The following is a 114,355-nucleotide window of genomic DNA, read 5'->3' as shown; positions in this document are numbered from 1 at the left end:
GGGCTACGGTGGAAGATGCATTGCGCCGCCTGGCGCTGTTGCCCGACACCGTGCTGAGCGCACAATCGCAGTTGTACCGCACTGCGCCGGTTGACGCCGGCGGCGACGATTACGTCAATGCCGTTGCCCAACTCGACACCACGCTCACGCCGCACGCATTGCTCGCGGCCTTGCAAGCCATCGAACTGGCGCATGGACGCGAACGTCCTTACCGCAATGCGCCGCGCACCCTCGATCTCGACATCCTGTCCTACGGCGACCTGCAGCTTGCAGACGACGTACTGACGCTGCCGCATCCGCGCATGGCGCTGCGTGCCTTCGTGTTGATACCCTTGTTGGAGATTGCACCGGACGCCGTCATTCCCGGTATCGGCGCAGCGCGCGACCTGCAAGCGCAAGTGCGGGATCAGGCGATCGAACTGCTGAACTGACCCGAACGTTCAGGTCTCGACAGCGCCTGCCGGAGGACGCAGTTCACCCAAACGCCGATGGTGTCCCTTGAGCCATACCGGCAAATCGTTGGCCGGCATCGGCCTCGCGATCAGGTAACCCTGCCCTATCATGCATCCCGATTCTTGCAGCAAACGCCAGTCTTCGATTGTCTCGATACCTTCGGCCACGGTCACCAGTTCCAGACGCCTGGCCATGTCCAGCGCGGATTGCAAAATCACGCGCAAGTTCTGGCGCGAATGCGCGCCGTGCACGAATGAGCGATCAATCTTGAGTTCCGTAAAAGGGATGCGCGCCAGCTGCTGCATCGACGAGAAGCCGGTGCCGTAGTCGTCGATCGACAAACCAAAACCCTTGAGGCGCAGCCGCGCCAGCGTACCGAGCGCCGTGCCCAGATTGGCCACCACCGAACCTTCGGTAATTTCCAGCACCATCTGATCCGCCTGCAATGCATGCTGCGCCAGCAGGTCGACGATCTTCTGCACGAAGCCGGGAATGTCGAGCGACAACGGCGACAGGTTCACCGCCACCTTCAGCGGCAATCCGCGCTCGTTCCATAGCGCCGCCTGCGCCATCGCCTGCGTCAGCATCGACAAGGTCAGCTCATGGATCAGGCCACTCTTCTCCGCCAGCGGAATGAAACGATCGGGCGGCACCATGCCGTTGGCCGGATGCATCCAGCGCGCCAATGCTTCGACGCCTTTGAGCATGCCGGTGCGGATATCCACCTTGGGTTGATAGAAGGCGATGATTTCGCCGTTGCGGATCGCCGCCGCCAGTTCCGTTTCGCACACGGCGGGAAGCGCATCGTCTTTCGTCGGGAGGGCAAGATTGCTGTCGAATGATTTCAGCGCGCCGAGGATCTTTTCCTGATTGAGCGGCTTTTGCAGCGCGCCCAACACGTGCATGCCGAGCGCCTCGATCATGGTCTCCACTGACGCCAGCAGGGATGTCTCGCGGCTGGAGGCGACGATGATGGGGAAATTCAGTTTTCTTTCCTGCAGGTGCTGGATGAACTCGACGCCGTCCATGCCGGGCATCTCGAGATCGACGATCACGAGACTCGGCGGCAACTTCAACAGCCCCAGCAAATCGAGTGCTTCCTGGCCGTCGCCGGCTTCGTAGATCATTTCCACACCGAGATCGCGCATCAGGCCCACGGTGTGCAAACGTTGCAGAGGACTGTCGTCGACAATCAGCAAAGTCTCAATAGTAAAGGGCGTCATGTTAGTAGCCATGTTGGTTGATCACGGAAGACATGTTCTCAAGAGAAATCACATCGCTTACGCCGCCTTGCGCCAATGCCTCTTTAGGCATGCCGAAGACCACGCAACTGTTTTCATCCTGTGCATAGGTTGACGCGCCTGCGTCGTGCAACTCCTTCATGCCGCGCGCGCCGTCGTCGCCCATTCCGGTCATGATGATACCCACTGCATTCTTGCCGGCAGCTTTGGCGACGGAACGGAACAAGACGTCCACCGATGGCTTGTGACGGCTGACGAGAGGGCCGTTGACCACCTCTACATAGTACTGCACGCCATCGCGCTTGACCATCATATGGGCCCCGCCCGGCGCAACAAGTGCGCGTCCTGGCAACACCAGGTCGTAGTGCTCGGCTTCCTTGACCTCGATGGCTGAAATGGCGTTGAGGCGTTTGGCGAAACTGAGTGTGAACTTCTCCGGCATGTGCTGCACGATGATGATGCCCGGACATTCTTCGGACAAATCACGCAGCACTTTTTCCAGCGCTTGCGGCCCACCGGTCGAGGCGCCGATGGCGACGATTTTCGGCGTAACGGGAATCAGGCCGTCGAGGTAGCCGGGCGCATCCAGCATCGCGTCGGCCGTCAGCCTGCTGCCGTCGGCAATGCCTGCCGCGACGGAATCATGGCGCGCATTGCGCTCGACTTCGTTGCCGAAACTCAGGCCCCCGGTCGCATTCGACGCGGTCGGCGCACGTCGCAAGCGGGCCTGAGCGGCAGCGCGTATCGCTGCGATCAGGTCATCCGAACTATCCTGCAGGAAGTCGCGTATGCCCAGCTGCGGTTTGGTGATGATGCCGACTGCGCCCGCCGCCAATGCCTCCATCGTCACCGAAGCGCTGCGCTCGGCCAGCGATGAACAGATCACCACCGGCGTCGGCCGTATCGCCATGATCTGGCGCAGGAAGGTGATGCCGTCCATGCGCGGCATTTCAATGTCGAGCACGATGACGTCGGGCCAGTTGGCCCGCATTTTCGCCATGGCGAAAATCGGATCCGGCGCCGTGGCAATGACGCTGATGTCATGACAGGGCTCCAGCAGATCCTGAATGACCTGGCGTACGACCGACGAATCGTCGACTATCATGACCTTGATCGTCATGTCTGCTCCTTGCCAAACGCTGCAGTGCGTAGCGGTCTGCCTGCGGCTGCAGCAGGGACTTTTTCCATGTCGTGCGAGACACCATGGCCCCGCCTGACCCAGACGTCGCCATTGTTGAGATCGAAACGCAGGTAACGATAACCCTCGCCCGCCACATCCTGCGCCGTCACGGGGATGTGATGCTGCTGCAGGATGTCGAGTGCAAAATCGGCATTGGCCTGGCCTATCCTGAGCTTGGTCGGCGGCAGGCCCAGCACGTTGCCGCCGCCAAAGACCTTGACCGTGTAATCGGCAATGCGCGTGCCATGCACCCGAACCTGCTCCAGCAAGCGCGATAAAGCCTCATCGCCGTACCGGCCGTCTGGCGCTTCGTGCACTTGCTCACCGTTGGCGTCCAGCCGGGGGGAATGCCTGCGCTCCGGCAAGACGAAATGACAGAGGCCGCCGAAATGTCGCACCGGATGCCACAGCGTGATCGCCACACAAGAGCCGAGCAGCGTCTCGACCTGCAGGTCGCCCTGGCCGAAATACACTTCTCCCAGATTGACGAAGATGCGCTGAGTCATGGCAGCCTCATGGCAGCCGCCGATAGATCGAGGGTGCGTGCATCTGCAACTCAAGCGGCATGCCGTGCAGCGATTCGGAATGACCGACGATGAGCCAGCCGCCAGGACGCAGTTTGTTCACCACGGAACGCAGGACATCGACCTTGGTCGGAAAATCGAAATAGATGATCACGTTGCGCAGGAACACGACGTCGAACTGCCCATCCATCTCAACCGGCAGGCTCATCAAATTGCGCTGCTCAAAGTTCACGCGCTTGCGGATCTTCTGGTCGATCAGGAAATGGCCGTCGTACTCACCGGTGCCGCGCAGGCAATAGCGCGACAGATACGACGACGGGATCAACTCTCCGCGCACCATCGGATACAGGGCGCGCCGGCCGAACGACAGCACGCGCTGGCTGATGTCGGACGCGAGGATGCTCCACGGAAGCTGGCTGCGATGATCGTCCAGCACCATCGCGATGGAATAGGCTTCTTCGCCGGTCGAGCTGGCGGCGCTCCATACCTTGAGCGGATGGCGCCGGTCGATTGCCGGGAGGATATCGTCGCGCAAGGCGTCGAAGTGCTTCTGTTCGCGGAAAAAATAGGTCTCGTTGGTAGTGATCAGGTCGATCGCGCGCTGACGCTCCGCCTCTTCCTGCGGCCGCGAAATCAGCGAGTGGTATTCCTTGAGGCTGGACAGGCTCAGCTCGCCCAGGCGACGGGAAAGGCGGCTGCACAGCAGCGCCTTCTTCGAGAAAGGCAGGTACAGCCCGATGTGCTCTCTGAAGAGCTGCTGGAACAACAGCATTTCCTGATCGCTGACATCCAGTGCCATTGACTCGATGCTGGAACTCATCTGCGTGATCCCCGGTTAACGATTGCCTGCTTCGTATTTCGTGGCGCCGCCGACGGCAGGCGGCGCCTTTTTTAATTTCTACTGTCCGGAGGGCGTCGACATTTCCTCGACGGCAGCCATGCCGATCAGCGTCGACAACTCATCCACCGACAACACCGCCTTGACGTCCAGCACCACCACGAACCTGTCCTTGATGTTGATCATGCCTTCGATGAAGTCGGCGCGCAGGCGCGCACCGAACGACAGCGGCGGCTCGATCTTTTCATCTTCGACGGTCAGCACTGCACGCACCGCATCCACCATCACGCCCAGAAGCAGGCCCTGCTGCTCCTGCATCAGCTCCATGATGACGATGCAGGTGCGCTTGGCGACCGGCGTCTGCGCCCTGCCGAAGCGCACCGACAAGTCGATCACCGGCACCACGGCGCCGCGCAGGTTGATCACGCCGCGTAAAAAATTCGGCATCAGCGGCACTTCGGTGAGGCTGCTGAATTCGATGATTTCGCGAATATCTTCAATCGGCATGGCGAACAACTCTTCGCCCAGCACAAAGGTCAGGAACTGGCGGCTCTGCACCGGTTCCTGATGCTGCGTCCTGGCGAACGACGATTCGCCGTTAAGCGACAAACTTGGCATGCATGTACTCCTCAAACATCCGACAACACCGTTTCCATTTTTCCATCGGCAGCTGCAGCGCCACCGCCGAGATATTTTCCTTCGCGTACCGGCGGCTCCGGCGGCACTGAGGCACGCTCTTCATCAGGCGCCCCCAGTGAAAAATAGCCCATCAGTTCGCGCAATTGATGGGCTTGCTCATTCATTTCTTCCGACGTCGCTGACAATTCTTCGGAGGCCACCGCATTGAGCTGGATGGCTTGCGTGATCTGGCCGATGGCGCTGTGTATCTGCACCAGGCTGGCGTTCTGGTCGCGCGCCGACAGCGAGATCGCCTCGACCAGGTCGGCGGTCTGCTGGATCGATGGCAGCATGCCTTCGAGCAGCATGCCCGCCTTCTCGGCCAGGCCTACACTGTGGTCCGACACCGAGACGATTTCCTGGGCGGCGATCTGCGATCGCTCGGCCAGCTTGCGCACTTCGTTGGCCACCACCGCAAAGCCCTTGCCGTTCTCACCGGCGCGCGCCGCTTCGATCGCAGCATTGAGCGCCAGCAAATTGGTCTGATAGGCGATATCGTCGATGACACCGATCTTGGCAACAATCTGATGCATGGCTTCCAGCGTCTCGCGTACGGCCTCACGCCCTTCGGTCGCAGCGCGTGCCGATTCGCTGGCGATGGCATTGGTGTGATTGGCGTTGGCGGTGTTATGGCTGACCGTCACCGAAATCTGACCAATGGCGCTGCTGGTTTCTTCGGAATCCGCCGCCTGCTGGGATGAATTCTTGCTGAGTTGTTCGGCGGCCGAAGTCAGCTGTCCCGACGCCGAGGCCAGCGTCACCGCCGCCGTATTGACGTCCCTGAGCACCAGCGCAAGCTGATCGAGCATGCGCTGCGCGCTGTGCAGTACGCTGCCCTGCCCTTTCTTGCCGACGGCAAACTGCACCGTCAGGTCACCATCGGCGATCTTGCGCAATATGCGCATGACTTCACGCGGATCGCCGCCGATCTGGCGCGCAAACGTATGGCGCGTGTACAGCGCCAATGCCAGCGCGATGAACAGCGCGAGCGCGGTGACTGCGACAACTTCTTCCAGCGTCCGGCGCTCAAGCGTCGCCGCCTTGGTCTTGTTCACTGTCGCCTGCCGCACGTTCTCGTCCACCAGCGCGGCCAGCTGTGAACGCAGGCTATCGGATTCAATGCGCAGCGAATCAGGATTCCCTTTGGCGTCTTGGTCGCGCAACAACTGATCGCGCCGTTGCTCAACACGTTTGACATAGCCGTCGATCAGCACATCAGCTTGTCGCTGCAGGGTGCGTTCCAGATCGCTCAGGACCGTGGTCGTCTTGTAGTTCGCATAGGCTTGCCCGAGATCGTCCAGCCGGTACTTCAATACATCGGCGATGCGTTTCCGCTCCACAGGTTCTTCAGATTTCTCCATGTTTTGCAGGGACATGGCAATCTCGACCGCGACCTTGTTGGTCTGGTTGAGGTTCACGATCGTCAGCAGATTGACGGTATAAATTTCCTGCAACATGGCATTGACGCGAAACAGGTTGACCACGCCATCGGCCCCGACCGCGGCGGTGAGCAGCGCACCGAAAGCAAAACAGACTGCGAGCTTGCTGGAGAGCTTCATCACAATTCCTCCTCGCCTCAACCTATCGTGGCGTGCCGGTCAAAAGCGCTTGAACGAAGATTCGTCAATCGGATCGTCGCCGCCGTCCAGCATCGAAATGCGGGCGGGCTTGACGAACTTTGTGCTGATCGTGGGCGGCTCGTTGACCACCTTGCCGGGCTTGGATGTTTTCTTCGACTGCGGGCGCTTTTCTTCACCGACCTGAAAGAACAGGATCAACTCCTGCAATTGCATGGCCTGCGCGCTCATTTCTTCGGAGGTGGACGATAATTCTTCGGATGCCGACGCCGTCAGTTGCGTGGTCTGCGCCATCTGGTGCACGGCGTTGTTGATCTGTTCGAGACCGGCCGATTGCTCGCGCGACGCGGCGGAAATCTCCTGCACCAGATCGGCGGTCTTGCGGATCGACGGCACCATCTGATCCAGCAGATGACCGGCTTTTTCGGCCAGGCTGACGCTGTTCTCGGCAACCGCGATGATCTCCTGCGCGGCAGTCTGCGAACGTTCCGCCAGCTTGCGCACTTCTGCCGCGACCACGGCGAAACCCTTGCCGTGCTCGCCGGCGCGCGCCGCTTCGATGGCCGCGTTCAGCGCCAGCAGATTGGTCTGGTAGGCAATGTCGTCAATGATGCCGATCTTGCCGGCGATCTGCTTCATGGCCATCACCGTTTCGCGCACCACTTCACCGCCTTCCACGGCGGAACTGGCGGACTTGCTGGCGATGCTGTCGGTGACGCGGGCGTTCTCCGCATTCTGCGCGATCGTGGCGGTGATCTCTTCCACCGAGGCGCTGGTTTCTTCCACATTGGACGCTTGCTGCGAAGCATTCTTGCTGAGCGCCTGCGATGACGCCGAGATCTGCTCCGACGCCGACGCCAGCGAACTGGCGGTGCCGTTGACGTCGCCGATCACGGCGGTCCACTTGGCGATCATCTGCTGGGTGCTGTGCAAGACGCTGCCGGTATCCTTGTCCGACACCGGCACCTTGACCGTGAGGTCGCCTTCGGCCACCTTGCGCAGCACGATCATGGCGTCGCGCGGCTCGCCGCCGAGTTGCGAACGAATCACGCGGTAGGTGAAGAACAGGCACACCAGCAACAGCAGCATCGAGGCGCCCAGCAGCGAGAAGATCACCATCTCCAGTTCGGAATAGCGCGCCTGTGCGACGTTCACGCGTCGCTGCGTGCGCTCATCTACCATGCGCAGGAAGTCATTGATCGGCACCATGATGCGGCCTACCATGGCGCGGTAGTTCTGGTCGAACATCAGTTCTTGGGCCATTGCCTGGTTGGGCGCACCGGTCACGGTAAAGTTGCCGGCGCCGTCATCGAACTGCCCCTTGACGGCGTTGAACGCCGTAATCTCGGTCTTGGTCAACGCATCGGAGGTGACCTTCGCTTCCTGCATTTTCGCCAATTCCGGTGCGGTGAAGCCGGCCTGCTTCATCAGGTCGAGCAGCGGCACCGCCGGATCGGCCGGCATGGCGTTGAGCTGCTTGGCCATCACCAGGTCAAGATTCACACGCTCATAGTTCTTCGGACGCGGACGCTTGCCGTTACGGATATCGAGCACGATGTAGTAACGCTCTTCGTCGTTGGGGTCCCCCGTCGTGACATAGGCGCGACCGAACTTGGTCAGGTCTTCCGAGCTGCGCCGCATTTCGTTGGCCAGAACAAACGAGTAGTACCGCGATTCGTGCGCCAGGTCGAGATTGGTATTGGCCTCCTTGAGCGCGCGCGTGACACTGACGATCGATCCCATCAGCACCGCCAGCACGATCACCAGCCAGACGAATAGCTGGCGGATGCTCATTCGTTGCGTCAACTTGTTTTTCATGACTACTCCCCTGTTCTGCATTCTGTCTTTCTGGTCGGCGTCGCGGTGGATGGAATCCTTCACGCGCACCTGCTTGTTCATGTCAGTCATTCGCCGCGCTCATGCGACTCTCGGTACGTCTTACCTCGGCCTGTTCCATCCTTCCGGTATGCGCGATCAGATGCGGCACATCCAGAATCAGGGCGACGCGCCCATCGCCGAGGATGGTCGATCCGCTCAACCCCTTCACCTTGCTGAACAGCTTGCCGAGCGGCTTGATCACCGCCTGGCATTCACCCAACAGGTTGTCGACCAGCAGGCCCGCACGCAACGGCCCGTACTGGACGATCACCAGGCTCTTGCGCGCCGATTCACGCTGCGGCAGGTCAAACAGTTCACGCAAGGGAATGAACGGCAGCGGCTCGTCGCGCAGCGTCACCACGTTGTTGTGCACCTGATGACTGGACAGGTTGATGCATTCCACCACCAGGTCGAGCGGGATGACGAACACCGCACCGCCCACCACCACCTGGAAGCCGGCGATGATCGCCAGCGTCAGCGGCAGGCGAATGCGCACCATCGTGCCCTGACCGGGGTTGCTGTAGATCTCGACCTCGCCTTGCAGCGCATCGATGTTGCGCTTGACCACGTCCATGCCGACGCCGCGACCGGACAGCGACGTCACTTGCTCGGCGGTAGAAAATCCGGGCTCGAAGATCAGGCGGAATATGTCGCGTTCGGACAAACCCGCATCTGCCGTCACCAGTCCCTGTTGGACCGCCTTGCGCAGAATGCGCTCCTTGTCGAGGCCGCGTCCGTCGTCGAATACTTCGATCACCACGCTGCCTGATTCATGCGTCGCGTTAAGGCGCAACACGCCGATCTCCGGCTTGCCGGCGGCGCGCCGCGATTCCGCCGATTCAATGCCGTGATCCATGGCGTTGCGCACGATATGCATGAGCGGGTCGGCGATCTTTTCCACCATCGACTTGTCGAGTTCGGTGTCGGCCCCCGTGACGATCAATTCGATGTTCTTGCCGATCTCACGCGACATGTCGCGTACGACACGCGGGAAGCGTTGGAATACCTCGTTGATCTGCACCATGCGCAGCGTCAACGCGGCGTCGCGTATCTGCTCCACCAATCCGGAAATCACCTGTGTCGCTTCTTCAAAACGCTGATCCTTCTTGCGCTTGGCCACAAGGCTGGCGCCGGCGCCGGCGATCACCAGTTCGCCCACGAGATCGATCAGCTGATCCAGTTTGGAGACTTCGATCTTGATGAATTTCTGTTCCAGGTTTTTCTTTTCGTCTCCGACTTTCTGACGCAGGGCAGGCATGCGTGCAGAAATCGGCGACGCTGTCACGGCATGCGGATCGGACTCGGCGACGGCATCGACAACATCGACTGTGTCGATTTGCAGCTGACGCCATTCAATAGCGTTCAGGGCGCCGGACTGCAACAGATGCAACGCGACTTCCTCGCGTTCGGGCAGACTCTGCAGCCAGCTCCGGTACTCGGTGAGCTGACTGTGCGGCGCCAGGATGATGATGTCGCTGTCTTCGCGCACGAATTCAAAGACGCTATCGATTTCCTCGCGCCGGGCCGTGCTGGAAAAACCGATTTCAAAGCCGAGATAACAGAGTTCCGCGTCCATGTCATCGGCGGCCGGAATGGCGAGATCGATCACATGTGCATAGACCATGCTGCCCATCGTCAGCAGATAGCGCAGGAAGGACAAGGGATCAAGACCGTCGCGCAAGACGTCGGGACTGAAGCGCAACGACAGGTGCCAATGCGGATTGGAGACCGCGCCGGGGTCGGTTGCTGCGCCCGGTGCATCGGGCGTGGCCACGTCAGCGACAAGGTTTGCAGCGACATCGACGCTTTCCGCCTGCGGTTGCGCGACATGCGCCAGGTACGTATTGAGTGTTGCTTCCAGTTCGGCACGCCGGACCGGATCGGGATCCTGCTCTTCCTTGAGTTCGGCGATGGCGTCGACCAGCTCGCTCATGTAGTCGCCGCAATTGAGCAGCAGCGACATCATGGCGTCATCAAGCTTCACGATGCCGTTGCGCACCTTATCGAGGACGTTTTCCAGCAGATGGGTGAAGCTGACGATGCTGTCGAAAGCGAACAGTCCCGCCGACCCCTTGATCGTATGCGCCGCACGGAAGATGGCGTTGATCGCGTCGCGGCTGGCGCCATCGCTTTCGATCTGCAGCAACGCCGCTTCCATGGCGACGAGCAGTTCGCGCGCTTCCTGCACCAGAGCGTCGCGGGCGGCATCTTTTTTCATGCCAGCCCCTGCAACGAAGTTGACGACGAAGTCGAATCGGCCCGCATCAGATCCTGCAGTTGCAACATGTTCAACACGCTTTGCACGGCCGGGCCGACACCGCTCAGCAACAGCTGCTTGTACTGCGCGGCGGCCTCGCGCCTGAGCAGCAGCAATAGCTGCAGACCGGCGGTGTCGAGCTCGTCGCAGGCACTCAGATCCAGCTCCAGCACATCGTCGGCGCCATCGAGCACACCCAGCAGTTGCGGCTTGTACTCGGCTGCCTGGAATATGGTGAAGCCTCCGCTCACCAGCAGCAGCAAATGTCCGTCGCGCGTGCTTTGCGTCAATGGCATGTCATGTCCTAAGGAGTCACCAACTTGGCCACGGCGTCGAGCAGCACCGGCGGCAGGAACGGCTTGTGCACCCAGGCGCGCACGCCGATGGCCTTGCCTTCCTGTTTGCGCTTATCGCCGCTTTCAGTGGTCAGCATGAGCACCGGCGTGAACTTGTAGCTCGGGTTCTGCTTGGCTTCGCGCACGAAGCTCAGACCGTCCAGATTGGGCATGTTGACGTCGGAGATGATCAGATTGTATTTGCGGCCGTCGAGCTTGTTGAGCGCGTCGCGGCCGTCGATTGCTTCGACCACGTCGTAACCGGCAGCCTTGAGCGCGATGCTGATGGTCTGACGCAGGCTGAACGAATCGTCAACGATGAGAATGGTCTTGGGACTCATGTCAGCGATCCCCGCAAGAAGTCGTTGCAGAAATGCCCGTGCTGCCCGCGGCGTGAAAAAAACTCGGTTCGTGCATGCATGCCATCCTCTTCAAAAGAAATCAACTTGTGATTGCATTGACTTGTCGGCCTGCTGGCCGGCGTGTACCTGGCGTTGCTCCTGCGTGGTATAGGTTTTTTCGAGATCGGACAGCCATGCCGCGCTGGGCGGCAAGGGTGCGGCGCTCTCCACCAGTCCCGTCAGCTTGACCATGTCGAGCTGGACGTGATCAAGGATCTGGCTGATGCGATCCTGGAATTGCAGGTTGACCAGGATGTCGCAGACCTCCTGGTCAACCTCGCGATTTTCTTCTTCAAGCTGGCCGACGGTGCCGCTGAGCTTGTCCGCGGATTGGCGGAAATCGGCGATGACCGAATCGATCACCATGCGCGAGTCGTCGACCATGCGGCCGGCGTCTGCATCCAGCTGGTTGGCGGACAAATGCGTGGACTGGATCTGTTGCTGGACCGCCTTGGTCTTGCTGACGATCTGACGACCCGTCTCGGCGGACCTGGCCGCCAGCTCGGTCCAGCTGGCCTGGTCGGAGAACAGGTCGGTCACGCCGGTGCGACCGGCGATTTGCTCGACCTGCAGACCAAGCTGGCGAATGTCGTCGTTGTGCAGGCTGAGCGCTTCAATCTTGCGCAGCAAGGCGTCGCGCGTGGTCAGCACTTGCTCCAGCGCGTCGGCGATGCCGCCGAGCTGTTGAGCGGCGTTCTGAATGACTTGCAGGACGTCGCCGTTCTTGCCGCCTTCGGCCAGGCTCACCGCACCGCCAAGGCGTTGATGGATGCCGACGAAACGCTGGGTGAGCTTGTCGATGGCTTCCTGCGTCTGGGTGCGCGCGAGTTGCACGTTGTTGCGCCAGGCCGGCACCACCGCCTGCACCAGCACCGGCAGATCCGACGCCCGGGTTGCCGGCTCCTTTGTATGGGAAGAGGGAACGTCCACCGCCGATTGCCCGCCGGCTTGCGCCGGACTGGCCCCAAGCACCCAGGCCACGCCTGCGATCAGCGCACCGGCGATGACACCTTGCCACCATCGCGGCGCCAGCAGCGCGAGCAAAAGAGCATTGGTCCCCCACAACATAAGCAAGGCGCGGTAATTCGACTTCACGATGTTCCAATCTGAATGTTTGATTTTTGATGGTTCCGGCGGGACGACCCCCACATCGCCTCCACATATCGCGTCACTTGCCGCCTCTCATGCATTAACGGCAACATGCAGCCGGTTTTTTATACATTCGTCGAGAATATTTAAAATTTCCGCAGACCAACGTTCTGTATCGACGGTCATGTTCTGCGTTCCTTATTCTGGACCGCCGGGGACTTGGTCTGTGGGCCGAATAGAGGCAGAATTCAGCTTGATTTGTCAGAGTATGCGTTGCCATCCAGAAACAAGCTTCACCACCCTTATTGATCTCATGCAAATTCCTGTCGCGTTACAGACCGTCGGCTTGCTGGCGCTGTCGAATATTTTCATGACCATCGCCTGGTACGGTCATCTCAAGAGCCTGGCCTCCAAACCCTGGTGGATCGCGGCGCTGATCAGCTGGTCGATCGCGCTGTTCGAATACCTGTTGCAAGTGCCGGCCAATCGCATCGGCTACACCCAGTTCAGTCTGGCCCAACTGAAGATCATGCAAGAGGCGATCACGCTGACCGTGTTCGTGCCGTTTGCAATGATTTACATGCAGCAGCCGTTCAAGCTTGACTATGTGTGGGCGGCGCTGTGCCTGGTGGGGGCGGTGTATTTCATTTTCCGCAGTTGACGTCCCGCTCGTTCTGCGGAACCGGTTCTGACAGTGCGCTGACAGCACGGCACGACTCTCGTACAATGCGGACTCCCATCCACTGTGTGCGGTGCAATATCCGCCAAGAGCGAGAATGGATCTAGACAGCTACCACTACATCGTCATCGAAGGCCCGATCGGCGTCGGCAAGACCACGCTGGCGCGCAAGCTGGCCGAGCGTCTCGGCGCGCAGTCCGTGCTGGAACAGCCGCAGGAAAATCCCTTCCTCGAAAAGTTCTACCGCGACGCCGGCCGTTACGCGCTGCAGACGCAGATGTTCTTCCTGTTCCAGCGCATCCAGCAATTGCAGGAGCTGGCGCAGTCGGACCTGTTCAACACCCGCTTCGTCGGCGACTTCCTGCTGGAAAAAGATCCGCTGTTCGCACGCCTGACGCTGGCCGACGAAGAACTGAAACTCTACGAACAGCTTTACCAGCACCTGCGCACACATGCCGTGCAGCCGGACCTGGTGATCTACCTGCAGGCGCCGGTGGAGACGCTGGTCGAGCGCATCCGCAAGCGCGGCATCCCGATGGAAGCGTCGATCTCGCACGATTACCTGCAGCGCCTGGGCGACAGCTACAGCCGCTTTTTCTATAACTACGATGCTGCGCCGCTGCTGATCGTCAACAACGAGCACATGAACATGGCCGACAGCGACGAAGATTTTGAGCTGCTGCTGTCGCACATCGTTGAGATGCGCGGCAAGCGCGCATTCCTGAACCGAGGAGAATAACCATGGCCGCCTATTTGCAGGATGCTCCCGCCACGCGCAAGAAAGCCGTCACCATCCACACGCTGCAAGCCATGCGCGACAAAGGCGACAAGATCACCATGCTGACCTGTTACGACGCTAGCTTTTCAGCATTGATGGACCGCAGCGGCGTCGACACCGTGCTGATCGGCGATTCGCTGGGCATGGTCTGCCAGGGTCATCAGTCGACCTTGCCGGTGACTATCGCCGACATCGCCTATCACACCGCCAGCGTGGCGCGCGGCAACCTGTCCATGCTGATCATCGCCGACATGCCGTTCGGCACCTACGGCTCGCCGCTGGCGGCATTCGACAACGCCGTGAAGCTGATGCAGGCCGGCGCGCACATGGTGAAAATTGAAGGCGGCGCCTGGCTGGCCGACACTATCCGCCTGCTGACTGAACGCGGCATTCCGGTCTGCGCGCACTTGGGCCTGACGCCGCAATCGGTGCATCAGATGGGCGGTTTCAAAGTACAGGGCAAGACACTGGAAGGCGCTGAATTGCTGCATGCCGACGCCAGGGCGGTGCAGGCGGCCGGCGCTTCGCTGCTGGTGCTGGAAGCGATTCCGGCGGCGCTCGGGGCCGATGTGACGGCGCAGTTGCGCATCCCCACCATCGGCATCGGCGCGGGCCCTGACTGCTCCGGCCAGGTGCTGGTGATGCACGACATGCTGGGCGTGTTCCCGGGCCATAAGGCGCGCTTCGTGAAAAATTTCATGGACGGTGCGGCCAGCGTGGAGGATGCCGTGCGCGGCTATGTGACGGCGGTCAAGGACGGCAGTTTCCCGGCAGCGGAGCATTGCTTCTGAGCGCGCTCCCTGGGTATCGGCAGACGCAAAAAAGCCCGCTCGCGCGGGCTTTTTATTTTCAAGGGACGATTTCGCGTCAGCGAATGTCCTTGATGTCCTTGTAGCGATCCAGGCTGACGGCCAGGTTCTTGCTGCACTCGTCGGCATTGCTGATGGTCGGCGACAAGGCTTCCAGCAGGCCGTCGTGCACGCCATAGACCAGCGCATGAATGCTCAATTCCTGACCGCGTTCCCAGGCATCGGTGACGATGGTGGTGCGGCAGATGTTGGCGACCTGTTCGAGCACGTTGAGCTCGCACAGGCGGTCATGCTGATCGCCCTGCGACATGTGGTCGTGGAAACAACCGATGTGCTTTTCGTGGACGTCCTGCACGTGCTGCAGCCAGTTGTCGGCGAGGCCGACGCGGCGCTTGGTGAGCGCTGCCTGCACCCCTGCACAACCATAGTGGCCGCAGATGATGATGTGTTTGACCTTCAGCACGTCGACCGCGAACTGCAGCACCGACAGGCAATTCAAATCGGTGTGCACGACCACGTTGGCGATGTTGCGGTGGACGAACAATTCACCCGGCAACAGGCCGAGCAGGTCGTTGGCCGGAACGCGATTGTCCGAACAGCCGATCCAGAAATATTCGGGGGAACGCTGCGAGCCGAGCTTCAAAAAGAAGTCCGGATCCCGCGCGGTGATTTCACTTGCCCAGCGGCGGTTGCCTTGCAGCAGTTGCAGCTGAACCTGGTCTTGTTGGCTTGGTATTGTCATAGTCGGCAAGATCGAGTTTCACGCTTGTCGTCGCATCGCACCCGAAAGGGCCGATCGCGGCGGGCATGAGGATGAATGAAAGAAGACCGGACGTTCGCCATGTTTGCCACGGCGGGCGCTGGATGCGGCCTGGCGGCCGATGGCGCATGCTAACGATGTCTTCCGGAAATGTGCGGCGCATGTTCTGAGCACTGTGTTACCAGCACCATGGGCCGCGACTGCATTGTATAGAAAAAACGCCGCAAAAACCGGCGCGGCCTCAAACGGCGGCGCCGGTCTTGTGGGGATTACTCGAAGAATTCCTTGACCTTGTCTTTCCAGGTCTTGGTCTGCGGGCTGTGCTTGGCGCCGCCTTCGGCAGTCAGTTTTTCAAATTCGCGCAACAGGTCCTTCTGACGTTCGGTCAGCTTGACCGGCGTTTCCACCACGACGTGGCAGAACAGATCGCCGGCGTAGCCAGAACGCACACCCTTGATGCCCTTGCCGCGCAAGCGGAACGTCTTGCCCGACTGCGTTCCTTCGGGAATCGTGAAGGAGGCCTTGCCGCTCAGGGTCGGTGCTTCGATGTCGCCGCCCAATGCCGCCTTGGCGAACGAGATCGGCATTTCGCAATGCAAGTCGTCGCCGTCGCGTTGGAATACTTCGTGTTGCTTGATGTGAATTTCGACATACAGGTCGCCCGGAGGACCGCCGTTCATACCAGGTTCGCCGTTGCCGGACGAACGGATGCGCATGCCGTCATCGATGCCTTCAGGAATCTTCACTTCCAGCGTCTTGTTTCGCTTGAGGCGACCGGCGCCGGCGCAAGTCGGGCATGGCTCGGGAATCACCTTGCCGCTGCCGTGGCACTTCGGGCAAGTCTGCTGAATGCTGAAGAAGCCCTGCTGCATGCGTACCTGGCCGTGGCCGCCGCAGGTGCCGCAAGTGGTCGGCGAGGTACCGGGCTTGGCGCCGGAACCGTGGCAGGTATCGCACTCGTCCCAGGACGGTACCCGGATGGTGGTGTCGAAACCGTGCGCCGCTTGTTCCAGCGTGATCTCGAGGTTGTAGCGCAGGTCGGCGCCGCGGTACACCTGCGGACCCGCGCCGCGACCACGTCCACCGCCGCCGCCACCACCGAAAATGTCGCCGAAGATGTCGCCGAAGGCGTCGGCAAAGCCGCCGGCGCCGGCACCGCCGCCACCGCCCATGTTGGGGTCGACGCCGGCGTGGCCGTAACGATCGTAAGCGTCGCGCTTCTGCGCGTCGGACAGCATCTCGTAGGCTTCCTTGACCTCCTTGAACTTCTCTTCCGCGCCCTTGCTGTCGGGGTTGCGGTCAGGATGGTACTTCATCGCCAGCTTGCGATAAGCCTTCTTGATCTCGTCGTCGGTCGCGTTTTTCGCTAAACCCAGGATTTCGTAAAAGTCACGTTTTGCCATGTTTTATAACACCTTGTTATTGGGCTTCCCCCGCACCTGCGCGAGAACCAACAATGTGAAAAAGCCGAGAGACGATCTTGCGACCATCTTGCTCGGCGTGTCGGACGGCAAAGCCGGCCGACGTGTTTCTAAATCTGAATCCGAATGCTGCGTCGGGCTGCGGACGAAAGAAAAATTTCCCTTCGTCCGCAATCCGGATTACTTCACTTCCTTGAAGTCGGCATCGACAACGTCGTCGTCCTTCGGACGCGATTCGCCCGCACCTGCTGCGCCTGCGCCGGCTGCACCGCCGGCCGCAGCCTGCTGTGCCTGCTGGTCGGCGTACATTTTTTCGCCCAGCTTTTGCGCAGCCACGGACAGCGCTGCAGTCTTGGCGTCGATGGCGGCCTTGTCGTTGGCCTTCAGGACTTCTTCGAGCTCCTTGATGGCGGCTTCGATGGCGTCCTTCTCACCGGCTTCCAGCTTGTCGCCGTATTCGGTCAGCGCCTTGCGTGTCGAGTGCACCAGCGCGTCGCCCTGATTGCGGGTTTCTGCCAGTTCCTTCAGGCGCTTGTCTTCGTCGGCGTTGGCCTCGGCGTCGCGCACCATCTTCTCGATCTCTTCTTCATTCAAGCCGGAATTGGCCTTGATGGTGACCTTGTTTTCCTTGCCGGTGGCCTTGTCCTTGGCGCCGACGTGCAAGATGCCGTTGGCGTCGATGTCGAAGGTCACTTCGATTTGCGGCGTGCCGCGCGGCGAAGGTGGAATGCCTTCCAGATTGAACTCGCCCAAGGCCTTGTTACCGGCCGCCATTTCGCGCTCGCCTTGGTAAACCTTGATGGTCACCGCAGGCTGGTTGTCGTCGGCAGTCGAGAACACCTGGCTGAACTTGGTCGGGATGGTCGTGTTCTTCTTGATCATCTTGGTCATCACGCCGCCCATGGTTTCGATACCCAGCGACAGTGGCGTGACGTCCAGCAGCAGCAAGTCCTTGCGCTCTCCCGACAACACCGAGCCTTGAATTGCGGCGCCGACGGCGACCGCTTCATCCGGGTTGACGTCCTTGCGCGGTTCCTTGCCGAAGAATTCCTTGACCTTCTCCTGCACCTTCGGCATGCGGGTCATGCCGCCGACCAGAATGATGTCGTCGATGTCGGTGACCTTGACGCCGGCATCCTTGATGGCGGTGCGGCATGGCTCGATGGTCTTGGCGATCAGTTCTTCCACCAGCGATTCCAGCTTCGCGCGGGTGATCTTCAGGTTCAGGTGGACCGGTGCGCCGTTGGCCATGGCGATGTACGGCTCGTTGATTTCGGTTTGCTGCGACGACGACAGTTCGATCTTGGCGCGTTCGGCCGAAGCCTTGATGCGTTGCAGGGCGATCGCGTCCTTCGACAGGTCGAGGCCGTTGATCTTCTTGAACTCGTCGATGATGTAATCGATGATGCGTTGGTCGAAATCTTCGCCGCCGAGGAACGTATCGCCGTTGGTGGACAACACTTCGAATTGCTTCTCGCCATCGACGTCGGCGATTTCAATGATCGAGACGTCGAAAGTACCGCCGCCCAAGTCATACACGGCGATCTTGCGGTCGCCCTTTTCGGTCTTGTCCAAACCGAACGCCAGTGCAGCTGCAGTCGGTTCGTTGATGATGCGCTTGACTTCCAGACCGGCGATGCGACCGGCATCCTTGGTTGCCTGACGTTGCGCGTCATTGAAGTAAGCCGGTACGGTGATGACCGCTTCGGTGACTTCTTCGCCGAGGTAGTCTTCGGCGGTCTTCTTCATCTTGCGCAGCACTTCTGCGGAGATTTGCGGCGGCGCAAGCTTGTTGTCGCGCACGCCGATCCAGGCGTCGCCGTTGTCGGCCTTGACGATCGCGTAAGGCATCAGGGAGATGTCCTTCTGCACTTCCTTTTCGTCGAACTTGCGACCGATCAGACGCTTGGCGGCGTAGATGGTGTTTTTAGGATTGGTGACGGCCTGGCGTTTGGCAGGTGCGCCAACCAGTACTTCGCCGTCTTCCTGATACGCAATGATCGAAGGCGTGGTACGCGCGCCTTCGGAGTTTTCGATGACTTTCGGCTGGCCGCCTTCCATGACGGAGACGCACGAGTTGGTTGTACCCAAGTCAATACCAATGATTTTGCCCATGATTTTTCCTTCGATCCTTAAGTCCCCGTTAGGGAACAACAATAGTTTTGATAGTTTTAATATGTGGAGAAAAATCTGACTTTCAAGCGGCGAGTGTCACTTAAAAGCAAATTTTGTGCCGTTTATCGTTTTTATCTGTACAGCGACAGCTTACTTGCCTTGCGCAACGGTCACCAGAGCCGGACGCAGCAGGCGTTCGGAGATGGTGTAACCCTTTTGCAGGACGGTCACGACGGTGTTGGCTTCCTGCTCCGCCGGCACGGCCGAAATCGCCTGGTGCTTCATTGGGTCCAGCTTTTCACCGGCTTGCGGACTGATTTCCAGCAGCTTGTTCTTTTCGAAGGCAGCCGACAGTTGCTTCAATGTCATGTCGACGCCTTCCTTGAGCGATTCGACCGACGGTGTTTCGATCTTCAGCGCCATTTCCAGGCTGTCCTTGACCGACAGCAGCGACTCGGCGAAGCCTTCGATCGCAAACTTGTGGGCGCGGCTGATATCGTCCTGGGCGCGGCGACGGATGTTCTCGGCTTCTGCCTTGGCGCGCAGGAAAGCATCCTGCATCTCGGCGATCTTGGCTTCGGCGGCGATCAGCTGTTCTTCCAGGCCCGGCTCGACGGCTTCAGACGCCTGCGTCTGCGCTTGCGCGTCCTGCACTGCTTCGTTTTCCGCTGGTTTTTCCGTATCTTGCATAGTTAATACTCTCCGACATGGTACGCATGGTAGGTTTTACGCGCCTTATGGCGCTTGGGGCTGCACATGAGGCTTAACCCTAGTTTTTCAATGGTTATTACGCGCCGAGGCCATATCCAGAAGTCATATGGCATCCAACTAAACGTTCTAACGTCTTGTTACAGAATTTACTACACTTGAAACAGGCGTTTGCGATGCAACATTTATGATGGTGCGATCAGACTCGATTTATGTTTTCCCCGCCAATTTTCAAGGAGACGTCATGAAATTGCCGCTTATCTCCGCCACCATCCTTGCCTATACCCTGCTGGCAGCAGCGTGGATCAGCTATTCACAACTGGTTGCGCTGTATTGAAGCCGGGACCGGGATTCGTCCCGGTAGCGCCGCACGGTGCCCCGACCTGCACAAGATTTCCTCAATGCAAGATCAGCGCAGCCCGCTATTTTAACAGGCTGCAGCCCGATCACGTCCAGTTTGCGGCGTTGATACTATTGCGTGGCGCCGTGGCGGCGGGCCTGTTCGGCGGAGATGGCAGCCTGCTTTTGTTCTTCTTCGCGCGCAGTAGCGCCGGCCAAGGTTGGCCAGCCGATCAGGTGCTGTTCGGCAATTTCCATCATGCCCTGGCCCCAGGCGGGCGCATCGTTCAGGCACGGGATGAAATGAAACTCGCGGCCTCCGGCGTGCAGGAATTCGGCCTTGGCTTCCATCGCGATTTCTTCCAGCGTCTCAAGGCAGTCGCTGGTGAAGCCGGGGCACATGACGTCGACGCGCTGCACGCCCTGGCGCGCCAGTTCCTGCAAGGTCGGCGCAGTATAGGGTTGCAGCCACTCGGCCTTGCCGAAACGCGACTGGAACGTCACCATGTATTCCGCCTCGCTCAGGCCCAGCGCTTCGGCCAGCAGCCGTGCGGTCTTGTAGCATTCGCAATGGTAAGGGTCGCCCAGCAGCAGCGTGCGTTTGGGCACGCCATGGAAACTCATGACCAACTTGTCCGGCTGGCCGTTGGCGTCCCAATGCGCCTGCACCGACTGCCTGAGCGCCTGGATGTAACCGTCGTGGTCGTGGTAATGCTTAATCAGGCGCAGTTCGGGTACATTGCGCACCTTGGCGAAGTGCTGGAATACGGCGTCGAAAATCGAGGCCGTCGTGGTGCCCGAATACTGCGGATAAGCCGGCAGGATCAGGATGCGGTCGCAACCTTGCGCCTTGAGTTCATCGAGCACCTGCGACACCGCCGGACTGCCGTAGCGCATCGCATACGTCACGTGTACGCGGTGGCCGCGCTCAAGCAGGCGTGCGCGCAGCAAGGCGGCCTGGCGTTCGGTGTTGAGCCTGAGCGGCGAGCCTTCCGCGTCCCAGATGGAGGCGTATTTTTCAGCCGACTTTCCCGAGCGGAACGGCAGAATGATGCCGTTGAGGATGAACCACCAGATAGCGCGCGGGATTTCCACCACGCGCGGATCCGACAAAAATTGCTTCAGATATCGGCGCACCGCGCGCGCGGTCGGCGCGTCGGGCGTGCCGAGGTTGACCAGCACGACCGCTGTCTGCGCAGTCGCGCCGTGGGTGTAAGGAGGTTCTTTGCGAAATGACATGGAAATCCGTGAAGGTCTGGCGTTAGCTGGAAGGAGGCGATGCTGCCGGGGCGTTACAGCGCCAGCAGCTCGCGTGCGTGCTTGCGGGTGGTCGCGGTGATTTCCAGGCCGCCCAGCATGCGCGCGATTTCTTCCACGCGCGACTTGGCGTCGAGCGCTTCGATCTGCGATACGGTCTTGCCGGCGTCGTTGCGCTTGCTGACCTGGAAGTGCTGGTTGCCTTGGCTGGCGACTTGCGGCAAGTGCGTCACGCACAAGACCTGGCGATCCTGGCCGAGGCGCTTCAACAGGCGGCCGACCACTTCGGCCACACCGCCGCCGATGCCGCTGTCGACTTCGTCGAAGATCAATGTCGGCGTCGCCGTCGAGCTCGACGCGATCACCGAAATCGCCAAGGCGATGCGCGCCAGTTCGCCGCCGGAGGCGACTTTCGCCAACGGCCGCGGCGCCACGCCGGCGTGGCCCGCCACCAGGAATTCCACCTGTTCGACGCCGTAAGCCGCCGGTTCACAGGCTTCCAGCGCGATGGCGAAGCGTCCGCCCGACATGCTGAGATCCTGCATCGCGGCGGTGACCGCTTCACCCAGCGCCTTGGCGGCTTTGGCGCGGCCCTTCGACAATTTCTGCGCGGCGCCGGTGTAGGCGGCCTGTAGTTTTGCTTCTTGCGCGCGCAAGGCGTCAAGGTCGCTGGCATCGGCCAGTTGCTTCAATTCTTCCGCCAGCTTGGCGTGCTCCTGCGGCAAGTCGTCCGGCGCCACGCGGAATTTGCGCGCAGTGGAGTGGATTGCTTCCATCCGCCCATCCACCTGCCGCAAACGCGCCGGATCGAGCTCAACCCGGCCCAGGTAATCGTTGAGCGCATAGACCGCTTCCTGCAACTGGATTTGCGCCGGCTCCAGCGCATCCATGACCGGCTTGAGCGCGGCGTCGACGTCGGTCAGCTTGCCCAGCTTCTGCGTCAGCGACGACAGTTGCGACAGGATCGGCGACTCCGATTCGGAGATCGCATTCAACGCTTCCTGCGCGCCATCGATCAAGCTGGCGGCATGCGACAGGCGACTGTGTTCGTTGCTGATATCGCTCCACTCGCCCGGCTTGACGGCCAGCTTTTCAAGCTCGCTGACCTGCCATTCGAGGCGTTCGCGCTCGAGCAGGACATTCTTGGCGTTGACTTCGAATTCTTCACGCTGTTTCGCCAGGGCGCGCCACGTCTTGTAAGCGGCGGCGACGGCTTTGGCCTCGTCCAGCAAGCCTGCCTGGCTGTCCAGCAACTGGCGCTGCGCGTCGGCCTTGAGCAGCGACTGATGCGCATGCTGGCCGTGGATGTCGACCAGTAGTTCGCCGAGTTCGCGCAATTGCGTCGCGGTGGCGGCGATACCGTTGATGAAGGCTTTGGAGCGACCGGCGTTGTCGATCACTCGGCGCAGCAGCACGCCGCCATCCTCTTCCGAAAACTCATGCGCTTCAAGCCAGGCGGCAACATCGGGGCCGGCGCTGAAATCGGCCGTGATGTCGGCCTTGGCCGCGCCTTCGCGCACCACGCTGGCATCGCCACGACCGCCCAATGCCAGCGCCAGAGCGTCGATCAGGATGGATTTGCCGGCGCCGGTTTCGCCGGTGAAGACGGAAAATCCGGGAGCGAACTCAAGTTCGATGGCATCGACGATAACGAAATCACGAATCGAGAGGGTACGCAGCATGGGATGGTGAAATTGGTGTTTTATCAATATCGGCGGCGTCTTTCCTGATGAGAAGACGCCCGAGGCGCTTATTGTCGCCTATTCTACTGAGCGTGGGCTTATTGCAGGCGGCCTTCAACCGATGGGTATTCGTTCCAGTGCAGCTTTTGCCGCAAGGTGTCGTAGTAGCTCCAGCCTTCCGGATGCAGGAAGGTGATCTTGTGCGCCGAGCGCCGGATCACGATGCGATCGCCGTGCGACAGGCTGGTCAGCGACTGCATGTCGAAGTTGGCGCTGATGTCGCGGCCGTTGACGACCTGGATCGAAATCTCGCAGGAATCCGGAATCACGATCGGACGGTTCGACAGGGCATGCGGCGCAATCGGCACCAGCACGATGCCGTGCAGGCTCGGATGCAGGATCGGTCCGCCGGCCGACAAGGCGTACGCGGTCGAGCCGGTCGGCGTGGCCACGATCAGGCCGTCGGAGCGCTGGTTGTACATGAAGCGACCGTCCACTTCCACGGTCAGTTCGACCATGCCGGACGAGGCGCCGCGCGCGACCACCACGTCATTGAACGCAAGCGCATTGAAAATCTGCTCGCCGTCGCGGAATACCGTGGCTTCGAGCAGCGAACGGGTCTCGACGTCGACCTTGCCGTCCAGCATGTCGGCCAATACCGGTATCATGCGGTCTAGCGAAATATCCGTCATGAACCCCAACCGCCCCTGATTGATCCCGATCAGCGGCACATTGAACGGCGCCAGCTGGCGTGCGATGCCGAGCATGGTGCCGTCGCCGCCGACCACGATGGCGGCGTCGGCGAACTGGCCGATCTGTTCCGGCGACATGGCGTCATAGCCTTCCAGCGCGATGTTCTGCGCGGTCTCGGCTTCGAACACGATGGTGTGACCATGCGCCTCCAGGAAGGCGGCGATGTCGGAAAGGGACTGCGCGATGCCGGCGGCATGATATTTGCCGACGATTGCGATGGTTTTAGGCGTTGCCGCCTGCACGGGTAATTTGATGGGCCACATGCTGCGGATTAAAGCATAATTCGGGGCCTGTTAACAATGAATTTACGAGTGCGAACACACGGCAGGCGTTGACTGCCCAGGCGCAGCGACGCGACATAGCGGTGCTATGGCAAGGAGCGGCAACAACGGCAGGCGACGCCTGCAGCCGTTCCCGGAGGGTTTCAGCCAGGCAGTGCACCGGCCGCGTTGCATGGCTTGCCAGCACACTGCTGGCTGAAACGCACCTCGCAAATTCATTGTTAACAGGCCCCAGACTACTCTGAACCGATTTCATGAACAAAACCAACATCCAGGCAGTCCTGTTCGACCTCGACGATACGCTGTGGGCGATCGAGCCGGTGCTGCATCTTGCCGAAACCCGGCTGTACGAATGGCTGACCCAGCATGCGCCGGGCGTGGTGCAACGCGAGAGCATTCTCAGCCTGCGCGCGCGTCGGCAGCTGTTGGCGCAGACCGATCCGGCCTACAAGATCAACCTGTGGGCGTTGCGCCATGCGGCGCTGACGGCGGTGCTGGCCGAGCATGGCGAAGACCCGGCGCTGGCCGACCCCGCCATGGAAATTTTCACCACCGGCCGTAATGCCGTTACGCCCTTTGACGACGTCGTCCCCGCTCTGCAGCAGCTGAAGCCGCGCCTGAAACTGGGCACCGTGTCCAACGGATTCGCCGATCTGGCGCGCATCGGCCTGGCCGAGCATTTTGAAATCTCCATCGCTGCCCACCAATTCGGCACCGCCAAACCCGATCCGGCCATCTTCCACGCCGCCTGTACGGCGCTCGGCGTGGCGCCGGAACACACCGTCTACGTCGGCGACGACCTCACGCTGGACGTGCTTGGCGCCCAGCAAGCCGGCTTGCGCGCCGTCTGGATGAACCGTTTCCAACGCGCGTTGCCGGATCACGTCCGGCCCGATGCGGTATGCACCGATCTGAACGAACTGGCGCACTGGCTGGCGTCATAGTGTGCAGGGACAGATATATATGGCGGGATGTTGGCACGCTTGGCCCCGCCTCGTTAGAATGAAGACATGCAACTAGATAATCGCGCTCAAACCCTGCTCAAGGCCCTGGTCGAACGGTACATCGCCGACGGCCAGCCGGTCGGCTCGCGCGCGCTCTCCAAGATTTCGGGACTGGAACTGTCGCCGGCGACCATCCGCAACGTCATGGCCGACCTCGAGGAAATGGGCTTCGTCGCCAGTCCGCACACCTCCGCCGGACGCATTCCGACGCCACGCGGTTACCGCGTGTTCGTCGACACGCTGCTGACGATCGAATCGACCGATGCCCTTGGCGCTTTCGATGAAGCGGCGCTGGGAACCAAACTGCAATCGCGCTCACAGATCAACTCGCCGCAAAAGATCATTTCCAATGCGGCGCAGGTGCTGTCGTCGCTGTCGCAATTTGCCGGCGTGGTGATGACGCCGAAGCGCGAATCGATCTTCAAGCAGATCGAATTCCTGCGCCTGTCCGAAAAGCGCATCCTGCTGGTCATCGTCGGTCCCGGCGGCGACGTGCAGAATCGCCTGCTGCTGACGGAGGTCGACTACACGCCTTCGCAACTGGTGCAGGCGGCCAATTACATCAACCAACACTACGGCGGTCTCGGCTTCGACGAAGTCCGCCTGCGCCTGCAAAACGAACTGCGCCAGCTGCGCGACGACATGACCAGCCTGATGCAGGCCGCCGTCGAAGCTGGCAGCGATGCCATGGCGGACGAATCCGACAACGTGGTGATTTCAGGTGAGCGCAATCTGCTGAGCGTCTCCGACCTGTCGTCGAACATGACCTCGCTGCGCAAACTGTTCGACATGTTCGAACAGAAGACCAGCCTGATGCAGTTGCTGGACGTATCGAGCAAAGCCACCGGCGTGCAGATCTTCATCGGCGGCGAATCGCAACTGGTGCCGATGGACGACATGAGCATCGTCACCGCGCCGTATGAAGTCAACGGCAAGATCGTCGGCACGCTGGGCGTGATCGGTCCGACGCGCATGGCGTACGAACGCGTGATCCCGATCGTCGATATCACCGCCAAGCTGCTGTCGAGCGCGCTCAGCGGCAACAACAGCTGAGCCGGGCCAAACAGGACTGGCAGCTGCGGCCAACTGTTGCACATCGCTTACCCTTCTTTACAGCGCCGGCCCTCATCATCGCAGCGGCAATAAAAAAGCCATCCGGCGACAGCGGGATGGCTTTTTTGCAAACAGGGTCCGGATTGAATCCGGCCGGGATGGATGCTTATTTCTTTGTTTTGCGGCAATCCTTGCAATGGCCGTACAAGGCCAGCGCATGGTCGGCGATCTCGAAACCGTGCTCTTGGGCAATCTTGAGCTGACGCTTCTCGATTTCGGCGTCGAAGAATTCTTCGACCTTGCCGCAATCCAGGCAAACCAGATGGTCATGGTGCGAGCCTTCGTTGAGCTCGAACACGGCCTTGCCGGTTTCAAAGTGATTGCGCTGCAGCAGGCCGGCTTGCTCGAACTGCGTGAGCACGCGGTAGACCGTGGCCAGGCCGACATCCAGATTGTCCGCCAGCAGCATTTTGTAGACGTCTTCCGCACTGAGGTGACGCACCTCGGTGTTTTGGAAGATTTCCAGGATTTTCAGACGCGGCAAAGTAGCCTTGAGGCCGCTGGCTTTCAGTTCGGATGGATTATTAGGCATGTTTCAGTAAAAATCGGGTTATCTGCTTTATCATATAGCGTTTTAGCACAATTGCTCAACCAATTGAAATCTTTATGCGAATGTTGCCTTCCTACCGTACTACCGCTCTGGCGCTGATCGCCCTGAGCACCCTGCTGTCCGGCTGTGCATCCAAAAAACCGGTGGAAGGCGCAGCAGCGCCCGACGCGACCGGCGTGCAGGTTTCGAAGAGCAGCAGCCTGTTCGGCTTCCTCAAGCCTTATCGCATCGATATCCAGCAAGGCAACTTCGTCTCCAAGGAGATGGTCGCGCAACTGAAGCCGGGCATGACCCGCGAGCAAGTGCGCTTCGTGCTCGGCACGCCGCTGCTGGCCGACATGTTCCACTCGGACCGCTGGGATTATGAATTCCGCCTGGCCAAGGGCAACGGCGAACTGATGAGCAGCCGCGTATCGGTGTTCTTCAAGGACAACCTGATGGAACGCTACGAAGGCGGCAACGACCTGCCCACCGAGCAGGAATATCTGTCCCTGATCGCCGGTTCCAAGAAGGGCGCCATGCCGGAACTGTCGGACGCGCCGACCAACACGACGCCGCCGTCCTCCGCCAAGTAACCACGCCACCACGCAAGTTCTGGCAATACTCGCAACTACAAGCAAAAGCATTATGAGCGTATTGAAAATCGCCGTCGCCGGCGCATCCGGCCGTATGGGCCGCATGCTGATCGAAGCCATCCAAAACGCCGACGACATGGTGTTGGCCGGCGCCCTGGACGTGCCGGGTTCGCCCAGCATCGGCAGCGACGCCGCATCGTTCCTCGGCAAACCCGCCAACGTCGCGATTGAATCCGACCTGGCCAAAGGCCTTGCCAACGCCGATGTCCTGATCGACTTCACACGTCCCGAAGGCACTCTGAAGCACGCCGAATACTGCGCCGCGCATGGCGTCAAGATGGTCATCGGCACCACCGGCCTGGAACAGGACGCCAAGAGCGCCATCGCCGTCGCCGCGGAAAAGACCGCCATCATGCTCGCTCCCAACATGAGCATCGGCGTCAACGTCACGCTCAAGCTGCTGGAAATGGCCGCCAAGAGCTTCTCGCACGGCTACGACATCGAAATCATCGAAGCGCATCATCGCCACAAGGTCGACGCGCCGTCCGGCACCGCCCTGAAAATGGGTGAAGTCATCGCCGACGCCATCGGCGTCAAGCTCGACGACGTCGCCGTCTACGCCCGCGAAGGCATCACCGGCGAGCGCGACCCGTCGTCGATCGGCTTCTCCGCCATCCGTGGCGGCGACATCGTCGGCGACCACACCGTGCTGTTTGCCGGCATCGGCGAGCGCATCGAAATCACGCATAAATCCTCGAGCCGCGTCACCTACGCCCACGGCAGCCTGCGCGCCGCACGTTTCCTGGCCGACAAGAAGACCGGCCTGTACGACATGCAGGACGTGCTCGGACTGAAGTAAGCATCCATCGCTGCATCTGGCAACGGATGCAGCGAATCTTTTTGCGGATGCGCGCTCCAACGGATTGCCATTTATTCTTTCTGCTTCCAACCAAGAGAACACGATATGGAACAAACCGTTGGATTCGCTCATTACTGGGCGCAAGGCGATGCCGTTTCGCACGCTGTCGCGTATGTCCTGCTGCTGATGTCCGTCGCCAGCTGGTACTACATTCTTTCCAAGACCTGGAGTTCGTGGCGCATCCGGCGCGGCAGCAATGCCCTCGACGGTTTCTGGAAAGCGCCCACGCTGACCGACGCCATTGCCGTCATGCGCACTGTCGACAGCGAAGAAATTTTTACTCCGCTGGTGCAACGATCCTCCGAAGCCGCGGGCATCTCGTCCAAACAAAGCACTCCCTCCCTCAATGCCGCCACCGATCCAGGCGAACTGATCACGCGCACGCTGCGGCGTGAAATCAACCGTGTCTCGGCGCGGCTGGAGCGTGGCCTGACGCTGCTGGCTTCGGTCGGTTCGACTGCGCCGTTCGTCGGCCTGTTCGGCACCGTCTGGGGCATCTACCACGCGCTGGCGGCGGTCTCGGCCAGCGGCACGGTGCAGATCGACAAGGTCGCCGGTCCGGTCGGCGAAGCGCTGATCATGACTGCGCTGGGGCTGGTGGTGGCGATTCCCGCCGTGCTGGCCTACAACGCCTTCACACGCATCAACCGGCTGACGCTGGCTGAACTCGACGGCTTCGCACACGACCTGCACGCCTACCTCACCACCGGCGAACGCGTCGGCAAGGGGGAAGCATGAGTTTCGGCGGCTTCAACGACAACCACCAGGCCGGCCCGATGGCCGAGATCAACGTCACGCCGATGGTCGACGTGATGCTGGTGCTGCTGGTGATCTTCATCCTCTCGGCGCCGCTGTTTACGCATTCGCTGCAGCTCGATCTGCCGACCGCGAAATCGGCGCCGGCGCCGGAAAAACCACAAACCGTCAGCGTCGCCATCGACGCCGCCGGCAAGCTGTATTGGCAGGACCAGCCGGTCACGCTGGAAGAATTGACGCGGCGCATGGCCGAGGCCGCAGGCAAGCAGCCGCAGCCGGAAGTGCAGCTGCGCGCCGACAAGGCGACCCGTTATGAAGTGATTGCAGACGTGATGTCGGCGGCGCAGAACAACGGTGTGAACAAGCTCGGTTTTGTAACCGATCCAAAACCAGATACAACCAGTACAGAGAAGAAGTAATCATGGCAACAGCACGCCTGAACGGCGAACTCATCACCGACTGGGACAGTTTCCACCGCCAATGCGCAAGTGTGTTCGGCTTCCCGGATTTTTACGGCAGCAACATGAACGCCTGGGTCGATTGCCTGAGCTATTTGCGCGACGACGACGGCATGAGCAAGTTCGTGCTCAAGGAAAACGAAGTGCTGACCATTGAAATCCAGCACAGCGACAAGCTGCGCGCCGCCGCGCCGGACATCGTGGAAGAACTGCAATTCTGCGTCGCCATGATCAACGAACGCTGTGAAGACTACGACGAAACCGCCACGCTCAAGCTGGCGCTGCTCTGAACTCCCCTGATCAGTCGATCAACTGATCACCGTCATAGAACGGATACGGCCCGTCGAATTCACCAACGTAAGCCGTATGGCTGATCAGCCCAGTACGCTCTCCCCACCAATGCAGCTGGAACCCCGGCGGCTCCATCACGAATTGCGACGGCGCCTGCGGATCCAGGTCCAGCACCACCTGATGCGATACACCCGGACAGGTTGACGCCATCGTCCCGCCGAAGCGCGCCTGTATCGACCGATGCAGATGACCGCAGATGACCCGCTCGACCTGAGGATGGCGACGTACCACCGGCTCCAGCAGTTGCGGATTGATGAGGCCGATGTCGTCCATGTGTCCGATACCGGTGGTGAACGGCGGATGATGCATGGCGATCACGGTCGGCCGCTGCGGTTGTTCGCTCAGCACCTTGTCCAGCCAGTCCATGCTGGGAGCGGCCAGTTCACCTTTGCTGGAACGCGGGATCACCGTGTCCAGCGTAACGATCCGCAGCGGATGATCCTCGATCACGTATTCGATGCGCGCGTCGTCGGCCGCGCCTTGCAGGTAAGCATGGTCCGGGAACGCCCGGCGCAGCGCGGCGCGCTCGTCGTGGTTGCCGGGCAGCAGGTAATACGGCATCGCCAGCGGCGCCAGCAATTCGCGCAGGGCCGCATACTCGTCGGCCAGGCCGAAGTCGACCAGGTCGCCGGTGAACACCACCGCATCGGGCCGCTGCTTGAGCCGGTTGACCTGCGCGACGCACCGCCGCAGGCTCTCGGCGGTGTCGACCACACGATAGGATTTTTTACCCTGCGCCTTGATGTGCAGGTCGGAAATCTGGCACAGGATCATGAGCGCGTCTCCCCGAAAAAATGTTGCACCGGCAATTGCATCACCGCATGTTCCGGCACACGCAGGCCGATGCGTTCGCCGGCGTGCCAGACGCCGCGCCGGCGCGTCTCGACGATCACCGGCATGTCGGCGCCGACGTCCACCAGCAGGCGCGTGCGGTCGCCCATGAAAAAGGTCGACATGACGTCGCCGAACATTTCCGCGCCGGCGGTATCGAGCGGCACGATCTCGACGTCTTCGGGACGGAACATCACCGTCGCCTGCTGGTCCGTTTTCCCATTACCATTCGCATTCGCCAGCGGCACAATGCCGGCCGGAATCTGCAGGTGACCGACACGCGTCACGCCGCTCACGCGGTTCATGGTGCCGATGAAGTCGGCCACGAATTCCGACGCCGGCCGATAGTAGATATCTTGCGGCGTGCCGATCTGTGCGATCTTGCCGCGCTCCATCACGACGATGCGGTCGCCCAGCGCCATCGCTTCGCCCTGGTCGTGGGTGACGTAGATCGCCGTGATGCCGAGCTTGCGCAGCAGCTGGTTAAGGTCGGCGCGCAGCGTTTCGCGCAGCTTGGCGTCGAGTGCGGTGAGCGGCTCGTCCAGCAGCAGCACGCGCGGCTCCACCGCCAGTGCACGCGCCAGCGCCACGCGCTGCTTTTGCCCGCCCGAGAGCTGGTCGATGCGGCGATGGCCGAGGCCTTGCAGGTGCACCATCTCCAGCAGCGTATCGATCCGCGCAGCGCGTTCGGCTGCCGGCATCTTGCGGATCTTGAGGCCGTAGGCAATGTTCTCGCCGACCGTCATGTTGGGGAACAGCGCATAGTTCTGGAACACCATGCCGACACCACGCTTTTCAATCGGCAGGTCGGTGACGTCGTCGTCGCCGAACAGCACGCGGCCGCCGGCGTCGGGGAATTCCAGTCCGGCGATCAGCCGCAGCGTGGTGGTCTTGCCGCAGCCGGACGGCCCCAGCAGCACCAGTGTTTCGCCGGGATGGATTTCCAGGTCGATCGGCTCCAGCGCGGGCGCGCCGCTACCGCTGCGGAAGGTCTTGGCGCATTGGCGCAGTTTGATGGAAAGAGAAGAGTTCATAGGCGTACGCGTGTGCGTGATGTCTGGGTCGCCCATTGCATGGCGACCAGCAGCGGCACGATCATCAAAAGAAAAATCAGGGTATAGGCGGAACCGACTTCCAGCCGCATCGAAGCGTAGGCGTCGGCCAGTCCGACCGGCAAAGTCATGGTCAGCGGCGTATGCAGCATCCAGGTGATGTTGAACTCGCCGATCGACAAGGTCACCACCATCAGCGCACCGGCCAGGATGCCCGACGCGGCGTTCGGGATCACCACGCCGAAGAAGCGCTGACGTGCGCCGGCGCCGAGGCTGGCGGCGGCTTCTTCCAGCACCGCCAGTTGCGACGACTGCATCACTGCCAGCACCGGCCGCACCATGAACGGCAAGGTGAACAGCACGTGTCCGACCAGGATGAACAGCAGACTGCCGCGGAAGGCGCGGTACTGGCCGTAGGCCATGATCAGCGCAAGCGACGTGGCCAGGCCGGGCACCGCCACCGGCATCATCAGCAGCTCTTCGAAGACGCGCGCCAGGCGGCTGTTGCCGCCCTGGTGGCGCGCCAGCATATAGGCCAGCGGTACGCCGACCAGCAGCGTCACCACCAGGCAAGCCAGCGCAATCGCAATGGAACGCCAGATGGTCATCTGATAGGTATCCCACACCTGCGCGACCCAGCGCAGTGTGAAGCCGCTCGACAAGCCGACGAAGAAGTTCTCCGTCACGCCGGCCAGCACCGACAGCACCACCGGCACGATCAGGAAGGCGCACACCAGCAGCGTGAACGTCAATTGCAGATAAAACCGCAGGGAGTGTTTCATTGTTTTCCCTTCTTCATGCCGTGGCCGGAACGCTGCTGCCTGACAGCGAACGCGCCAGCGCCAGGGCGATCCAGGTAATCACGCCGAGCACGATGGACAAGGCCGCAGCCATGGCGAAATTGGCGTAGCTGGTGAATTCGTTATAGATCGCCATCGGTAATACATCAATGTTGGTCGCTAGCGTGAACGCGGTGCCGAAGGCGCCGACGCTGGTGGCGAAGCAAATGGCCCCCGACGAAATCAGGGCCGGCATCAGGGCCGGCACGACCACGTCGAAAAACACGCGCAACGGATGGGCGCCGAGCGAACGCGCCGCTTCTTCCAGCGCAGGATCGAGCTTTTCAGCGGCCGCCATCACGGTCAGGATGACGCGCGGAATCGAGAAATACAGATAGCCGACGAATAGTCCCGCCAGCGAATACGCGAACACCAGCGACTCACCGAACAGCTTGTCGGTCAGCGTGCCGATCAGTCCCTGGCGTCCGGCCAGCATGATCACCATGAAGCCGACCACCACGCCCGGGAACGCCAGCGGAAACGTCAGCATCGCCAGCAGCAGCGACTTGCCGGGGACGCGATTGCGTTGCAGGAACAGGCCGACCAGCGACGAAATCGCCAGCGTCGCCACAGTGACCACGCCCGACAACAGCAGCGTCGACACCAGGCTCCACAGATAGTGGCGATTGGTCACCACCGCCAGATAGGCCATCGCGCCGCTCGGACCGCTGGCGCCGACGCCGATCAAGCGCAGCATCGGCAACAACCAGAAAGCGGCGAACAAGGTCATGCCCGGCACTGCAAACAGCCAGACCTTGCCGGCCGGACGTTTGCGGTGCGGCTGACTTGAACGAGTCAGTTGCACGGACATGTTTACTTCACTTCAGAGAGATAGCGTTCGCTGAACTGACGCTGGACGTCGGCCATCTTGCCGTAGTCGACCGACTTGGCGCGGGCATAGTCGGCAGCCGGCAGGAAGCGCGCTTCGGCTTCTTTCGAAATCGCCGAGGCGCGCACCGGACGCAGGTAGGCGTTGGCCCAGATGGCCTGGCCTTCGTTGGACAACAGGAAGTCCAGCACCTTCTTGGCGTTGGCCTGGTTCGGGCCATTCTTCACGAGGCTGACAACGTAGGGAACCGTGACGCTGCCTTCGGCCGGGATCACGAACGCGACGTTGGCCTTGTCCTTGTACTTGGCGCGGTAAGCATCGAAGTCGTAGCCGAACAGGATCGGGATCTCACCCGAGATCAGGCGTGCGTAGGAAGTCTGCTTCGGCACGATGGGTTGATTTTTTTGCAGCGCCTTGAAGTAGTTGATGCCCGGTGTGAAGTTGTCCAGCGTGCCGCCCAATGCCTGGTTCACGGCAACCGCACCGACATAGCCGACGAAGGCGCTGGCTGGGTCGAGGTAGCCGATCAGGCCCTTGTATTCCGGCTTGAGCAGGTCATTCCACGAACGCGGTACCGGCTTGCCCTTCAACGCGTCAACGTTGACCATCAGGCCCATGGTGCCGGAGTGAATCGTGGTCCAGTAGCCTTCCGGATCCTTCAGGCCCGCAGGCACGTCGTTCCAGCCGGCCGGCTTGTAAGGAGTGATGATGTCGTTCTTCTTCGCCTCAATGCCGAAGGTCACGCCGACGTAGGTGAAGTCGGCAACCGGGCTGGCCTTCTCGGCCATGATCTGCGCCAGCGCCTGGCCGCTGTTCTTGTTGTCGGGCGGCACGGTGATGCCGGTCTTTTCCTTGATGGTCTTGATCTGGGTGGCCCAGTCAGCCCATTCCGGCGGACAGTTGTAGCAGATGACGTTTTGCGCCGCGGCGCTGAACGAAGCAGTAAGACCCGCGAAAGCGGCAGTGGCCGCCATTGCCCGGAGAATGCGTGACAAACGTGGAAGTGATCGCATGTCGTTTCCTTTCTATTGCTGTTGATGTGAACGAATAAAGAATCTGAAGAAAAAAGCCTCAGGAGAAAAGCCGCACCGAGCCGCCGTGGCGAATCGTGTGCGCAAGTATTTGCGAGACCGGACCGGCGCTCCCTTCGGTCTGGCCGATGGCCGCCACCAGCGTACGCAGGGCGACTTCGCCGATCTGTTCGGACGGCTGCACCGCGCTGGCCAGCACCGGCGACATCATCTCGCCCAGCGGGATGCCGTCGAAGCCCATGACGGAGACGTCTTCCGGCACACGCAAACCCAGCCCGCGCAGATCGCGCATCGCGGCCAGCGCCAGCAAGTCGTTGGAGCAGAACAAGGCGCTCGGACGTTGCTGCGGGTTGGCGAATGCCTGGAGATGGGCACTGGTAAGTCCGGTATGGCGCGGCACTTCGATCGGCGTCATCGGCGTGAGCGCATGCGCTCGCATGGCGTCGAGGTAACCGTGGTAGCGCTGGATAGCGCGGTCGGAGGCGTTAAATTGACCGGTGAGCATCTGAATACGCGTATGGCCGAGCGCAATCAGGTGCGCCACCGCATCACGTGCGGCGGCGCGGTTGTCGACCGAGACCGACAGGCGTGAAGCCTGCTGCGGCTGGTTGTAGGTCAGCACGTAAGGGATGCCTTCACGGTCGAGCACATCCAGCGTGCCGCTGGCGCTGGCATCGGCCACCGTCAGGATGACGCCGTCGACGCGATGGCTGAGCAAGAGGTTGACCGCCGCCGCTTCGTCTTCCTGGCGGTATTCGGTGGCGGTGAACATGACCGAGTAGTCGAGTGCTCGCGCCGCCAGTTCGATGCCTTGCAGGCATTGCGCGAATACCGTGTTGGACAGCGTCGGCACCACCACGCCGACCGTGCGCGAACGTCCCGCACGCAAGTTGCGGCCGTTGAAATTGGGACGAAAGCCGAGCGCGGCAATGGCCTCGTTAATCTTGCCGGCCGTGTCGGCGCTGACCGATGCCGGGCTGTTTAGCAGGCGCGACACTGTCGCGGTGGACACGCCGGCTTGCAGGGCGACTTGTTTGATGGAAGGCGACACGATGATGGCTGGCTATCTGACTGGAGGTAGATGGATTCGCATGAAAACGATTACATCGTGCCAGCGCATTGTTACCGGCCTATGACCATCAAACAGATTTGTAGGACACTGCGATTTCTATTCGATATTAGAATAGAAACATTTCAATTTGCCAACAAGCCATTTTTGAGAGTTTTCTTATATAAATCCGAGGAACTCTGCCTCAGAATGGTCTTGCCGTCTGCGCACCATCCCGCCTGCAGTCTGCTTATCCAGAGAGGCTTCATGAGACCCCCTTTGCTCCGTTTCTTGTTTTCCGCCTTGGCGTCGCCGCTGTTCAGCGCAGCCGCAGGCGCCCATGCAGCCGATACCACAGAACTGGTGGTCAAGGGCACGATCCGCCCTTCCGCCTGCCTGGCCAGCTTTCCCGGCAATAGCGTGATCGATTTCGGCACCATCAAATCGGACCCGCAACTGAAGGAACGCTTCAAGGACCTGCCCGCGCAGCGTGTGGACATGCGCATTTCCTGCGACGGCCCCACCAAGATCGCCGTGAAGGCCGTTGATAACCGCGAAGCGACGCGTGAGAAGGACATTCCCGGCATCGACGCCGGCGACAACTTCGGCCTGGGCCTGTACCGCGGCAAGAGCATCGGCGGCTACGCCGTGCGCTTCGCCACCGCCGTCGCCGATGGGCAGTCGGTCGGCATCCTGGGCCGCCCCAACGGCAGCGCCGCCTGGAGCAGCAGCGCCCTGCGCGGCCTGCGCCAGGACGGCAGCCAGGTCTCGTTCGGCGCGGGGAGCACGCCGGTGGCCTTCAGCGAGCTGGTGGCTGGCCTCGACATCAGCGCCAAACTGAGCCGCGTGGCCTACCAGCTGCTGGCCGACGACATCCAGCTGGACGGCTCGATCAGCATCGAGATGCTGTATCTCTGAAACAGTCGCGCCGGATCCCCGAAGCCGCTCTTGCATGGAGCGGTTTGTTATTTCCACTATGCAATTCATGGCCGGATTGACATCGATACAGAACTAGGTCTCCCCTCTGGCGAGCCGGTATAATGCCGGGTTTCGATCTTTCCTTTGCCTCAACCCGACATGCAAGATAAATACAGCCCAGCAGAAGTAGAACAATCCGCGCAACAGCACTGGATCGCGACCGACGCGTACAAGACCGTCGAACACGCCAAGGACAAGCACGGCCGCGACAAGAAGAAGTTCTATGCCTGCTCCATGCTGCCTTACCCATCGGGCAAGCTGCACATGGGTCACGTCCGCAATTACACGATCAACGACGTGATGTACCGCTACCTGCGCATGAGCGGCTACAACGTGTTGATGCCGATGGGCTGGGATGCGTTCGGCATGCCAGCCGAAAACGCCGCGATGGAAAACGGCGTACCGCCGGCGCAATGGACTTACTCGAACATCGAGTACATGAAGAAGCAGATGGCGTCGATGGGCCTGGCGATCGACTGGTCGCGCGAAATGACGGCCTGCTCGCCCGAGTATTACAAGTGGAACCAGTGGATGTTCCTGAAGATGCTCGAAAAGGGCATCATCTACAAGAAGACCGGCACCGTGAACTGGGATCCGATCGACCAGACCGTGCTGGCCAACGAACAAGTCATCGACGGCAAGGGCTGGCGCTCGGGCGCGGTCATCGAGAAGCGTGAAATCCCGATGTACTACGCCAAGATCACCGACTACGCCGAAGAACTGCTGGAACACGTCGAAACCAAACTGCCGGGCTGGCCCGAGCGCGTGCGCCTGATGCAGGCCAACTGGATCGGCAAGTCGACCGGCGTACGTTTCGCCTTCCCGCATGACATCAAAGATGACGGCAAACTGATCAACGACGGCAAGCTGTGGGTCTTCACCACGCGCGCCGACACGGTCATGGGCGTGACCTTCTGCGCCGTGGCGCCGGAACACGCGCTGGCGACCTTCGCCGCGAAGAACAACCCGGCGCTGCAAGACTTCATCGCCGAGTGCAAGAAAGGCAGCGTCATCGAAGCCGACATGGCGACGATGGAAAAGAAGGGCATGCCGACCGGCCTGTTCGTCACCCATCCGCTGACCGGCGCGCAAGTCGAAGTGTGGGTCGGCAACTATGTGCTGATCACCTACGGCGACGGCGCCGTGATGGGCGTGCCGGCGCATGACGAACGCGACTTCGCTTTCGCAAAAAAATACAACTTGGCGATCAAACAAGTCGTCGCTGTCGACGGCAAGACCTACTCCACCGACGTGTGGGAAGAATGGTACGGCGACAAGGAAGGCGGCAAGACCGTCGACTCCGGCAACTACGACGGCCTCGGCTATCAGGCCGCCGTCGATGCGGTCGCCGCCGATCTGGCCGCCAAGGGCCTGGGCGAAAAGAAAGTCACCTTCCGCCTGCGCGACTGGGGCATTTCGCGCCAGCGCTACTGGGGCACGCCGATCCCGATCATCCACTGCGCCGATTGCGGCGACGTGCCGGTGCCGGAAAAAGACCTGCCGGTAGTGCTGCCGGAAGACTGCGTGCCGGACGGCAGCGGCAACCCGCTCAACAAGCATGAAAAATTCCTGCACGTCGACTGCCCGCAATGCGGCAAGCCGGCGCGCCGTGAAACCGACACGATGGACACCTTCGTCGATTCATCATGGTATTTCATGCGCTATACCTCGCCCGCAGCTTCCAACGGCGGCAACGACGCCATGGTCGATTCGCGCAACGATTACTGGATGCCGATGGACCAGTACATCGGCGGCATCGAGCACGCCGTGCTGCACTTGCTGTACGCGCGCTTCTGGACCAAGGTCATGCGCGACTTCGGCCTGGTCAAGTTCGACGAACCGTTTACCAATCTGCTCACGCAAGGCATGGTGCTCAACGAAACTTACTATCGGGAAGACACCACCGGAAAAACAATCTGGATCAATCCGACCGACGTAGAGTTGACACTTGATGACAAGGGACGTCCGACCTCCGCGATTCTCAAGGAAGACGGTCAGCCGGTAATCATCGGCGGCACCGAGAAAATGTCGAAATCCAAGAAAAACGGCATCGACCCGCAAGCCCAGATCGACCAGTACGGCGCCGACACCGCGCGCCTGTTCACCATGTTCGCGTCGCCACCGGAGCAGACATTGGAATGGTCCGGCACCGGCGTCGAAGGCGCCAACCGCTTCCTGCGCCGCGTGTGGGCGTTCGCTTACAACAACGCTGCGCGCATTGCAGGCGCCGGCGCGGTTGATGCTGCTCAACTGAACGATGCTTTGAAGACGCTGCGCCGCGAAGTGCACAAGGTGCTGCAACAGGCCGATCACGACCTGAAACGCATCCAGTACAACACGGTCGTATCGGCCTGCATGAAGATGCTCAACACGCTCGAAGCCGCCAAGCTGGAAGACAGCCCGGTGGCCAACGCCGTGCTGGCCGAATGCACCTCGATCTTCCTGCGCATCCTCAACCCGATCACGCCGCACATCACCCATGCGCTGTGGCAGGAACTGGGCTTCGCCAAGCAGCACGGCGACATCCTCGACGCCGACTGGCCGCAAGTCGACGCCGCCGCGCTGGAGCAGAGCGAGATCGAAATGATGATCCAGGTCAACGGCAAGCTGCGCGGCAGCATCACCGTCGCCAAGGACGCCGATAAGGCCAGCATCGAAGCAGCCGCGCTGGCCAATGAGAGCGTGCAGAAATTCCTGACCGGCGCACCGAAGAAAGTCATCGTCGTCCCCGGCAAGCTGATCAACATCGTTGCCTAGTAAATTTTCGCTCACGAACCTGACCACGGACACACACATGCCATTTCAACTCCACCAACGCAAAGTACTGCAATGGTTCCTGATGCTGCTGGCAGCGGTCATGCTCAGCGCCTGCGGCTTTCATATGCGCGGGCCGGCGAACCTGCCGTTCAAGACGATTTACCTCGGCTTTGCGGACAACTCGCAGCTGGGCACGGAACTGAAGCGCTATATTCGCGCCAGCAACGTTGAAGTGGTGTCCAACAAGGACGAGGCGGACGCGGTGCTGCAAGTGATTTCCGACACGCGTGACAAAAAAATTCTGACGCTCAATACCAACGGCCGTGTGCGCGAATTTTCGCTGTACCAGATCTTCAGTTTCGTGGTCAGGGACAATAAGGGAGTGATCCTGATTCCCCCGACCAACATCACGCTCAAGCGCGATATCACCTACGACGAAAACCAGGAACTCGCGAAGCAGGCGGAAGAAACGCTGCTTTATCGCGACATGCAGAGCGACCTGGTGCAGCAGATCCTGCGCCGTCTCTCCGCCAGCAAAAACGCCACAGCCGGCACCGCAGACGCCGTCGAGGAATAAGCGATGCAACTGCGGCTGGATGCGCTCGACACCCATCTGACGAAATCGCTGTCGGCGCTGTACGTCATCGCCAGCGACGAACATCTGCTGGCACTGGAAGCCGCCGACAAGATCCGCAAGACTGCCCGCGCCAACGGCTACACCGAGCGCGACGTGCTGGTGGTCGAACGCAGCTTTAAATGGGGCGAACTGCTCGCCGCCAACCAGTCGCAATCACTGTTCGGCGACAAGAAACTGATCGAGCTGCGCATTCCCACCGGCAAACCCGGCAAGGACGGCGGCCAGGCGCTGCAGGAATATGCCGCCAACCTGAACCCCGACAACCTGACCATCATCAGCCTGCCCAAGCTCGACTGGGCCACCGCGAAAGCGGCCTGGGTCGGCACCTTGCAACAGGCCGGCGTGTACATCGACATTCCGCTGGTCGAGCGCGCACATCTGGCGGGCTGGATCGGCAACCGGCTCGCCGCTCAGCAGCAGAGCGCCGACCGCCAGTGCATGGATTTCATTGCCGACCGTGTTGAAGGCAACCTGCTCGCCGCGCATCAGGAAATTCAGAAGCTCGGACTGCTCTACCCGGCCGGCAAGCTGAGCTTCGAACAGGTGCACGATGCGGTGCTGAACGTAGCGCGCTACGACGTCTTCAAGCTCAACGAAGCGATGCTGTCGGGCGACGCCGCGCGCCTCATGCGCATGATGGACGGGTTGAAGGGTGAAGGCGAAGCGCTGCCGCTGGTGCTGTGGGCCGTGGCCGAAGAAGTACGCACGCTGCTCAAGCTCAAATCCGGCGTCGCACAAGGCAAGCAGCTCGGCATGCTGCTCAAGGAATACCGCATCTGGGGTCCGCGCGAAAAGCTGATGGATCCGGCGCTGCGCCGCATCAGCCTGGCCACGCTGCAAACCGCGCTGCAGGAAGCCGCGCAAATCGACAAGATGGTCAAGGGCTTGCGCGCCAAGGCCTTCTCGGGCGATGCCTGGGATGCGTTGTCGCAGCTGGGCCTCAAAGTCGCGCGAGGTTACTAATTTAGTCAGGACTTGCACAAAATTGTCCCAGCTAGGCGTGCCGACGAAGACAGTACGGTTGTACGGCTAGGAGGTACAACGACGCTGGGGCGGTTTTGTGCAAGTCCATTAAGAGAACATTCATCATGACGCTCAACATCGAACACTACATGAACGACATCGGCCAGCGCGCCCGCAAGGCATCGCGCGCCATGGCCCGTGCCGACACGGCGGCAAAGAACCGCGCGCTGACCCTGATCGCCGCCGCCATCCGTCGCGACGCCGATACGCTGCGCGCCGCCAACCAGCAAGACCTGGCCGCGGCACGCGCCAACGGCTTGTCGGATGCCATGCTCGACCGCCTGACACTGTCCGACAAGGCCATCGCCACCATGGCCGAAGGCCTGGAACAGATCGTTGCACTGCCTGACCCGATCGGTGAAATCTCCAACATGAAGTATCGCCCGACCGGCATCCAGGTCGGCCAGATGCGCGTGCCGCTGGGCGTGATCGGCATCATCTACGAAGCGCGTCCCAACGTGACCGTGGACGCCGCCGGCCTGTGCATCAAGAGCGGCAACGCCACGATCCTGCGCGGCGGCTCTGAAGCGATCCATTGCAACCAGGCGCTGGCGAAACTGGTCAAGGAAGGCCTGGCCGGCGCAGGTCTGCCCGAAGACGCGGTGCAAGTGGTCGAGACCACCGACCGTGCCGCCGTCGGCGCGCTGATCACCATGACCGACTACGTCGACGTCATCGTGCCGCGCGGCGGCAAAGGACTGATCGAGCGCCTGATCAAGGAATCCAAGGTGCCGATGATCAAGCACCTGGACGGCATCTGCCACGTCTACATCGACGACAAGGCCGATCTGCAAAAAGCGCTGGACGTCGCCTTCAACGCCAAGTGCCATCGCTACGGCACTTGCAACACCATGGAAACGCTGCTGGTGGCGCGCGACGCTGCCGCCGAGGTGTTGCCGAAACTGGCGGAGCTGTACCGCGCCAAGGACGTCGAGCTGCGCGGCGACGCGGAAAGCCGTCAGATCCTGGCCGGCTATCCGCTGCTCAAGGAAGCCGTCGAGGAAGACTGGAGCACCGAATACCTGGCGCCGATTTTGGCCGTGAAAATCGTCGCCGGCATGGATGAAGCGATCGACCACATCAACACCTACTCGTCGCAGCATACCGACGCCATCGTCACCGAAGACTACACGCGCGCCATGCGTTTCCTGCGCGAAGTGGATTCGGCCTCGGTCATGGTCAATGCCTCGACGCGTTTTGCGGATGGTTTCGAATATGGCCTCGGCGCCGAGATCGGCATCTCCAACGACAAGCTGCACGCGCGCGGCCCGGTCGGACTGGATGGCCTGACCTCGCTCAAGTATGTCGTGCTGGGACAAGGACAAGTACGCCAGTAAGCCTTATCGTTTTACCTCTCAGAACCTGTTTACGATCTGTAGCGAAAGGTCATCGCCGGTGGCGGCCGGAGCGGAGCTCAGTTATGCAACCCTGGAGTGTACTTCGGTACATGAGGATTCCGAGCACCGCCCAAGGATTGCCAATTCGCGGATCATGGCCTCGCAGTAAGATCGCAAGCAGGTTCTCAGCCAATCGCCAAAAGGAAGCCGCATGCTCTGGATCAAAGCCCTGCATATCGTGTTCATCGCCTCGTGGTTCGCCGGCCTGTTCTATCTGCCGCGCATCTTCGTCAACCTGGCGCAGGAAACCGAGACCGTCACCAGGGAGCGCCTGCTCGGCATGGCGCGCCGCCTGTACCGTTTCACCACCGTGCTGGCGATTCCTGCCATCGCGCTGGGCTTGTACCTGTATCTGGTCATCGGCATCGGCAAAGGCCCGGGCAACGGCTGGATGCATGCCAAGCTGGCGCTGGTGATTCTGGTGATCGGCTACCATCACGCCTGCGGCTCGCTGCTCAAAAAGTTCGAAAACGGCAAAAACAAGCGCAGCCACACCTGGTTCCGCTGGTTCAACGAAGTCCCGGTATTATTGTTGCTGGCCATCGTGATTCTGGTGGTCGTCAAACCTTTCTGATATTTCTGATTCATCCTTTTACGGAGTCCTTCATGGGCAAGGTATGTGAATATTTCTTCGCGCCGCACTCTCCCTTTGCCTATCTGGGACATGCGCGTTTCGTCGCTCTGGCCAAGCAGTACGACGTCCAGGTCGTGCTCAAGCCGTTCGACCTGAGCAAGATCTTCGGCCAGTCCGGCGGCTTGCCGCTGGCCAAGCGCGCACCGCAGCGCCAGGCCTATCGCCTCAAGGAACTGGAACGCTGGAGCAAATTCCTCGGCTTGCCGATGAACCTGCAGCCGACCTACTTCCCGGTGCAAAGCGACGTCGCCGCGCGCCTGATCATCGCCACGCAACTGGCGCACGGCACCAATGCCGCGCTTGAACTGACCGGCGCAGTGATGCGCGCGATCTGGGAAGAAGAAAAGAACATCGCCGACACCGACACCCTGCTGGCGATCGCCAACGGCCTCGGCCACGACGGCGCGAGCTTGCTGAAGTCCTCGGAAACCGCCAGCGTCCAGGCAGAGTTCGACCGCTTCAGCGAAGAAGCCACCACCGCCAACGTGTTCGGTGCGCCGTGGTTCATCGTCGACGGCGAAGGCTACTGGGGTCAGGATCGCCTCGACTTCGTCGAACGCGCGTTTGCCGAAAAGTAATTTGAAGTAGAAGCAATAGCAGAACCAGCAATAAAAATTCGTCATTCCCGCGCAAGCGGGAATCCGGCGGCGCAGATCGGAAGATGCCGTCAACGCCGCCGGAAGAAGCATCCGCCACACGACATCAGGTTGTGCGGCGACCCAGGCATCAACCCCAACGGACAAAAGGTACCCCTCATGACCACCAACTATTCCTATTTCTGCCCCTGCCCGCGCGGCCTCGAAATCGCCCTCGCGGAAGAACTCAACGAAATCGCCCAGCTGGCCGGCCCCGACGCCAACCTGAAAGTGCATACCCAGGTTCCCGGCGGCGTGCATTGCTCCGGCAGCATGCTCGGCGCCTACCAGCTCAACCTGCGCTCACGCATCGCCAGCCGCGTGCTGCTGCGCCTGGCGCACGGCTCATACAAGAACGAGAACGACATCTACGACATGGCGCTCGAGCAGGAATGGGAAAACTGGTTCGAGGTGTCGCACACCATCCGCGTCGACGTCACCGCGGTCAAGTCGCCGTTGCGCAGCCTCGAATTCGCCACGCTGAAAATCAAGGACGCCATCTGCGACCGTTTCCGCGAGCGTTTCGACGAGCGTCCATCGGTCAACACCAAGACGCCGGACATGCGCATCTCGGGCTTCCTCGACGCGCACACGTTCACCCTCTATATCGATACCTCCGGCGAAGCGCTGTTCAAGCGCGGCTGGCGCGACGACACCGGCGAAGCGCCCCTGCGTGAAAACCTCGCCGCCGGCCTGTTGCGCACCAGCGGCTGGAAGCCGGGCATGGTTCTGTTCGACCCGATGTGCGGCTCCGGCACCATCCTGGCCGAAGCGGCGCAGATGCTGGCCGGCATTCCGCCGGGCGCACGCCGCCGTTTTGCGTTTGAAAAATTCGGCAACTTCGACGCCGAAGCCTGGCTGGCGATCAAAGGCGATTTCAAGCCGAATCCACTGCCGACCGTGCCGACGATCTTCGGCAGCGACATTTCCGGCGACATGGTCAATATCGCGCGCAGCAACCTGCGCAAGGCCGGCATCCAGTTCGAGGTGCCGTTGAAGCAGATCGAAGCGCAGGAAGTCAAGCCACCGGTCGACGCCAACGGCAATCCGAGCACCGGCATCATGCTGACCAATCCGCCGTACGGCGAGCGCCTGAGCGTGCGCGGCGATGCGGCCGTGCCGACCGACGAACTGTTCGTCGCCTTCTTCAGCGCCTTCGGCACCACGCTCAAGCAGCGCTTCGCCGGCTGGAGCGTGTTCCTGTTCTCGGCCGACCTCGGCTTGCCGAAATTGTTGCGCCTGAAGGAAGCTCGCAAGACTCCATTCTTCAACGGTGCGCTGGAATGCCGTTTGTTCCGCTTCGACATGGTGGAAGGCTTCAACCGCCGCGAGGCGGCCAAGCCCAAGCCTGAGCAGGCTTAAGCGCCCTCGGCGGGATGATTGTCAACGTCACCGAAACAATTTATCCCGCCACGCTGTATTTATCCCAAGCTCGCTTTTCCTTACAGTTGCTCCCATCGAGGCCAATCGTGGCCTTATTCATCAATGGGAGCCAACATGACCACCACTACCCTCAACACCAAAGCCGACTACGCCGCCTTCCTGCTGCGCGTCACGGCGGGCCTGTTCTTCCTGGCGCATGCCGCGATGAAGATTTTCGTCTTCACGCTGCCCGGCACTGCCGCTTTCTTTGAGTCGCTGGGCCTGCCCGGCTTCCTCGCTTACCTGATCATCCTGCTGGAAGTGGTCGGCGGCATCGCGCTGGTGATCGGCTTCTACGGCGACCTGCTGGCCATCCCCCTTGCGATCGACCTGGTCGGCGCCATCTTTACGGTGCACGGCAAGAACGGTTTCTTCTTCAGCAACCCCAAGGGCGGCTGGGAATACCTGGCCATGTGGATCGTTGCCCTGATCGCGGTCTACCTGCTCGGCAACGGCGCCTTCGCCGTCAAGCGCAAGAGCCTGAACAACGTTGCATAATCATTATCTTGAAACCTGCGCGGAGCTGAAGTCCCCGCGGGGTTTCCCTCTTTTCGGAGTACTGCCATGTCTACCGCATTGCCATCGCTTTTCGTTTCTCACGGTTCGCCCATGCTGGCGGTGGAACCGGGCAGGACCGGGCCGCTGTTGCGCAGCATCGGCGAGCGCCTGCCCACGCCGAAAGCCATCTTGATCGTCTCGCCGCACTGGGAAACCCAGGCGCCGCGCGCAGGCAACCTGGCCAAGCAACGCGTGATCCATGACTTCGGCGGTTTCCCGCAGGAATTGTATGAACTGGATTATCCGGCCGCCGGTTCTCCGGAGCTGGCAGAACGCGTCGCCGGCTTGTTGCACGACGCCGGTTTGCCTGCCCGGACCGACGGGGGCTGGGGCCTCGATCACGGCGCCTGGGTGCCGCTGCGCTACTTGTATCCCCAAGCCGATATTCCGGTAGTCCAGTTGTCGCTGCAACCGCATCAGCCGCCGGCTTATCACTACCGCATCGGCCAGTTGCTGGCGCCGCTGGCCAAGGAAGGCATCCTGCTGGTCGGCTCGGGCAGCTTCACGCACAACCTGCGCGAACTGCGCCGCAACGACGCGGATGCCGGAGACGCTCCGCATACGCTGGAGTTCCTGCAATGGTTCCTGACGCAGATGCAGAGCGGCAATCTGGAAGCGCTGCTGAGTTATCGCGAATCGGCTCCGCATTCAGTGCGCACGCATCCGACCGACGAACACCTGCTGACGCTGTTTTTCGCCATGGGGGCAGCCGACGACTGGACGCAATTGGTGCATCTGGACAGCGGTTCGACGTATCATAGTCTGCGCATGGACGCCTTTGCCTTCGGTTCGCAATCGTCCATCCTCGCCGATTTGCCTGCTGCGGCATAACCTGTCCGGAAAGACCTCGCTTGAACAAACTGCGCGAAATCGAATGCTTCATCGCCGTGGCCGAACTGGGCAGCTTCGTCAAGGCGGCCGACGCGCTGAATGTGTCCAAGGCCGCGGTGTCGCGCACGATTCTGGAATTGGAAGCGCGTCTCGGCACGCGCCTGATGCAACGCACGACACGCCGGCTTTCACTCACCGAAGCCGGCGTGCTGTATCTGGATCGCTGCAAGCAGATCGTCTCCGCGCTGGAAGACGCCGACCAGATGCTCACCGCCGGCAACACCGATCCGACCGGCCTGCTGCGCATCAACGTGCCGCAGACCTTCGGCGTGCTGCACCTGGTCAAGGTCTGGCCCTGCCTGCTGCAACGCTATCCCGGCATCAAGCTCGACATCACGCTGTCGGACCGCATCGTCGACATCATCGAAGAAGGCTACGACATGGCGATCCGCATCGCGCGCCTGCCGAGCTCGTCGCTGATCTATCGCAAGCTGGCCTCGACGCGCATCGTCGTGTGCGCCGCGCCCGACTATCTGGAACGCCACGGCACGCCGCTGCATCCGGAAGATCTCAAGGACCACATGGTGCTCGGCTACAGCTATTCGGCCGACAAGGATGAATGGCATTTCGAAGGTCCGGACGGTCCCGTCAGCGTCAAGACCAACGTGCGCATGCACGCCAACAACGGCGACACCTGCGTGGCCGCCGCGCTGGCCGGGATCGGTATCACGCGCCAGCCGACCTTCATGCTCAACGACTACATCCGCAGCGGCAAACTGGTGCGCGTGATGCCCGACTACACCTCCGTCGAGCTGGGCATCTACGCGGTCTATCCGAGCCGAACGCATCTGCCGGCCAAGGTGCGCGCCACCATCGACTTCCTCGTGCATGCTTTTGAGGAAGCGACATGGGAAGATCACTGATCATCGCCACTTCATCAATTGCAAATGGACGCTTGCTGACCGCAAGCTGACGACATGAAAAAATCCGCTCGCTTGCGGATTTTTTTTCATCTCCCTTTTCTTCGCATCGCTTAAGGCGCACAATCCGCGCTCGTCGCGCTGAATGGTCTGACCAATTCAAACCGGCGTGGGATACCTGCAAAACCGCCTGTCGGACTCGCATTCAGAGCGTTTCCGTTGTGAACCGGTGACTTGACATACTTTTCAGATTGCCTCAAAGTGACCACATTACAGACTACATGTCCATATATTGGACGACCAGGAATAATAAAAAGGCCGTAGTCGCCACCCATACAGTTACTGAAACCTGAGGAGAATAGGCATGCAACCCACCACGCCCGAGGCATCGAAAATGATGCCCTACCAATACCCGAACCCGAAAGAAGCGCCGCTGGAAATCGTGGTCAACTCGGCCATTCCCGACGACGAAAAAGTCTGGGTGCCACAAGCCGAGAACGTCTGGTTCCGTCCGCTGTGCCTGAACGTGTCGCAAGGCTACTGGACCAACCTGCTGCGCGTACGCAAGTCCGGCGTGCTGAGCCGCCATCGCCACCCGGCTCCCGTGCACGGCATGGTGCTCAAGGGCCGCTGGCGCTACCTGGAACACAACTGGATCGCCGAGCAAGGCAGCTACGTGTTCGAACCGCCCGGCGAAACCCACACCCTGTACGTACCGGAAGACGTGGAAGAAATGATCACCTACTTCCACATCACCGGCGTGATGTACTACTGCGATCCGTTCGGCAAGTTCGAAGGCTACGAAGACGTCTTCACCAAGCTCGACATGTGCAAGGCGCATTACGAGAAGGTCGGCCTGGGCGCCGACTTCGTGCAGCAGTTCGTGCGCTGAAGACGTGAGCAATCCGATGAGCTACGTACAAGCCGATTACAACTTCCAGGGCGCCGTCGCCGTCGTCACGGGCGGCTCCGGCGGCATCGGCGCGGCCATCAGCGCGCGCCTGGCCCAGGCCGGCGCCGAAGTGGTGTGCTGGGATCTCAAGCCGGTCGCCGACTATCCCTACGGCCAGGACACCGTCGACGTCACCAGCGCCGCGTCGGTGGACGCCGCCACGCAACGCCTGCTGGCCTCGCGCGGCCACATCGACTTTCTGATCAACAACGCCGGCTTTGCCGGGTCGACCGTGCCGCTGGATGAGTACGACGTCGACGAATGGCATCGCATCGTCAACGTCAATCTGATGGGCGTGTTCCACACCTGCCGTTCGGTGGTGCCCGCCATGCGTGCTGCGGGCCAAGGCCGCATTGTCAACATCGCCTCGCTGGCCGGCAAGGAAGGCACACCCAACGCATCCGCCTACAGCGCCTCGAAAGCCGGCGTGCTGGCGCTGACCAAGTCACTCGGCAAGGAGCTGGCCAACGCCGGCATCCTCGTCAACGCACTGGCGCCGGCCGCGGTGAAGACCACGCTGCTGGAACAGATGAGCCCGGCGCACGTCGCCACGATGATCGCCAAGAGCCCGATGGGCCGTCTCGGCTATGTCGAGGAAGTGGCCGAGATGGTGGCGTGGCTGTGCTCCGGTTCATGCACGTTCAACACCGGCGCGGTGTTCGATCTGTCGGGCGGACGCGCAACGTATTAGTACTACCCGTCCGACCGCCACAAGTGGTCGGATGTTTCATCAAACTGCAACAAGCACCGCAGAGACGGCGCAGGCAGGTGAATTTTTTGCAGCACACCTGCAGCGCTTTTATTTACATTGGAGACAACATGGAAGTCCAAAAGAGCAGCAAGCTCAAACGCATTCAGTGGGTCGCACTGACGTTCCTGATGCTTGCCGGCATCGTCAATTACCTCGACCGCAGCACGCTGTCCATCGCCAATCATTCCGTCAGCCAGGAGCTGGGATTGAGCGCATCGGAGATGGGCCTGCTGCTGTCCGCATTCTCGCTCGCCTACGCCTTCTCGCAATTGCCTATCGGCGCGATGCTCGACAAGTTCGGCGCGCGCGTGATGCTCGGCGCCGGCATGATGGTGTGGTCGGTGGCGCAACTGGCCGGCGGCTTCGTCGGTTCGCTGCATCAGTTCCTGGTGGCGCGCGTGTTCCTCGGCCTCGGTGAAGCGCCGCAATTCCCGGCCGGCGCCAAAGTGGTGTCCGAATGGTTCGCCGTGCGCGAACGCGGCGGCCCGACCGGCATCTTCGTCGCCTCGTCAACCATCGGCCCGGCCCTCGCGCCGCCGATCCTGACCGTGCTGATGCTGTCCTTCGGCTGGCGCATGATGTTCGTCATCATGGGTATCGCCGGTATCGCGGTCGCAGTGGGCTGGTACATCTTCTACCGCAACCGCAATGAAGTCGAACTGACGCCGTCCGAAATGCTGTACCTCGCCGACGGCACCGACAACGACCCGAACGCCAACGCCAAGCTGACCTGGCACGAATGGAAAGGCCTGTTCAAATACCGCACCACCTGGGGCATGCTGTTCGGCTTCATGGGCGTGATCTACATGGTGTGGCTGTACCTGACATGGTTGCCTGCCTACCTCGAACATGAACGTCACCTGAGCATTGCACGCACCGGCTGGGTGGTGGTGATTCCGTACATCTTCGGCACACTGGGCATGCTGTCTTCGGGCTACATCGCCGACGGTCTGATGAAGCGCGGCATGGCGCCGATCCGCAGCCGCAAGTGGCCGATCTGCGCCGGCCTGATCGGTGCGGGCGCGTTCACCATTCCTGCTGCTTACACACCAAGCACCTTCATGGCGATTGTCTACATCTCGCTGGCGATGGCGTTCGTGAACATGGCAAGCGGCGGCGCATGGGCGCTGGTCAGCGTGGCGATCCCACGCCGTCTGGTGGCCTCGCTGGGCAGCCTGCAAAACTTCGGCGGCTACCTCGGCGGCTCACTCGCTCCGCTCATCACCGGCATCGTGGTCGATAAGACCCATTCGTTCGTCAACGCCCTGCTGATCAGCGCCGCAGTCGCATTCGCTGCCGCGCTGGTGTACATGTTCGTGGTGAACAAGCCGATCGAAGGCGACCGGGTAGCAGCGTAATTTTATTTTCGATCTGAAGGAAAGCACATGACATTCACTCCCAATCTGTTCCAGGGTAAAACCGCGCTGGTCACCGGCGGCACCCAGGGCATCGGCGGCGCGGTGGCGCGCCAGCTCGCCGCCATGGGCGCCAAGGTCATCGCGGCAGGCTTGCCGCCGTTCGCCACGGAAGAGTTCGACGGCACCGGCGTCACGCTGGCCGAACTCAACGTGGCCTCGGAAGACAGCGTCAAGGCCCTGTTCGCGGGCATCCAGCAACTCGACATCGTGATCAACTGCGCCGGCATCATCAAGCGCGGCGCCGAGCATGAGGTCGAGGTGTTCGAACAGGTGATCGCGGTCAACCTGACCGGCACCATGCGCATCTGCTCCGCAGCGCGCGCTCTGCTGAAAGAGAGCAAGGGTTGCATCGTCAACCTGGCGTCGATGCTGAGCTTCTTCGGCGGCGGCCTGGTGCCGGCCTACAGTTCCAGCAAAGGCGGCGTGGCGCAACTGACCAAGTCGCTGGCGATCGCCTACGCCGCCGACGGCATCCGCGTCAATGCGGTGGCGCCGGGCTGGATCGCGACGCCGCTGACCAAGGCACTGCAGGAAGATCCGGCGCGTTCCGGCCCTATCCTGCAACGCACGCCGCTCAATCGCTGGGGCACGCCGGAAGACATCGGCAATGTCGCGGCTTTCCTGTGCACGCCGGCAGCCTCCTTCATGACCGGCGCCGTGGTGCCAGTCGACGGCGGCTATCTGGTGTCCTGATCCTGCAGTAACGCATTACCTTCCCGGCGCTGCCGCCCTATCCGCAGTGCCGGGAAAACCCTCGGCTATAATGCCCCTCTGCAGTTCTGCTCCTCCCCTGATTTCCTTTTCCCGGCTTCACACCCGATGCCCATGCCGCTCATGCCGACCTCCGACACCGCCGCCGAAGACAATCCCAAAATCGCCGGCACCGCCGCGTTCTCCAAGTTCATGGCCGTGCTGCAGCTGATCGCCGACCAGGACGCGCCGCTGTCGATTGCCCAGCTCAGTGCACTGAGCGGCTATCCGCGTCCGACCGTCTACCGCATCCTGGCGGCGCTGACGGCCGAAGGCATGGTGGTGGAAAATCCGCGCACGCGCCATTTCGAACTCGGCCCGCGCCTGATCAATCTCGCCAGCAAATCATGGTCGCGCTCGGATGTGCGCACCGCCGCCATCGACGCCCTGCAACAGCTGCGCGACACTACCCGCGAGACCGTCCATCTGGCCGTACCCAGCGACAACGGCATGGTCTACATCGAGAAGCTGGAAAGCCCGCAAGCCGTGCGCATGACCTCGCGCGTCGGCACGCGCGTGACGCTGTATTCCAGCTCGGTCGGCAAAGCCTACCTGGCTGCGCTCGACGAGGCCACCCGCAATCGCCTGCTGCGTTCGGTCAGGATGCAGAAGTTCACCGAACACACCATCACCGACCTCGACGTCCTGCGCGCAGAACTCGCCGTGGCCCAACAGCGCGGCTACACCGAAGATCGCGAAGAGAACGAAGCCCAGATCTTCTGCGTCGGCGCCCCTATCTTCGGCGCCGAAGGCACACCGGTCGCCTGCATCAGCGTCAGCATTCCGCTGTTCCGCAAACCCGCGCAATTGCAGCAGGCCTTGATCGATCCGCTGCTGTCGACCTGCAAGCTGATCACGCAGAAGCTGTCCGGCCCGGGTCGCTGACGCTGCCCCTGACGCGGACCGCCGCAGATCACTCCATCCGCTTACACCTCCGGCGCGATCTCCACGCCATACAATTTGCTTCCCTCGACATTGTGCAAAGACACCGTCATGACCTTGGTCCTGGCATCGATCTTGGCGATGCCGAAAAACTGAAACAGATCCGCCGGCGAGCGGTTCTGTTTCATGTCGGCGGGAATGCTCACATAACGCACGTCCGGCCCGAACGTCCGGTCTATCTCGCCGGGGCCGAAGGTGCCTGCATGCAGTGGCCCGCCGACAAATTCCCAGAACGGCTTGAAGTCGGTGAACTGCGCCTTCTCCGGCAGGTAGTAAGTCGCCGATGCGTAGTGCACATCGGCCGTCACCCACACCACGTTCTTGATGTTGTGGCGTTTGATGAAGCGCAGCAGCTCCGCGACCTCCAGCTCGCGCCCGGACGGCTTGCCGTTGTCGGCATTGGCCCACGCCTCGAAGGTGCCCTGCGGTACATCCGCATTCAGGTCGGGCACGACGATGGAAATCGGCATGTCGCTGGCGATCACTTTCCATGTCGAGCGTGAGCGCAGCAGCGCCTGCTTGATCCAGCGCATTTGCGCCGCACCGAGGAAAGCCGCGTCCTGTCCTTGCAGCGGCTGGCGATTCGGCGAATTGGCGCCGCGGTAGCTGCGCTCGTCGAGCATGAACACTTCCAGCAACGGTCCGTAGTTGAATGAACGATAGATGCGCTCAGGATCGGCGACGTCGATGCGGAACGGGTTGTACTCGAACATCGCCTGCCGTGCGCGCTGCTTGAGCACATCCAGCTCGCGCTCCTGATAGCGCTTCTCCGCTGCGCCGATCACCTGGCCCGGATACCAATTGTTGCGCACCTCGTGGTCATCCCACTGCACCAGGAACGGCACCTCGGCCATGAAGCGCTTCTTGTTGGCGTCCATCAGGTTGTAGGCGAAGTTGCCCCGATAGTCGTCGAGCGTCTGCGCGACCTTGGACTTGGCCGGCGTCACCAGATTGCGCCAGATGCTGCCGTCATCGAGCTTCACTTCGGCCTGGATCGGACCGTCGGCATAAATCTGGTCGCCCGAATGGATGAAGAAATCCGGCTTGAAGCGGCGCATGGTTTCATACACGCGATAGCCACCCCAGGCTTCGTTGATGCCCCAGCCCTGCCCGGCCTCGTCGCCGGAAAACGCGAAGCTGATGTCACGCTCACCGCCGCCGGGAATGATCAGGCTGCCGGTCACCGGCGCACTCCATGCCGACTCATGCTGCAAGTCCTGAAAGCGCAGGCGGTAATACAGCCGCTGCGACACCGGCAAGCCGCGCAGATCCACACGCGCGGTGTAATCGTTGCGCGCCAGCGCGGCGGGACCGGCAACCGTGACCGCGTTCTTGAAATTCTCATGTACCGAATACTCCACCACCATGCGCGCCGCACGATCGGTGCGGCTCCACAGCATCGCCGCATCGCGCGTGATGTCGCCGCTCATGGCGCCGCTGTCGACCTGCGGGCGCAAGCGTTCCGAGGTCACAACGGCAGGCGCCTGCTGGGCGAATGCGGACGTCAGCGAACCTGCGCTCAACAGCGCGCCGGCGCCGAGCGCCGCATCACGCAGAAAATCGCGGCGTGAAGGCGGAGACAAAGGTGCTGACGGGGACGAAGGCAATGATGGTGAAGACGGCGAAGAGGAAGATGCTGCATCGTCGGACATGGCGGACTCCTTGGCTGATCACATGGGAAATTGCAATGTAGCAATGCAATGTGACCGTTCCATGAACAAATGCCGACCTGTGCAGACCCGGGATCACTCGTATTGAGATTCTCGATGTTGCTCCACCCAAACCCTGAATGACTTCCGTTCCCTGCCAATAAACCTGGCGAGACGCCAACATTTGCGCAAGCGGCTCGTTTTTGACGACGCACCAAGCGGACGCATCATTTCGCACGATTTACGTGCGATTTCCACGCGGCTCCAGGAACCTCAAAAAAATCCCTTTTAAATTCAGTCGCTTAATAATTTGCACCGAAATGGAATGAAATTTGCTTAATAGAGTGCTTTTAAAATATTTTTGCACAATTATTGGGAGATTTTTCTGTGGATGATCACAAAAATGGTGCCGATGCGCTCTTCATTTTGCTCGGCGCAATCATGATTCTGGCGATGCATGCCGGCTTTGCCTTTCTGGAACTGGGCACCGTGCGACGCAAGAACCAGGTCAACGCGCTGGTCAAAATCCTCGCAGACTTCGCGGTATCGACCATTGCCTACTTTTTCGTCGGCTATTACGTTGCCTACGGCGTCAGCTTTTTCAGCGGCGCCGAAGTCCTGTCGGCGCGAAGCGGCTTTGAACTGGTGAAGTTTTTCTTCCTGCTGACCTTTGCAGCCGCCATCCCGGCGATCATCTCCGGCGGCATTGCCGAGCGCTCCAAATTCTATCCACAACTGATCGCCACCGCAGTGCTGGTCGGCCTGGTGTATCCGTTCTTCGAAGGCATCGCCTGGAACCAGCACTTCGGCGTGCAAGCCTGGATCAAGAACGCATTCGGCGCCGAGTTCCACGATTTCGCCGGCTCCATCGTGGTCCACGCCGTCGGCGGCTGGATCGCGCTGCCTGCAGTGTTGTTGCTGGGCGCGCGACGCGGACGCTACACCAAGGACGGCAATATCGCCGCGCACCCGCCGTCGAACATCCCCTTCCTCGCACTGGGCGCCTGGATCCTCACGGTAGGCTGGTTCGGCTTCAACGTGATGAGCGCACAAACTCTCGACAAGATGAATGGCCTGGTCGCGCTCAATTCGCTCATGGCGATGGCCGGCGGCACACTGGTGGCGCTGGTGATGGGCAAGAACGATCCGGGCTTCGTCTACAACGGTCCGCTGGCGGGACTGGTGGCGGTATGCGCAGGCTCCGACCTGATGCATCCGCTGGGCGCGCTGGTCACCGGCGGCATCGCCGGCGCGATCTTCGTCTGGATGTTCACCCGCACGCAAAACAAATGGAAGATCGACGACGTGCTCGGCGTATGGCCGCTGCACGGCCTGTGCGGCGCCTGGGGCGGACTGGCGGCCGGCATCTTCGGCGCCAAGGCGCTGGGCGGCCTGGGTGGCGTGTCCTTCATGGCGCAGCTGTGCGGCTCGCTGCTCGGCATCGCCATCGCCGTCATCGGCGGCTGGATCGTCTACGGCTTGCTCAAGAAAGCCATCGGCATCCGCCTCGATCCGGAACAGGAATTCGAAGGCGCCGATCTGTCGATCCACAAGATTTCGTCGACGGCGGAGCGGGACACCAGTTGGTGATGGACAATGAAAATCAAGTAGGCGGCACCGACATCCAAGGGCGTGACAGGCAAGCTGCACGCCCTGTTTGATATTCAATATCAACAGCATGTCATATACTGCCTGACAACAATAAGATCTCTCGCTCTGCGTGCAAACCGTACCGCCCTGCGATCGCATTCGCACACACTGACCGGCTCTGATCTTCATGTCTTTTGATTTCCACTCTTTTGTCTTCTTGCTCAGTGTCGCGGTGATTCTGCTGACACCGGGCCCCACCAACACCCTGCTGGCTTTGGCCGGTTTGGGATTGGGCATCCGGCGCGCCCTGCCCTTGCTCGCCTTTGAGTTGGCCGGATACCTTCTCTCAATTTCACTGTGGGGTATATTGCTGGCGCCAATCCAGGTGCAATTTCCATGGATTGCCACGCTGGTTAAAGTCGCCAGCAGTGGCTACCTGGCCTATACGGCAATCAAGGTCTGGCGTGACGCCAGGTTATTGCAGACGCCGCAACAAAGAAGCATCACGCCAAGAATATTGTTTGTGGCGACCCTTCTGAATCCGAAAGGACTGCTGTTCGCATTGGTGATCTTTCCACCGCACGCATTCGAAACCTTGCCGGCGTACGCACTCGCGATGGTCCCTTTTACCTGCCTGTTGGCGCCGATAGGCGCTCTCTGGATCAGCGTAGGTAGCGCATTGAATACCAAGCGCCTGAGCTTCATTGGTCCCCGCAAGATTCAGCAAATAAGTTCGGTAGCGCTGGGGATGTTCTCCGCACTCATCGCCTGGACGGCGTTTCGATAAACATTGCCGCGAGGAGGGAGAGCGCTTCTTTGATACTGTATTTACAAGCGCTGTTGCAAACAAACCCGGTCAAAGAAAAAGCCACCCCTTGAGGTGGCTTTTTCTTTTCAAGAGACACGCCATGATGTCGCGCGAACGCTTCCATTCCTCACTGCTCACGCCCGCATGTAAGCCCAACCCTCGGCCTGACGCTGCGCGATATGCAACACCGCCGCAGCCACCACGCTCACGCCGTCCGGTGCGGTGAACAGATTTGCTTCCAGCGTGTTGCGACAGATGCGTAGATGACTATCGAGCGGGGATGGCGTATCCAGCGCAGCAGCGACCGCGCCGGCATTGATCACCAGTTCGACCTGCGCGGTGGGCGCCTGCTTGAGCAGATTGGCGAGATTGCGGCGGCCACGTTCAAGGGCGCCGGGGGTGGGAGCGTGAATGATCAGTCGCAGGTTTTCCATGGAGGTCTCCAGTAATAGTCGCGGATCTTATTCCACACCCAGCCATGACGACAGATGCGTAACGTACTGAGCGAATTCAGCCGCGTTGCGATCGCGCGGGCGCGGCAGATCGATGTGCAGGTTTTCCACCACGGTGGCCGGGCGATTGCCGAGCACCACGACGCGGTCGGCCAGGTACACCGCTTCCTCAATATCGTGGGTGACGAACATGACGGCCGAATTGGTCGCCTGCCAGATGCGGATCAGCTCGGTCTGCAGGTTGCGCCGGGTGAGCGCGTCGACCGCGCTGAACGGTTCGTCCATCAGCAGGATGTCCGGCTTGACCGCCAGCGCGCGTGCGATGCCGACCCGTTGCGCCTGGCCGCCGGAAAGTTGATGCGGCCAGCGATCGTGCAGGTCGGCGAGACCGGTCAGTTGCAATGCTTCGGCCACGCGTGCAGCGCTTTCCTGGTTGTCGATGCCGAGCGTCTCCAGCCCGTAGGCGATGTTGGCATCCACGGTGCGCCACGGCAGCAGGCGGCTGTCCTGGAACACGATGGCGCGCCGGCGGCGGCCGGGACGTTGCGGCAGGTTGAAACGCATCTCGCCGGAGTCGGGCGTCAGCAAGCCGGCGGCGGTGCGCAGCAGCGTCGACTTGCCGACGCCGGAACCGCCGACGATGGCGACGAAACTGCCGGCCTCGATGTCCAGTGACAAGTCCTGGATCACCGGCGTGGTCGCGCCCGGATGAGAGTAGGACAACTGGTCGAATTCGATTACGGACGCCATGCCAGCACCTTCCTTTCGAACAGGACGTAGAGCAGATCGGTGGCCGCGTACACCGCAGAAATCGCCAGCATGTAGACCACCACCGCATCGTAGGCGCCGACGCCGGCGGCGGCGTTCATCTCCTGGCCCATGCCGGGGACGCCGAGCAGCTCCGCCGCGATCAATGTCATCCAGGCCTGGCCGATGCCGGTGCGGATGCCGGCCAGCAGGCCGGGCGCAATCGCCGGCAGCGTGATGCTGACGGAGCGGCGCCAATAGCCGCCCTGGCCGAAGCTGCGCGCCAGTTCATAAAAGCGCGGATCGATGTTGCGCACCGCGCTGTAGGTGGCGAAATAGTTGACCCAGAACACGCCGATGGCGACCACGAAGGCGGCGCCGGCGTGACTGACCTTGAACCAGGCGATGGCGAACACCACCCAGGCCAGTGGTGGAATTGGCCGCAGGATGCGCGTCACATACGCTTGCAGCATGTCGAAGCGCTGCACCGTCGCTGCCGCCAGGCCGACCACGATGCCCGCCAGCGCACCGAGGCTCAGTCCCCACACGTAATGAATCATGCTGGAGCCGATCGCCGGCAACAGCCGGTCGCTTTCCCATTCAAGCCGGAAGGCCTCGGGCAGCAGAAAGGGATCGGGCAGGATACCGGGATTGACCCAGCCGAACACGCCGACTGCCTTCCACAGCAGCACGAACAGGACCACGCCGGCAACGCCGTAGGCGATGCGCGTCGGCAGGGAATAGGTGCGAGTCAGCATGGTCGTGCGGCGCTCGCTGCATCAATGCGCGGCGGCATCGTAGAAGGTGGTATTGAACATCTTGGGCACATCCACTGCAGGTCCGGACAAGGTGCCCGTATCGGCCTGGAATTTCTGCAGCGCCAGCGTAGCGGGAATGATGGTGTTCGGATCGGCGACGAACTGGCCCTTGGAACTGCGGATCGCCTGCTCCACCAGCTTGACCGGCAGGCGACCGCCGCCGACGTATTTCTGCACCATCGGCGCAGCCTTGGCCGGCTCGTTCTCAAGCAGCCTGGTGGCGGAAATATGCGCGGCGAGCAAGGCCTTCACGAACGCCGGTTGTTCGCGCAGTATCTTTTCGCGCACCAGCAGGACCGCGCCGGGTTGCTTGGGAAACAGGTCGGAGCCGCGCGCGATGACCTTGGATTTGGGCGACTTGCCGAGCACGTTGGTGGTGGTCGGTTCGAGGATCACGGCGCCATCGATGGCGCCGGTCAGCAGCGATTCCTGGATTTGCGATTCGCCCTGATAGATCAGCTTCAGTTGCGAGACGTCGGCGCGGATCCGGTTGCGCAGCCAGTATTGCAACGCGGCTTCCGGTACGGCGCCCTTCGGATAGCTGGCGACGATGGCCTGGCGTCCCTTGTCCTTGGCAAAGCGCGTGAACGCCGAAGCCGCCGCAGCCGGATCGCCCGAAGCGAAGTAAGGCGCCAGTTCGCCGAGTGCGACGAAGCTTACCTGTTCAACGATATTGGACGCCACCACCTTGATGTCGGCGCCCTTGGCGCGCGCCACCAGCGCCGGGCCGATGCCCACGTACGCAACGTCAAGCTGGCCGGCCAGCAGCGCCTGCACCATGGCGGGGCCGCTCTGGAACTGGACCAGCTTGGGCGCGCCACCGTCTTTCGGGAAAGTGCCTTGCTCCAGTGCAATGAACAATTGCGCATCGGGAATGATCGGCATGTAGCCGACTTCGATCGGCGCGGACACGGCAGACTGGGTGCCGGCCACTGCAAACATCAGCGGCAGCACGACCCGGATGAACAATCGCTTCATTTTTTTCTTTCCCGATAAGAAGTAAGCGCAATCGACGCAGCCGGTGATTATAGAGGAATCCGTCTGCATGTCTTTGCGGTCATACTCCGGTAAAAATCGCTCCCTAAAATCCCGGTCAAGCGCAATTTGCATTGCACCTACCGGAGCCGGCGGTCGGGAAACATACCGGCACCATATTTCTTCCCCTTTCGCTTCCCTGACGTCCGCGGCCTACTGCGCGCGCGACGCTTGCGAAGGTCATATCGTTGTCATACAAGCTGATTAAAATTGCATGTTAAACAACATGTTTTGCTTATCCGGGATATGAACCAGCCTCACACCGATTTCAGCCTCACGCCGATGATGGGCCGTCACCTGCAGCAGCCGACGGCCGACGCCCTGGCGGTGAACGTGCCGGTGATCACGTTCGAGGAAAACAACGCCACGGTGCTGGAAGTCTTCAGCCGCCATCGCGAACTGGTGAGCCTGCCGGTGCTCGAGAACGAACATCCGATCGGGCTGATCAGTCGCAATATTTTCATGTCGCAGATGTCCAAGCCGTATCACCGCGAGCTGTATGAAAAGAAGAGCTGCATCGCGTTCATGGACAAGGATCCGCTGATCGTCGAAGTCGACACGCCCATCGAGACGCTTGGCGCGCTGGCGGTTGCCTCGGGTGACAAGACATTGGCCGACGGCTTCCTGATCGTCGACGGCGGCAAGTTCGCAGGGCTCGGCTCGGGCCTCGAACTGATGCGCATGCTGGTCGAGCTGCAAGCGGAAAAGAATCGCCAGGTGATGCAAAGCATCGACTACGCCAGCGTCATCCAGCGCGCCATGCTGAGCGCCTCGCGCGCGGCAATGGCGCAGGCCATCGGCGACGCCTGCCTGGTGTGGGAACCGCGCGACGTGGTCGGCGGCGATTTCTATCATCTGGAATGTTTCCCCGACGGCTGGTTTGCCGCAGTCGCGGACTGCACCGGGCATGGTGTGCCGGGCGCCTTCCTGACCCTGATCGCCTCGTCATCCATCAAGCAGGCGCTGGAGCAGCACGGTCCGCGCGACCCCGCGCTGGTGATGGGCGAAGTCAACCGCAGCATGAAGCAGGTGCTGGGGCAGCACGCGGCTGCAACACAGTTGTCCGAATCCGATGACGGCATGGATGCCTGTTTCTTCTGGTTCGATGCAGGCTCACAGCGGCTGACCTGCGCCAACGCCAAAATGTCGCTGCTGACGCTGCAGCCCGGTGCAGACCTGCTGCAGACCTTCGACGGTGAGCGCACCGGACTCGGTTACGTCGACACGCCCGACGACATGCAATGGAGCAATCGCGAGGTGCAGCTAAGCGACGGCGCCATCGTCATGATCGCCACCGACGGCATCATCGACCAGATCGGCGGACCGAAGAACATTGCCTACGGAAAACAGCGACTGCGCAAGGCCTTGCTGGAGCATCGCGCCCTTCCGATGCCGGAAGTCGGTAAAAAGATCATGGAAGAACAGCGCCTCTACCAAGGCCAGCAACGCCGTCGCGACGATCTGACCTTTTTCGGCTTCCGCGTGGGCGACTCCGTTATCAACCATCCACCAGGCAGCAGAACAGCATGAGCGGCATGAACAATATTCAAAAGCAGTGGGATGATTTCCACAGTTACGTCGAGCGACGCGACGTCATTTTCTATTACGTCGGCTATTTTTCGCAGACCATCATTGCGGCCATGGCCGATGCGGTCAAGCTGCGCGTCGAGCATGCCGGCGCGGTGGCGCAGACGCGCCGCAAACTGTTTTCCTCCTTTATCGAGATGGCGCAGAACATCGTGCATTACTCGGCGGATTCGTATGAGAAGGAAGGCAACAGCGAGGCCTCCATGCGGCATGGCGCAGTATTCATTTCGCTGACCGACGAACGCTATTACCTGCACTGCGCCAATCCGGTCAATGCGGACGTGGCGGAGAAACTGCGCGAGAAGCTGGAACATCTGCGCTCGCTGACCATCGACGAGATCAAGCTCGAGTACAAGGAAACGCTGCGCGCCGAAACGCCTGCCGACAGCAAGGGCGCGGGACTGGGATTTCTGACGATGGCGCGCGATGCCAGCGCGCCGCTGGAGTTTGAATTGTCACCGGCGAGCGGCCAGGGCAAAGACCACGGCACCTCGATGTTTTATTTGCGGGCGACCATCTGAGGACGCGCAACACATCAGAAAACAAAAAAACAACGACGGGCGCCACCGCCTGTCTGCCTATCAAGAATGAGCATATGGATAATTTATTTATAGCGGCAAGCCCGAGTTCCCCCGAAGTCGATTTTCGTTTCGACGAGCGGCGACTATCGCTGAAGGGCGAATCCTATCCGGAGAACGCGGCGCAATTCTGGGGCGACATCATTGCCGCGCTGCGCAGCTTCCTGACCGCGGATACCGACGCAACGGCGGTCACGGTCAACGTCGCGCTGGCCTACTTCAACAGTTCCAGCACCAAGATGCTGTTCTCGCTGTTCGGCGCGCTCAACGACAAGGCGAAAGCCGGCACCGAGATCGTGCTGAACTGGTACCACGACGAAGACGACGACACCATCTTCGAGTTCGGCCAGGAATTGATGGAAGACTTCCCTGACCTGGTGTTCAACGATCACGCGGTGAAAAGCTGATGAGCGACATCGACCTGTTTGAAGCCGAAACGGCCGTGCTGGCCAACGCCAACGATGTGCTGGCCAGCGAGGTCGTCAGCGCCAATGAGTATCGCGTCGCGCTCAAGGAACTGGTGCAAGGTTATGGCCAGCTAATGCGCGAAAGCCGGCGCCTGATAGCGCGCAGCGACCGCACCGAGCGCGAACTCAACCTGCTCAACTCACGCCTCAAGCAACTCAGCGACGAGCTCGACTACAAGGCCAGGCACGACAACCTGACCGGCGCGCTCAATCGCGGCGCGGTGTTCGACCTGGCGCATCGTTTCCTGGAGGATTCGTCACTGTCGCTGATCGTGCTCGACATCGATTTCTTCAAGCGCATCAACGACGAGTTCGGCCATCCTGCCGGCGACGCGGTGATCCGCGAGCTGGTGAACCGCCTGCGCAAGTCGCTGTGCGGCAAAGGTGAAATCGGCCGCGTCGGCGGTGAGGAATTTACGGTGCTGCTGCGCAACGCTTCGCTGGACGACGCAGTGCAGCTGGCGGAAAAAGTCAGGCTGACGATTGCGGGAGAATTGTTTTCCTGCCTGCCGTCGCGTCCCGTGACGGCCAGCTTCGGCGTGTCCTGGAGCAAGGCCGGCAGCGACTTTGAAGATGCCTATGCGCGCGCCGATGCGGCGCTGTACCAGGCCAAGCACGGCGGCCGCAATCGGGTTGAGCGCGATAGTTAATTCGCAGGTATTTCCATGGCTGCAAGCTTTCATATTCAAACCAACGTTGCCGTCAATTATTGACAGATCGTTCCAGAACATTTAAGCTCCGCTCATGGCCCGATCCAAAGAATTCGATCGCGACGTTGCGCTGGCGCGTGCGATCGCTGTTTTTTCCCAGCACGGTTTCGAAGGAACCTCGACGGAAGCATTGCTCGTTGCGATGGATATCCGTCGTCAGAGCCTGTACGACACGTTCGGCGACAAGTGGAAACTCTATCTCGAAGCATTGGAGCGGTACGCCTCGGACAGCATCGGGGCACAGCTTGTGGCGCTCGAAAGCGCAGCCGACGGCAAGGCCGGAATGACGGCCTTACTGACGCATGCCGTGGCGCGCGCGCTGGAAGACAGCCAGCCTTCGTGCCTGGGGATTTCGGCCATTTGCGAATTCGGCCGCAGTTCACCAGAGGTTGTCGGCCTGACCGACACCATGGGCCGGCTGCTGACGCGCGCAGTTGAACGCCGCGTGCGCGAAGCCATTGACGCCGGCGACTTTGCCGCCGATCTCGATGTCGCAAACGCAGGCCAGTTCGTGTTGGCGACCCTGACCGGCATCAAAGTCGCAGCACGCGCAGGCGCATCCGAGGCTATGCTGGCCGGCATCGCAGACATGGCGCTGCGCAGTTTTCGTTAATGAGGCGCCTGGACGCGTCTCGTTTTTTTTGCTTTATTTTGGACTAATCAGTCAATTAAGGAGAAGTACATGGCTCAACAACTTTCCGGCCGTCGCGCCTTCGTCACGGGCGGCTCGCGCGGCATCGGCGCCGGTATTGTTCGCCGCCTTGTGGCCGACGGCGCGCGCGTGGTGTTCACCTATGTTGCATCGCCGGAGCGTGCCCAGGCCCTGGAAGCGGAACTGGACGGACGCGCGATCGCGTTGCGCGCGGACAGCGGCGACGCCCCGCAATTACGGGAGGCCGTCGCCAAGGCGGCTGTCATGCTGGGTGGATTGGATATTCTGGTCAACAACGCCGGCATCCTGATCCGGGGCAACGTCGCCGATTACGCCCAGGAGGACTTCGACCGCATGCTCGACGTCAACGTGCGCGCATCTTTCGTCGCGATCAAGGCGGCGCTGCCGCATATGAGACGCGGCGGGCGCATCGTGAACATTGGCAGCATGGTGGCCGACGTGGTGAGGTTTCCCAACGGTTCGATCTATGCGCTCACCAAAGGTGCGATCGCTTCGTTTACCCGCGGTCTGGCGCATGATCTTGGTCCGCTCGGGATCACCGCCAACAACGTGCAGCCGGGACCAACCGACACCGAAATCGTCAGCGCGGAAGTGCGTACTGCGCTGCAACCAATGATGCCGGTCGGCCGCATGGGGCGCGATAGCGAAATCGCCAGCCTGGTGGCGTGGCTGTGTTCGGAAGACGCTGCGTTCATGACCGGCGCGTCGATTACCGCCGACGGCGGTTTCGCGGCCTGATCGAGGCCTCATGATTGCAGCCGGCGCAGCTTGCCCGGCTGCAGTTCCGATCAGTAGCGCTCGAGCCAGTGCGCGTACGGCGCCGGCAAGGTCCACGACGCCCGTTCCACACCCAGTTCCTTCGCTGCGAAATAGCCCCAGTGCGGATTGGCCAGATGCGCGCGGCCGACCATGACGAGGTCGAGCTGCTGCTCCTTGACCACGCGCTCGGCGATCTCCGGCGTACCGAAACCCCAGGCCGACGACACCGGCACATCCGCTTCGCGGCGCACGCGTTCAACGATCGGTGCGAGGAAAGCCGGTCCCCAGGGAATCGAGGTCTCAGGAATGGTGAAGCCCATCGTGACGCTGATCATGTCCATGCCGGATGCCTTGAATTCGCGCACCAGGCCGATCGATTCCACCAATGTCTGTTCGTCGCGGCCGTCGTACTCGAGCACGCCGAAACGCACGGTCAGCGGCAGGTTTTCCGGCCACACTTCACGCACGGCGCGCAGGGTTTCGAGCAGGAAACGGCTGCGGTTTTCGACGCTGCCGCCGTAGATGTCGTCGCGCTGGTTCGAGTGCGCCGAGAAGAAGGTTTGCGCCAGGTAGCCGTGCGCGAAATGCAGTTCCAGCCATTCGAAACCGACCTCGCGCGCACGCACGGCGGCATCGACGAAGTTCTGGCGCACGCGGGCGATGTCGTCCAGCGTCATGGCGCGCGGCACCTTCGGCAAACCCTTGCCGTAGGCGATCGCCGACGGTGCGATGGTTTCCCAGCTGCGCGGATCGTTGTCCGCCATGTGGTCGTCGCCCTCCCAAGGACGGTTGGCACTGGCCTTGCGACCTGCGTGGGCGATCTGGATGCCTGGTACTGAACCGGCAGCCTTGATTTCGCGCACAATCGGCGCGAAGGCTTGCGCCAACTCATCCGACCAGATGCCGGTACAGCCCGGCGTGATGCGGCCTTCGGGCGCTACCGCAGTTGCCTCGACCACCACCAGGCCGGCGCCGCCGCGCGCCATGGCGGCGTAATGCGACAGGTGCCAGTCGTTGACCTTGCCGTCGATGGCGGAGTATTGGCACATCGGCGGCACCGCTATGCGGTTGCGCAGGGTGACGTCTTTGAGCGTGAAGGGCTGGAACAATGCAGACATGAGAAACCTTTATAGATAGCGAGGGTGACATCGGTCGATTTGGTTCGTTATTTCGAATATATACGAACAATGGAACAATTATAACCCAAGGTGTATCATGTCCGCATGCGTCCCTACAAACACCCTGCCGCCGACGAGCTTGCCCTTGAGCGCGTGCTCTACGCCCTGAGCGACTCCATTCGTCTGGACATCGTGCGGCATCTGGCGCGCGTGGAAGCCGCAACCTGCGGCGAACTGGACGGCGGTCGACCGAAGTCGACCGTGTCGCATCACTTCAAGGTATTGCGCGAAGCCGGCCTGGTGCTGACCGAAACCACCGGCACCAGCCACATGAACACACTGCGCCGCGCCGACATCGACAGCCGCTTTCCGGGATTGCTGACGGCGATCCTGGCGCAGTAACCGCCCTCCGCCGTTCTCCTTTCCTCAGTACCTCAGGCGGCCACGCCTTTCGGACGCCGCACGGCGCGCACTTTTCCGCTGGCGCCCCCGCCGCAAAAGAACAGATCGGCGCCGTTGGATTCCAGTCCGCTGACACCGGTGTCGCGCGGCATCGCCAATCGTTCGATGACGGCGCCGCTGGCCGGATCGATGCGACGAATTTCACTTTCTTCTCCTTCCCAGGTGCCGTGCCACAGCTCGCCGTCGACCCAGGTCACGCCCGTGACGAAGCGGTTGGAATCGATGCTGCGGATCAGCTTGCCGGTGGCCGGATCAATCTGGTGGATTTTGCGGTCGCGGTACTGCCCCACCCACAGGCTGCCTTCGGCCCAGGTCAGGCCGGAATCAAAGCCTTGGCCGGGCGCCGGGATCGACGCCAGCACCTTGCCGCTGGCCGGGTCGATCTTGTCGATGCGCTGCTCGGCGATCTGATACAGATAGGTGCCATCGAAAGCGGTGCCGGCGTCGCAGGCGCGCTCCAGCGTGCGCGCCGCATCGCCGCTGGCGGGATCGAAGGCAATCAGGCTGGCGCCGGTGGCGGCCCACACATTGTGGCCGTCCCAGGTGACGCCGTGCACGCGCTCGGCGCCGGGAAAGGGGCCATACTCGCGCACGATTTCTGCTGCATGCACGGCTGGTTCAGGTTTGGTTTTCACATTGCTGTTGCTGGTCATGGAGGTCTCCTGTTGATGCGCCGTGATCGGCGCGCAAGACAACTTTAGTCCATCGCCAGTGCAGCGGGGAGTAACAAGATTGTCGTGATTGCCGTGACCCCGACGCCACCCGCCAAAGGCGTCGACAGCCAACGACGCGTACGCGCCTGGCCGATGGCGTTTGCGTGGCCGGCGGCTTCCAGTCCTGCCAGCGCGCGTTGCACGGTACGCTGGCTGGCCCCGAGCGCCAACGCCAGCGCCGAGGTCGACCATGCCGCGCCGTCGGCAAGCAGCGCCAGCAATGCCGCCTGGTCGCCGGCGATGGGCGGCTCGAGGATGACGACTTCGCGCTCGCCCAGCGGCTTGAATGCGAATCCGCGCGGGGTGGCCTCGATCTGCGCCAGCGTCGCGACCAGCGCCCGCAGGCGGCCGACCTCGACACGCAAACGTGCGCGGTGCGACTCGTCCGGGCGGCGCGTATTGAAGACCCGGGCAATCAGGGTTTCGCGATCCACATCGCCAGGCCAGGCTTCGGCCAGAACGCGCGCCAGCGTGAACAGCAGCGGACGGCGCGCAAATGGCTTCCACGCCGGTCCCGGTCCCGATCCTGCCCCAATACCTCGTCGGCAAGCGTCAATTACCAACGCGTCCGAGACCATCAACGCAGCGACTTCATCCAGCCGCAAGGTTTGTTCACGGCCTGCGGAAACGCGCCTGGCTGCCGGTCGACCAAGCACGGACTGTGCTTCGGCCACCTCGGCCAGCAACGCCGGCACGCCGGCACGCGTCGCCGCGTCGTGTGCACGCGCCAGCGCCGCCTGGGCGACGGTCATCTGCAACGACCGCAATGCCAACTCCGCCGCTATCAGCGCCGTCACCGTCGCCAATGCAGGCGGCAGGCCGCGCGCATCGAGCCGCACCAACGCTGCTTCGGCCTGCTCCAGACGGCCAAGCAACACCAGCCTGCGTACCGCAATCAATCGCGCCTGCAAGGCATTGGCGCGATCCCCATGCGCATCCAGCGTGACCGTGGCGGCAGCCAATGCGCGCGGCGAACTGCCGATGTCGCGCACGGCCAGCGCCACTTCCGCTTCGGCGACGACACAACGGGCGCGCGCCAGTTCTTCGTGCGTGCCAAAACCACGGGCGGCGCGGCGCAACAGTTCCCGTGCGCGCGGATGTTCGCCGAGCTGGGCCATGGCGATGCCGCGCAAGGCCAGCGCAGGAGGATCGTCGCGCAAGGCGACGCGCTTGAGCGCGCCAAGCGCGTCGCCGGCGGCAAGCGCCCGTGCGGAAGCGGCGATTATCGAATCCATGTGTTGTCGTCAGCAGACATCAGCGAACATCAGCGGACTCCGCTGCAGCGTCCGGCTCCACCGGATCAACGTGGGTCATGACGTCCAGCACGTGATGCTGCTCCATGACGCGCCGGCGCGCCAGCGTGGCGATGGCATGTCCCTCGGTCACGGTCTGCCGGCCATCCAGTTCGAGGTGCACGTCGACGATGGTGAGGTCGCCCATCTTGCGCGTGCGCAGATCGTGCACGCCGAACACGCCGGGTGTGTCCAACAGCGTGCGGCGGATCGCCTGCGATTCCTCTTCCGACACCGCCTTGTCCATCAGGTCGTTCAGCGCGCGCCAGAAAAACACCGCGCCGGTACGCACGATCATGAGGCCGACGATCAACGCCGCGATCGGGTCGAGCAAGGGGAAGCCGAGCAGGTTGCCGGCGATGCCCAGCGCCACCACCAGCGACGACACGGCGTCCGAGCGCGCATGCCAGGCGTTGGCCACCAGCATGCTGGAACGCACGCGCTCGGCGACGCCCAACATGTAGCGGAACAGTATTTCCTTGCTGACCAGCGTCGCCAGCGCCACCCACAACGCTGCCAGATGGACCTGCGGCACGGTCGGCGCCTGCAGCTTGAAGAAGGCGGAGATCAGCATGCCGATGCCGACCGCCAACAGCGCACCGCCGAGCGCCAGAGAAGCAGCCGTCTCGAAGCGTTGATGGCCGTATTGATGATCGGCGTCGGCGGGATTGCGGCTTTGGCGCGCCGCGAACAACACGACGAAGTCGGCCACCAGATCCGACAGCGAATGCACGCCGTCGGCGACCAGCGCCTGCGACCCCGAAAACAGTCCCGTGATGATCTGCAACGTGGTCAGTACGATGTTGACGACAATACTGACCATGGTGCTCTGACGCCCTGCGAGATAACGCTGGTCGGCGCTCCCAGTGTCGTTTTTTTGGATAATTAGCATATTGACAATTCACACTTTTGAGCCTAAACAACCCTTGTACTTAACGGCGATTTACAGGATCATCTTGCCACATAACAATTCACCTAAAGGAACCGGAAATCCTGCCGATGAGCTCTGCACAAGGACTTCCGAGAAATAACATGGAACAATCAAGCCCGCAATCGCTGTCGCTCAACTTCGACAGAGTCAGCGGAGAACTGCTCGCTGCATTCACCCCGGTTGCGGGTGTTCAAGTCCCGAATCTCGTGATGCTGAAACAAATCCTCACCGACGGCGGCTTCACCAAGCTGTACATCGATGAAGCGGCGCTCGGCGATTTCGCCGCCAAGATCGCCGACGGCAAGGAAGCCCATTCGCAAAAGATCGGCGAGCGGCGCGACGGCGAGTTCCTGGTGGAAGTCTCGGACGATTTCATGGAAGCCTATCTGACGCTGGTGCCGCCGCAAGGCGGACGCGCGCGCGCCGTCGAAGTCGTCAATGAAATCCGCGCCCAGGGCATCACCCAGGGCATCCTGCACGAAAAGCTGCGCGGCGCGCTCGCCACCGGCCACTGTTCCAAGCTGCTGATCGCGCGGGGCGAGGATCCGGTGCAGGGCGAACACGCCCGCTTCGAGGCCCTGCTCGACAAGAAGGAAGAAGAACTCGCCGAAATCGACGACGACGCCGTGGTGCATTACGCCGACCTCGGCCACTTGCTGCTGATCAACGTCGGCGATCCACTGATGCGGCGCACGCCGCCGGTGCCGGGCGTCAACGGCGTCAACATCAAGGGCCAGGTAGTGCCGGCGCTGCCGGTTCCCGACCTCGGTTTCAACAAGGACTGCGTCGGCGCCGAACCCTCCAAGGACGATCCCGACCTGCTGGTCGCCGCCATCGCCGGCCAGCCGCAACTGATCACCAACGGCGTCAAGATCAATCCCATCGTCGAGATCGAAGATGTCGACCTGAGCACCGGCAACGTCGAGTTTTCGGGCACGGTCAAGATCAAGGGCGACGTCAAGACCGGCATGCGCCTGCGCGTGTCGGGCGACGTCTTCGTCGGCGGCACGGTGGAAGCGGCCGAGATCATTGCCGGCGGCAACATCACTGTCAAGGGCGGCATCATCGGCCACGCTGAAACCCAACCCGGCATGGCCTCCATCGTCGCCAAGGTCAAGGCCGAGGGTTGCGTGCAGGCATTGTTCGCCGAAAGCGCGCACATCGAAGCGGGCGACAGCATCATGCTGGCCGGCAATGCGCGCCAATGTGAAATGCTGGCCGGCAACGAGATCCTGGTCGGCAAGACCAATCCCAAGCTGGGCCAGATCATCGGCGGTCGCGCCCAGGCCACCATGCTGATCAAGGCGGTCGCGTTCGGCTCATCGAGCGCCGCCACCACCAAGATCCAGGTCGGCCTCGATCCCTATCTGGAAGAAAAGCTGCGCGCCAAGGAACAGGAATTCCAGAAGAAGCTCGACGACCTCAACCGCGTCATCAAGCAGCTCGCCCACTACAAGCAGAATCCCGAAAAGGCGCGCAACGGCGCCGGCGAAGAGGCCGAACTGAATCGCAAATTGCTGGCGCAGGAGGTCAAGGACCTGGTGGCCGAACAGAACGAGATGAAGGAAGACCTGGTCGCGGCGGAATCGGCGCGCATCGTCGCCGTCAAGACCGTCTACGAAGGCGTGGAAATGCGCATCGCCAAGCAGGTCTGGCAAGTACTCAGCGACCTCGGCGGCGGCACCGCGCAGCTGCAGGGCGGCAAGATTTCCTTCGGCGGCAAATAAGGAAACGAAGCATGGCCGATTTACCCTTGCTGGACGGCGCCGGCTTGCGCGTCCTGGCCGAACGCAGCGCGGCCGTGACGGCCGCCTGCGCCTGCAACGAAGCGTCCCTCGCAGCATGGACCAGCACGCCGCTGTCCTTTCCCGAAACGCAGCTGCAGGACATCGGCACCCTGCTGCCCGATCCCTACGACGAACCCGGCTTCACCGAATACCACCCCGACGGCACCCGTTATGAATCGGCCGACGCGCCGGTGGCGCCGCGCCACTTCCCCTACAACCGCTGCAATGTCGCCGCGTGCAAGGTCTGCGGCCGCTGCTTCCTGCGCTATACCGAAGCCGGCGGTTATTTTGTCGACCGCCGCATTCGTGCGCTTAACCGGCCGGAGCTGGTGGTTGACGCTGCCTAGGCCCTAGGCTTTCATGCGCATCGCAGTGATGATGCCGTAGGCGCACAGCGTTTCTTTGCCGTTGCGCACCGCGCCCACTTCGATCTGGCAGATGGTCAGCGTCCTGCCGCTCTTGACCACCCTGCCGCGGCCGATGAAATATTCCCCCTGCGCCGGCGCCAGCAGATTCAGCTTGAGTTCCGTGGTCAGCACTTCTTCGCCGGCATCGAACAGGCTCATTGCCGCATAGCCCCCGGCAGTGTCGGCAATCGTCGTGCTCATGCCGGCGTGCAGGAAACCGTTCTGCTGGCCCAGTTCGGGGCGAAAATCGAGACGGATCTCAACCAGCCCGGGCGCCACGCTATGCAGCCGTGCACCGATGGTGCGCAGGGCGCCCTGCCGTGAAAAACTCTCCTCGACGCGGCGGACCATGTCCGCATCCACTACTTGCGTAAGCGTTCCTGTCATCGTTGTCTCCTGTATTTTTTTGTTCGTCGATGCTAACGCATTTTTTCACTTCGGCGCATGCAGTTCGCTCGCCATCAATATCTGGTACAGCGTATCGGCCGGCCGGCTCAGGCGTTTGGCGGTCAGCGCCACGTACTCGACATCGGGAAACACCGGCAAGCTGGCGTGGTTGACCGGCAGGCTCAGTTCGCGTGACGCCAGGTGCTGCGGCAGCACGGTCAGCCCGAGGCCGCCGCGCGCCGCCGCCATGCAACCGGCGTGGCTGCCACTGGTGCAGACGATGCGCCAGTGACGGCCTGCCGCCCCCAACGTAGCCAGGATCGCCGCGCGCGTCACGCTCGGTTCGGGCAGCAGGATCAGCGGCAAGGGTTGCGTCAGGTCGACCACGGTTTCCGGCCGCGCCAGCCATACCAGCGGCACGCGGAACATGGCCTGCCCGCGTTGTTCGCCGGGACGGCGCTTGCCGACGATCAGATCGAGGTCGCCGTTGTCGAGGCGCTGGTACAGCTCGCCGGTGAGACCCATGGTGATTTCCAGCTCGACCTCGGGATGCTTGTTGCGGAACGCCGCCAGCATGTCCGGCAAGGGGCCCATCGCCAGATCATCCGGAGCGCCGAAGCGGACACGTCCACGCAACCTCGGCGCGGTGAACTGGGCCTCGGCGCGGGCGTGCGCTTCGAGGATCAGGCGCGCGTGCACCAGCAGGCTTTCGCCGTCTGCAGTCAGCGCCAGCGAATGCGTATCGCGCACGAACAGCCGCCGGCCGCTGCCTTCCTCGAGGCGGCGGATGTGGTCGCTCACGCTCGACTGCGTCAGCCCGAGCCGGCGCCCGGCCTCGCTGAAACTGCTGGAAGCGGCCACCGTGGTGAAGGTCTTGAGCCAGACGGGATTAAACATGGGTGCTCCTGACGAAGCTGCAAACTTGCTTATCGGTATATCCGATCACAGTTCACATGATTAAAGGGGTTCCCGATGATAGGCCTTTTTTCTATCATGTGGCAAAGGCTGTGTCGCCTTGCACCTCTTCGTTGCCCCTCTTCCTTGCCATCATGAAACGCTACCTGCCCGACACCTTCACCTGGATGCTGCTCAGCACCGTCCTGCTCGCCACGCTGCTCCCGGCCACGGGCCGCTTCGAGGACTTCATGCACCTGGCCAGCAACGCCGCCATCGCGCTGCTGTTCTTCCTGCACGGCGCGCGGCTGTCGCGCGAAGCGGCGCTGTCCGGCTTCAAGCAGCCGCGCCTGCACCTGCTGACGCTGGCCTGTACCTTCGTGCTGTTTCCGTTGCTGGGGCTGGCGCTGCATGCGCTGTTTCCCGGCCTGCTGACGCCGGAGCTGTGGCTGGGCGTGCTGTTCGTCTGCACCCTGTCGTCGACCGTGCAATCGTCGATCGCCTTTACCTCGATTGCACGCGGCAACGTGCCGGCGGCGATCTGCGGCGCCACCGCCTCGAACCTGCTGGGGATCGTCTTCACGCCCATCCTGGTGACGCTGCTGCTGCATCGCCACCAGGACGGCGGCGGCCTGCAACAGGTCACCGGCATCCTGCTGCAACTGCTGCTGCCATTTGTGCTGGGCAACGTGCTGCGTCCCTGGATCGGCGACTGGGTGCTGCGCAAGAAAAGCCTGCTGGCAGTGGTCGACCGCGGCGGCATCCTGCTGGCGGTGTATGCGGCGTTCAGCGTCGCGGTGGCGCAAGGCGTATGGCATCTGTTCCCGCCGCAACAACTGGCGCTGCTGGTGCTGGTCAACGCCATCCTGCTGGGCGGCGTGCTGACGCTGACCACCTTCGGCAGCCGCGCACTGGGCTTTGCACGCGCCGATGAAATCGTGCTGGTGTTCTGCGGCTCGAAGAAATCGCTGGCCTCGGGCATCCCGATGGCCTCGGTGCTGTTCAGCAGCAGTGGGGTGGGCGTCGTCCTGTTGCCGATCATGGTGTTCCACCAGATGCAGCTGATGCTGTGCGCGATACTGGCGCGGCGCTATGCGGAACGTCAGGATGCTGACTTGGCCGCCGCCGACGGCAAGGCGCAAACCGCCTGATTGCCCACCAAAGCCCGCCCTGAAAGCCTACTGACAGGATGGTGTCAGTAGCCCTGGATCATGATGTCTTCCATGCCCTCCGGCATATCTCTCAACCAAGAAAAAGGAAGACATCATGACAACGCAAATCAACTGGTTCGAAATCCCCGTCACCAACCTGTCGCGTGCGACCAAGTTCTACGAAGCCGTGTTCAACGCCAAGCTGCACGTCGAAACTGATTTCGACTCCGCGCCGATGGCGATCTTCTACAACGCCGCCAAAGAAAGCTGCGGCTGCCTGACCCAGACCCAGGCCTTCAAAGCCAGTACCGACGGCGTACTGGTCTACCTCGACGCCGGCGCATCGATCCAGCAAGCGATCGACCGCGTCGCACCCGCCGGCGGCAAGGTCGTGCTCGACAAGCTGGAACTGCCGAAGCAGCTCGGCTACATCGCCCACTTCATCGACACCGAAGGCAACCGCATCGCTTTGCACGCGATGCAATAAAAGAAGCAACTAGCGAAAGAAGCAGATGCCCGCCACTCGCCAAAGATCGTGGTGGGCGGCGCCTGCGACTCATGCCAGAATGGCAGCCATTCCACTTCCTGCCAGAACCGATGCGCCGAGCCGACCGCCTGTTCCAGATCACCCAGTACCTGCGCGGGCGCCGGCTCACCACGGCGCGCCAGCTGGCCGATTGGCTTTCGGTGTCCGAGCGCACCGTGTACCGCGACATCCGCGACCTGTCGCTGTCGGGCGTACCGGTGCAGGGCGAAGCGGGAGTCGGCTATCGCATCAACAAGACCGGTTTCGACCTGCCACCGCTCATGTTCTCGCCTGACGAAATCGATGCGCTGGTCATCGGCATGCGCATGGTGCAGGCCTGGGGCGGACCGCAACTGGCGGCATCGGCTGCGGCGTCGCTGGCCAAGATCGTGCTGGCGCTGCCCAAGGACAAGCGCGACTTCGTCGAGAACACCGCCTTGTTCGCACCCAGCTTCCACATCGACCAGGCCCACGGCGAGCGGCTGGAAGAAATCCGCCAGGCCATCGGCAGGCGCTGCACGCTGCAACTCGATTACATTGACGCCCGTGGACAGGCCACGCAGCGCATCGTGTGGCCGCTGGCGCTGTACTTCTGGGGCGGCGGCTGGTCGATCGCCGCGTGGTGCGAAACGCGCGGCGACTTCCGCTCGTTCCGGCTCGACCGCGTGCGTGCGATGACGCCGGCGCACACCTACCCGGATGAGAGCGGCAAGCGCCTGGCCGACTTCGTGCGCGCGGTGCGCAAATCTCAGTATCAGGATTCCGCATAACCAGATGCTGATTTCTTCGTTCGCATCGGCGCGGCTTCGGTTTAGTCTGCAAGTCACGACAACCAGGCCGAGGTCTCCATGCACCGCGCGACGAACAAGAACAACTCTGCTTCTGCTTCTACTCCCGCTTTTGCCTCCGCTTCTTCTGCTATTGCAGCCGCAACCAGCTTCAGCCTGGCCGACCGCTGTGTCTTGTGCGTCGGCGGACTGACCGGCGCGCGCAATCATTACCGCCACGCCATCGAGGAACGCCAAGGGAAATTCATTCACCACGACGGCGGCCGGGAAGACAGCCTCCATCGCCTGCAACCGATGCTCAACGGCGCCGACATGGTGCTGTGTGCATCGGGTAACATCAGCCACAACGCCTATCACCTGGTCAAACAGCTGTGCAAGAAAATGGGCAAGCCCTGCGTCATGGTCAAGGGTACCGGCATTGCCTCCTTCATCGACGGGCTCGGCAGCCTGAGCGGCAAGTTGTCGTCTTCGCAACGCGGCGAGACGGTGCTCAAGTCGGGCCGCCACGCCTGAGCCATCTCCGGTCCCGCCAACCCGGTTAGCAAAAAAACCAAAAGCCCCCTACAATCTGCGCAACGCATCATTACCGTTTCGATCATTCGATGGCGTCGGTGCATCATCTAGCGACGCCACGCGCACCAGGGAGTCTGTTTGAAAACCATCCATCGCATCGCGCTTGCCTGCGCGCTGCTGGCGCCGGGCCTTGCAGGCATGAACGGCGTCGCCAACGCCGCGCCCGCCGCGACCTTCGGCATTGAAGTCGGCAACGCGCTGTTGTGCCTCAACCAGCTCAACAGCAAATATTTCTACGATTACCTCTTCGAAGCCTTCGGCAAGCCGTACAAGAACGAAGGCGGCGCCTACTGGTTCAAGGCCGCCGGCAGCAATCTGTGGGGCATGGAAGTCACCGACATCCTGGTCAACGACAGCAGCAGCCCGGCTGACTTCATCGGCGCCAATATCAACGGCACGCCGCAGGCGCTGGGCGACGCCATCACAAAGAGCGTCGGCATCCGCTTCACGCTGGATGACGCCACCAAGTATTCGCTGCGCCAGTCGCAGGCCGGCAGCGTGATCGCCTACGCCGACACCAAGGCCAAGATCTACTGCGCCAAATCCAAATACCTGGTGCCGGGCAAGCAATAACGCCGGCGCAAGCAACATGCAAAAAACGGCCTCGCTTTCATGCGAGGCCGTTTTCTTTTCTGCAGTACTGATCCATCCGATCAATCTGCTGCCGGGAAATCCACCACCGTGTCGTTGACGCGGTTGAACAGATTGGTGAAGGTGATCGCCGTCACCGCCAGCAAAGTGTCGACGATCTGAGCGTCGCTGTAGCCGGCCGCCTTGACCGCCGCGACCGACGCCGCAGGCACGGTGCCGCGGGTGGTCACCAGTTCCCGCACAAACACGGTCAGCGCATCCAGTTGCGCGTCGCCGGAGGCTTCGGCGCGGCGCAGGCCGATCACGGCTTCGGCGGACAGACCCAGCTTCTTGGCCATCAGCGAATGGGCAGCGAGACAGTAGTCGCACTCGGCCGCTTCACTGACCGCCAGTTTGATGGCTTCGACCTGCTTGCCTTTGAGCGAGCTCTTGCGCAGCGCGGCGTCGAGATTGAGCGCAGCTTCCAGCGCGACCGGGCTGTTGACGCCGATGTCGGCGAAGGCGTTCGGGACTTTGCCGACCGCACCCTTGATGGCAGTGAACAATTGCGCGGCCTGGCCGGTGACGGTGGAGATGTCTTGAGTATGGAGACGGGGCATGATGCTTCCTTTCAGTGAGGGAAAATAAGAGCAAATAAGATTAACTAAGAGTTGGTTCACAACCGCCGCCGTTGCCGTTTCAGTTGCCGTTGCAATCAAGCGCGGTATGGAATGAAGTATAGGGAGTCGAAATGGAATTTTTAATGGCAAAATACGCCAATAAATTGACCAATCGTACCAATCACACTTTCCAGGCCTTTTCGCCATGAACGACGCCACCGATACCCTGAGCCGTCTGCTCCAGCTCTACCCCGTGCGCACCACGCTCGACATCCGCTGCCATTTCGGCGCGCCGTGGCAACTGCCGGAACCGACGTCGGCGCCCGGCACGGTGCGCTATCACATGATCGTCTCCGGCGACGCGCTGATGGAAGCCAACGGCGAACGCGGCGTGGTGTTGCAGGCCGGGGACATCGTGGTGTTTCCGCGCGGCAGTGCGCACACGCTGCATGCCGGCCGCGGCAAGGCGATGCCGTCGCAGGTCGCCACCGGCGGAGACGATTTGCTGATACGCGTGGAAAACGGCGGCGCCGGCGCGGCCACCGATATCCTGTGCGGCCAGTTCCATTTCGATCCCGCCGCTTCGGCGGCGCTGCTGCCGTCGCTGCCGGCGACGCTACTGGTCCGCACCGCCGGACGCACCGATTTCGCCGGGTTGCAGGCGTTGATGAGGATGCTGCAGGTCGAGACAGACACCGCTCGCCCCGGCGCCCATGCGGTGGTCACGCAGTTGTCGTCGGCGCTGTTTGCGCTGCTCATGCGCGCCTGGCTGGAACAACAGGACGCGGCAGCAACGCCCGGGCTGTTCACACTGCTGGGCTCACCGCGCCTGCAACGTGCGCTGCACTGCATGCTGGCCGAACCGGGCCGCTCCTGGTCGCTGGACGAGTTGGCCGCGGCCTGCCATCTGTCGCGCACCACCTTCGCCCGGCTGTTCCGCGCGGCGGCGGGCGCCACCCCCGGTGAAATCCTCACGCGCACCCGCATGGCGCAGGCGGCGCAATTGCTGGCCGATCGCCAGCAAACCGTGGCCGTCGTCGCCGAAGCGGTCGGCTACCAATCCGAAGCCTCGTTCAACCGCATCTTCAAGCGCCATTTCGGCATCGGCCCCGGCCAGCACAGGCGACAGGCGCGTCCGGAATAAATCCGGATTGCCATCTCCATACTTATTTAGTATCGATATATATAAATCAAGATATTTTACATAGCCAAATACGACTTCTATAATCGGCCCACAAGAAGAACAAGCATGCTCAGGGATGGATAAAGCGCCGATCAACGGCGGCATGAGCAGGAGACCGTCACCGCGCAGCATCGAGCCGTGCGCCCCGCCAGCCTCCCGCCCGCGCCGCAACTCAAGATCTGCGCCCGCCACAGTCCCTGTCGTTCCACTCCGTACAGATGCAAGGGAAGTCGATCATGGCCGTTGGCGCAAAAACCTGGAATACCGCATTGCTGGCAGCCGCCATGTCGTCGGCGTTGTCGCCTGCGGCGCATGCAAAAAAAGCCTCGGACGAAGCCGCTCCGCCGCAAGTGGTCACGCTCGGCGCCGGCGCGCAGCAATACGCTTTTGCCATCTACGCCAACAATGCGCTGGCGCAGGACAACAGCTCCATCACGCGCGCCGTCATTCTCGAACACGGCGTCAAGCGCGATGGCGATCACTACTTTGAAACCGGCCTCGCGTTCCTGCGCAAGGCCAGGCTCGACCCGGCACAGACGCTGCTGCTCACACCCAACTTCCTGACCGAAGGCGACGCCCTGTCCGACAACAAGATGGCATTGTGGCGCGGCGACAACTGGATGCAGGGACAGGATTCCACGCACGGCAAGACCGGCATCAGCTCGTTCCGCGTCTTCGACGACATCGCCACTTACCTGAGTTCGGGACGTTTTCCTGCGCTGAAGGAAATCGTCTTCATCGGCCACTCGGCCGGCGGCCAGCTGATGCAACGCTATGCCGTGCTCAACAACAGCGACGAAAGACTGAAGCAGGCCGGCATCAAGGTGCGCTATGTGATCTCCAGCCCCTCGTCCTATCTCTACTTCGACAACAACCGTCCCGGCGACAACGGCTTCGCGCCGGCCGGCGGCATCCTCTGCCCCGGCTACGACAATTATCGCTACGGCCTGGGAGAAATGATTCCCTACGGCCTCGGCGCCGACGGCAAGATCAGCGGCGAACAACTGTTCAAACGCTACGCCGCGCGCGACGTCACCTACATGGTCGGCAGCAAGGACAACAACCCCAACCACCGCTTCCTCGACAAGGCCTGCGGCGCACGCCTGCAAGGCGCCACACGCGTCGAACGGCACGACAACTACCTGCGCTACGAGCAATTCCTGGCGCAGAAGTGGAAGACGTCGGTGCACCACCCCGACTTCGAAGTGCCGGGCGTCGGCCACGAAGCGGCGGGATTGTTCGGCGCGGATATCACCGTGGAAAAAATCTTCCCGGCGAAGTAACGCATCAAGAAAAACGCAGCTCACATGAAGCGGTGAACACGGCACAACAACAATAAAGCCGGTTCAGAAAACCGCCACAAAGATAAAAATCAGGAGACAGGGAAAAATGAACAAACCACGTTTTGCCGCGCACCGTCGGCAAATGCTGGCGCTGCAGGTCATGACCATGCTGGCCGCTGCGCCATTACTGGCGCATGCACAGACACCGCCGAGTTCCGGCAGCATCTTCGACGCCAATCGCCAGCAACTCACGCCGACCGACCGCGAGCGCCTGCAAACGCAGGAGCAACCGCGCGGCCGCGTGCAGATCGAGAAGGAAACCCAGGACGCCGATGACGCCTCCACGCCTGCATCGACACCCGCACAACAGGCCGCCGTCAACATCAAGGTGAGCGGCTTCACGCTCAGCGGCAACACCGCCATCGACGACGCTCGCCTGCAAGCCGAGCTGCAGGAATTCATCGGCCGCGATCTGGATTTCAACGGCTTGCGCCGGGCCGCCTCGAAAGTCACCAACCTGTATCGCGAACGCGGCTACATCGTCGCGCGCGCCTATTTGCCGGCGCAGGAAATCCGCGACGGCAAGATCGCCATCGCGGTGCGTGAAGGCGTGATCGGCCAGGTCAGCGCCGACACCGACAACAACGTGCGCCTGAACAAGGCGGTGCTGCAGCGCTACCTGGATGAACTCCAGCCAGGCACCGTGATCCGCGAAAGCGAACTGGAAGGTACCCTGCTGCGATTGTCCGATCTGGCCGGCGTCTCGGTGCGCGCAGTGTTGCGGCCGTCGGCGCAAGCCGGCGCCACCGACATCGTGATCCGCGTCAGCGAGATGACCGCGATCACCTCGCGCGTTTCCATCGACAACTACGGCAACTATTACACCGGCGCCAATCGCCTGTCGGCCAACATCAATCTCAACGATGCACTGGGCCTGGGCGAGAGCTTCGGCATCAATACCCAGAACTCGTTCGAAGGCCTGCGCATCGCCGGCCTCAGCTTCGCCATGCCGGTCGGCGCCAGCGGCGTATCGATCGGCGCCAGCGTCGCCGAACTGCAATACAACGTCGGCAAAAATCTCAAGGACGCGCAGGCCAGCGGCTCGGCCAAGGTCTCCAGCTTCTTCATCAACGACGCGCTGTACCGTAGCCGCAAGGCCAACGTCAATCTGTCGCTGGCGGCCGAGTTCCGTCACTTCCAGGACATCACCTCGGCCACCGTGGTCGACAAGTCCGCGCGCTTCTGGAGCGCCACGCTGTACGGCGACTGGCGCGACAACCTGCTCGGCGCGCAAGGCAACAACCAATGGAGCCTGCGCTACGGCCGCGGCCAGCTCGACAAGGAAACCGCCAACGATGCCGCGCTCGACGCCATCACGTCGAAGGCAGGCGGCAATTACAGCAAGAGCAATGTCTCGTTCAGCCGCCTGCAGCAACTGGGCGGCGGCTACTCGCTGCTGGCTGCAGTCAATGCGCAGTTCGCCAACAAGAACCTCGACGCTTCCGAAAAAATGAGCCTGGGCGGCCCCAACGGCGTGCGCGCCTATCCGGTCGGCGAAGCTGCCGGCGACGAAGGCGTGCTGGGTCGCATCGAGCTGCGCAAGCTGATCGGCGTGTACGGCAACTCCGTGGTCGAAGCTGCCTTGTTCGCCGACGCCGGTCGCGTCACCGTCAACAAGACTCCCTGGGACGCCAGCGAAAACCACCAGTCGCGCTCGGGCTACGGCATCGGCGTCAACGTCTACAACAAGGACCTGGTCTTCAACGCCGCCGCGGCATATTCGCCCGGCGTCAATCCGACCACCGAGCAGCGCAATGCGCGCCGCCTGTGGATCTCGGTCTCGGGTTCGCCGCAAGCGTTCTCGGCGTTCGGTTCCGACACCACCGGCAAGGGCGAGGATTTCGAAGAACCGGAAACCGCCTTCGTCATCTACGGTTCGCTCGGCCTGGTGCCGGAATACGTGCGCCGCGACGGCGCCACGCCGGCAGCAACCGCCGACCAGAGCAAGCTGGCCACGCCCAACGGCCGCAACATGCCGGGCTTCTGGCGCGTGCGTGATAACGTCTCGTATATCGGTGCACACAGCGGCATCCAACTGTATGACCAATGGAAATTCCTGTGGCAGCTCGAAATGGGCTTGTCGCTGAATTACACCAATCGCAGCGCCGAAGCCGTGCCCGACTGGACCCACTCGCAGGACCTGCGCAACACCGGCGTGGCATTCAATCATCCCTCCGCCGGTACGCTGATGTATGGACGCTGGGATACGCCGATGAAGGAGAGCACCACCTCCTTCGATCCGTTCCAGGGTCTCACCAGCGCCGCGCATTACAACATCATCGGTTCGCCCGGCTTCGTCACCAGCATCACCAAGAACTCGGGACCAGCCGGCGACGCCATCAATTCCAACAACGACGACGCCGCCTTCAACCGCCGCCAGGACGGCCTGATCGGCTACTGGTCGCCAAAACTGTACGGCTTCCAGCTCAAGCTGGCGTATTCCAATAACAGCATGAAAGCAGCCTCGGACGTCGCCACCGGCTATCTCTACGGCGGCAGCCTGTCGTACGAGAGCGGCGGCTTCTCCGCGGTGGTCGCGGCCGAGCAGCACATCAATTACTTCGGCATCGCCAGCCTCGGCCGTGATGCGCGCGGCGTCGGCAGCAGCACGCACGTGACCGCCGGCACCTCGTCGAGCGACTTCAGTTTCCGTTACGGCGTCGCCTACGATTTCGGCAAGACCAAGATCTCGCTGATCGCCGACGACCTGTCATATTCGGAATCCGGCGTGGTCAACACCAGCACCACTTCGACCGACATGTCCAACTACCGCCGCCGTGCGTACATGATCGGCGTTTCGCATCAGATCGGCGCGCTCGAATTACGCGCCAGCGCGGCCAAGGCGCTGGCCGGCGACTGCAGCATGATCTCGGGCAACAACGTCAAATGTTCGACCGACGGCATGGGTGCGACCTCGCAGGCGGTTGGCTTCTCGTACAAGTACAGCAAGCAGACACGCTTCTTCGGCCAGTACGTGATCCTGCGCAATGAAGCGCTGGCGAACTACAACTACGCCGTCTCCGGCGTGCTCGGCGCCACCGGCCTGTCGGCCGGCGTGGGCACCACCATCCGCGCCCTCGGCGTGGGCTTCAACTACACGTTCTGAGGTGCGCGATGACACAAGCTTCCCGCAATAGCAGCAGTACCCGCAACGGCAACAAGAAAATCCATCCGGCGCTGAAGCCGGCCTGCGTCGCCGTGCTGACCGCCTGGTGCGGCCTGACGGTGTTGCCGGCGCACGCGCTCGACGCCGGCGCCTTGCCGACCAACGGCCAGATCACCGCCGGCAGCGGCAGCATCGGCCAGAGCGGCACCACCATGACGGTCACGCAGACCAGCGACCGCATGGCCGCCACCTGGAATACCTTCAACATCGGTGTCAATGCAACTGTGAATTTCGTCCAGCCGACTTCGTCGTCGGTAGCGCTGAATCGCGTCACCAGCAGTGATCCCTCACAAATCCTCGGTCATCTCAACGCCAACGGCCGGGTCTATCTGATCAACCCGTCCGGCATCCTGTTTGGTGCAGGCTCGTCGGTCAACGTCGGCGGCCTGGTGGCGTCGACGCTGAACATCTCCGACGCCAACTTCATGGCCGGCAAGAATGTCTTCGCCCTCGAAGGCGCGACGGGTTCCGTGATCAATCAAGGCAACATCACTGCAGCCGACGGCGGCTACGTCGCCTTGCTCGGCGCACAGGTGCGCAACGAAGGCAACATCATCGCGCGCCTCGGCAGCGTGGTGCTGGCGGCCGGCGAAAAAATGACGCTCGACTTCAACGGCGACGGCCTCATCAACGTCGAAGTCAACAACGCCACGCTCAACGCCAACGTGCTCAACAGCGGCTTGCTGCAGGCCGACGGCGGCGCCGTAATCATGACCGCGCGCGCCACCGATGCGATGCTGTCCAACGTGGTCAACAACAACGGCGTCATCGAAGCACGCAGCCTGCAGAACCGCAACGGCAGCATCCTGCTCGACGGCGGCGACTCCGGCGTGGTCGCCAACAGCGGCACGCTGAATGTGTCGGGCCTTAGCAGCGGCGAAACCGGCGGCAGCGCCAAAGTCCTCGGCCAATACGTCGGCCTGTACGACGGCACCCGCATCGACGCGTCCGGCGACGCCGGCGGAGGTACCGTGCTGGTCGGCGGCAATTATCAAGGCAGCGGTACGGAGCATCAGTCCGACGCCGTCTTCATGGGCGGCGACGCCACCATCAAGGCCGACGCCGTCCATAGCGGCGACGGCGGCACGGTGGTGTTGTGGTCGACCGGCAGCACGCGTTTCTACGGCGACATCAGCGCGCAAGCGAGCGGCGCCACAGGACGCGGCGGCAAGGTGGAAACCTCGGGCCACGATCTCCAGGCCAGTGGCCTTGTCCACGTTGGCGCAGCGTCCGGACAGGGCGGCGATTGGCTCATCGATCCGTACAACCTCAACATCACCAGCGCCGCCAGCGTCAACATGACGGCATCCTCGCCCTTCACTTCGAGCGGCGCGGCCAACTCCACCCTGAGCTCGGCGACGCTCAACGCCTCCTTGTCGGAAGGCGCCAACGTGGTCGTCCTCACCGCTGCCGGCAGCCCCACGAACGGCGGCGACATCAACGTGCTCGACGACGTCAAGGCGGTCGGCAATTCGTCGCTGACCTTGCAGGCGCATCGCAGCATCAACATGACCAATCATGTGATCAGCAACGCCACCGGCAAGTCGCTCAACGTTTCCCTGATCGCCAACTTCGGCAATACCGGCAACGGTTCGATCGCGCTGTCCGGCAGCACCATCTCCACCAACGGCGGCAACCTCACCGCCAGCAGCAACACAATCAACGTTTCCGGATCGACCATCGACGCCGGCGGCGGCAACATCAACATGGTCGCCAACCAGGCCAACGTCTCCGTCGCCACCGACGCGTTCATCGTGACCGGCGGCAGCCGCATCGTCACCAACGGCAGCGGCTCGATCGTGGTTGACGGCACCACGCTGGGCAGCGGCAACGGCACGCGCATCTTCAACACCAACAACACCATCGCCGCTACCGGCACCGGCAACCTGACCGTCAGCGGCAACGCCAGCTCGGGCTTCGGCGTTCTGGTCTGCTCGACTGCAGCGACGTCGTCGCAGACGCTCACCGTCGGCAGCGGCAACCTCACGGTCAAGGCCAACAGCGGCGGCTTCGCAGGCGCCAGCCGCGGCGTCTACCTGGCTGCCAGCGGCACCGGTTCGGTCACGCTCAACGCCACTGCGGGCGGCGCCATCAACGTCAACGGCAGCAGCACCGGCAGCTACGGCACCGTGCTCAACTCCACCGGCGCCAGCTCGGTGATCAGCATAGCGACCACCGGCGACATCAACATCACAGGCAATACCTCCGGCGGCACCACGCCGGCACTGGCGCTGATCAGCTCGGGCAACGGCACCAGCTCGGCTGCGGGTTCACAGGTCAATGTCACCAGCACCGCCGGCAACATCACGATGACCGGCAACAACACCGTGATCAACAATTCGAGCGGCTCGTTCAAGGCGCTGTCGATCGATGTCGGCGGCCAATATGCCGCCGTCAACGTCAAGACCACTACCGGCAACATCAGCCTCAACGGCACCAGCGCCTCGGGCCGCGGCGTCGATATCGCGCCGTCCGCGCTGAACGCCGTCGTCAACATCGGCGCCACCAGCGGTAACATCGCGATCAACGGCAACAGCACCAACAGCTTCGGCGGCTACGGCATCTTCTTCAATTCGAGCGGAAGTTCCACCGGCGTCAACGTCACCACCGTCAACGGCGACATCACGCTCCGCGGCGACTCGGTCGGCACCTCGGATGCGATCGCGCTGGGCGGCAACGGCACTGCCTCGGTCAACAACATCTCGTCCCAGGGCGGCAACATCACGCTCAACGGCAACTTCCATTCGCCCAACGTACCCGAGCTGGATCACGGCATCGCCATCCTCGGCGTGACCAACAAGATCCAGACCACCGGCTCCGGCAACGTCACGCTGATCGGCAATGCCGCCGACCAGGGCGATGGCGTCAGCTTCTACAGCAGCGGCAACGCGCTGGTGAGCGTGGAGAATGGCGCGCTGAGCGTGACCGGCTCCAGCGTCTACGGCGATGGCGTCAGCATCCTGACCGGCACCAATGCATTGCGCGCCACCGGCAGCGGCTCGGTCACCGTAACCGGCACGTCGACCAACGCAGGCGGCGTCACGATCTATCCGTCGACCATTGCCAGCAGCGCGACTATCTCGACCAATACCGGCAAGCTGACATTGGACGGCACCAGCGGCAGCGCATCAAGCAGCGCCGGCATCACGATCCGCAGTCCAAGTTCGGGCGCAGCGGCCGGTGTGAATATCTCGTCGAACAGCGGCGCCATCGCACTCAACGGCACCGCCAAGGGCAGCGGCGACGGCATCGCCTTCGTCGGCAGCAGCACCAACGGTTTCAATACCATCAGCACCGGCGGCAGCGCCGGCATGACGCTCAACGTCAACAGCAACGGTGCCGCCGGGATACGCTTCAGCGGCGGCACCAATTCCCTGAAGGTGGTCGACGGCGTCCTGCTGGTCAACGTCAATGCGCCCAACGGCTCGCCGATCGTGCAAAGCGGCGACGCCACCACCTTTGCCGCCAGCGGCAGCGGCGTGGTGATCTACAACTTCGGCCGCGGCATCAGCAACCTGCTGACCAACGCCGCGACGGCGCCGACCACCGCCGCGCTGCAAACCGACCAGACCGCCAACGCCTGGAACCGGCCGAGCGGCAACAGCAACGTGTTCTCGCCGTTCAACGAAAGCGCGCGCCGTCTGACCATCGACGTCGCCACGGCCGCTCAGGCAGGTGAACCGGCAGGCAATTCATCCTCATCCAACTCCAGCACTCAAGGTAACGACAATGCTCAATAAACCTCTTTCCCTTCGCATCGCCACACTGGCGCTGGCGGCCATGACGATGGCCAATGCGGCCTATGCCGCGCCGGCCGGCAAGAAGTCGCCGTACCACGATTACTTCTACTTCCTCGGCGAGATGAACAAGGCGTCGACGGTGATGGTGATCGAGAACAAGATCGTACCGCCCGAGCTCGGCAAGAAGATCGTCTCGGCGGTGGATCAGGTCATCAAGAACGGCGACCAGCCCGGCGCCAAGCGTCCGTCCGACTATCTGCAATACGAGCCGCTGATCCTGGCCATCGCCGGCCCCGACGGTTCACGCATGCACTCCGGCCGCAGCCGCCAGGACATCCTGTCGACCAACCGCCGCCTGATGCAGCGCGAGCGCACGCTGGATCTGATGGAAGCGATGAACAAATCGAAGGCGGAAGTGCTGGAACTGGCCGAGAAAAACCTCGACACCATCGTGCCGGCCTACACCAACGGCGTGCAAGCGCAGCCGACCACATTTGCCCACTATCTGCTGGCGTTCTCCTCGGCCTTCGGCCGCGACAGCGCACGCCTGCAGGAATCCTACGCGCGCCTGAACCTGAGCCCGCTCGGCGCCGGCGCGCTGGGCACTTCCAGCTTCCCGGTCGACCGCAAGCGGCTGGCGGAACTGCTCGGCTTTGACGGCCCGATTGAAAATTCCTACGACGCCGCACAACTCGGCGCGCTCGACCAGGGTATGGAACTGGTGAGCCTGTGCAGCAACGCCGCACTGACCATCGGCATCCTGATGCAGGACTTCCACACCCAATATCACCAGCCGTATCCGTGGATCATGATTCAGGAAGGCCGCCTCACCGGCACCAGCAGCATCATGCCGCAGAAGCGCAATCCCTACGGCCTGAACGTGCTGCGCCTGCAGGCCAGCGACATCGTCGGCGGCGCCATGACCTTTCAGCTGGAAGCGCACAACGTCTCGCCCGGCATGCCCGACTACAAGCGCGACCAGGTGGAGAAGACGCTGGAGCTGACCTCCAACGCCTTCGTCAAGCTGGCCGACCTGCTCGACAACCTGGTGATCGACAAGGCGCGCGCATTGCAGGAAGTCGACGCCGATTATTCGACCACCACCGAGCTGGCCGACATCCTGCAACGCGACTCCGACGTGCCGTTCCGCGTCGGCCATCACTTCGCCTCTGACCTGGTGACCTACGGTCGCACCAACAAGATGAAGCCGGCCGACATCCCGTTCGAGGTGGTGCAGCAGATCTACACGGACGCGGTCAAGAAGTTCGACTTCGAGCGCACTCAGTTCCCGCTGACGCAGGAGCAGTACAAGAAATCGCTGACGGCACAGAACATGCTGGATTCAAGCAAAGGCCTTGGCGGCCCGCAACGCGCCGAAGTCGAGCGCATGCTCGGCGTGGAAAAGAAAAAGCTGGCCAAGGATGAGGCATGGCTCGCGCAACAGCGCCAGAAGCTGGCGGCGGCATCGGCCAAACTGGATCAGACCTTCTACAAGCTGGGCAAGTGATCAGCAAATAAGCCGACAAGCAGAACGAGAAAGACTTTCGCAAGAAAGAAAAGAAGTGGAATAGGAGCAGGTTTTCAGTCCCGGCCAGTCCGGGACTTTTTTATGCCTGCAAGGCTTGCGTCAGGCGTTCGCGATCGAGCGCCTTGTCCCACGCGCAGATCACCACGCAGGCCAGGCAATTGCCGATGACGTTGCTCAGCGAACGGCATTTCATCAGTCGTTCCACACCGAGCAGCAGCACGATGCCGCCCACCGGCACGATCTGCAGCGTGCTCAGCGTCGCCGCCAGCGCAATGAAGCCGGAACCGGTCACGCTGGTGGCGCCCTTGGACGTCAGCATGCAGATCGCCAGCAACGACAGTTGCTGCCACAGGCTCACCTCGATGCCGCCGGCTTGCGCCAGGAACAGCGCCGCCATGGTGAGATAGATGTTGGTGCCGTTGAGGTTGAAGGTATAGCCGGTCGGCAGCACCAGCCGCACCACCGCGCGCGAACAGCCGAGGCGCTCCATCTTTTCGGTCAGTCCCGGCAGCGCCGCCATGGATGAGGTGGTGAAGAACACCAGCAGCAGTTCTTCCTTGATGAAAGCGATCAGGCGGAAGATGTTGACGCCCGCCACGCGTGCGATCAGTCCCATCACCACGCAGATGAAGGCGATGCTGGCGAGATAGATCGCGCCGACGAAATGCAGCAGCGGCAGCACCGACGCCAGGCCGTAGCGGCCGATGGTGTAGGCCATGGCGCCGAAAGCTGCCAGCGGCGCGACCTTGAGGATGATGTTGATCATCCCGAACAGGATGCGCAGATTGGCTTCGATGAAATTGAGGAGGCTGCGGCCGCGCTCGCCCATGCGCGACAGTGCGACGCCGAACAGCACCGCCAACAACAGGATCTGCAGGCTGCTGTTGCGCGTGAACGCTTCGAAGAAGCTGTTGGGAATGATGTTAAGCAGGAAGTCCGTCGCGCCCGAGGTCGACAACCGCGCCGCATAGTGCGTGCTGTCGGCGACGTGCGACAGGTCGAGATGGGAACCGACGCCCGGTTGCAGCAGGTCGGCGGCGAGCATGCCGAAGCCGAGCGAGACGAAGGTCATGATTTCAAAATAGACGATGGCCTTGCCGCCGACCTTGGCGGCGTGCCTCTTGTCCTGCATGCCGGCGATACCCGACACCACCAGCGCGAACATGACCACGCCGATCAGCATGCCGATCAGCCGCACGAAGCCATCGCTGAGCGGCTTCATCTGCACCGCCAGCTGCGGATCGGCGTGGCCGAGCGCGATGCCGATGGCGATGGCGACGACCATGTGCAGGAAGGCGTTTTTGTAGAGGGGCTGCGTCATTGGCTGCCTGGCTGGTTGTGCAGCAGGCGGTCTCCGGGTTGTAATTTATTGGTTGGGTGAAATTTTATACGTTTGGGGGGAAGTTCGGGGAGGCTTGGGCATGAGGGTTATCCGCTATTGTGATTCCTGTTTTGTCCCGACTTTCTTATCGTGCGTTGATTAATGCTGTTCTTTCTTCGATCAACCCTTCGCCGGGGGTAGCCCGGCAGCTACTCACTTTTCTTGTCTCGCCAAGAAAAGTAAGCCAAAGAAGGCGACCGCGATTCGCCGCCCCGCTGCGCGGGGTTCCCGTTGATGCCACGCACAAATCGGGAAGGGAAACAAACTCGCTTCGCTCAGACAAGTTTCCCTTCTTTTTCCGATTTGTGCGCGTCACCAACGGCGACTCATAAGCGGACCGGCCAAACTGGCTCGCTGCGCATCGCCTGGGGTCGCTCGCCTTCGGCGTCGCAATTGTCATGTCTGCGAAGGTAGCGAAGAACGCAGACCATCACTCCACCTCCCTCCCCTGGCGATGCGCAGCGAGCCAGTCTCGAATTCCCGCTTGCGAGCAGCCGCTGGCGGCAGGTGCAAATCGGATAAAGAGGGGAAACTTGTCTGAGCGTAGCGAGTTTGTTTCCCCTCCCGATTTGCGCCTGACGACGCCGGGGACCCCGAAGGGGCTGCGAACTTGCGGTCGCCTTTCTTTGCTTACTTTCTTTGGCGAAGCAAAGAAAGTGAGTAGCTGCCGGGCTACCCCCGGCTAGGTTGATCGAAGAAAGAAAAATCTAAGCTACCGACGAACCGAAGTCGAATCAAAATCCCAGATGTAAAATGTATCCACCTGAAGACTTCCAAACCCAAAAGAGATAACAACAATGGAACTCCGCCACCTCCGCTACTTCCTCGTCGTCGCCGAAGAACAGCACTTCACCCGCGCCGCGGAACGATTGGAGATGCAGCAGCCGCCGCTGAGCCACCAGATCAGGATGCTGGAAAAGGAGCTCGGCTTCGACCTGTTCCGGCGCCACCCGAAAGGCGCCGAACTGACCGCCGGCGGCGCCGCGTTTCTGAAAGAAGCCAAAGCCATCCTGCGCAGCGTCGAACTGGCGGCAGCCAAGGCCGCACGCGCGGCGCAAGGCTTCGAAGGCACCATCGTGATCGGATTCACCAGCTCGGCCGCCGCACATCCGCTGATCCCCGGCATCATCCGCGCCTATCGCGACGCCTACCCCGGCGTACACCTCGACCTGCGCGAAGGCAACGCCGCAGAACTCACCGAGGAAATCGAAGAAGGCAAGGTCAATCTCGGCTTCCTGCGCGCACCGGTCAGCCAGCCACGCGGCATCGGCTTCGTGCAATTGCTCGACGAAGAAATGCTGCTGATCCTGCCCATGGGGCATGCACTGCTGGAGAAGCAACAGAAAGGCGACATGCCGACCGTGTCGCTGCGCGCGCTGGCCGACGAACAATTCATCCTGGTGCGGCGACACGGTGCCCCGGGCATGTATTCAAACCTGATCGAGGCCTGTGAAAACGCCGGATTCACGCCGCACATCGCCTCTGAAGTCGAACGCATGCTGACCAACATCAGCCTGGTCGCGGCGGGCGGCGGCATCTCGGTGGTACCGGCGTCGATGAAGGATTTCCATCGCGACAGCGTGGTGTATTGCCGCATCCGCGACGCCAAGCCTGCGCTGGTGGCGCCGATCACACTGGTCAGCCGCACCGCCAGCATCTCGCCGGCGGAAAAGAATTTCCTCGACCTGGCGAAAAAAATCACGCGCCAGTACAAGAAAAATTAAAAGAGATTGAAGTTCAGGACGACGCCGGCAAATCACTGCTGCTGCGGATGCAGTCGCGGCCTTGCGCCTTGGCAAGGTAGAGCGCCTTGTCGGCGGCACGCATGAGCTTGTCGGCCGCGTCGACATCACGGATCGGTACGAACGCGCTGACGCCGGCGCTAATGGTGACGATGCCCGCCTCGTTGCCTTCATGCAGAAGGCCCAGCTGGCGCACCGCCAAGCGGATCCGCTCGGCCACCGCCATCGCACCTGCTTCGTCGGCGCCAGGCAGCAGGATGCCCACTTCTTCGCCGCCGTAACGCGCCATCAGATCGCCCGGACGCGCCTGCTGCGCCTTGATCACGCGACCGACCTTGCGCAGGCACTGATCGCCGGCGAGGTGGCCGTAGATGTCGTTGTATTGCTTGAAGTGATCGACGTCGATCATCACCAGCGCCAGCGAATTGCCGGTGCGCATGGCGCGGCTGAATTCTTCCTGCAGGCTGAGATCGAACTGGCGACGGTTGGCCAGGCCGGTGAGATCGTCTTCCAGCGCCAGCCGTTCCAGCGCCTTGTTCATGCTCTCCAGATTGACGCGGGCCTGGTCCAGCTCCATTTCCGTGTCCTTGCGTTCGCGCATGAGCGAATTGAAGGCGCTGCCGAGGTCACCGATTTCATCTTCGCGATACGACAGCGGCACCTCGTCATACGTCTTGGAGGCGCGGATTTTCTGGATGTGGCCATGCAGCCGGTGCAAAGGATCGATCAGGGCCGACATGATCAGCCAGGCCAGCCAGCCGGCCAGCGCCGCCAGCGACAGCGACACCAGCAAGGCCTTTTCCTGCATGTCGCGAACCGGCTGGAAAGCATCCTCCTGCAGATAGATCGAACCGATGATCCAGTCCGCCGTCTTCATGCGCTTGAACGAAAACATCGCCGGCTGGCCGCTTCGGCTGGCGCCTTCCATGCTGCCCTCAAAGCCGGCCAGCGCCTGCTCCGTACCGCCGCTCTTGCCGCCGGCGCTGTCGGCGTGCTGCAGGATGCGCGCCTTGTCGATGTGGTCGACGATGACGCCCTTGGCGGTGATGATGTAGATGAAGCCGGTCTTGCCGACCTTGGTGCCGGTGAACTGGCCGAGAAAATTGGCTTGCTGCAGGTCGATGGCGGCAACGAACACCATCTCGATGTTGCCGCTGTCGTCGAACAACGGCTCGGTCATCAGCACGATGGCGCGCTTGGAAATCTGGCTGCGCAACGGCTCGGAAATCACGCCGTGCTTTTGCGCCAGCGTGCGTTGCATGTACTCGCGGTCGGCGACGTTGAAGCGGCCGATGGCACTGGTGTCGTTGAAGTTGGCGAGCAACTGGCCGTCGGCGCCGAACACCGAGAAATTGAAAAATACCTCGGTCAGGCTGGTGTGGCTGGCGAGGTAGACCTGCAGCTGGTGCGGGTCACGCCGCGCTTCCGGCGGCAGGCCCTGCAACAAGGCCCGCAGGGTGACACGGCGCGTGTGGAAGCTCTCGTCGAGGGCGGTGGCAACCATCTTGATCGTGGTGTACTGCTGCACGCCGATCAGCGCCTTGATGTCGCGCTTCATGACAGTCAGCGAGACCGCCACGATCACGGCGGTCGTCACGAGGACGGCAGCGACCACCACCATGATGACCTTGGCCTTGAGCGTCCATTTGACTCGCAACAGGTTGTTCAAAATGTTTTTCTTCTCGAAAATACCGATGGATTCTGTCCAGAAACCGGCTCAATGGTACCCGAGTTTGCACACGGCAATCCCCGGAAGACCTTGCAAAAAATTCATGACTTTATGGATTTCCGCGAGGAAACAAACTATTTCAAATCACCTGCAAAGCCTGTAGCAAAGGCAGCCGCTCGACGAAGAAACGCTGCGCCTGCAGGCTCAGTTCGTCCAGGTTGTCTTGTTCGTCCTCAAGGCGCACGCCGTCGCGCACGATTTTCTTGCCGCCGGCGGAGATGTGCCGCCATACGAAGCCGACGATGGCGTCCGGCGTCTCCTGCCCTTCCAGCACCGCCAGCATGAACAGTTGCTGGATGCGATCGGCCGGCACGCCGCCGCCGGTGACCGGGCTGGCCAGGTGTTCGATATCGCCGTCGGCAGTGCCGTGCACGGCCTGCGAGAGCAGGTGGCGGTTCAGTGCGGCGCTGCCGTCGCGGCCGTGCAGGATGTCGGAATCGGCCTGCACCGGCGCGGCGTGGCCGTTGCCGATCAGCATCATCAGGGTATCCAGCACCTGCTGCAGACCGAGGTTGCGGCTGCCGACGATGCCGGCGATCTCGCCCAGCGAATGCGGCAGGCCATCCGCCAGCACGGCGATGACCGGACCATAAATGTGCTGGTTGAGCGTGATCTCGGACGACACCGTTTTGAGCGTCATCGGGATGTTGTCCGGTGCGGTCAGCAGGACCACTCGCTGTTGCGCCAGCAAGGCGTGATGGCTGGCGGCGTCCAGCGCCTGCGCGCCGCGCACCCAGTAGTCGCGCCGGAATTGCTGGTTCACCATGAAGTCGCGCACGCTCTGGCGCAGGTGGCGGTCGTCGACGGCGTCGCAGAATTCGCGCTGCGGCGGCGTCAGGTTGGCCATGTCGAGATGGTCGCGAAAATCCGCCGAGCAGGCGAATTCCAGACCCGCGTCGGACCAGATTGACGCCATGTCGGCGAACGACTCGACGTGCCAGTCGCGGTTGAAATACTCATGCGCGAGGTAATGCCGGCTCTGTTTTTTGAGGATGCCGATGCGCTCCTGCATGAACGGATTGGCGCGCGCATAGACCGGGTCGGCAGCGAACATGCGCTCGGCGAAATCGAGCGCGGCGTCGATGCGTTCGGCGCTGCCCTTGCCAGTGTTGGACGGCATGTCGAAATGGCGCAGCAGCAGGTCGCGCAGCGGCATGAACGCGGCCCAGCCGGGCTGGGTGTTGTAGCTGACGTAGAGCACGCCGCCGTGCTTGAGGCGACGCGCGACGAAGTCGCGGATGAGCGCGCGGTTGTCGGCCGAGACCCAGCTCCAGATGCCGTGCATGGCGATGAAATCGAATTGCGGCAGATCCTCACGCGTGCAAAATTCGGCGAAGCTGGCCTGCTCCAGTTGTGCGCCGTTGCGGGACTTCTGCGCCAGCGTCTGCGCATGCGCGGCCTGGGCGGCGTTGAAGTCGTTGCCGTACCAGTTCACCGGCGATGCGGCAGCGTGGATGTTGATGCTCAGGCCCTGGCCGAAGCCCAGTTCGCAGGCGGTGCGCACCAGCGGGCTGTCGAGGCCGGCGGCGGCGAACGCCAGTTGCAACCGCGCCGGATTGAGTTGCGGATAGTAGCCGTGGGTGTAGCCGATGTCGGTGACGTAGCCGTCGGTCCAGTTGCCGTTCATGTGGTCTGATTTTCTGATGGGCGGAACCCGCAGTGTCGCAGAATCTCTGTTTTACCGGTAGTTGGCAATGCCCAGCACCGTTTCGTATTCGGCGATCGTGACCGCTCCCGACGGTGCGCCGAATGCACTGCCGGTGCTGCGGATATGCTGTGCAAAGTTGCGCATCATGTGCGCATACGCCAGCGTCGCCGAGATCGGGAAACTCAACACGCGAAAACCCAGCGCCTCGAACTGCGTCGCGGTCAGCGGCGGCGTCTTGCCGTCGACGGCGTTGAACATCAGCGGCGCATCGATGGCGGCGATGGCCTGGCGCATCTCTTCTTCCGACTGCAGCATTTCCAGCAGCACCAAATCGGCGCCGGCGGCGGCGTAGGCCTGGCCGCGCGCAATCGCTTCGTCGAGGCCGAGCGGGATACGCGCGTCGGAGCGGCCGATGATCAGAAAGTCGCGGCTCTTGCGCGTAGCGACGGCGGCGCGGATCTTGTCGGCGTGCTCTTCCTTTGAAATCAGTGCGAGGCCTTTCATGGCGCCGCATTTCTTGGGCGTGACCTGGTCTTCCAGGTGGATCGCCTGGACGCCGGCGGCTTCGTAGTCGCGCACCGTGCGCACGACGTTGTTGAGGTTGCCGTAGCCGGTGTCGGCGTCGGCGATCACCGGCACCTGCACCGCGTTGGCGAAGGCGCGGCCGCGCTCGATCATTTCGCTCATGCCGAGCAGGCCGATGTCAGGCGCGCCCAGCAAACTGGCGGAGAGGCCGTTGCCGGTCATGTAGACGGCCTCGAAACCGGCCTGTTCATAGATGCGCGCACCGAGCGCATCGTGGCAGCCGGGCGCCACCACGATGCCGGGTTGGCGCAGGCGCTGAGCCAGCGTGATCGTCACTTTCTGTGTCATGTCGTTTCCTGCAAAAAATTGCGCCGCCAGTGACGGCGGCGCGGTGTTCATGTAATCAGACTTGCATGGCCTTATTCAGGCGCGCGGTCGTTCCTGATCTTGAGCATCGAGCACAGCACGAAACCGATCATCGGGCTGACCGCCAGCACCAGCAAAGCCATCGAAAAACTATGCGTGGTTTCGCGGATCCAGCCTACCAGATATGGGCCGATGAAGCCGCCGATCTGCGCGAAGCCGTTGATCATGGCGATGCCGCCGGCCGCTGCGGCGCCGCTCAGGAATTGCGTTGGCAATGTCCAGAACACACCTAGCGTGGCCCACAAACCCATCGCGGCGATGCAAATCAGCACCAGGCCCAGCACCGGCGACGGCACCAGCGCACTGGCTGCCAGGAAGACGCCGCCGAACAGGCCGGCGCAGGCGGTGTGCATCTTGCGCTCGCCGGTGCGGTCGGAACTGCGCGCCACCAGCACCAGGCCGACGGCGGCGCAGATGAACGGAATCGCCGAGACGATACCGGTCTGGAAGTTGTTGAGGCCGCCCAGGCTCTTGACGATCTGCGGCAGCCACAGCACCACGCCGTAGATCGCCACGGCGTTGAACATGTAGATCAGCGTCAGGATCCACATGCGCTTGTCGCGGAAGATTGCGCGGAATTCATGCTGCGCATGCACGGCATTCTTTTCCTGCTCGGCGGCCAGCGTGGTGGTGAGCCAGCGGCGTTCTTCCTGGTTCAGCCAGTTGCCTTGTTCGGGACGGTCGACCAGGTAGAAGAAGGTGACCACGCCCATGATGATGGCTGGCACGCCTTCCAGGATGAACATCCATTGCCAGCCCGCGAGACCGAACCAGCCGTGGGTCGAGCTGAGCAGGTAGCCTGACAGCGGTGCGCCGACCACCGACGACAGCACGGTCGCCAGCATGAAACCGGCAACGGCTTTGCCGCGCTCTTTCTTGGGGAACCAGTAGGTCAGATACAGCAGCACGCCCGGTGCGAAGCCGGCTTCGGCCAGACCCAGCAGGAAGCGCAGCGCATAGAAGCTCCACTCACCCTGGATCGACGCCATAGCGCAGCCGACAATGCCCCAGGTGACCATGATGCGAGCGATCCAGATGCGCGGACCGACCTTGTGCAGGATCATGTTGCTGGGGATTTCAAACGCGATGTAGCCGAGGAAGAAAATGCCCGCGCCGAGACCGTAGACCTTGGCGCTCAGGCCGAGGTCGGCGTTCATCGTCAACGCGGCGAAACCGACGTTGACGCGATCGAGGTAGTTGATCATGAACAGGAAGAAGCAGTACCAGACGATCTTGCGATGCAGCTTGCCGATGACGCGCTTGCCGATCTCGGTTCCGGCGTCCAGCGCGCCGGCCGATGCTACGTTGGCGTGAGCCATGTTGTCTCCTTGTGTGAGGTTTGTTATCAGAACGGCATGTCGAGACGCCGCCTGCCCCGGCATTGCTTGCGCTTGCACTTTTGCTTGCTGGCGGGGAAGCCAAATTATACGAGATACCGATTGGAAGGTAGAAAGGTCTGACCAATTTGAATGAAACGGACGCAGGAATGCCTTGGTCGGCACAAATTTAAACATTTAGCCCACAGATAGACATACCTGCGCAGCCTTTACCGGCCTAGAATGCCGGGCACCCACAACAAGAAAACGCCCGCCATGCCGAGCAACAAGATTCTGCTTGCCGCCACGATTGCCATGCTGATCTGGCTGGCCGCCTACCTCCGTCCGGAATTCGGCTTCTGATTCTGCGCAGGCCCGTTCAGGGCGGCAATTGTCGCAACGGAAACCGCATGACGAACATGGCTCCGCCCAGTTCGCTGCCGTCGACGCGGATGCTGCCGCCGTGGCGCGCGACGATTTTTTTCACGATCGACAAACCCAGGCCGTAGCCGCCGGTGGCGCGATCGCGGCTCTGGTCGAGCCGGTAAAAAGATTCGAACACGCGCTCGCGCTCGGCTTCCGGAATGCCCACGCCGTCATCTTCCACCACCAGCGTCCATGCATCCGGCGCCGCCATCTCGGCGCGCACGCGGATGACTGAACTCGCGTGTTGGGCCGCGTTGCGCACGAGGTTGGAATAAGCGCGCGCAAGGGTGCGCGCTTCGGTGACCACTGTCGTGAGTTGCGCGTCGACGCTGCAGCGCAGTTCCAGTTTGCCCAGCGCCAGCGCTTCCGCGGTGACGCCGCAGGTATCGCGCAGGAATTCCGGCAAGGACACGGTCTCGGTGAAGACGCCCTGGCGGTCGTGTTCCAGCATACCGAGGGTGAGCAATTCGGCGACTAGCGCCTCGAGTTCTTCGACGTCCTTGCGCAGGCCGAGGATGCGGTTTTCGGTGGCAGTATCCTGCGCATGGTGCTGCAGGATGTCGAGGCCGAATTCAAGTCGCGACAGCGGCGTGCGCAACTCATGCGAGACCGCGTTGACCATGTCGCGCTGCGCATGGATCAGCTTGCCGATGCGATCAGCCATGCGGTCGAAGTGGCTGCTCAGCTGGCGGATCGATGAGCGCCCCGACAAGCCGACGCGGGCATCGAGCCTGCCGCCGCCGAAACGCGCGGCCGCCAGGCGCAGCTTTTCCAGGTCGCGCCAGTGCGGAATCAGCCAGATGCAGACAGCAGCAAGGATGGTGGCGAAGACCAGCGCGTAGGCCACCACCTCCACCATCGGCAATTCCTCCAGCGACTGCACCCGCACCAGCCCGCCGTCGTCGAGCCTGACGTAGACCACGCAACATTTGCTGCCGGTGATTTCCCAGCCGACGCGATGCTGGACCAGTTGCTCGCGCACGGAAGGCGGCAGTTGCTCCAGCATCTGCATGGGCCGGCTGTAACGTTCGGGCGCGGCAGCGCGCAACTGCGCCAGCAAGGCGTCCTGCTCGGCTTGGCTGCGGCCGGAGAGCAGGCGATTGAGCATGAAGCTCTCGCCGTTGAAGCCGGAGCGAACAGCCTTGGCGAACTGGCCGGCGAACAAGTGCGGGAAACCGTAGTTGACCACGAGGATGGAGGCGACCACCAGCGCCGCAATGACAAGGTACAGGCGCACCAGATTGCGCAGCATTCAATCCTCCCACGCAATCGGACTGAACAGATAACCCCGGCCCCACACCGTCTTGATCTTGCGCGGCTCCTGCGCATCGTCGTTGAAGCGTTTGCGCAGGCGCGAAATGCTGACGTCGACGGTGCGATCCATGCCGTCGAAGTCGATGCCGCGCCAGCGGCGCAGCAATTCATCGCGACTGAGCACCTTGCCGGCGGCCTGCACCAGGATCACGAACAGGTTGTAGTCGGAAGTCTTGAGATCAATCTCTTCGCCCTTCCAGCACACCTGGCGCGCGGCGAGGTCGATCTGCAGTTCGCCGAATTGCAGCTGGCGCACTTCGGCGACGTCGGACTGGCCTTCATGGCGGCGCAGGATGGCGCGCAGATGCGCCAGCAGCAGGCGCGGCTGGACCGGTTTGAGCATGTAGTCGTCGGCGCCGATTTCGAGGCCGGCGACCTGGTCGAAGATGTCGGCGCGCGCCGTCAACATCATCACCGGCAGCGAAGAATCCCTGCGCAGCTGGCGGCAGATGTCCATGCCGTCCATGCCCGGCAGCATCAGGTCGAGGATCACCACGTCGGGTTTTTCGCGTGCGACGGCGGCCAATGCCTGGTCGCCGCGCAGCACCACCGCCACTTCAAAATCGTAGCGGCACAGATATTCCGATATCAATTCGGCAAGACGCACGTCGTCTTCGATCAACAGTATTTTTTTCATCCCTGATGGCTTTCCAATGAGCTTCGCGCTCGCTTCCCGTGCGCATGATAGCCGCCTCACAAGGCCGTGGGCCGGCGCATTACAAACAAAAACATGTTGACACATGGCCGCACATTTTCTTTACCAAACTCCCACAGACTGCGGCGCCGCGGATGCCGACAATGGCGCTCATTCATCACAGGAGAAACCATGACGCATCCACATCGCCGCATTGGCAAGGCAGCCGCTGCTGCCGCAGCAGCCACCCTCACTGCGGCTGTTGCCATTCCGGCATCGGCGCAACAAACCGCCGCCGCAAACAGCGACACCAAAATCACACTGGGCCTGGGCGCGGCCTACATGCCGCGCTATGCCGGCAGCGACGAATACAAGGCCGCCGCGCTGCCCGTCATCAGCGTAGTCACGCCCTGGGGCGGCTTCATCGATGCCGGCGAGGGCATCGGCTATCGCCATGCATTCGGCGACAAGTTCATCGCCTCGGCGGCGCTCGGTTACGACGCCGGCCGCAAGGATTCCAACCAGAACTTCAAACCCGGTTCCGACAAATTGAAGGGCATGGGCGAGGTCAAGGGCGCGACGCTGCTCAACCTCAGCCTCGGCTATCGCCTCACGCAAAACCTGACCCTCAGCGCCGGCGCTTCACAGCCGCTCAGCAACCGCGATCGCGGTCGCAACTATTACGCCAAGGTCGACGCCACGGTGATGACCATGCCCAGGGACAAACTCGCCGTGGCCGGCAGCGCGCTGTTCGGCAGCGACGATTACAACCAGAGTTATTTCGGCGTCACCGCCAACCAGAGCGCGACCAGCGGCTTCAGGAAATATACGCCGGGTTCCGGTCTGTACGCCGTCAAGGCCGCCATTACCTGGACCCACCGTTTCGACGATAACTGGTCGCTGCTGGCCGCTACTGAAGCGACTCGCTACATGACAAAGGCCGGCGACAGCCCGATTGTGAAGGCGCGCACCAGCTACGGCACGATGGCCGCCGTGAACTACACCTTTTGACGTGCAGGAATCCTGCCGGCGGGAAGCGCGGCGCCTGAGATGCATGCGTGATCGAAACTCAGTTCAATTCAGTTCATGAAGGGGCGCGCACTACGTCCTATCTCCTGATGAGTTCGATCGGGGTCCAGGCGCCTTCCCTGATCTGATACACCGTATAGCTCGGATTGATCAGGTTGCCTTTTTCATCGAACGAGATAAGCCCGGACACGCCCGCATAGCGGATGCCGCGCAAGGCCGATTCGATTTTTTTCGGTTCCAGGGAATTGGCCTGCCGCAGCGCCTCCGCCAGCACATTGACGGCGTCATAGGATGCCGGCGTATAGGGAGTGATACGCGATTGGAACTGGCTGGAAAAACTTTTCTGGAAAGCCTTCCAGCGCGGCAGTTTATCAAGCGGGATTCCCGGTGAAACGGCGAACACGTCAATGCCGCCGAGCGCCGCCTCCTTCATCGTTCCCGGGTCGACGGTGACTTCGGCGAGCATTATCTTTTTTGGGAAACCCAGCCTGCGCAGACCGGCGAGCAGACTCTCGCTATGGTTCAAGCCGCCGGAATACAAGCGACCCGCATGGAAGATGAGATCTGGCCTGGTCTGCCTGACCATGTCCAGAGCCGGGGCATAATCCGAGGTCTTGTTGCTGATGGTGGCGCGCCCGACAATGCGGCCGGAATTTTCACGGGCATACACGCTGAACTGATCCGCCATCGCGCTGCCGAACACCGTTCCATCGTCGATGACCATGATGCGTTGCGCCCGCAAGGTTGTTATGGCATAAGCGCCGATGTGACCTGACCGTATGCCGTCGTGCCCGACCATGCGGAAGGTATTCGACAAGCCTTGCTGGGTAAACTGGCTGCCGGTCGACGACGGGCTGATCTGCACAATTCCCGCATCGCTGTATATGTTGGAGACTGCGATACTGGTTGCGGTGTTCCAATGCCCGATCACGGCGACGACTTTGGAAGCGACGAAATACCGGGCAGTCAGGACGGCGATGTTGACGTCTGCCTTGTCGTCATGATCGAGCAATTTCAAGATGACTTTTTGCCCGGCGATCTGGAGAGGGCGCGCATTGATTTCGCTGATGGCGAGCAATGCCGCGTCGCGCGCACTTTGGGCCGGGCCTTCCGCCAGCGGGCCGGCAAAACCGATCGCGACGGTTTTGATATCGTCGCCGGCGACAACTTTGCTTGCCGGCATGCAACAGAGGACCGCGACTAACGCGCTCAGCACAAAAAACTGGGATTTCATGAAATGAATCCTCATTGCAATGCGATGAAGAACATCATAAACGAATTGAAAAAATTACAAATTTTTTCTGGAATCCGTCGCTCGCAACTGACAACTGGGCAATCGGCGCTATAGTGTGGCGCTTGTCCAACCATCCTTGACTGAGGACGACCATGACCACGCCCTCCTCCGACCTTGTCGCCCTGCGCGACATCGTCCGCCAGTTCGCCGAAGAACGCGACTGGCAGCAATTCCACACCCCAAAGAATCTGGCCATGGCCTTGTCGGTCGAAGTGGCCGAGCTGGTTGAGCATTTCCAGTGGCTCAAGACCGGTGAACAGGATGAGCTCGACGAGGCGCGTCGCACCGGCGTGCGCCACGAGCTGGCCGATTCGCTGGTCTACCTGATCCGCCTGGCCGACCGTCTTGATGTCGATCTGTACGACGCCGTGATCGAGAAGATGCAGCTCAACCGCGAAAAATATCCGGCCGACAAAGTCCGGGGGCAATCGCGCAAGTACGATCAGTATTGAAGCCTGTATTGAAGCCGAACCATTGAGCCGGATTAGAATAGACGGCTTCGCCCCACCGGAAATCACCATGAAGCAGTCCCTCGTCCGCGCCGCCTTGCCTTGCTTGTTGGGCGGCTTGCTGTCCGTCGCCGCGTTGCCGGCGCATGCCGACATCAACAGCGCCATCAACGCCTACGGCGAACAAAAGTATGACGCCGCCTACCGCGAGTTTTCGCAACTGGCCACACAGGGCGACAACCGCGCCAAGTCCTTCCTTGCGCTGATGACCTTGCGCGGCCTCGGTACCGCGCGCGACGTCAAGCAAGGCGCGAAGCTGGCGCGCGAGTGCGCCGAAGGCGGCGAGCCGACCTGCGCCGCGATCTACGGCGACCTCAACCTGCCGGGCAAGGGCTTGCCGGTCAACTTCCCCGAAGCGCGCGCATGGACGCGCAAGGCCATCGCCGGCGGCGACCAGCGCGCCGGCTTCGGCCTGTGGCAGGCCTATACGCTCGATCCGGCCAACCAGTTCATGGTCAACGGCAAGGGCGACGACCGCAAGTACAACGCCATCGCCCGCCGCACCATCGCTGAACGCGGCGATCAGATCGAAGCCATCGACGGCCTGGCCGGCGCCGCTGCCGCCGGCTACCTGCCGGCGCGACTGATGCTGGCGAACGTGCTGCTGGAGCAAAGCGGCGCCGGCACCACCAAACAGATTCGCACGCTGCTCGACGGCATTCCGGACCTCTCGCCCAACTACCAGAAATACCTGGCGCTGGCCCAACAGGTGGACACCCTCGGACCATCGCGCGCGGCGCCCAAGCTGATCGCCGACGCCATCCCCACCGTCATGACCGCAGCCGGGCTGGCGGCGGAACGCAGCGGTACGCCCAACTCGACGCAGTGCAAGGATTTCCGCCTGATGTCGATCAAGGACGTGAGCGCCGTGGGCGACGCCATCTGGCTGCCCCTTAAGCAACCGCTGGTAGCCGGCACCTATCCGGTCCAGGGTAGCTGGACTGAAAACTGGCACGTGTACTTCTGCGGCGCCGAACGCGTCTTGCGCATGCAGTTCAACGTCGACGGCATGGGTGGCGCGTTTTACGAGGCCAAGTCCTGAGCCGGAGCCAATCTTGCACGATGATTCAGGCTATGATGGCGACCACTCAACCACGCACCTGCACCTTACTCGGCTTCCATGAAAGCATCGCGCCCCGCCGAACCGTCTGAAACGCTCGACCAGGGCGTCTACGAAGCCATCTTCAACGGCGTCATGCACGGCCGTCTGAAGCCCGGCACGCGCCTGCAGGAAGCCACCCTGTGCGAGCAGTTCGGCGTCAGCCGCACGGTAGTGCGCCAGGCGCTGCGCCGTTTGTCGGAAGTGCAGATCGTCGACATCGTCGCCAACAAGGGCGCCGCCGTCGCTACACCCAGCCCCAAGGAAACCCGCGACGTCTTCGCCGCGCGCCGCGCCATCGAAGGCGCCATCGTGCGCGAAGCAGCGCGCCGTATCGAACACGGCGACATCGAGCGCCTCAAGCAGCGCCTGCGCGCCGAACACGATGCCCTGCACGATCAGGACCATCCGCGCTGGGTGGCGTTGGCCGGCGGCTTTCATCTGGCGCTGGCGGAACTGTCGGGCAACGCGGTGCTGCAGCGCATGCTGACCGAACTGATGACGCGCTGCTCGCTGATCGTCGCCCTGTACGAAGCGCCCGGAGAAGCCAGTTGCGAACACGACGAGCATGCGCGCCTGGTGGAACTGCTGTCGCTGCGCGACGGCAACGCCGCCGCGGATGAAATGGAGCGCCATCTGCTGGCGCTGGAAGCGCGGCTGCGATTGCCGGCCTGATTCTTTTCGTCCTCAGTCATTCCCTCGCTTCCCACTCGCTCCCTTTGCCCCTTTTTGTGCGCCCGCGCTTGGTGCAAACACGTCTTTCGCACCAAAATCAACAAATGTATACAATTTAATATATACAGATAATCATATATAAATCAAATAGTTAAGTAACTATAATGGCTGGCACTTAATTTGCATGTATACAATTCAAGGGCAACCCCGCCCCGACCATTGTCCATCCATGCAAGGAGCTTTCCGCCATGAAACGCCGTCAATTTCTGCTCGCCTCGGGCGCAACCGCGCTGTCTGCACTATCAACGCTGTCCGCACCGGTCATCGCCGCCACCAGCGCACCGCGCCTCAAGATCGGCTTTATCTATCCTGGTCCGGTAGCCGACATCGGCTGGTCGTTCCAGCACGATCTCGGTCGCCGCATGCTCGAGCGCGAATTCGGTGCGCGTATTGAAACCGTGTTTGTCGAACGCGTGCCGGAAAGCCCCGAAGCCGAACGCGTGATGCGCCAGCTGATCGACGACGGCTGCAAGATGATCTTCGCCACCTCGTTCGGCTTCATGAATCCGGTGATCAAAGTGGCGGCGGAATATCCCGACGTCATCTTCGAACACTGTTCCGGCTACAAGAGCGCGCGCAATGTGGGCATTTACCAGACGCGCTTCTACGAAGGCGCCTACCTGCTCGGCACCATCGCCGGGCGCATGACCAAAACCAATACGCTCGGCTACGTCGCGCCGATCCCGATTCCGGAAGTGATTCGCAACCTCGACGCCTTCGTGCTGGGTGCGCGCAGCGTCAATCCTAAAGTCACGGCCAAGGTGGTGTGGATCAATTCCTGGTATGACCCCGGCCTGGAACGCGACGCCGCGCAGACGCTGGTGGCGCAGGGCGTCGACACGCTGTACCAGAACACCGACTCGCCGGCGCCGGTGCAGGTGGCGCAAAGCCGCAAGCTGTACGCCTTCGGCCAGGACTCGGACATGACGCGCTTCGGCCCCGATGCGCACCTCACCGGCAACGTGCTGAACTGGGGCGTGTACTACGTCCACAAGGTGCGCCAGGTGCTGGAAGGCAAGTGGAAATCAGAGGACACGAAATGGGGCATGAAGGAAGGAATCGTGCAGCTGGCGCCGCTCAATCCGGCCCTGCCCAAGGACGTCGTCGCGCTGGTCGAACAGCGCCGCAAGGCCATCATCGCCGGCGCGCTGCAGCCGTTCGCCGGACCGATCAACAACCAGGCCGGCCAGGTGCAGGTAGCGGCCGGCAAAGCCGTGCCCGAGTCCGAGCTGTGGACCATGAAGTGGTACGTGGAAGGCATACAGGGAAAACAACCATGACGGAAATCGATTTCTCGGCGCTGGGGGTCTACCAGCGCTACAAACTGATGGCCAGCCTGATCGTGCCGCGGCCGATCGCGCTGATCACCACGCTGGGCGAAGACGGCACCATCAACGCCGCGCCGTTCAGCATGTTCAACATGCTCGGCGAAGATCCTCCGATCGTGATGGTGAGCATCAACCGCCTGCACGACGGCGGCCTCAAGGACACCGCCGCCAACATCCTGCGCAGCGGCGAATTCGTGGTGCACCTGACCGATGAAGCGATGTGCGAACAGATGCATGCCTGCGGCGACGCGCTGCCGTCGAGCGTGAGCGAACTGGCGCATGCGGGACTGCATGCGGTGCCGTCACAAAGCGTGGCGCCGCCGCGCATCGCCGAAGCGCCGGTGGCCTTCGAATGCGTGCTGCACGAGAAGCTGGAGACCGCCAGCCGCTACATTTTCATCGGCCGGGTAAAATGGCTGGCGGCGCGCGACGGCCTGGTGGACACCGAACTGTGGCGCGTGCGTTTGCAGGACTACCACCCGGTCGGCCGTTTCGGCGCCAGTTTTTACGTCAAGACCGGCGAGCGGTTTTCGCTGGAGAAGGCGCAGGCCAGCTCGACTCCCATCGACGAAATGTGAGAACAATAAAATGAACATGACATTCAACGAGAGCGACAACAAGGCCATGCGACTGGCCATCGAAGCATCAAGGGAAGCACTGGCCGACGGCGACATGCCGTTTGGCGCGACGCTGGTGTCGGCCCAGGGCGAGATCCTGCTGATCTCCGCCAACAACCAGAACAGCGCCGCCGACTGCACCGGCCACGCCGAGATGGTGCTGGTGCGCACCGCACAAAAGCAACTCGGCCTCGGCGCCCTGCGCGGCAGCACCGTCTACGCCAGCGGCGAACCCTGCGCCATGTGTTGCGGTGCGATGTTCTGGGGCGGCGTGCGGCGCGTGGTGTACGCAGCATCAACGGCACAGATCGCCGAAGCCCTGGGCGGTCCGCTACTGCCGCTGCGCAGCGCCGAGGTGCTGGCGGACGCCACACCGGCAATGATCGTGGACGGGCCGTTGATGGGTGATGAAGCGTTTGCGGTGCTGCAGCGTTTTGTGCCGGATTGATGGCATCAACGCATCATTTCACGGCGGCAAATAATTTCCTTTTAAAAATATTTCCGTAAAACATGTCGTCGCTACAAGTGTAAATTTCATCCGCCTCGCTTCAGAAAACGGCAAGCCTGTCGTTACCGGGAATACCTTCTGCTCAGAATGTTGCCAAACGTGCTGTGCAGAAGACCAGTTTGATTAGCCCGTTGCCATGAATCGAGTACAGCCCATGAAGATGCCTGATATGTCGCCGCATGATTTTTATCAAGTGAACGCATCGCATGCATTCGGCCTGCTCGCTTCGTCGGCGGAGATCCGCTTCGAACGCCTGACGCGTCTGGCCAAGCGGCTGTTCAACGTGCCGGTGGCGTTCGTCAGCCTGGTGGAGGCGCATCGTCCGTGGCCGCTGCAGAAACACGACGACGGCCGGCATGCTTTCGCCGCCGCCGATCTGCTGGTGGTGCAGGACACCGTGCTGGACCAGCGCTTCCAGGGCAATCCTTTGCGCATGGGCGAGTCCCGCGTACGCTTTTACGCCGGCTGTCCGATCCGCGTCGGCAACGGCGACCAGCTCGGCACGCTGTGCCTGATCGACGACCAGCCGCGCGCCTTCGACGACGACGACCAGGCGCTGCTGCGCGATCTCGCCAAGATGGCCGAGCAGGAATTGTTCGCCATGGAACTCGCGACCATTGATGAACTTACCCGCATTCCCAACCGGCGCGGCTTCGAAGCCATGTCGGAGCAAGCCTTGAGTCTGTGCAAACGACTCGACAAGCCGGTCTCGCTGTTCTACTTCGACCTCGACCTGTTCAAGCAGATCAACGATCGTTTCGGCCACGCCGAAGGTGATCGCGCGCTGCAGGATTTCAGCGCGATCCTGTCGCGCAGCTTCCGCCAGTCCGACATCGTCGGACGGCTGGGCGGCGATGAATTCGCGGTGTTGCTGCCGAACACCGGCAAGCAGCAAGCCGAAGTCGCGCTGCGTTTCCTGGATAAAGCGGTGAAGCTGCACAACCGCAGCGCCAAACGCGCTTACAAGTTGTGCTACAGCGTCGGCCACATCGACAGCGACGCCACCACCTCGATCACTGAATTGATGCAACGCGCCGATGCGCGCATGTACGAAGACAAGAAGCAGCATGGCCATCACCGCAGCGGCAGCGGCGCCTTCGCCGCGCTGCTCGACATGCTGCTGCCGCTGCAGCGCAAATACCGCCACTGAGCGGCGCCTTCCCGGCTTTTCGACACGGGCTCGCCTTCTTGTATCATGTGCCATCTTCACTAGCGGGGAGAGCTGCATGAATCTGGGCGTCACTGAGCCACTGCCGGAACCTGGCGCGCGCAAACCCGCCGCCGTCGCCAACCTCGCGATCGCCTTCATTCTGCTGGTGTGCGCCTTGTTCATCATCGTCGACCTGGTCCAGCTCGGCGTCGCACGCCGCGAACAGCTGGCCGACAGCAGCGTTGCGCTGACCAACGTGGCGCGCGCCATACGGCGCCACGCCGACGACACCTTCAAATCAGCGGACGTGTCGCTGATCAGCATGGTGAAGCTGGTGGAGAATCAGGGCTACACCCCCGCGGGCCGCGAACAGCTGGCCTCGCTGATGGGCCAGAGCGCCACCACGCTGGGCCAGGTCCATGCCTATTTCGCTTGCGATGAACGCGGCCGCCTGGTGATCGATTCGACCCCGCTGTATGCAGAGCTGGACGTCTCCGAGCGCGACTATTTTCGTTATCATCGCGACCACCCCACACGCGATGCGTATGTCGGCGCGCTCATCAAGAGCAGCACCACCAACACCTGGATCATCACCGTCTCGCGTCGCGTCAACCACGCCGACGGCAGCTTCGCGGGCGTCATCATGGCGGCGCTGGACCTGGAATATTTCCGCATGTTCTACGACACCTTTGACATCGGCAAGAAGGGCGTGATCTTCCTCGGCACCAACCCGGGCACGACGCTGGTGCGACGGCCGCTGTACGAAAAATACGTCGGCCGCAGCATGGTCGACCTGCCGATCTACCGCGACCATATCGCCCGGAACACTTCCGGCCTGCTGACCATGAAATCGGCGGTGGACGGCGAAGTGCGCCTGACCGCCTACGAACATCTGCAACATTATCCGTTGTTCATTTTCGCGGCGCTGTCGCGCGATGAGGTGCTGGCCGGTTGGGTCAGCGACACCATCATGCACGCCTGCGGCATCGGCATCCTGGTGTTGACGCTGGCCTTTCTCGGCTGGCGGCTGGTGCGCCAGATCAGGCTGCGTGCGAAGACTGAAATCTCGCTGCGCGAAGCGCGCGATTCACTCAACGAGCTCAACGCCACCTTGCAGCGGCTGGCGCTCGAAGACGGCCTGACCGGCCTGGCCAATCGCCGCCATTTCGACCTGGCGCTGCAGGAAGAATTAAGCCGCGCCACGCGCAACGCCAGTTCGCTGGCGCTGATCCTGATCGACGTCGATCGCTTCAAGCAGTACAACGATTTGTACGGCCATGCGGCCGGCGATGAATGCCTGCGCCAGATCGGCCGGGCGGTGAAGGCGGTGCCGCGCCGCACCGGCGATCTGGCCGCGCGCTACGGCGGTGAAGAACTGGCGGTGCTGCTGCCCGGCGCCGACGTCGCCACGGCATTGCAGATCGCCGAGGAGCTGCGCGGCAAGATCGCCGCGCTCAATATCACGCACGCCGGCAATCCGATCGGCAACGTCACCGTCAGCGCCGGCATCGATGCGCTCACGCCGGCACGCGCAGGCGACTTGCCGGAGACGTTGATCCGGCAAGCCGACCTGGCCTTGTACCAGGCCAAGAACCTGGGTCGCAACCGCGTCTGCGTTGCGACCGAGCCTGCCTGAAAATAAGAATTGGGATTGACTGCACTGCCCGCATCCGCGCCGTGAAATAACGCAGCTGGATGCGGGTCAGTTACCCGGTACCGTTCAACTGCTACCGAGTTGCCGGACGGCTTAGCGCTTGAGCTGCGACAGGTCGCGCACTGCGCCGCGATCGGCGGAGGTGGTCAACGCGGCGTAAGCCTGCAGCGCCTGCGACACGACGCGTTCGCGGCCCAGCGGCTGCCATGCGTCACGACCGAGCGCTTCCATCTTGGCGCGGCGTTGCGCCAACTCTTCGGCAGTCACGCGCAGGTTGATGGTGCGTGCCGGGATGTCGATGTCGATCATGTCGCCTTCTTCCACCAGGCCGATGGCGCCGCCTTCGGCCGCTTCCGGAGAAGCGTGGCCGATCACCAGGCCGGACGAACCACCCGAGAAACGACCGTCGGTAAACAGCGCGCACGCCTTGCCGAGGCCCTTGGATTTGATGTACGACGTCGGGTACAGCATTTCCTGCATGCCCGGGCCGCCCTTGGGACCTTCATAACGAATGATGACGACGTCGCCGGCATGCACGGTGTCGCCGAGGATGGCTTCGACTGCGGCGTCCTGGCTCTCGAACACGCGCGCCTTGCCGGAGAACTTGAGGATGCTTTCATCCACGCCGGCGGTCTTCACGATGCAACCCTTTTCGGCGATGTTGCCGTACAGGACCGCCAGGCCGCCGTCCTTCGAATAGGCGTGCTCGATATCACGAATGCAACCTGCGCTGCGGTCGAGGTCGCCGTGCTCGTAACGCTCGGCCTGCGAGAACGCGGTCTGCGACGGCACGCCGCCCGGCGCTGCGCGGAACAGCTTGTGGACGGCCGCATCGCTGCTGATGCGGATGTCGTATTTTTCGATTGCTTCGCCCATGGTCTTGCTGTGCACGGTCGGCAGCGAGGTGTCGAGCAGACCGGCGCGCGCCAGTTCGCCCAGGATCGCGATGATGCCGCCGGCGCGATGCACGTCTTCGATGTGGAACTTGTCGGTCATCGGCGCGACCTTGCACAGGCATGGCACCTTGCGCGAGATGCGGTCGATGTCGGCCATGGTGAACTCGACCTGCGCTTCATGCGCGGCGGCCAGCAAGTGCAGCACGGTGTTGGTGGAGCCGCCCATCGAGACGTCCAGCGCCATGGCGTTTTCAAACGCCGCCTTGTTGGCGATGCTGCGCGGCAGGACCGAGTAGTCGTCCTGTTCGTAATGGCGCTTGGCCAGTTCGACGATCAGGCGTCCGGCGCCCAGGAACAGTTCCTTGCGGTCGGCGTGGGTGGCGACGATGGTGCCGTTGCCCGGCAGCGCCAGACCCAGCGCTTCGGCCAGGCAGTTCATCGAATTGGCGGTGAACATGCCCGAGCACGATCCGCAGGTAGGACAGGCGGAGCGTTCGATTTCGGCGACGTCAGCGTCCGACACGGTGCTGTCGCCGGCCTTGATCATGGCGTCGATCAGGTCCAGCTTGATGACCTTGCGGTCGTTGTTGACGACCTTGACCACCTTGCCGGCTTCCATCGGACCGCCGGAGACGAACACCACCGGAATGTTCAGCCGCATCGCCGCCATCAGCATGCCGGGCGTGATCTTGTCGCAGTTGGAGATGCACACCATGGCGTCGGCGCAGTGCGCATTGACCATGTATTCGACGGAGTCGGCGATCAGGTCGCGCGACGGCAGCGAGTACAGCATGCCGCCGTGGCCCATGGCGATGCCGTCATCGACGGCGATGGTGTTGAATTCCTTGGCGACGCCGCCGGATGCTTCGATCTCGCGCGCCACCAGTTGGCCCAGGTCCTTCAGATGCACGTGGCCCGGCACGAACTGGGTGAACGAGTTGACCACCGCGACGATCGGCTTGTCGAAGTCGCCGTCCTTCATGCCGGTGGCGCGCCACAAGGCGCGGGCGCCGGCCATGTTGCGGCCTTGGGTGGTGGTGCGGGAACGATAGACTGGCATGGTGGGTGTCTCCTCAGAATGCAGAGTGGAAATAGAAAGCGGATTGACGAATCAAGTGCGCAAGAGTGCCGCGTGCACAACAAGTTGTCCAATATATGATTTGGTGATCTGTAATTCGTATTGCATATTAAAGAAAGAGCGCCGTTGCACCCGCCCGCCGTAAAAAGGCCGCAACGGTCGCGAGGACGGTTGCGGCTTTTGCTGAAGCGGATGCAATCAGCGAGACAGGCGCCGAACCTTACTGGAAACAACTCCCTCGTGAGCGATGGCCAGGCGGCCACCTTCCAGACGCGGCACATCGACAGCGTTGAGCATCTTGCCGTCGATCTCGCCCACCACCACGCCGCCATGCGCCAGCTTGAACAGGCTGACTGCACGCGTCAGCGCCTCGGCCTGTTCCTGCAGCGAGCGCGCAGCGTTGGCGGCCTGCTCGACCAGTGCGGCGTTGTGCTGCGTGACTTCATCCATCTGCGTAATCGCGCCGCTGACCTGCACGATGCCGTGACGTTGCTCCTGGCTGGCGACGCTGATTTCCTCGACGATGCCGGTCACGCGCTTGACGCTGGCGACCACCTCATCCATGGTGCTGCCGGCCAGCTCGACCAGTTCGGTGCCGCTTTCGACCTTGTGCACGGAGTCGTCGATCAGCACCTTGATTTCCTTGGCGGCGGCGGCCGAGCGTTGCGCCAGGCTGCGGACTTCCGACGCCACCACGGCGAAGCCGCGCCCTTGTTCGCCGGCGCGCGCCGCCTCCACCGCGGCGTTCAACGCCAGGATATTGGTCTGGAAAGCGATGCCGTCGATCACGCTGATGATGTCGAAAATCTTGCGCGAGGAGGCGTTGATGGAACCCATGGTCTCGACCACCTGGCCGACCACGCTGCCGCCCTTTTCGGCCACCGTCGAGGCGGTCGCGCCAAGCTCGTTGGCCTGATGCGCGCTGTCGGCGTTGCGCTGCACGGTGGCTGTCAGTTCTTCCATGGCGGAAGCGGTTTCTTCGAGCGAGCCGGCCTGCTCTTCGGTGCGCGCCGAGAGGTCGGCGTTGCCCGAGGCGATCTGGCCGGAGGCCGCGGCGATGGTGTGCGCGCCTTCGCGGATTTCACCGACGATGTGGGCCAGGTTATCGCGCATTTCCTTCATCGACGCCAGCAGGCTGGACTGGTCGCCGTCCTTGGTGCGGATCTCGATGGCGAGGTCGCCCTTGGCGATATGGTCGGCGATCTCGGCGGCGTAGTCAGGTTCGCCGCCGAGCTGGCGCAGCAGACCGCGCGTGATCAGCACCGCCACCGCGACGCCGATCAGCAGCGCGGCGACGGTCATGCCCGCAATCCATGCGATGGAACGATCGAACAGACGGTCCGAATTCTTGCTGGCCTCGGCCACGGCTTGCTCGGTGGTCTTGATGAGGGCGCCCATGTCCTGCACGATCTGGCGGCGCAGGGGGCTGCATTCCTTGACCAGGAATTCTCCGAACTCCTGCATCTGACCGGCCTCGCGGTATTTGCGCGGGCGGTTCAGTTCTTCCGCCATCTTCAGCAGGCCGCTGCTGACCTTGTCGAAACCGGCATCGGCCTTGAAGGCCGGCGTCATTGTCTTGAGCGCGGCCAGGTAGATCGCTTTTTGTTCGTCGAGGATAGCCAGTTCCTTGGCCGCGTCGCCGTTGTCGGTGAAGATGAACGCATTGCGCGCCGCCAGCCCGGTCTGCGCCAACGCTTCGCGCGCGACGTACAGCGGCTGCAATTTTTCGGCCTGAACCTGGTCGCCGTACTGGACGGTGTCGAGGATAGCCTCAAGGCGCAACAGCGAAAAAATTGCCATGGCCGACAACATGAAAGCCAGCAGCCCGAATCCCAGGCCGAGGCGTACCCCTATTTTTTGTTTATGCAAAGCGCGCACGCTGATTCCCCATCAACAATCTGATTAATTGAAGTCCCAAGGATGAAGCGCAGGAATACGTGTTTATTCCCGGCAACAAAATCCAGAATTTTTGAGTATGCTTGGGTTGGAGCCGGAATAATCCAGCCTGCGTGTGAGACGTTACCGGGCGGAAAGTCTTTGCCGGCGCGGCACACGCGGGCATGACGATATCACAGGCGCAAGCTGGTGCTTTGATTTATCGCAGCGACGCCGTGGCGAAGCGGAGACATAATGACGGCAGGAAAGATGAAGAAAAATCGACGAGGGGAAATCATGAAGAACAATATCATCCGCCGCAGCACGACAATACTGCTGACCTTACTGCTGCCGCTGGCCTTGCTGGGCGCCTGCGACCGCTCGGTTGACGAGAAGCTGAGCGCGCAGGCAAGCGCCGAAAAATCGCTGGGGATTTCGCCCACGCTGTTCGCCACCAAATTCAACCGCAGCGTGCGCGACGTGCTGGAGGACCGCAAGGACGACAACGCCGCGCGCATGGCGCCACTGTATGCGATCGACGTCACGCAATTGCACAAGGGCGGCGAGAAGCACACTTTCCAGACCCAGGTCGGACCGGCGCAAACCTCGCTGATCGGCAGCCTGGCCAAGGATGGCGACCTCAAGACCATCGGCGTCCTGCTGGCCAGCCGCACCGAAGGCGCGCGCGATGAATTCTTCCTGTGTGCAGAAACGGCGGCGCGCATCCTCACCGACGGCGACAAGGCCAAGCTGCCCGACCAGATCAAGCGCCTGGTCAACAACGCCATCAACAATCCCGGTCAGCGCATGACGATCGCCATCGGCCAGCGCCTATTGTCGGCGGAGATCATCAAGCAGGGATTGATGTTCGAGATCGAGCAGAGCCAATAAGAAGATTTTTATACGTCCAGCCTGATCAGGCGCGTCGATTTGGCGGTGCCGCCTGCCATCAGCTGCGTGATGCGGCCGTCGGCCACGGTCAGCTTGACCTTGATCACGCTCGGCGAGGGCGGCTGCATCAGGTAGCCCTGCTCGATGATGATTTCGCAATCCTTCACGCCGCCGTGGTCATGCAGGTAACAGGCCAGTGGTCCGGCTGCGGTGCCGGTGGCCGACTCTTCCGGGATGCCAAAGCGCGGTGAAAACATGCGCACGCCGGCATGGCGTCCGCTCACCGTGGTCATGTCCGAGTACACGTAGTAACCGATGACGTCGAGCTCGTTGCTGATCGCTTCAATCAGCAGCGAATCCGGACGCACAATCGAAACCGTCTGTTCATCCGGCAGGGGCACGATCAGGAAGGCGTTGCCGGTGTTCACCACGGTGGGCGCGAGATCGGCGTGCAACTGTCCTGGCGTGAGGCCGAGCGAGGTTGCAATACGCTCAACCAGTCCGGAGCCGGCATCCAACGTGCGGTATTGGGGCGCGCGCTGCTCCATGAACACCATCTCGCCGGCAATCAGGATATCGAGGTTGCCGTCGATCGACTCTTTGGAAAAATTGCCTTCGCCGATGATGCCCAGCTTGCGCAGCAAGGAGAAGGTGGCGATGGTGGCGTGGCCACAATGCGGGATCTGCCGCGTCGGTGTGAAGAATTCGAGCTTGACGGTGGCGCTCTGCGAGGACGACACGAAAGCGGTCTCGGACAAGCCGAGCTGGCGGGCGATGTGGAGTTTTTGTTCGGTAGTGAATGCATCGGCGTCGAGGACAACACCGGCAGGATTGCCGCCGGCTGCGCCATCGATGAAGGCGTTAACGATCTGTGCGTCGACCTGCAAAATGAATCCCCCGAAGTATTTGAGCCTCAGGGGATTCTAGCGCAACCACAAAATACTGCATGGCGACGATGCTTTGTTTCGCCAAATATGGGTTCCTGCGCGTGCTATTTCGCCGGGAACGGTTCGGTGAGGATGCCGGTCAGGCTTTGGACGCCATCGATATAGTTGCCCAGGCGCATGTTTTCGTTGGCGCTGTGCTGGTTGTTGTCGGCGTTCACCAGCGGCACGATCACGAACGGAATCTTCAGCGCGCCGACCATGGCGCCGGTCGGCACGGTGCCGCCCATCATGCGGATCTGCACCGGCTCCTTGCCGTAGGTCTTGACGAAGGCGCTGCGCAGCCATTTGCCGATCGGCGAGGCGAGATCGGTGCGCACCGCCATGCTGGACGCCGACACGCGGGCGTAATCGAATGAGGCCAGTTTCGGATAACGCGCACGCTCATCGTCGGTGGGCTGACCATTCACGAGGTGGAAGCCCTGTTTCTCGACATGCGCCTTCACCAGGCCGAGCAACACTTGCGGATCGGTTTCGGGCACGGTGCGCAGATCGAGTTCGGCAATGGCTTCGCCCGGCACGATGGTGCGCGCCTTGGCGCCGACGTCGGCAGCCTGCATG

Annotated in this window: 108 protein-coding genes (2 of these 108 cut by a window edge); 59 read left to right on the top strand and 49 right to left on the bottom strand. The window is 61.9% G+C overall.

Annotated elements, in window-relative coordinates:
• Positions 1-431 carry the 3' portion of a 2-amino-4-hydroxy-6-hydroxymethyldihydropteridine diphosphokinase gene (gene folK, locus ACIROW_RS08700; RefSeq protein ID WP_402274212.1) on the top strand. The gene continues 73 nt to the left of window position 1, outside the view, so 431 of the gene's 504 nt are visible here — the last part of the coding sequence; its start codon lies off the left edge, out of view; its stop codon occupies positions 429-431.
• Between the two features lie 9 nt (positions 432-440).
• On the opposite strand, the gene ACIROW_RS08695 is transcribed toward folK, so the two are convergent.
• From ACIROW_RS08695 to ACIROW_RS08645, 11 genes are all read right to left on the bottom strand, one after another.
• Positions 441-1,676 (bottom strand): EAL domain-containing protein, encoded by a 1,236-nt coding sequence (locus tag ACIROW_RS08695; protein WP_402274210.1) that lies wholly within the window; start codon positions 1,674-1,676, stop codon positions 441-443.
• Between the two features lies 1 nt (position 1,677).
• Positions 1,678-2,814, bottom strand: coding sequence for a chemotaxis response regulator protein-glutamate methylesterase (locus ACIROW_RS08690; protein WP_402274208.1), 1,137 nt, complete (start codon positions 2,812-2,814; stop codon positions 1,678-1,680).
• A complete protein-coding gene (locus ACIROW_RS08685) occupies positions 2,811-3,380 on the bottom strand; it encodes a chemotaxis protein CheD (RefSeq protein WP_402274206.1) in 570 nt (189 codons plus the stop codon). The genes ACIROW_RS08690 and ACIROW_RS08685 overlap by 4 nt, the downstream gene beginning before the upstream one ends.
• Before the next feature lie 7 nt (positions 3,381-3,387).
• Positions 3,388-4,218 carry a CheR family methyltransferase gene (locus tag ACIROW_RS08680; RefSeq protein ID WP_402274204.1) on the bottom strand — a complete coding sequence of 277 codons (831 nt, stop codon included), beginning with the start codon at positions 4,216-4,218 and terminating at the stop codon, positions 3,388-3,390.
• Positions 4,219-4,296: 78 nt separating this feature from the next.
• Positions 4,297-4,854, bottom strand: coding sequence for a chemotaxis protein CheW (locus ACIROW_RS08675; protein WP_402274202.1), 558 nt, complete (start codon positions 4,852-4,854; stop codon positions 4,297-4,299).
• Between the two features lie 11 nt (positions 4,855-4,865).
• Entirely contained in the window at positions 4,866-6,473 is a 1,608-nt protein-coding gene (locus ACIROW_RS08670; RefSeq protein ID WP_402274200.1) for a methyl-accepting chemotaxis protein, read from the bottom strand.
• A gap of 39 nt (positions 6,474-6,512) precedes the next feature.
• Positions 6,513-8,309, bottom strand: a complete 1,797-nt coding sequence (locus ACIROW_RS08665) for a methyl-accepting chemotaxis protein (RefSeq protein WP_402274957.1) — start codon at positions 8,307-8,309, stop codon at positions 6,513-6,515.
• Positions 8,310-8,391: 82 nt separating this feature from the next.
• On the bottom strand, positions 8,392-10,587 hold the full coding sequence (locus ACIROW_RS08660) for a chemotaxis protein CheA (protein WP_402274197.1): 2,196 nt from the start codon (positions 10,585-10,587) through the stop codon (positions 8,392-8,394).
• Entirely contained in the window at positions 10,584-10,922 is a 339-nt protein-coding gene (locus ACIROW_RS08655) for an STAS domain-containing protein (protein ID WP_402274194.1), read from the bottom strand. Before ACIROW_RS08655 ends, ACIROW_RS08660 begins: the two co-directional genes overlap by 4 nt.
• Before the next feature lie 8 nt (positions 10,923-10,930).
• Entirely contained in the window at positions 10,931-11,302 is a 372-nt protein-coding gene (locus ACIROW_RS08650) for a response regulator (protein ID WP_402274191.1), read from the bottom strand.
• A 90-nt stretch (positions 11,303-11,392) separates the two neighbouring features.
• A complete protein-coding gene (locus ACIROW_RS08645) occupies positions 11,393-12,457 on the bottom strand; it encodes a chemotaxis protein (protein WP_402274188.1) in 1,065 nt (354 codons plus the stop codon).
• Positions 12,458-12,764: 307 nt separating this feature from the next.
• Here ACIROW_RS08645 and ACIROW_RS08640 point away from each other — a divergent pair, with 307 nt between their 5' ends.
• The 3 genes from ACIROW_RS08640 to panB all read left to right on the top strand — a co-directional run bounded on the left by ACIROW_RS08640 (position 12,765) and on the right by panB (position 14,699).
• On the top strand, positions 12,765-13,112 hold the full coding sequence (locus ACIROW_RS08640) for a DMT family protein (protein WP_116434077.1): 348 nt from the start codon (positions 12,765-12,767) through the stop codon (positions 13,110-13,112).
• Between the two features lie 115 nt (positions 13,113-13,227).
• Entirely contained in the window at positions 13,228-13,869 is a 642-nt protein-coding gene (locus ACIROW_RS08635; RefSeq protein WP_402274185.1) for a deoxynucleoside kinase, read from the top strand.
• Between the two features lie 2 nt (positions 13,870-13,871).
• Positions 13,872-14,699 (top strand): 3-methyl-2-oxobutanoate hydroxymethyltransferase, encoded by an 828-nt coding sequence (gene panB, locus ACIROW_RS08630; RefSeq protein WP_402274182.1) that lies wholly within the window; start codon positions 13,872-13,874, stop codon positions 14,697-14,699.
• Positions 14,700-14,775: 76 nt separating this feature from the next.
• Here the strand turns inward: panB and can are convergent, their stop codons facing one another.
• The 7 genes from can to ACIROW_RS08595 form a co-directional block, all read right to left on the bottom strand.
• Positions 14,776-15,459 (bottom strand): carbonate dehydratase, encoded by a 684-nt coding sequence (gene can / locus ACIROW_RS08625; RefSeq protein ID WP_402274179.1) that lies wholly within the window; start codon positions 15,457-15,459, stop codon positions 14,776-14,778.
• A gap of 287 nt (positions 15,460-15,746) precedes the next feature.
• A complete protein-coding gene (dnaJ, locus tag ACIROW_RS08620; RefSeq protein WP_402274177.1) occupies positions 15,747-16,880 on the bottom strand; it encodes a molecular chaperone DnaJ in 1,134 nt (377 codons plus the stop codon).
• A 198-nt stretch (positions 16,881-17,078) separates the two neighbouring features.
• Complete coding sequence (gene dnaK / locus ACIROW_RS08615) at positions 17,079-19,013, bottom strand: molecular chaperone DnaK (protein WP_402274174.1); 1,935 nt, start codon at positions 19,011-19,013, stop codon at positions 17,079-17,081.
• A gap of 150 nt (positions 19,014-19,163) precedes the next feature.
• A complete protein-coding gene (grpE, locus tag ACIROW_RS08610; RefSeq protein ID WP_402274172.1) occupies positions 19,164-19,703 on the bottom strand; it encodes a nucleotide exchange factor GrpE in 540 nt (179 codons plus the stop codon).
• 489 nt (positions 19,704-20,192) lie between these two features.
• On the bottom strand, positions 20,193-21,299 hold the full coding sequence (hemH, locus tag ACIROW_RS08605) for a ferrochelatase (protein ID WP_402274170.1): 1,107 nt from the start codon (positions 21,297-21,299) through the stop codon (positions 20,193-20,195).
• A 53-nt stretch (positions 21,300-21,352) separates the two neighbouring features.
• The gene (recN, locus tag ACIROW_RS08600; RefSeq protein WP_402274168.1) at positions 21,353-22,999 is read right to left on the bottom strand and encodes a DNA repair protein RecN; all 1,647 of its coding nucleotides are present in this window, start codon (positions 22,997-22,999) and stop codon (positions 21,353-21,355) included.
• A gap of 98 nt (positions 23,000-23,097) precedes the next feature.
• Positions 23,098-24,015: an NAD kinase gene (locus ACIROW_RS08595; protein WP_402274165.1), complete on the bottom strand. Its 918-nt coding sequence runs from the start codon at positions 24,013-24,015 to the stop codon at positions 23,098-23,100.
• 272 nt (positions 24,016-24,287) lie between these two features.
• On the opposite strand from ACIROW_RS08595, the gene ACIROW_RS08590 reads away from it, so the two are divergent.
• Both ACIROW_RS08590 and hrcA read left to right on the top strand, forming a co-directional pair.
• Positions 24,288-24,977, top strand: a complete 690-nt coding sequence (locus ACIROW_RS08590; RefSeq protein ID WP_402274163.1) for an HAD family hydrolase — start codon at positions 24,288-24,290, stop codon at positions 24,975-24,977.
• Positions 24,978-25,043: 66 nt separating this feature from the next.
• The gene (hrcA, locus tag ACIROW_RS08585) at positions 25,044-26,090 is read left to right on the top strand and encodes a heat-inducible transcriptional repressor HrcA (protein WP_402274160.1); all 1,047 of its coding nucleotides are present in this window, start codon (positions 25,044-25,046) and stop codon (positions 26,088-26,090) included.
• A 166-nt stretch (positions 26,091-26,256) separates the two neighbouring features.
• Here the strand turns inward: hrcA and fur are convergent, their stop codons facing one another.
• Positions 26,257-26,682 carry a ferric iron uptake transcriptional regulator gene (gene fur / locus ACIROW_RS08580; protein WP_029362949.1) on the bottom strand — a complete coding sequence of 142 codons (426 nt, stop codon included), beginning with the start codon at positions 26,680-26,682 and terminating at the stop codon, positions 26,257-26,259.
• Between the two features lie 80 nt (positions 26,683-26,762).
• On the opposite strand from fur, the gene ACIROW_RS08575 reads away from it, so the two are divergent.
• From ACIROW_RS08575 to ACIROW_RS08555, 5 genes are all read left to right on the top strand, one after another.
• On the top strand, positions 26,763-27,275 hold the full coding sequence (locus ACIROW_RS08575) for an outer membrane protein assembly factor BamE (RefSeq protein WP_402274955.1): 513 nt from the start codon (positions 26,763-26,765) through the stop codon (positions 27,273-27,275).
• 52 nt (positions 27,276-27,327) lie between these two features.
• Positions 27,328-28,134 (top strand): 4-hydroxy-tetrahydrodipicolinate reductase, encoded by an 807-nt coding sequence (gene dapB, locus ACIROW_RS08570; RefSeq protein ID WP_402274157.1) that lies wholly within the window; start codon positions 27,328-27,330, stop codon positions 28,132-28,134.
• Positions 28,135-28,239: 105 nt separating this feature from the next.
• Positions 28,240-28,932 carry a MotA/TolQ/ExbB proton channel family protein gene (locus ACIROW_RS08565; RefSeq protein ID WP_402274154.1) on the top strand — a complete coding sequence of 231 codons (693 nt, stop codon included), beginning with the start codon at positions 28,240-28,242 and terminating at the stop codon, positions 28,930-28,932.
• Entirely contained in the window at positions 28,929-29,369 is a 441-nt protein-coding gene (locus tag ACIROW_RS08560) for an ExbD/TolR family protein (protein ID WP_402274151.1), read from the top strand. The genes ACIROW_RS08565 and ACIROW_RS08560 overlap by 4 nt, the downstream gene beginning before the upstream one ends.
• 2 nt (positions 29,370-29,371) lie before the next feature.
• Complete coding sequence (locus tag ACIROW_RS08555; protein WP_402274149.1) at positions 29,372-29,698, top strand: barstar family protein; 327 nt, start codon at positions 29,372-29,374, stop codon at positions 29,696-29,698.
• Positions 29,699-29,708: 10 nt separating this feature from the next.
• On the opposite strand, the gene ACIROW_RS08550 is transcribed toward ACIROW_RS08555, so the two are convergent.
• The 6 genes from ACIROW_RS08550 to ACIROW_RS08525 form a co-directional block, all read right to left on the bottom strand.
• The gene (locus ACIROW_RS08550; RefSeq protein ID WP_402274147.1) at positions 29,709-30,533 is read right to left on the bottom strand and encodes a phosphodiesterase; all 825 of its coding nucleotides are present in this window, start codon (positions 30,531-30,533) and stop codon (positions 29,709-29,711) included.
• Positions 30,530-31,624, bottom strand: coding sequence for an ABC transporter ATP-binding protein (locus tag ACIROW_RS08545; RefSeq protein WP_402274144.1), 1,095 nt, complete (start codon positions 31,622-31,624; stop codon positions 30,530-30,532). The genes ACIROW_RS08550 and ACIROW_RS08545 overlap by 4 nt, the downstream gene beginning before the upstream one ends.
• Complete coding sequence (locus tag ACIROW_RS08540) at positions 31,621-32,424, bottom strand: ABC transporter permease (RefSeq protein ID WP_402274142.1); 804 nt, start codon at positions 32,422-32,424, stop codon at positions 31,621-31,623. Before ACIROW_RS08540 ends, ACIROW_RS08545 begins: the two co-directional genes overlap by 4 nt.
• A gap of 13 nt (positions 32,425-32,437) precedes the next feature.
• Positions 32,438-33,292 carry an ABC transporter permease gene (locus ACIROW_RS08535; RefSeq protein ID WP_402274139.1) on the bottom strand — a complete coding sequence of 285 codons (855 nt, stop codon included), beginning with the start codon at positions 33,290-33,292 and terminating at the stop codon, positions 32,438-32,440.
• A gap of 2 nt (positions 33,293-33,294) precedes the next feature.
• Positions 33,295-34,284 carry an ABC transporter substrate-binding protein gene (locus tag ACIROW_RS08530; RefSeq protein WP_402274952.1) on the bottom strand — a complete coding sequence of 330 codons (990 nt, stop codon included), beginning with the start codon at positions 34,282-34,284 and terminating at the stop codon, positions 33,295-33,297.
• Between the two features lie 97 nt (positions 34,285-34,381).
• Positions 34,382-35,392 carry a LacI family DNA-binding transcriptional regulator gene (locus tag ACIROW_RS08525; RefSeq protein ID WP_402274136.1) on the bottom strand — a complete coding sequence of 337 codons (1,011 nt, stop codon included), beginning with the start codon at positions 35,390-35,392 and terminating at the stop codon, positions 34,382-34,384.
• Positions 35,393-35,656: 264 nt separating this feature from the next.
• Here ACIROW_RS08525 and ACIROW_RS08520 point away from each other — a divergent pair, with 264 nt between their 5' ends.
• The 16 genes from ACIROW_RS08520 to ACIROW_RS08445 all read left to right on the top strand — a co-directional run bounded on the left by ACIROW_RS08520 (position 35,657) and on the right by ACIROW_RS08445 (position 51,937).
• Positions 35,657-36,307, top strand: a complete 651-nt coding sequence (locus tag ACIROW_RS08520) for a DUF1120 domain-containing protein (protein WP_402274134.1) — start codon at positions 35,657-35,659, stop codon at positions 36,305-36,307.
• Between the two features lie 159 nt (positions 36,308-36,466).
• Entirely contained in the window at positions 36,467-39,124 is a 2,658-nt protein-coding gene (gene leuS / locus ACIROW_RS08515) for a leucine--tRNA ligase (protein WP_402274131.1), read from the top strand.
• Positions 39,125-39,161: 37 nt separating this feature from the next.
• The gene (gene lptE, locus ACIROW_RS08510; RefSeq protein WP_402274128.1) at positions 39,162-39,701 is read left to right on the top strand and encodes an LPS assembly lipoprotein LptE; all 540 of its coding nucleotides are present in this window, start codon (positions 39,162-39,164) and stop codon (positions 39,699-39,701) included.
• A 3-nt stretch (positions 39,702-39,704) separates the two neighbouring features.
• Positions 39,705-40,724, top strand: coding sequence for a DNA polymerase III subunit delta (holA, locus tag ACIROW_RS08505; protein ID WP_402274126.1), 1,020 nt, complete (start codon positions 39,705-39,707; stop codon positions 40,722-40,724).
• 125 nt (positions 40,725-40,849) lie between these two features.
• A complete protein-coding gene (locus ACIROW_RS08500; RefSeq protein WP_402274123.1) occupies positions 40,850-42,121 on the top strand; it encodes a glutamate-5-semialdehyde dehydrogenase in 1,272 nt (423 codons plus the stop codon).
• Between the two features lie 211 nt (positions 42,122-42,332).
• Positions 42,333-42,755, top strand: coding sequence for a CopD family protein (locus ACIROW_RS08495; RefSeq protein WP_402274121.1), 423 nt, complete (start codon positions 42,333-42,335; stop codon positions 42,753-42,755).
• Between the two features lie 32 nt (positions 42,756-42,787).
• The gene (locus ACIROW_RS08490) at positions 42,788-43,393 is read left to right on the top strand and encodes a 2-hydroxychromene-2-carboxylate isomerase (RefSeq protein ID WP_402274119.1); all 606 of its coding nucleotides are present in this window, start codon (positions 42,788-42,790) and stop codon (positions 43,391-43,393) included.
• Between the two features lie 177 nt (positions 43,394-43,570).
• The gene (locus tag ACIROW_RS08485; RefSeq protein ID WP_402274117.1) at positions 43,571-44,812 is read left to right on the top strand and encodes a class I SAM-dependent RNA methyltransferase; all 1,242 of its coding nucleotides are present in this window, start codon (positions 43,571-43,573) and stop codon (positions 44,810-44,812) included.
• 135 nt (positions 44,813-44,947) lie between these two features.
• A complete protein-coding gene (locus ACIROW_RS08480) occupies positions 44,948-45,370 on the top strand; it encodes a DoxX family protein (protein WP_402274115.1) in 423 nt (140 codons plus the stop codon).
• 66 nt (positions 45,371-45,436) lie between these two features.
• On the top strand, positions 45,437-46,261 hold the full coding sequence (locus ACIROW_RS08475) for a dioxygenase (RefSeq protein WP_402274113.1): 825 nt from the start codon (positions 45,437-45,439) through the stop codon (positions 46,259-46,261).
• 20 nt (positions 46,262-46,281) lie between these two features.
• The gene (locus ACIROW_RS08470) at positions 46,282-47,184 is read left to right on the top strand and encodes a LysR family transcriptional regulator (RefSeq protein WP_402274111.1); all 903 of its coding nucleotides are present in this window, start codon (positions 46,282-46,284) and stop codon (positions 47,182-47,184) included.
• A gap of 361 nt (positions 47,185-47,545) precedes the next feature.
• On the top strand, positions 47,546-48,073 hold the full coding sequence (locus ACIROW_RS08465; protein WP_402274109.1) for a 2,4'-dihydroxyacetophenone dioxygenase family protein: 528 nt from the start codon (positions 47,546-47,548) through the stop codon (positions 48,071-48,073).
• Positions 48,074-48,089: 16 nt separating this feature from the next.
• The gene (locus tag ACIROW_RS08460; RefSeq protein ID WP_402274106.1) at positions 48,090-48,824 is read left to right on the top strand and encodes an SDR family NAD(P)-dependent oxidoreductase; all 735 of its coding nucleotides are present in this window, start codon (positions 48,090-48,092) and stop codon (positions 48,822-48,824) included.
• A 128-nt stretch (positions 48,825-48,952) separates the two neighbouring features.
• Positions 48,953-50,242 (top strand): MFS transporter, encoded by a 1,290-nt coding sequence (locus ACIROW_RS08455; RefSeq protein ID WP_094565389.1) that lies wholly within the window; start codon positions 48,953-48,955, stop codon positions 50,240-50,242.
• Between the two features lie 27 nt (positions 50,243-50,269).
• Complete coding sequence (locus ACIROW_RS08450; protein WP_402274103.1) at positions 50,270-50,995, top strand: SDR family NAD(P)-dependent oxidoreductase; 726 nt, start codon at positions 50,270-50,272, stop codon at positions 50,993-50,995.
• A gap of 141 nt (positions 50,996-51,136) precedes the next feature.
• Entirely contained in the window at positions 51,137-51,937 is an 801-nt protein-coding gene (locus tag ACIROW_RS08445) for an IclR family transcriptional regulator (RefSeq protein WP_402274950.1), read from the top strand.
• 41 nt (positions 51,938-51,978) lie between these two features.
• On the opposite strand, the gene ACIROW_RS08440 is transcribed toward ACIROW_RS08445, so the two are convergent.
• On the bottom strand, positions 51,979-53,646 hold the full coding sequence (locus tag ACIROW_RS08440; RefSeq protein ID WP_402274101.1) for an alkaline phosphatase D family protein: 1,668 nt from the start codon (positions 53,644-53,646) through the stop codon (positions 51,979-51,981).
• A gap of 384 nt (positions 53,647-54,030) precedes the next feature.
• On the opposite strand from ACIROW_RS08440, the gene ACIROW_RS08435 reads away from it, so the two are divergent.
• A complete protein-coding gene (locus tag ACIROW_RS08435; RefSeq protein WP_402274099.1) occupies positions 54,031-55,233 on the top strand; it encodes an ammonium transporter in 1,203 nt (400 codons plus the stop codon).
• A 187-nt stretch (positions 55,234-55,420) separates the two neighbouring features.
• On the top strand, positions 55,421-56,020 hold the full coding sequence (locus tag ACIROW_RS08430) for a LysE family translocator (RefSeq protein WP_402274097.1): 600 nt from the start codon (positions 55,421-55,423) through the stop codon (positions 56,018-56,020).
• A gap of 155 nt (positions 56,021-56,175) precedes the next feature.
• Here the strand turns inward: ACIROW_RS08430 and ACIROW_RS08425 are convergent, their stop codons facing one another.
• From ACIROW_RS08425 to ACIROW_RS08410, 4 genes are read right to left on the bottom strand one after another with little or no spacing between them, the layout of a single operon-like run.
• Positions 56,176-56,475: a hypothetical protein gene (locus ACIROW_RS08425; protein WP_402274095.1), complete on the bottom strand. Its 300-nt coding sequence runs from the start codon at positions 56,473-56,475 to the stop codon at positions 56,176-56,178.
• A 27-nt stretch (positions 56,476-56,502) separates the two neighbouring features.
• The gene (locus ACIROW_RS08420; RefSeq protein ID WP_402274092.1) at positions 56,503-57,243 is read right to left on the bottom strand and encodes an ABC transporter ATP-binding protein; all 741 of its coding nucleotides are present in this window, start codon (positions 57,241-57,243) and stop codon (positions 56,503-56,505) included.
• Positions 57,231-57,998, bottom strand: coding sequence for an ABC transporter permease (locus ACIROW_RS08415; RefSeq protein ID WP_402274090.1), 768 nt, complete (start codon positions 57,996-57,998; stop codon positions 57,231-57,233). The genes ACIROW_RS08420 and ACIROW_RS08415 overlap by 13 nt, the downstream gene beginning before the upstream one ends.
• A gap of 21 nt (positions 57,999-58,019) precedes the next feature.
• Positions 58,020-59,036 carry an ABC transporter substrate-binding protein gene (locus ACIROW_RS08410; protein WP_402274088.1) on the bottom strand — a complete coding sequence of 339 codons (1,017 nt, stop codon included), beginning with the start codon at positions 59,034-59,036 and terminating at the stop codon, positions 58,020-58,022.
• 303 nt (positions 59,037-59,339) lie between these two features.
• Between ACIROW_RS08410 and ACIROW_RS08405 the strand changes: the two genes are divergently transcribed.
• The 6 genes from ACIROW_RS08405 (at position 59,340) to ACIROW_RS08380 (ending at position 63,846) form a co-directional block, all read left to right on the top strand.
• Complete coding sequence (locus tag ACIROW_RS08405; RefSeq protein WP_402274086.1) at positions 59,340-60,623, top strand: SpoIIE family protein phosphatase; 1,284 nt, start codon at positions 59,340-59,342, stop codon at positions 60,621-60,623.
• Positions 60,624-60,628: 5 nt separating this feature from the next.
• Positions 60,629-61,201, top strand: coding sequence for a SiaB family protein kinase (locus ACIROW_RS08400; RefSeq protein WP_402274084.1), 573 nt, complete (start codon positions 60,629-60,631; stop codon positions 61,199-61,201).
• Positions 61,202-61,275: 74 nt separating this feature from the next.
• Positions 61,276-61,665: a DUF1987 domain-containing protein gene (locus ACIROW_RS08395; RefSeq protein WP_402274081.1), complete on the top strand. Its 390-nt coding sequence runs from the start codon at positions 61,276-61,278 to the stop codon at positions 61,663-61,665.
• Positions 61,665-62,375, top strand: a complete 711-nt coding sequence (locus tag ACIROW_RS08390) for a GGDEF domain-containing protein (RefSeq protein ID WP_402274079.1) — start codon at positions 61,665-61,667, stop codon at positions 62,373-62,375. Before ACIROW_RS08395 ends, ACIROW_RS08390 begins: the two co-directional genes overlap by 1 nt.
• Before the next feature lie 94 nt (positions 62,376-62,469).
• The gene (locus ACIROW_RS08385; protein ID WP_402274077.1) at positions 62,470-63,048 is read left to right on the top strand and encodes a TetR/AcrR family transcriptional regulator; all 579 of its coding nucleotides are present in this window, start codon (positions 62,470-62,472) and stop codon (positions 63,046-63,048) included.
• Between the two features lie 69 nt (positions 63,049-63,117).
• Positions 63,118-63,846 carry an SDR family oxidoreductase gene (locus ACIROW_RS08380; RefSeq protein WP_402274075.1) on the top strand — a complete coding sequence of 243 codons (729 nt, stop codon included), beginning with the start codon at positions 63,118-63,120 and terminating at the stop codon, positions 63,844-63,846.
• A gap of 50 nt (positions 63,847-63,896) precedes the next feature.
• Here the strand turns inward: ACIROW_RS08380 and ACIROW_RS08375 are convergent, their stop codons facing one another.
• On the bottom strand, positions 63,897-64,985 hold the full coding sequence (locus ACIROW_RS08375) for an NADH:flavin oxidoreductase/NADH oxidase (protein WP_402274073.1): 1,089 nt from the start codon (positions 64,983-64,985) through the stop codon (positions 63,897-63,899).
• A 105-nt stretch (positions 64,986-65,090) separates the two neighbouring features.
• Between ACIROW_RS08375 and ACIROW_RS08370 the strand changes: the two genes are divergently transcribed.
• Positions 65,091-65,387, top strand: a complete 297-nt coding sequence (locus ACIROW_RS08370; RefSeq protein ID WP_402274070.1) for an ArsR/SmtB family transcription factor — start codon at positions 65,091-65,093, stop codon at positions 65,385-65,387.
• A 32-nt stretch (positions 65,388-65,419) separates the two neighbouring features.
• On the opposite strand, the gene ACIROW_RS08365 is transcribed toward ACIROW_RS08370, so the two are convergent.
• Genes ACIROW_RS08365 through ACIROW_RS08355 form a run of 3 tightly spaced genes read right to left on the bottom strand, consistent with a single transcriptional unit; the run spans position 65,420 to position 68,344 of the window.
• The gene (locus ACIROW_RS08365) at positions 65,420-66,100 is read right to left on the bottom strand and encodes a hypothetical protein (protein ID WP_402274067.1); all 681 of its coding nucleotides are present in this window, start codon (positions 66,098-66,100) and stop codon (positions 65,420-65,422) included.
• Between the two features lie 44 nt (positions 66,101-66,144).
• Complete coding sequence (locus ACIROW_RS08360) at positions 66,145-67,395, bottom strand: helix-turn-helix domain-containing protein (RefSeq protein WP_402274064.1); 1,251 nt, start codon at positions 67,393-67,395, stop codon at positions 66,145-66,147.
• Positions 67,396-67,414: 19 nt separating this feature from the next.
• Entirely contained in the window at positions 67,415-68,344 is a 930-nt protein-coding gene (locus ACIROW_RS08355; protein WP_402274062.1) for a cation diffusion facilitator family transporter, read from the bottom strand.
• Between the two features lie 140 nt (positions 68,345-68,484).
• Between ACIROW_RS08355 and ACIROW_RS08350 the strand changes: the two genes are divergently transcribed.
• Entirely contained in the window at positions 68,485-70,110 is a 1,626-nt protein-coding gene (locus ACIROW_RS08350) for a DUF342 domain-containing protein (RefSeq protein ID WP_402274060.1), read from the top strand.
• 11 nt (positions 70,111-70,121) lie between these two features.
• Positions 70,122-70,517 carry a hypothetical protein gene (locus tag ACIROW_RS08345; protein WP_402274057.1) on the top strand — a complete coding sequence of 132 codons (396 nt, stop codon included), beginning with the start codon at positions 70,122-70,124 and terminating at the stop codon, positions 70,515-70,517.
• 3 nt (positions 70,518-70,520) lie between these two features.
• On the opposite strand, the gene ACIROW_RS08340 is transcribed toward ACIROW_RS08345, so the two are convergent.
• On the bottom strand, positions 70,521-70,964 hold the full coding sequence (locus ACIROW_RS08340) for a PaaI family thioesterase (RefSeq protein WP_402274055.1): 444 nt from the start codon (positions 70,962-70,964) through the stop codon (positions 70,521-70,523).
• A gap of 45 nt (positions 70,965-71,009) precedes the next feature.
• Positions 71,010-71,861: a LysR family transcriptional regulator gene (locus ACIROW_RS08335; RefSeq protein WP_402274052.1), complete on the bottom strand. Its 852-nt coding sequence runs from the start codon at positions 71,859-71,861 to the stop codon at positions 71,010-71,012.
• Positions 71,862-72,013: 152 nt separating this feature from the next.
• Between ACIROW_RS08335 and ACIROW_RS08330 the strand changes: the two genes are divergently transcribed.
• From ACIROW_RS08330 to ACIROW_RS08310, 5 genes are all read left to right on the top strand, one after another.
• Positions 72,014-73,009, top strand: coding sequence for a bile acid:sodium symporter family protein (locus ACIROW_RS08330; protein ID WP_402274050.1), 996 nt, complete (start codon positions 72,014-72,016; stop codon positions 73,007-73,009).
• Between the two features lie 115 nt (positions 73,010-73,124).
• Complete coding sequence (locus tag ACIROW_RS08325; RefSeq protein ID WP_402274047.1) at positions 73,125-73,496, top strand: VOC family protein; 372 nt, start codon at positions 73,125-73,127, stop codon at positions 73,494-73,496.
• Positions 73,497-73,606: 110 nt separating this feature from the next.
• Entirely contained in the window at positions 73,607-74,305 is a 699-nt protein-coding gene (locus ACIROW_RS08320; protein ID WP_402274045.1) for a helix-turn-helix transcriptional regulator, read from the top strand.
• A gap of 78 nt (positions 74,306-74,383) precedes the next feature.
• Complete coding sequence (locus ACIROW_RS08315) at positions 74,384-74,836, top strand: DUF2325 domain-containing protein (protein ID WP_402274043.1); 453 nt, start codon at positions 74,384-74,386, stop codon at positions 74,834-74,836.
• A 138-nt stretch (positions 74,837-74,974) separates the two neighbouring features.
• Positions 74,975-75,469: a hypothetical protein gene (locus ACIROW_RS08310; protein ID WP_402274042.1), complete on the top strand. Its 495-nt coding sequence runs from the start codon at positions 74,975-74,977 to the stop codon at positions 75,467-75,469.
• 80 nt (positions 75,470-75,549) lie between these two features.
• On the opposite strand, the gene ACIROW_RS08305 is transcribed toward ACIROW_RS08310, so the two are convergent.
• Positions 75,550-76,086 (bottom strand): carboxymuconolactone decarboxylase family protein, encoded by a 537-nt coding sequence (locus ACIROW_RS08305; protein WP_402274040.1) that lies wholly within the window; start codon positions 76,084-76,086, stop codon positions 75,550-75,552.
• Between the two features lie 205 nt (positions 76,087-76,291).
• Here ACIROW_RS08305 and ACIROW_RS08300 point away from each other — a divergent pair, with 205 nt between their 5' ends.
• The 5 genes from ACIROW_RS08300 (at position 76,292) to ACIROW_RS08280 (ending at position 87,025) form a co-directional block, all read left to right on the top strand.
• Positions 76,292-77,230 (top strand): AraC family transcriptional regulator, encoded by a 939-nt coding sequence (locus ACIROW_RS08300; RefSeq protein WP_402274038.1) that lies wholly within the window; start codon positions 76,292-76,294, stop codon positions 77,228-77,230.
• 275 nt (positions 77,231-77,505) lie between these two features.
• Positions 77,506-78,552 (top strand): hypothetical protein, encoded by a 1,047-nt coding sequence (locus tag ACIROW_RS08295; RefSeq protein ID WP_402274036.1) that lies wholly within the window; start codon positions 77,506-77,508, stop codon positions 78,550-78,552.
• A gap of 106 nt (positions 78,553-78,658) precedes the next feature.
• Entirely contained in the window at positions 78,659-81,718 is a 3,060-nt protein-coding gene (locus tag ACIROW_RS08290; protein ID WP_402274034.1) for a ShlB/FhaC/HecB family hemolysin secretion/activation protein, read from the top strand.
• An 8-nt stretch (positions 81,719-81,726) separates the two neighbouring features.
• Positions 81,727-85,518 (top strand): beta strand repeat-containing protein, encoded by a 3,792-nt coding sequence (locus tag ACIROW_RS08285; protein WP_402274031.1) that lies wholly within the window; start codon positions 81,727-81,729, stop codon positions 85,516-85,518.
• On the top strand, positions 85,508-87,025 hold the full coding sequence (locus tag ACIROW_RS08280) for an argininosuccinate lyase (protein ID WP_402274029.1): 1,518 nt from the start codon (positions 85,508-85,510) through the stop codon (positions 87,023-87,025). The genes ACIROW_RS08285 and ACIROW_RS08280 overlap by 11 nt, the downstream gene beginning before the upstream one ends.
• Before the next feature lie 100 nt (positions 87,026-87,125).
• Here the strand turns inward: ACIROW_RS08280 and ACIROW_RS08275 are convergent, their stop codons facing one another.
• Positions 87,126-88,367, bottom strand: coding sequence for a cation:dicarboxylate symporter family transporter (locus ACIROW_RS08275; protein ID WP_402274027.1), 1,242 nt, complete (start codon positions 88,365-88,367; stop codon positions 87,126-87,128).
• A gap of 857 nt (positions 88,368-89,224) precedes the next feature.
• Between ACIROW_RS08275 and ACIROW_RS08270 the strand changes: the two genes are divergently transcribed.
• A complete protein-coding gene (locus ACIROW_RS08270) occupies positions 89,225-90,151 on the top strand; it encodes a LysR family transcriptional regulator (RefSeq protein WP_402274024.1) in 927 nt (308 codons plus the stop codon).
• A 13-nt stretch (positions 90,152-90,164) separates the two neighbouring features.
• Here ACIROW_RS08270 and ACIROW_RS08265 read toward each other — a convergent pair whose 3' ends face one another.
• From ACIROW_RS08265 to ACIROW_RS08240, 6 genes are all read right to left on the bottom strand, one after another.
• Positions 90,165-91,838, bottom strand: coding sequence for a diguanylate cyclase (locus ACIROW_RS08265; protein WP_402274022.1), 1,674 nt, complete (start codon positions 91,836-91,838; stop codon positions 90,165-90,167).
• Between the two features lie 139 nt (positions 91,839-91,977).
• Positions 91,978-93,525 carry a class I SAM-dependent methyltransferase gene (locus ACIROW_RS08260; protein ID WP_402274017.1) on the bottom strand — a complete coding sequence of 516 codons (1,548 nt, stop codon included), beginning with the start codon at positions 93,523-93,525 and terminating at the stop codon, positions 91,978-91,980.
• 51 nt (positions 93,526-93,576) lie between these two features.
• Complete coding sequence (locus tag ACIROW_RS08255) at positions 93,577-94,419, bottom strand: oxaloacetate decarboxylase (protein WP_402274015.1); 843 nt, start codon at positions 94,417-94,419, stop codon at positions 93,577-93,579.
• A 71-nt stretch (positions 94,420-94,490) separates the two neighbouring features.
• Complete coding sequence (locus ACIROW_RS08250) at positions 94,491-95,816, bottom strand: MFS transporter (protein WP_402274013.1); 1,326 nt, start codon at positions 95,814-95,816, stop codon at positions 94,491-94,493.
• 376 nt (positions 95,817-96,192) lie between these two features.
• Entirely contained in the window at positions 96,193-97,491 is a 1,299-nt protein-coding gene (locus tag ACIROW_RS08245; RefSeq protein WP_402274011.1) for an ATP-binding protein, read from the bottom strand.
• Positions 97,492-98,190 (bottom strand): response regulator, encoded by a 699-nt coding sequence (locus tag ACIROW_RS08240; protein WP_402274009.1) that lies wholly within the window; start codon positions 98,188-98,190, stop codon positions 97,492-97,494.
• A gap of 189 nt (positions 98,191-98,379) precedes the next feature.
• Here ACIROW_RS08240 and ACIROW_RS08235 point away from each other — a divergent pair, with 189 nt between their 5' ends.
• The gene (locus tag ACIROW_RS08235) at positions 98,380-99,198 is read left to right on the top strand and encodes a MipA/OmpV family protein (RefSeq protein WP_402274007.1); all 819 of its coding nucleotides are present in this window, start codon (positions 98,380-98,382) and stop codon (positions 99,196-99,198) included.
• Between the two features lie 97 nt (positions 99,199-99,295).
• Here ACIROW_RS08235 and ACIROW_RS08230 read toward each other — a convergent pair whose 3' ends face one another.
• A complete protein-coding gene (locus ACIROW_RS08230; RefSeq protein WP_402274005.1) occupies positions 99,296-100,450 on the bottom strand; it encodes a branched-chain amino acid ABC transporter substrate-binding protein in 1,155 nt (384 codons plus the stop codon).
• A 152-nt stretch (positions 100,451-100,602) separates the two neighbouring features.
• Between ACIROW_RS08230 and ACIROW_RS08225 the strand changes: the two genes are divergently transcribed.
• The 8 genes from ACIROW_RS08225 to ACIROW_RS08190 all read left to right on the top strand — a co-directional run bounded on the left by ACIROW_RS08225 (position 100,603) and on the right by ACIROW_RS08190 (position 108,092).
• Entirely contained in the window at positions 100,603-100,962 is a 360-nt protein-coding gene (locus ACIROW_RS08225; protein ID WP_402274002.1) for a nucleotide pyrophosphohydrolase, read from the top strand.
• A 67-nt stretch (positions 100,963-101,029) separates the two neighbouring features.
• A complete protein-coding gene (locus ACIROW_RS08220) occupies positions 101,030-102,061 on the top strand; it encodes a tetratricopeptide repeat protein (RefSeq protein WP_402274000.1) in 1,032 nt (343 codons plus the stop codon).
• Positions 102,062-102,139: 78 nt separating this feature from the next.
• Positions 102,140-102,793 (top strand): GntR family transcriptional regulator, encoded by a 654-nt coding sequence (locus ACIROW_RS08215; protein ID WP_402273998.1) that lies wholly within the window; start codon positions 102,140-102,142, stop codon positions 102,791-102,793.
• 248 nt (positions 102,794-103,041) lie between these two features.
• Entirely contained in the window at positions 103,042-104,133 is a 1,092-nt protein-coding gene (locus ACIROW_RS08210; protein ID WP_402273995.1) for a BMP family ABC transporter substrate-binding protein, read from the top strand.
• Entirely contained in the window at positions 104,130-104,759 is a 630-nt protein-coding gene (locus ACIROW_RS08205; protein WP_402273992.1) for a flavin reductase family protein, read from the top strand. The genes ACIROW_RS08210 and ACIROW_RS08205 overlap by 4 nt, the downstream gene beginning before the upstream one ends.
• A gap of 16 nt (positions 104,760-104,775) precedes the next feature.
• Positions 104,776-105,246 carry a nucleoside deaminase gene (locus ACIROW_RS08200; protein ID WP_402273990.1) on the top strand — a complete coding sequence of 157 codons (471 nt, stop codon included), beginning with the start codon at positions 104,776-104,778 and terminating at the stop codon, positions 105,244-105,246.
• Positions 105,247-105,460: 214 nt separating this feature from the next.
• Positions 105,461-106,456: a sensor domain-containing diguanylate cyclase gene (locus tag ACIROW_RS08195; protein ID WP_402273988.1), complete on the top strand. Its 996-nt coding sequence runs from the start codon at positions 105,461-105,463 to the stop codon at positions 106,454-106,456.
• A 76-nt stretch (positions 106,457-106,532) separates the two neighbouring features.
• A complete protein-coding gene (locus ACIROW_RS08190) occupies positions 106,533-108,092 on the top strand; it encodes a diguanylate cyclase (RefSeq protein ID WP_402273985.1) in 1,560 nt (519 codons plus the stop codon).
• Positions 108,093-108,203: 111 nt separating this feature from the next.
• Here ACIROW_RS08190 and ilvD read toward each other — a convergent pair whose 3' ends face one another.
• Positions 108,204-110,066: a dihydroxy-acid dehydratase gene (gene ilvD / locus ACIROW_RS08185; RefSeq protein WP_402273983.1), complete on the bottom strand. Its 1,863-nt coding sequence runs from the start codon at positions 110,064-110,066 to the stop codon at positions 108,204-108,206.
• A 216-nt stretch (positions 110,067-110,282) separates the two neighbouring features.
• Positions 110,283-111,962 carry a methyl-accepting chemotaxis protein gene (locus ACIROW_RS08180; RefSeq protein ID WP_402273981.1) on the bottom strand — a complete coding sequence of 560 codons (1,680 nt, stop codon included), beginning with the start codon at positions 111,960-111,962 and terminating at the stop codon, positions 110,283-110,285.
• Between the two features lie 294 nt (positions 111,963-112,256).
• Here ACIROW_RS08180 and ACIROW_RS08175 point away from each other — a divergent pair, with 294 nt between their 5' ends.
• A complete protein-coding gene (locus ACIROW_RS08175; protein ID WP_402273979.1) occupies positions 112,257-112,850 on the top strand; it encodes an aldehyde dehydrogenase in 594 nt (197 codons plus the stop codon).
• Positions 112,851-112,858: 8 nt separating this feature from the next.
• Here the strand turns inward: ACIROW_RS08175 and ACIROW_RS08170 are convergent, their stop codons facing one another.
• Positions 112,859-113,737, bottom strand: coding sequence for a PhzF family phenazine biosynthesis protein (locus ACIROW_RS08170; protein WP_402273976.1), 879 nt, complete (start codon positions 113,735-113,737; stop codon positions 112,859-112,861).
• A 104-nt stretch (positions 113,738-113,841) separates the two neighbouring features.
• Positions 113,842-114,355, bottom strand: the 3' end of a protein-coding gene (locus ACIROW_RS08165) for a M20/M25/M40 family metallo-hydrolase (RefSeq protein WP_402273973.1). Its footprint extends 1,049 nt past the window's final position; 514 of the gene's 1,563 nt are visible here — the last part of the coding sequence; the start codon falls outside the window, past its right edge; its stop codon occupies positions 113,842-113,844.

The organism is Herbaspirillum sp. NPDC101397, from assembly GCF_044767325.1.
Classification (GTDB): domain Bacteria; phylum Pseudomonadota; class Gammaproteobacteria; order Burkholderiales; family Burkholderiaceae_D; genus Herbaspirillum.
This window is presented reverse-complemented; position numbering and strand designations above follow the sequence as displayed.

Bases quoted from the DNA above. Each gene is read 5' to 3' on its own strand.
- ACIROW_RS08320 (WP_402274045.1), top strand. From the start codon at position 73,607: ATGCGCCGAGCCGACCGCCTGTTCCAGATCACCCAGTACCTGCGCGGG.
- ACIROW_RS08350 (WP_402274060.1), top strand. From the start codon at position 68,485: ATGGAACAATCAAGCCCGCAATCGCTGTCGCTCAACTTCGACAGAGTC.
- ACIROW_RS08465 (WP_402274109.1), top strand. From the start codon at position 47,546: ATGCAACCCACCACGCCCGAGGCATCGAAAATGATGCCCTACCAATAC.
- ACIROW_RS08275 (WP_402274027.1), bottom strand. From the start codon at position 88,367: ATGACGCAGCCCCTCTACAAAAACGCCTTCCTGCACATGGTCGTCGCC.
- ACIROW_RS08640 (WP_116434077.1), top strand. From the start codon at position 12,765: ATGCAAATTCCTGTCGCGTTACAGACCGTCGGCTTGCTGGCGCTGTCG.
- leuS (WP_402274131.1), top strand. From the start codon at position 36,467: ATGCAAGATAAATACAGCCCAGCAGAAGTAGAACAATCCGCGCAACAG.
- ACIROW_RS08210 (WP_402273995.1), top strand. From the start codon at position 103,042: ATGAAACGCCGTCAATTTCTGCTCGCCTCGGGCGCAACCGCGCTGTCT.
- ACIROW_RS08425 (WP_402274095.1), bottom strand. From the start codon at position 56,475: ATGGAAAACCTGCGACTGATCATTCACGCTCCCACCCCCGGCGCCCTT.
- ACIROW_RS08330 (WP_402274050.1), top strand. From the start codon at position 72,014: ATGAAACGCTACCTGCCCGACACCTTCACCTGGATGCTGCTCAGCACC.
- ACIROW_RS08660 (WP_402274197.1), bottom strand. From the start codon at position 10,587: ATGAAAAAAGATGCCGCCCGCGACGCTCTGGTGCAGGAAGCGCGCGAA.
- ACIROW_RS08670 (WP_402274200.1), bottom strand. From the start codon at position 6,473: ATGAAGCTCTCCAGCAAGCTCGCAGTCTGTTTTGCTTTCGGTGCGCTG.
- ACIROW_RS08485 (WP_402274117.1), top strand. From the start codon at position 43,571: ATGACCACCAACTATTCCTATTTCTGCCCCTGCCCGCGCGGCCTCGAA.
- ACIROW_RS08220 (WP_402274000.1), top strand. From the start codon at position 101,030: ATGAAGCAGTCCCTCGTCCGCGCCGCCTTGCCTTGCTTGTTGGGCGGC.
- ACIROW_RS08460 (WP_402274106.1), top strand. From the start codon at position 48,090: ATGAGCTACGTACAAGCCGATTACAACTTCCAGGGCGCCGTCGCCGTC.
- ACIROW_RS08415 (WP_402274090.1), bottom strand. From the start codon at position 57,998: ATGCTGACTCGCACCTATTCCCTGCCGACGCGCATCGCCTACGGCGTT.
- ACIROW_RS08550 (WP_402274147.1), bottom strand. From the start codon at position 30,533: ATGATCCTGTGCCAGATTTCCGACCTGCACATCAAGGCGCAGGGTAAA.
- ACIROW_RS08545 (WP_402274144.1), bottom strand. From the start codon at position 31,624: ATGAACTCTTCTCTTTCCATCAAACTGCGCCAATGCGCCAAGACCTTC.
- ACIROW_RS08345 (WP_402274057.1), top strand. From the start codon at position 70,122: ATGGCCGATTTACCCTTGCTGGACGGCGCCGGCTTGCGCGTCCTGGCC.
- ACIROW_RS08250 (WP_402274013.1), bottom strand. From the start codon at position 95,816: ATGGCTCACGCCAACGTAGCATCGGCCGGCGCGCTGGACGCCGGAACC.
- ACIROW_RS08445 (WP_402274950.1), top strand. From the start codon at position 51,137: ATGCCGACCTCCGACACCGCCGCCGAAGACAATCCCAAAATCGCCGGC.
- ACIROW_RS08340 (WP_402274055.1), bottom strand. From the start codon at position 70,964: ATGACAGGAACGCTTACGCAAGTAGTGGATGCGGACATGGTCCGCCGC.
- hrcA (WP_402274160.1), top strand. From the start codon at position 25,044: ATGCAACTAGATAATCGCGCTCAAACCCTGCTCAAGGCCCTGGTCGAA.
- ACIROW_RS08375 (WP_402274073.1), bottom strand. From the start codon at position 64,985: ATGTCTGCATTGTTCCAGCCCTTCACGCTCAAAGACGTCACCCTGCGC.
- dnaJ (WP_402274177.1), bottom strand. From the start codon at position 16,880: ATGGCAAAACGTGACTTTTACGAAATCCTGGGTTTAGCGAAAAACGCG.
- ACIROW_RS08325 (WP_402274047.1), top strand. From the start codon at position 73,125: ATGACAACGCAAATCAACTGGTTCGAAATCCCCGTCACCAACCTGTCG.
- ACIROW_RS08360 (WP_402274064.1), bottom strand. From the start codon at position 67,395: ATGGATTCGATAATCGCCGCTTCCGCACGGGCGCTTGCCGCCGGCGAC.
- ACIROW_RS08575 (WP_402274955.1), top strand. From the start codon at position 26,763: ATGTTGCCTTCCTACCGTACTACCGCTCTGGCGCTGATCGCCCTGAGC.
- ACIROW_RS08175 (WP_402273979.1), top strand. From the start codon at position 112,257: ATGAAGAACAATATCATCCGCCGCAGCACGACAATACTGCTGACCTTA.
- ACIROW_RS08690 (WP_402274208.1), bottom strand. From the start codon at position 2,814: ATGACGATCAAGGTCATGATAGTCGACGATTCGTCGGTCGTACGCCAG.
- ACIROW_RS08380 (WP_402274075.1), top strand. From the start codon at position 63,118: ATGGCTCAACAACTTTCCGGCCGTCGCGCCTTCGTCACGGGCGGCTCG.
- ACIROW_RS08560 (WP_402274151.1), top strand. From the start codon at position 28,929: ATGAGTTTCGGCGGCTTCAACGACAACCACCAGGCCGGCCCGATGGCC.
- ACIROW_RS08215 (WP_402273998.1), top strand. From the start codon at position 102,140: ATGAAAGCATCGCGCCCCGCCGAACCGTCTGAAACGCTCGACCAGGGC.
- ilvD (WP_402273983.1), bottom strand. From the start codon at position 110,066: ATGCCAGTCTATCGTTCCCGCACCACCACCCAAGGCCGCAACATGGCC.
- ACIROW_RS08535 (WP_402274139.1), bottom strand. From the start codon at position 33,292: ATGTCCGTGCAACTGACTCGTTCAAGTCAGCCGCACCGCAAACGTCCG.
- ACIROW_RS08405 (WP_402274086.1), top strand. From the start codon at position 59,340: ATGAACCAGCCTCACACCGATTTCAGCCTCACGCCGATGATGGGCCGT.
- ACIROW_RS08190 (WP_402273985.1), top strand. From the start codon at position 106,533: ATGAATCTGGGCGTCACTGAGCCACTGCCGGAACCTGGCGCGCGCAAA.
- hemH (WP_402274170.1), bottom strand. From the start codon at position 21,299: ATGTCATTTCGCAAAGAACCTCCTTACACCCACGGCGCGACTGCGCAG.
- ACIROW_RS08295 (WP_402274036.1), top strand. From the start codon at position 77,506: ATGGCCGTTGGCGCAAAAACCTGGAATACCGCATTGCTGGCAGCCGCC.
- recN (WP_402274168.1), bottom strand. From the start codon at position 22,999: ATGCTGCGTACCCTCTCGATTCGTGATTTCGTTATCGTCGATGCCATC.
- ACIROW_RS08450 (WP_402274103.1), top strand. From the start codon at position 50,270: ATGACATTCACTCCCAATCTGTTCCAGGGTAAAACCGCGCTGGTCACC.
- ACIROW_RS08355 (WP_402274062.1), bottom strand. From the start codon at position 68,344: ATGCTAATTATCCAAAAAAACGACACTGGGAGCGCCGACCAGCGTTAT.
- ACIROW_RS08195 (WP_402273988.1), top strand. From the start codon at position 105,461: ATGAAGATGCCTGATATGTCGCCGCATGATTTTTATCAAGTGAACGCA.
- ACIROW_RS08675 (WP_402274202.1), bottom strand. From the start codon at position 4,854: ATGCCAAGTTTGTCGCTTAACGGCGAATCGTCGTTCGCCAGGACGCAG.
- ACIROW_RS08530 (WP_402274952.1), bottom strand. From the start codon at position 34,284: ATGGCGGCCACTGCCGCTTTCGCGGGTCTTACTGCTTCGTTCAGCGCC.
- ACIROW_RS08590 (WP_402274163.1), top strand. From the start codon at position 24,288: ATGAACAAAACCAACATCCAGGCAGTCCTGTTCGACCTCGACGATACG.
- dnaK (WP_402274174.1), bottom strand. From the start codon at position 19,013: ATGGGCAAAATCATTGGTATTGACTTGGGTACAACCAACTCGTGCGTC.
- lptE (WP_402274128.1), top strand. From the start codon at position 39,162: ATGCCATTTCAACTCCACCAACGCAAAGTACTGCAATGGTTCCTGATG.
- ACIROW_RS08260 (WP_402274017.1), bottom strand. From the start codon at position 93,525: ATGAACGGCAACTGGACCGACGGCTACGTCACCGACATCGGCTACACC.
- ACIROW_RS08495 (WP_402274121.1), top strand. From the start codon at position 42,333: ATGCTCTGGATCAAAGCCCTGCATATCGTGTTCATCGCCTCGTGGTTC.
- ACIROW_RS08480 (WP_402274115.1), top strand. From the start codon at position 44,948: ATGACCACCACTACCCTCAACACCAAAGCCGACTACGCCGCCTTCCTG.
- ACIROW_RS08230 (WP_402274005.1), bottom strand. From the start codon at position 100,450: ATGAAATCCCAGTTTTTTGTGCTGAGCGCGTTAGTCGCGGTCCTCTGT.
- ACIROW_RS08300 (WP_402274038.1), top strand. From the start codon at position 76,292: ATGAACGACGCCACCGATACCCTGAGCCGTCTGCTCCAGCTCTACCCC.
- ACIROW_RS08430 (WP_402274097.1), top strand. From the start codon at position 55,421: ATGTCTTTTGATTTCCACTCTTTTGTCTTCTTGCTCAGTGTCGCGGTG.
- ACIROW_RS08270 (WP_402274024.1), top strand. From the start codon at position 89,225: ATGGAACTCCGCCACCTCCGCTACTTCCTCGTCGTCGCCGAAGAACAG.
- panB (WP_402274182.1), top strand. From the start codon at position 13,872: ATGGCCGCCTATTTGCAGGATGCTCCCGCCACGCGCAAGAAAGCCGTC.
- holA (WP_402274126.1), top strand. From the start codon at position 39,705: ATGCAACTGCGGCTGGATGCGCTCGACACCCATCTGACGAAATCGCTG.
- ACIROW_RS08395 (WP_402274081.1), top strand. From the start codon at position 61,276: ATGGATAATTTATTTATAGCGGCAAGCCCGAGTTCCCCCGAAGTCGAT.
- ACIROW_RS08240 (WP_402274009.1), bottom strand. From the start codon at position 98,190: ATGAAAAAAATACTGTTGATCGAAGACGACGTGCGTCTTGCCGAATTG.
- ACIROW_RS08455 (WP_094565389.1), top strand. From the start codon at position 48,953: ATGGAAGTCCAAAAGAGCAGCAAGCTCAAACGCATTCAGTGGGTCGCA.
- ACIROW_RS08245 (WP_402274011.1), bottom strand. From the start codon at position 97,491: ATGCTGCGCAATCTGGTGCGCCTGTACCTTGTCATTGCGGCGCTGGTG.
- ACIROW_RS08370 (WP_402274070.1), top strand. From the start codon at position 65,091: ATGCGTCCCTACAAACACCCTGCCGCCGACGAGCTTGCCCTTGAGCGC.
- ACIROW_RS08520 (WP_402274134.1), top strand. From the start codon at position 35,657: ATGAGACCCCCTTTGCTCCGTTTCTTGTTTTCCGCCTTGGCGTCGCCG.
- ACIROW_RS08440 (WP_402274101.1), bottom strand. From the start codon at position 53,646: ATGTCCGACGATGCAGCATCTTCCTCTTCGCCGTCTTCACCATCATTG.
- ACIROW_RS08655 (WP_402274194.1), bottom strand. From the start codon at position 10,922: ATGCCATTGACGCAAAGCACGCGCGACGGACATTTGCTGCTGCTGGTG.
- ACIROW_RS08235 (WP_402274007.1), top strand. From the start codon at position 98,380: ATGACGCATCCACATCGCCGCATTGGCAAGGCAGCCGCTGCTGCCGCA.
- ACIROW_RS08305 (WP_402274040.1), bottom strand. From the start codon at position 76,086: ATGCCCCGTCTCCATACTCAAGACATCTCCACCGTCACCGGCCAGGCC.
- ACIROW_RS08420 (WP_402274092.1), bottom strand. From the start codon at position 57,243: ATGGCGTCCGTAATCGAATTCGACCAGTTGTCCTACTCTCATCCGGGC.
- grpE (WP_402274172.1), bottom strand. From the start codon at position 19,703: ATGCAAGATACGGAAAAACCAGCGGAAAACGAAGCAGTGCAGGACGCG.
- ACIROW_RS08290 (WP_402274034.1), top strand. From the start codon at position 78,659: ATGAACAAACCACGTTTTGCCGCGCACCGTCGGCAAATGCTGGCGCTG.
- fur (WP_029362949.1), bottom strand. From the start codon at position 26,682: ATGCCTAATAATCCATCCGAACTGAAAGCCAGCGGCCTCAAGGCTACT.
- ACIROW_RS08685 (WP_402274206.1), bottom strand. From the start codon at position 3,380: ATGACTCAGCGCATCTTCGTCAATCTGGGAGAAGTGTATTTCGGCCAG.
- ACIROW_RS08695 (WP_402274210.1), bottom strand. From the start codon at position 1,676: ATGACGCCCTTTACTATTGAGACTTTGCTGATTGTCGACGACAGTCCT.
- ACIROW_RS08315 (WP_402274043.1), top strand. From the start codon at position 74,384: ATGCACCGCGCGACGAACAAGAACAACTCTGCTTCTGCTTCTACTCCC.
- ACIROW_RS08490 (WP_402274119.1), top strand. From the start codon at position 42,788: ATGGGCAAGGTATGTGAATATTTCTTCGCGCCGCACTCTCCCTTTGCC.
- ACIROW_RS08390 (WP_402274079.1), top strand. From the start codon at position 61,665: ATGAGCGACATCGACCTGTTTGAAGCCGAAACGGCCGTGCTGGCCAAC.
- ACIROW_RS08205 (WP_402273992.1), top strand. From the start codon at position 104,130: ATGACGGAAATCGATTTCTCGGCGCTGGGGGTCTACCAGCGCTACAAA.
- can (WP_402274179.1), bottom strand. From the start codon at position 15,459: ATGACAATACCAAGCCAACAAGACCAGGTTCAGCTGCAACTGCTGCAA.
- ACIROW_RS08635 (WP_402274185.1), top strand. From the start codon at position 13,228: ATGGATCTAGACAGCTACCACTACATCGTCATCGAAGGCCCGATCGGC.
- ACIROW_RS08255 (WP_402274015.1), bottom strand. From the start codon at position 94,419: ATGACACAGAAAGTGACGATCACGCTGGCTCAGCGCCTGCGCCAACCC.
- ACIROW_RS08680 (WP_402274204.1), bottom strand. From the start codon at position 4,218: ATGAGTTCCAGCATCGAGTCAATGGCACTGGATGTCAGCGATCAGGAA.
- ACIROW_RS08555 (WP_402274149.1), top strand. From the start codon at position 29,372: ATGGCAACAGCACGCCTGAACGGCGAACTCATCACCGACTGGGACAGT.
- ACIROW_RS08410 (WP_402274088.1), bottom strand. From the start codon at position 59,036: ATGAAGCGATTGTTCATCCGGGTCGTGCTGCCGCTGATGTTTGCAGTG.
- ACIROW_RS08650 (WP_402274191.1), bottom strand. From the start codon at position 11,302: ATGAGTCCCAAGACCATTCTCATCGTTGACGATTCGTTCAGCCTGCGT.
- ACIROW_RS08595 (WP_402274165.1), bottom strand. From the start codon at position 24,015: ATGTGGCCCATCAAATTACCCGTGCAGGCGGCAACGCCTAAAACCATC.
- ACIROW_RS08475 (WP_402274113.1), top strand. From the start codon at position 45,437: ATGTCTACCGCATTGCCATCGCTTTTCGTTTCTCACGGTTCGCCCATG.
- ACIROW_RS08200 (WP_402273990.1), top strand. From the start codon at position 104,776: ATGACATTCAACGAGAGCGACAACAAGGCCATGCGACTGGCCATCGAA.
- ACIROW_RS08280 (WP_402274029.1), top strand. From the start codon at position 85,508: ATGCTCAATAAACCTCTTTCCCTTCGCATCGCCACACTGGCGCTGGCG.
- ACIROW_RS08285 (WP_402274031.1), top strand. From the start codon at position 81,727: ATGACACAAGCTTCCCGCAATAGCAGCAGTACCCGCAACGGCAACAAG.
- dapB (WP_402274157.1), top strand. From the start codon at position 27,328: ATGAGCGTATTGAAAATCGCCGTCGCCGGCGCATCCGGCCGTATGGGC.
- ACIROW_RS08500 (WP_402274123.1), top strand. From the start codon at position 40,850: ATGACGCTCAACATCGAACACTACATGAACGACATCGGCCAGCGCGCC.
- ACIROW_RS08365 (WP_402274067.1), bottom strand. From the start codon at position 66,100: ATGACCAGCAACAGCAATGTGAAAACCAAACCTGAACCAGCCGTGCAT.
- ACIROW_RS08335 (WP_402274052.1), bottom strand. From the start codon at position 71,861: ATGTTTAATCCCGTCTGGCTCAAGACCTTCACCACGGTGGCCGCTTCC.
- ACIROW_RS08665 (WP_402274957.1), bottom strand. From the start codon at position 8,309: ATGAAAAACAAGTTGACGCAACGAATGAGCATCCGCCAGCTATTCGTC.
- ACIROW_RS08225 (WP_402274002.1), top strand. From the start codon at position 100,603: ATGACCACGCCCTCCTCCGACCTTGTCGCCCTGCGCGACATCGTCCGC.
- ACIROW_RS08400 (WP_402274084.1), top strand. From the start codon at position 60,629: ATGAACAATATTCAAAAGCAGTGGGATGATTTCCACAGTTACGTCGAG.
- ACIROW_RS08565 (WP_402274154.1), top strand. From the start codon at position 28,240: ATGGAACAAACCGTTGGATTCGCTCATTACTGGGCGCAAGGCGATGCC.
- ACIROW_RS08540 (WP_402274142.1), bottom strand. From the start codon at position 32,424: ATGAAACACTCCCTGCGGTTTTATCTGCAATTGACGTTCACGCTGCTG.
- ACIROW_RS08385 (WP_402274077.1), top strand. From the start codon at position 62,470: ATGGCCCGATCCAAAGAATTCGATCGCGACGTTGCGCTGGCGCGTGCG.